Genomic DNA, 115,343 nt, shown 5'->3' on the forward strand with positions numbered 1-115,343 from the left:
AGCAGATCAAATAAAAACAGTGGAAGTAATAACCTCACCATCATCAAAATATGATGCTGAAGGCTCTACAGGTATAATTAATATAATTACAAAAAAGAATAATCTGGAAGGATATTCTTTAAGTACCAACTTAGGTGCAGGTAACCGAGGAGGCAACCTTGGTCTTAACGGTAGTTTGAGAGCAGGGAAATTTGGAATGACCTTAGGTGGATGGGGAAGAATGGGTTTTAACCCAGCTAAAACTACCTTCGAACAAAGTACTAAGAGCTCTGAAAAAATATATAAAACTGTTCAAGACGGAACTTCAAATGACCAAATGTCTTATGGCAGGTATTCAATCGGTGCAGATTATGACATCTCTAAAACCAAATCATTATCAGGAGGAGCGAGATTTGGAACCAGAAGCTCTAGTAGAAACCAAGACTTGGGTATTTCAAGATTTGAAGACGCTACACTTTTAAGCAATACGTTACAAAGAATAGAGTCTATTACACCATCAAATAGCTGGGATTTTAATATTGACTATCTTCATATTATCAAACCTCAGAAAGAATTTAGTATTTCGACACTTTATAGTAGAAGCACTGCAAATTCTGATTTTACGAATACACCAATTGGAAATCCTGAATTAGAGAAATTTGCTTTGACCAACAACAACAACAACCTAAATCAGGAGTTTACTTTTCAAATGGACTATCAAACACCAATAAAGAAAAATCAATTAATAGAATTTGGAGGAAAAGGAATTTTTAGATTGGTAAACAGTGACTTTAGCTATTTGATTGGTGGAGTATTAATTGAAGATCCTAAAAGACCAAATGGTTCATTAGATTACAATCAAAACATTGGGGCAACTTATATAGCATATACATACTCAACTAAAAGCAAATATACTTTCAAAGTAGGTACGCGATACGAAATTACGGATATCAAAGCTACCCAAAATGCAAATACAGAGATAAATATCGACCCTTACAACATTTTGGTGCCAAACGTGAATATCTCCAAAACTTTTGGAGGAAAATATACTGTAAAAACGGCTTATAATAGGAGAATTCAAAGACCAGGACTTCAGCAATTAAATCCTAACAGCAATCAGGTGAACCCGCAGAACATTCAAATTGGAAATCCAGAATTAAAACCTGAACTAACAGACAATATAGAAGCCAGCGTAAGTGCAAGTATCAAGAAAATTTATTTAAACTTGTCGCTTTTCTCAAGATCAACCAACAACTCAATAACACAAGTCACAAACCCCTCAGGATCAGACAATGGCGTGGTGATTACTTCTTACCAAAACATCGGACAAGACAAGGCCTACGGTCTGAATTTTTCTGGAAATCTCAGCTTGACCTCAAAATGGATGGTAAATGCAGGAATAGAGTCATTCTATAACTACATAACAGGACAAACGGCCTCTGCAACAGGCGTTTCTATACCATTGTCTAACGAAGGTTGGAATGTAAGCGGTAGATTGATGACGTTCATAACATTGCCAAAAGGATGGCAAGTGCAAGCCTTTAGTTTTGCCAGAGGTAGTCGAGTGTTGCCAATGGGTCGCCAAGGAGGCTTTGGGTACTATTCATTTGGATCAAGAAAAGAATTCAATAACAAAAAGGGGAGCATTGGACTATCCGCTCAAAACTTTTTGGCAAGTACAATGAAAATAAGGACGAATTTAGAGTCTCCTTTATTTAGCCAATCAAGCGTAAACTATATGTACAACCGTGGTATAAGTTTGAATTTCTCTTATAAAATTGGCAAAATGGGTGTAGATGCAATGCAGCCTAAAAAGAGAAGTAAAGGGGTAAAAAATGACGACGTGAAAGATGGCGGAGCTGACACTGGAAACCAACAAAGTGGCGGAGCACCTGCAGGAAGAAACTAATATTACTAAATATAAGATTTAAAACTTACCTCAAAAGGGTAAGTTTTTTTTATTTCAAAAACCAGATTTTCATGAGATAAAAAAACCAAGTTTGTATAAATCCAGCAAATAGAGCACAAAGGAGCATTTTCCATACAATCTCCGATTTTTTAAATCTAAAATTTAAAGCTAAAAAGCTTCCAACTATTGGCGTAAAAATGAAAGGGGTGAGAAATGCAATCCCCCAAAGACCCAATTTTGATTTTACCTTTACTCCTATTCTCGTGGTTTTAGTGAAAATCTTACGAGGTTTTTCACCTCTCCATTTCTGAATAACATCTCCCAAGAAACCTCCGCCGTAGATTACTAGAATAACTGTAATCATCATGCCAATAGCCGAAAATAGCGTTGTTTCCCACCATTTTAGATTAAAAGCCACACCAGCTATTGGACCACCAACAAACTTGATAGTGGCAGCAACAGCAACAGCTAAATATTCGGATAATTTCAACATAATACTACTGAAACAAAGAATTTGTGCTAGCTATTACAGGAAAAGAAAAAATATTTTAAAAAATTTCACATAGTATCTTGCATTACAAAGTACTATATTATATATTTGCATCATGAATTATGAAAAAGCTATAATTTTTTTTGACGAAAATGTTTAAAACAACAAAATTATGAATTTAGAAAATGCTCAAGTACAAATGCGAAAAGGCATTTTAGAGTATTGCATTTTGTTGATAATTTCGAGAGGCGAAGTTTACGCTTCCGAAATCCTTGACGAATTGCTTGATGCTAAAATAATGGTTGTGGAAGGTACACTTTACCCATTATTAACAAGACTAAAAAACGCAGAATTATTAGATTATCAATGGAAAGAGTCCACTTCGGGGCCGCCACGCAAATACTACATACTTACTGACAAAGGAAGTATGTTTTTAGAAGGATTAGACGCTACATGGATAGAACTCGCAGCCTCAGTCACCTCTATAATTGCCAAAACGAAAAAATAATTTAAAAAAATGAAAAAGACATTACAAATAACAATAGGTGGACTGATCTTCAATATAGAAGAAGACGCATACGCTAAGCTAAGCCAATATCTCGAAGCGATTAAAAAATATTTTTCGAGTTATGAAAGCTGCGAAGAAATAACGCAAGACATAGAAGGCCGAATAGCAGAAAAATTCTATGAAAAAAGTCAAAATGGTGGTGTAATAGAAATGGACGATGTAGACAAAATCATTAAGTCTATGGGAACCGTTTCGGATTTTGAGGCTATTCAAGAAGACGAAGACCTTTCTAAAGAACCAATTTCTGAAACTTCATCTGAAACAGAAAACCCAAGTGCAAACCACAACACCCCCCCTACCAAATTTTACAGAGACGGAAAAAACAAAGCTTTAGGAGGCGTTTTGTCTGGAATCGCTCATAGATTTGAATTTGATGTAGTTTGGGCAAGAATCTTATTCATTGTTTTAGGATTTGGATTGATAGATATCGGAATAGGCTTTTTTATTTTTGTAGCCTATTTTGTGTGTTGGATAGCTTTTCCTGAAAGAAACGACCTTGAAGAAAATAAAAAAATTAAGAAATTTTATAGAAATCCAGAGAACAAAGTACTGGGTGGGGTCGCAACAGGCCTAGCTTCCTACTTAAAAATGGACCTAGTTATAATAAGAGTACTTTTTGTAATAAGTGGATTCTTCTTAATAGGCATTTTACTTTATATTATTTTTTGGATAGTTGCTCCGACAGCTAATACTTTAACCCAAAAAATGGAACTTAAAGGCCAAGCAGTAACCATCGAAAATATAGAATCGACCATAAAAACCAATAGTATTTCGGAAGGTCCTCGACAAGAAAGTGCGATTGCAAAACTACTTTTGTTTCCTTTCAGATTGGTTGGTATTATACTTAAAGCTTTCAGTCGACTACTCAATCCCCTTGGATCAATAGTCAAAATATTTGCAGGCTTACTACTTTTAATATTAGGCACATCGTTAGCATTTGCTGCCCTAGTTAGCACAGGTGCCTTCTTTGGTGTTATTACACATAGCGATTGGTTCAACGGTGGTCATGTAATTGGACTTTTCAGCAAAGACATTCCAGCTATCGGCGGTTTCTTCGGGTTTCTTGCACTCTTCATTCCTGCCATTTCTATCATTTTGGTTGGCATCTCACTTTTAGTTGGGAAAAGACAAGGAAATCGAAACTTTTGGCTTACTATCCTTACTTTATGGCTAGCGGGAATATTAGGCGTAAGTGTAATCAGCACAAAATATGCTATGAATTTCTCTAGATCAAATAGTTATGAAGACGAAACTATACTTTCTACGCCTAAAGGAACACTCTATTTAGATGCAAAAGAAAGAGAATTTATGGATGATGACGTTTTTGATACAAGAGTTTCCATCGAAACTTCTCCGAATGAAAACTTAACACTAAAACAAAGGTTTATCTCCAAAGGAAGAACCAAAGAAGAAGCTATAGAAAATTCAAAAAAGATAAATTATTTGGTTACTCAAAGAGATTCTCTATTGATTTTTCCTGAAAATTTCATCATTGCAAATAATACACCTTTTCGAAATCAAAAAGTTATCACTACCCTCTATATACCTAAAAACCAACGCTTCAAAATGACATCCAACTTTGTCCATAGAGTATATAGCCAGTCTTGGAATCTCAAACGAAGATTTGGAATAGACTGGGAAGATATTCAAAAATATACTTTCATAATGGATGATAATGGGAAAGTGAAATGTGAGGACTGTCCTGAACTGACTGAAGATGAAAAAGAAGCTGTTGAAAGAAAAAATGACAGTGATGATAATTTTTATGCAGGTTCAGAATTTAACGAACACGGTGAGTTTCATAAAACAGTAAAAGTGGATGATTTTGAAAACATTAAATTCGGAGCAAACTATATCGTTACAATCAAACAAGGTACCGAAGCCTCTCTAGAAATATACAGTAATAGAGAAGAAGAGCTTAACGACATTGAAGCAAAAGTTAGAAACAGAACGCTAGAAATAGAATATGATGACCCTTTCAGAAAACATGACGCTGATATACATATCTATATCACAACCCAAAAGATCAAAGATTTGGATATTTCAGGTGCATCAATTGTTAAAGTTTTTGGTTTCGAAAACCTTGACAAACTGAATATAGAAATGGGCGGAGCCTCAAAAGCGGCATTCCAAGTAAAATCAGACAAAATAGATATTGATGCATCAGGTGCTTCTTTGATAACTTTCAAAGGCGAATGTAATACGCTAAGAGCTGAACTTTCTGGTGCAAGCGAGCTAAATACGAGAGATTGCAAAATCGAAAACGCAGACATAGAAGCTCATGGTGCAAGTGTAGCAAAACTAGGAAAAATCAAGAACTTACGCTCTGACACTAGTGGTGGAAGCAGTATAGAAAGAGAATAAAATTTCTCAGTTTCAGAAAGACCTCAAAGTTTTGCTTTTGAGGTCTTTTTTTTGTTTAAAAGCGAAAACGTTTGCATAAATAAAAATCAAAAAAATCGCTAAAACTTAGAATTTAAGGATTAGTTTCGAAAATATTTTTACAAAAACCTTACATAAAATGAAATCAATTTTCCCCTCTGCTGTACTCTTCTTTCTAGTTATTAACCTAACTTTTGCACAAACCAAAGAGCAAGTTGCCATAAAAAATGCTCTAGAAACGCTTAGAGTAACATTACAAAAACCAACTGAAGCAAAATTAAAGGCTATAACACATTCACAATTAAGCTACGGTCATTCTGGAGGAAAAATTGAAAATCAAAGCCAATTTATTGAAGCATTTGTGAGCGGACAATCCGTGTTTTCAAATTTAGAATTTTCTGAAATTCAAATTGAGCAAGTAGGGAAAACTGCCATTGTTAGACACATCCTAAAATCTGACACTTATGACAAAGGCAAAGCACCAGGACATGTAGAACTTAAGGTAATGTTGGTATTTACCAAAATCAAATCTAATTGGATTCTTGTGGGTAGACAAGCAGTAAAAATGTAAGAAAATATTTCTTCGAAATATTCAATATTTTAAATCTATTCTACCAAAAAAACGAACAAATAGCACTAGAATTCCAACATTTTTATCAAAGTTGTCAAAATAGTATTAAAAAAAGAATAGCATCGGAATTTTAAATTAAATAATCTCCATAGATTTGAGTTTCCAAAAAAATCGAAGCAAATCGTTAGATTAAACCAAGTTTGGAATCTAGAAATAAATGAACAAAAGAGTATTAAAAGTACATCCTAAAGATAATGTAATAGTAGCTTTAAGTGACCTTAAGGGTGGTGAAATCATTGAATTTGAAAAAGCTGATTATACAATTTTAAAAGATATTCCAGCCAAACATAAGTTTGCACAAGAAGATTTTGAAGCAGGGGATGATATATTTATGTACGGTGTATTGGTAGGCAAAGCACAACAAAAAATAACGAAAGGAGAATGGATTACAATTTTCAATGTTAAACATGCAGCCAACGATTTTAATTTAGGCGAAAGAAACATCACTTGGGAAAAACCAAACGTTGACGAATTTAAAGAAAGAACTTTTTTAGGATATCACAGAGAAGATGGACAAGTTGGAACTGCTAATTATTGGATTGTTTTACCTTTAGTTTTTTGCGAAAATCGTAACTTAGAAGTAATGAAATCAGCATTAGTAGATGACCTTGGTTATGGTAAACAAACTAGATATAATTTATTTGCTAAAAAACTAATTGAACTGCACAAATCAGGCAAATCTGTTGAAGAAATATTAAACGTTGAAATCAGCCCTGAAGAAAACCAAGGCTCTGATAAATTATTTAAAAATATTGATGGCGTAAAGTTCCTTACGCATGACATGGGTTGTGGAGGCACAAGACAAGATGCTCAAGCACTTTGTGGACTTTTGGCAGGTTATATAACCCATCCAAATGTAGCTGGAGCGACTGTTTTAAGCCTTGGTTGTCAGAATGCACAATACCAAATGCTGCAAGAAGAGTTGGACAAGAGAGATAAAAAAATTTCTAAACCGATTATATTTTTAGAACAACAAACATTAGGTACAGAAGAAATTTTGGTAAGTCAAGCAATCAAAAAAACGTTCGCAGGTTTGATAGAAGCCAACAAAATAGAGCGTAAACCAGCTCCAATAAATAAGCTAATAATAGGCCTAGAATGTGGTGGCTCAGATGGCTTTTCCGGAATTTCCGCAAATCCCGCAATAGGTTATACTTCGGATCTTTTGGTGGCCTTAGGAGGAACTGTAATACTTTCAGAATTCCCTGAACTCTGCGGAGTAGAACAAGAACTGAGCGATAGATGTGTGCAGAAAGAGTCAGCCGAAAGGTTCAATCATTTAATGACTACGTACAACAATAGAGCCAAAGCGGCAGGATCAGGATTTGACATGAACCCTTCGCCTGGAAATATAAAAGACGGCTTAATAACCGATGCTATAAAATCAGCTGGGGCCGCAAAAAAAGGCGGTACCTCACCAGTAACTGATGTTTTAGACTATCCAGAAAAAGTGAGCAAAACTGGCCTTAACCTACTTTGTACACCAGGAAATGATGTAGAGTCCACAACCGCCGAAGTGGCAGCTGGGGCAAATATTGTTTTGTTTACAACTGGATTAGGTACACCAACAGGTAACCCAATAGCACCAGTTGTAAAACTTGCTAGTAATACCAAGCTTGCAGAGAAAATGTCAGACATCATTGATATAAATACAGGTTCAATCATTGAAGGCACAGAAACCATAGAGCAGGCAGGCAAAAGAATTCTAGAATTTGTAATCAATGCCGCAAGTGGCTTACAAGAAGTAAAGTCTGTAATAAACGGACAAGATGATTTCATTCCTTGGAAAAGAGGCGTGAGTTTATAAATATTAATTTTTAATTTTAATAGTAATATGGCAAAGGTATTTTTAGACGAGAATTTTCTATTACAAACCAAAACAGCTGAGATTTTATACCATGAGTATGCCAAAGACATGCCCATCATTGATTATCACAATCACTTACCTCCTGACCAAATCTTAAACGATATAAATTTCAATAACCTCAGCCATGCTTGGCTTCACGGCGACCATTACAAATGGAGAGCCATGAGAGCAAATGGCGTGAATGAGGCATATTGCACTGGAGATAAAACAGACTTCGAGAAGTTCGAAAAATGGGCAGAGACCGTTCCAAATACAATGCGAAACCCTCTTTATCACTGGTCGCACCTTGAACTAAAAGGTTACTTCGGAATTTCCGAAATATTAAATGCATCTTCTGGCAAAAAAATCTACGAAGATGCATCGGCTAAGCTTAGCACAAAAGATTATACAGTAAGAAATCTTTTGAAAATGATGAACGTCAAAACGGTTTGTACTACAGACGACCCACTTGACAGTCTAGAGCATCATATTGCTTACCACAAAGAGCTTACACAAAACCCCAAAAATACTGAGGTAGCTATGCTTCCTGCGTTTAGACCTGATAAATTTATTCTAATTGACAATCCAAATTTTGCTAGCTACTTACAAAAATTAAGTACTATCGTTGGATTCGAAATCAAGGATTATGCAAGTCTACAGAAAGCACTGAAATCAAGAGCTGACTTTTTTGCTGCCAATGGAGCAAAAGTATCAGACCATGGTTTGGAAGAAATATATGCCGACGACTTCACAGAAGAGCAAGCTGATACAATCTTGAAGAAAGTATTGTCAGGTCAAACCATCACAAATACCGAAGCATCTCTGTTCAAGTCAGCTATTTTACATTTCTTGGGCACTATGTATTCAGAGCTTGGCTGGATTCAACAGTTCCATTTAGGAGCACTCAGAAACAATAATAAGCGTGCCATGCGTTTATTAGGACCAGATACCGGTTGGGACAGCATCGGAGATTGGTCTCAGGCCAAAGCCCTTTCGAAGTTCCTAGGTAAACTAGACGAATTTGATCAGCTTTCTAAAACCATCATCTACAACCTCAACCCGGCAGACAACGAACTGATGGCTACCATGATAGGTAACTTCAACGACGGCTCAGTGGCAGGAAAAGTACAATGGGGCTCAGGCTGGTGGTTTCTTGATCAAAAAGACGGCATGGAAAAGCAAATCAATACGCTATCAAACATGGGTCTTCTGAGCAGATTTGTGGGTATGCTAACAGACTCTCGAAGCTTCCTTTCGTTTCCTAGACACGAGTATTTCAGAAGAATCTTGTGCAACATCTATGGCAATGATATCGAGAACGGCGAACTGCCAAACGACTTGCCATTTATCGGAAAAACAATTCAGAATATCTGTTACAATAACGCCAAAGAGTATTTCGGTTTTTGATAAAATATGAAAAAGAAAGTTTTGGCTTTTGGAGAAGTATTGTTGAGGATGTCGCCAGAAATGAATCTTGGCTGGGTCAAAAACAGCAGCATCCCTACTTACATAGGTGGAGCAGAGTTAAACACGGCTACTGCGTTGGCTAACTGGCATGTTCCAGCTGAATGCCTAACTGCACTGCCAAACAACTCACTATCTGATGAAATTATCGATGCCATTTCAAAAAGGAATATTGGCACAAACAAAATAATCCACTCGGGAGAAAGAGTAGGGATTTATTTTCTCCCACAAGGAGCAGACCTCAAAAACTCTGGTGTGATATATGACCGAGCACACTCATCTTTTTCGGAACTAAAACCAGGAACAATAAATTGGGCTGAAGTATACGAAGATGTAGAATGGTTACATTTCAGTGCAATCAGCCCGGCTTTAAACCAAAGCATAGCAGATTTATCTCTAGAAGCACTCCAAGAGGCTAAAAAACACAATGTAAAAGTTTCAGTAGACCTAAACTACCGAGCTAAACTTTGGAAATATGGCAAAGAACCTATTGACATTATGCCGCAACTGGTAGAATATTGCGACTTAATTATGGGGAATCTTTGGGCGGCAAATAAACTTTTAGGAATCAGCCTCGATGCAAACATAGCTATAAACAATGCCTCGAAAGAAGACTATCTTTTGCATGCTGAATTAGTTTCTAAAGAAATTTTGCTTAAATTTAATAATTGTAAATCTGTCGCTAATACCTTTCGGTTTGATTTTGGAACAGAAGGAATAGAGTATTACACCACGCTTTTTACCGAAAATCAGCTGTACGTTTCACCTCACTTCGAGAAAGAAAAAGTGATAGACAAAGTAGGGAGCGGTGATTGTTTTATGGCAGGCCTAATTTATGGATTTTACGAAAATCATAAACCACAGGATATAATAGACTTTGCAGCGGCAGCAGCTATCGGTAAATTAAACGAGCTCGGAGATGCCTCAAAACAAAAAGTAGAAGACGTAAACGGAATCTTAAAAACAATGTTTGTAAATGACTAAAGAAGATATTTTAAAGCTGATAATAGAAAAACCACTCGTGCCTGTTTTTTATAGTCCAGATCTGGAGCATACAAAAAACATTATACAAGCATGTTATGAAGGGGGAATCAGAGTATTCGAATTTACAAATAGAGGAATATTGGCAAAAACAGTATTTGCGGCTTTAGTTCCCTACGTAAAACAAAATTTCCCCGAAATGATCTTGGGAATCGGCACCATAGTAGATGCAAAAACGGCCGAAGATTACATAGCAATGGGGGCAGATTTTATAGTTCAACCAGGCACCACCAAAGAAGTAGGAGATGTTTGCGTAAAACACAATATAGCTTGGATTCCAGGCGTACTTACACCAACCGAAATATACCAAGCACTGGCCATTGGAGCTGATGCCGTAAAAATATTTCCTGGCAGTGTAGTGGGATCAGCCTATGTAAAAGCCCTTAGAGGACCCATGCCCGACGTAAAAATAATGGTAACAGGTGGCGTAGAACCTACGGAAGCCAGCCTAAAAGAATGGTTTGGGGCAGGAGCTAATGCAGTAGGCTTAGGTTCGCAGCTATTCAAAGACTTTGGAGACATAGACGTTTTTAAAAATAAAGTGAAAGAATTATTTACTTACATTCAACCCTAAACCCGAGAAATATGAACAACAAAATCGGAAATTATCGCTGGACCATCTGTGCTCTGGTGTTTTTTGCCACCACTGTAAACTACCTCGACAGACAGGTAATCAGTTTACTAAAATCAGTTCTATCGACTGACCTAAAATGGGACGATGGTGACTACGCCAACATCGAAATCGCCTTCAAACTTTTCTATAGCTTTGGTATGCTCATAGCAGGTAGAGTTGTAGACAAACTAGGCACCAAAAAAGGTTATGCAGTGGCCACAGGCCTTTGGAGTTTAGCTGCAGTAGGCCATGCATTTGCCAACTCAGCCTTTGGATTTATGATAGCCAGAGCGGCATTAGGTGTAACCGAAGCTGGCAATTTCCCAGCGGCCATAAAAAGTACAGCAGAATGGTTTCCGAAAAAAGAAAGAGCATTAGCAACAGGAATATTCAACTCAGGCACAAACATCGGAGCCATTGTAGCCCCACTTACCGTACCTCTGATAGCCGTTTATTGGGGATGGCAGTGGGCATTTATACTTACAGGTCTTATAGGATTCATTTGGTTGGTATTATGGCAACTATATTATACTTCACCGCAAGATTCAAAAAAACTAAGTAAAGCAGAGTTTGATTATATACACTCAGACAAAGAAGACCAAGCATTAGAAGAAAACACCGAAAAAGTACCATGGATAAAACTACTAGGATATAGACAAACTTGGGCATTCGCCATAGGCAAATTCCTAACTGACCCAGTATGGTGGTTTTACCTATTCTGGTTGCCTGACTTTTTACAAAGCGAATACAAACTCACATTGATGGAAATGACCATTCCAGTGGCAGTAGTATATCTAATATCTACGATTGGAAGTGTAGGAGGCGGATATTTACCTATGGCATTTATCAATAGAAATTGGCCAGCATTCAAAGCCCGAAAAACCTCTATGTTTATATTTGCAATGTTCGTTTTTCCAGTAGTTATTTCACAGTGGGCAGGCTCTATTAACATGTGGCTAGCAGTGTTAGTAATAGGCATAGCTGCAGCAGCACACCAAGCCTGGAGTGCCAACATATTCACCACAGTATCAGACATGTTCCCTAAAAAAGCCACAGCTTCCGTAACAGGAATAGGTGGAATGGCAGGTGGCATGGGCGGAATATTGCTAACATGGGCCGTTCAAAAAAACATGTTTGTTTATTATAGAGAACTTGGTCAAATAGAAACCGCCTACTTCATCATGTTTTGGATTTGTGGAGCGGCGTATCTTTTAGCATGGCTAATTATGCATTTCTTGGTACCAAGAATGAACAAAGTAGAATTATAAACAAAACCACAATCATACATTTCGTAAAAATAGTTGTCTCTCAGGCAACTATTTTTTTTACCCCAAAGCTTCTGTGTCTCATGTTTGTGCCGCCAATGTTTGTGTCCTCGCAAACATTTCATCGTCATCAAACATCTCATTGTCGCCAATGTTTGTGTCCTCACCAAACATTGGCGACATCACAACCAAAATCTCCACTAAACCAAATCGAAAGACAGGGTAGAATACCAATCATGCGGCCTGCTAAAGCACCGGGCTATCCGTTACAAGTCCTCGCGGCTACGCCAGCTGTGGGCTTTTCACTACTATCCCTGGCCGAAAATAAGACAGAAATTATCATCAAAAAAGCATCTAAAACCCAAAATCGTCAACAGCAAAAATCACTGAAAACAATTAACAACCCGCATTAAAAAAACTAAATTTCCCAAAAAATAAGCACAAAAAAATACACCGCAGGATAAAAAACCTGATGCATTGTAACCGTTGGATTAAATTTTGTGGCGAAAATTAGGCAAGAACAATACTAGCACTGTAGATTAGCACCCCGATATATAAGTACCTGAATACAAATATATTGGATATTGAGAGCAAAACTTTACATCGCAATAGAGCGTCCCATTGATTCTATTGCAACCTATAAAAACAGAAACATGATAACTAAAGCTACCGTATCTGAGAGATGGTTGTTGTTAGGCTTTATTGCCATATTCTTCCTCTATGTCGCAATAACTCCAAACACCGCCCCACCCGGAAAATACGACCGTACCTGTTGGATCACATGGTCCAATTACATTTACAACAACGGCCTTCAAAATATCTACAAGTTTGGCGTGGACTATCCACCGCTATACCATTACATGCTTTATGTATATGCCGTACTTCAAGGTGGTGATACCGAAAGCATTGTATTAGGCATAAACAAAATCAAATACATCACTTTGTTCTTCGAAGTTATTGGTGGATATTTTCTATATCTCATAGTCAGAGGTACCTTCAAGACAAACTGGAAGGCCTTCAGCTCTACCCTATTTATATTATTCAACATAGCCTATTTCTACAACAACATCATCTATGGACAAATAGACGGCATTTATACTTGTTTCTCCTTTATTTCAGTATATTATGCCATTAAAGAAAAGCCCGGAATAAGTTTACTGGCATTAACATTGGCATTGAATCTAAAAATCCAAGCCCTGATATTCATACCGTTGATATTTTTACTCAACACCAACAAGCTCGTAGGAAATTTTTCAATAAAAAACATTATAAAATGGCTTTTGCCGTCTTTAGTGGTTCAAGTTTGCATACTTCTTCCTTTTTATTTAGCTGGTGACCTGTTGGTGGTAATCAATGTGATAAAAACCTCGATAGGAAGGTACACTTATGTATCTATGGGAGCATACAATCTGTGGGCTTTGATTTTCAACGAACCCTTTCAGATGCACGACGGATTTGGTATAGGCGGACTAAGCTACAACACTATTGGCTTTCTGTTTTTTTGTTTGTTTTCGTTTATTACCCTTTGGCCAACATTCTCCAACATCGCCCTTGGTATCATTTTAAAGCAAAAACCAAAAAAAATATCAACTGAAAAAGCCCTATTGATAGGCACGATATTACCTATCGTATTTTTCTATTTCAACACCCAGATGCATTCCAGATATATACATTCAGCTATACTATTTGCAGGAGCTTACGCTCTGTATAGCAAACACTACATCCCGTATATCCTGATAAGTCTAGCGTATTTTCTAAACATCGAAGGTGCGGCAAAGATTTTCAAAGGAGATATATTACCTTATGAAATCTTTATTTTTCAACCAAACATAGTCTCAATATTATATTTGCTCACGCTGATCTCACTTTTAGTGATTCTGTATACCACAAAAAAACAAAAACAGTATTACTAAGCTATGCGTTGATTTTTCAGTTCGGCCACATCTGCCTGTAGGTTCTGTATAGAATTATATACTAAATCACTTATCGGACTATCTGATGGATTAAGACTGCATACAAAACTCCAAAGCTCAAAAACCTCCTCTGGTTTAACTTGGTAAGGATAATACGCTTTATTGTCTGAATGCAAATGAATGGTACCATCCTCTTCTAACTTATTATAAAGCCTCTTATAAACCAAGCCATCGTTTTGCGTAAGCACTACGTAAGTTTTTCCATCTTTTATGTCGGTCAATTCTTCCACGTATTTGCCTATTATGTAGGCACCTTGTTCTATTGGCGGCATAGAATCACCCTGAATCGGGAAACCCCTAAACTTTCCCGAGTCCGTAAAAGGCAAAGAAATACGCGGCAGACTTTCGATAAAAGACTCATCACTGTAGCCTTGCAAATATCCAGCCGAAGCCCTAATGGGCACCAACTCCACCAAATCTTTCCCCTCACCATCCACCATCACCGGAAACAATATCCTGTTGCCCCCAATTTTTAGTAAATCTCGCAGATCATTAACTTTAGTAAGGTCAATTTTCAACAATGAATCTATCGAAACATTGAAATACTCCGAAAGTCTAACTATCAAATCAATAGGTGGCTCAGCCCTATGCTCTTCCCAAGAGCTTAATCGCGACCTCGTGATATTAAGATCATTGGCAAGGTATTCTTGTGAAACACCTCTCAAATGACGCAAATGGGCTATATTCTTACTTATTTTCTTCATTGCTAAATATTTAGGCATAAATCTGGTAATTTTTTAAGTAAAAACCAAAATACCAAACCAATAAATCTCATTTTGCTAAATTATTTACCAACCGATGTTTAGCAAATGTTTGAGGTAACACAAACATCACGCACCGCACTCGCCAAACCGTCTGTGAGGACACAGATGTTGGCGATGGGTGGCAAAAAAACACCAAAATCAGACATGAGTACAATAGACAAACAAATAGGTTTTGATTATCTTTGAAGCTCAATTTCAACCAAATATAAGATGAATCTCAATATCGACGCCAAAGACAAAATCACCTATGACGCCATAGTAGTGGGCTCAGGAATAAGCGGTGGCTGGGCCGCAAAAGAACTTTGCGAAAATGGGCTTAAAGTATTACTACTCGAAAGAGGCAGAGATATAAAACATATAGAAGACTACAAAAACGCCCTCAAAGCTCCTTGGGAGCTAGAACACAGAAACAAAGTCACCAAAGAGTTAAAAGAGAAATTCCCCGTACAAAGCTCCGAAGGAAACTACCCCATCAACGAAGCAAACCAAGACTTTTGGTTACCCGAAGACGTAAGTCCGTACATCAGCAAAAAGCCCTTTGACTGGTATCGAGGTGCTGGTGTGGGAGGCAAATCTTTGCTGTGGGGAAGGATGGTATTTCGTTGGAGCGACTTTGACTTTGAAGCCAATGCAAGAGAAGGGATAGCCATCGATTGGCCGATACGCTATAAAGACATCGAGCCTTGGTATGCTTATGTCGAGAAGTTTATAGGTGTAAGTGGCAGTTATGAAAAAATTCCCCACATGCCCGACAGCGTGTTTCAGCCAGCCATGCAAATGAACTGCGTAGAAGAAAGCTTCAAAGAAAAAATGAAAGCCAAATATGGCCGTGATAGAATAATAACCATGGGCCGAGTGGCACATATCACCCAAGCGACTGACGAACAAACAGCTCTTGGAAGAGCTTCGTGCCAATACCGCAACGCATGCTCCTCTGGCTGCCCTTATGGTGCGTATTTTAGTACACAAGCAGCTACACTGCCAGCAGCTATGAAGACAGGAAACCTGACTTTGCGGCCATATTCTGTCGTCTCGAGCGTTATCATAAACGAAAACACGCAAAAAGCCGAAGGTGTGGAAGTAGTAGACGCCGAAACCAAAGAAGAATTAAAATTCTATGCCAAAGTAATCTTCCTGAATGCCTCCACAGTGGCAACCACCCAAATTATGCTCAATTCAACCTCTTCGAAATTTACCAACGGGCTAGGAAACGAAAGCGGACAATTAGGCCGTAACTTAATGGACCATCATTCGCGAGTGGGGGCTTCGGCAGATGTTGAGGGATTTGAAGATAAATATTATTTTGGCCGCCGAGCCAATGGCATCTTTGTGCCAAGGTTCAGAAATATTGGTAACGACAAAAGAGATTACCTCCGTGGTTTTGATTTTCAGGGAGGTGCTGGCAGAGCTGGCTGGAGCAAACATCTACCAGGAGACATGTTTGGAGCAGAACTCAAAGAACAAGCCTCTTCTGTGGGAGGTTGGAACATAAACATAGGGTCGTTTGGTGAGTGCTTGCCTTATGAAGATAACAAAATGTATCTCCACGAAAGCGAAAAAGATCAATTTGGATTACCTAAAATAGTATTCGATGCTGAAATAAAAGAAAATGAGCAAAAAATGAGGGTGGACATGCAAAACGATGCTGCCGAAATGCTCGAAGCCGCAGGTTATAAAAATGTAAAATCCTATAAAAAAGAAGATTTCCATTTGGGACTATCTAAACACGAAATGGGAACTGCACGCATGGGTAGAGACCCAAAAACCTCGGTACTCAATGCCAACAATCAAGTTTGGGGATGCGAAAATGTATATGTTACAGACGGAGCCTGTATGACTTCATCAAACTGTGTAAATCCTTCTCTAACCTATATGGCCCTGACCGCTCGTGCCTGTGAGCATGCAGTGAGCGAGTTGAAACGCATGAATTTATGAGGCAATTAGTTTGCTAGGAGCAAAAAAACAAAAATCAACTACCGCAAGTAGGTAAGAAAGTTTTTTTTCATACTTCTCAACAATTTATCTGAAATTGGCAGACAAAATTATCTCTACTAGTTCTTTATATAAAAACTAATGATTTCAATAAAAAAGTGTTAGTTCTGATTTTGTTTTTTTATAAAATCGAGTACTCAGTTGAATTCTATTATTTCGCTATAAATAGGATTTAGCATATATAAACTTTACATTCATCTTTCTTTAGCTTATTTTTTCTCAAAAAAATGAAATTAAAACTCCTATTTGTATGTATTTGGATTTTGTCCGCTTGTGCCACCACATCTACGCCAAAAACCAACAAAAGAAAAGATAATATTAATGATGGTTATAGTTCTCAAAATGGGGGAAACTATACTGGGTCGGCTACAGAAGTAAAAGAGCTTGGAAACAATATTTCGCTCGATGTCTATCTTAGAAAAGTGCCTGGCGTATCAGTAAGAGGTGATGGTGCAAATGCCGAAATTTTAATTAGAGGTGCTTCTAGTTTGAATGCAAACATGGAGCCTTTATTTGTACTCAATGGCACTAGCTATTCTGGAAATTTTAGCTCACTATTTCAGAGTATAAATACCAATGATATTAAATCTGTTTCAGTCTTAAAAGATGCATCAAGTACTGGCATTTATGGCTCTAGGGGTGCAAATGGGGTGATTGTAATAACATTGAAAAGCGGAAATTAAAAAAAACACCACCAAGCAATGCTCGGAGGTGTTCTATTACCCCTATTCCCATGAAAATTATTTTGCTACAATCGAAGGTTTTAAGCTACCAATTACCGTCAAAAGCTCATTCTTTTCAGTCATCGGCACACTAAACTTATCCAATGCACCTGAAAGATTTCCAGCCAATGAGTTGAATTCAACCTCAGTAATGTTCATTCCAGTATGTGCGGCCACCATACTTTTTCCAGTATATTTTTGTGGCCCACCTGATGCCTCGCCTATTTGGTCAATCAGGTTTTGTCTCAAAGAGATCAATCTTGGAGAGTTCGCACCTTTTTCGCCCACTTCGGTTAGCAAAGGTTGGAACGTTCTAACCATGTCTGGATTTGCAGCTACCCTACCAATAAATTCATCCACTACTGCTGAGATAGCACTTACTCCTCCTAATCTATCATAAAGCGAAGGTGTGGTGGCCATTTCCTCATCTTTATTACATGATGTAAAACTTAGGCCCATTACTAAGGCTATAACAGAAATTTTTACCATTTTCATAATTGTACTTTGTTTATGTTTAACGAATATTAAATGCAAATTTTATTTTTTCTAAATTCTGAATATACTCCATCGGAACGGGGCATTGAGGCCCTGGAGGCGTGTCTGTACTAAAATCTGCCTTCTCAAATTTCAAGTTCTCAGATTTTAAAATGTCATTTACTTTACTCTCTGTAATCTCATCTGGATAAAAAACTACTGACAGCATCTGACTATCAACATTTCCAGCTACAGCAGAAATCCCTTTTATTTTTTCAATTTTATCATTCAAATATTCAAATTGTGCCTCATCGGCTTCCTCATTTAATTTATAGATAGACAGCTGAGAGTTTTTGGCGTAAGCATGAAGCGGTTTAGGTTCCCAATTTGCATATACCAAAAAAGCAATGAAAAACACGCCAATACTTATTCCAATTACTTTTAATGTTTTACTTATTATTTTCATTTTAATAGATGTTTTCACTCACATACGCCTCAGGTTTAATTTTGGATTGATTTTTTATAAATATTTTTTCAATACCATAAATATTTGAGTTTTAATTTGGTCTAGACTTTAAATATTTTGACCTTTGTAGTCTTAAAAAAATGTGTAAAATTTTAGGTTTACACACCCAAAAAATATTATGAGCGACGCTATCAAACACGAATGCGGCATTGCCCTCATTCGGCTCCGAAAACCTCTCGAATACTACATCGAGAAATATGGCACACCTCTCTATGCAGTTAACAGACTGTATGTTTTGATGGAAAAACAGACCAACCGTGGTCAAGATGGTGCAGGTGTAGCTAACGTAAAGATTGAAGTTCCTCCAGGTAGCAGATACATTAGCCGCTACCGCTCAGTTGAAAATCGGCCGGTTGTCGATATTTTCAAAAAAATCAACGAGAAATATCTTGAAGTCCAAAAAGAGAGTCCTGAAAAACTTAAAGATTCTGCTTGGCTTCAAAAAAATATAGCATTTTCGGGCGAAGTATGGTTGGGCCATTTGAGATATGGTACTCACGGTCGCAACGAGATAGAAAACTGCCACCCGATGCTTCGCCAAAGCAATTGGAGAAGTAGAAATTTGGTGTGTGCGGGAAACTTTAACATGACCAATGCTGACGAATTATTCAGAAAGCTAGTACAACTGGGACAACATCCAAAAGACCAAGGAGATACTATTACTGTTTTAGAAAAAATAGGTCACTTTTTAGATGAAGAAAACCAAAGAGTTTTTGAGCGTTTCAAAGGAATCTATGAGAATCCAGCTTTAAGCGATATTATAGAAGACAACATGGACATGCAGCGTGTCTTGCACCGTTCATGTCGTGATTTTGACGGCGGGTATGCTATGGCAGGCGTTACGGGTTTCGGTGCTTCATTTGTAGTGCGTGACCCAGCAGGTATCAGGCCAGCTTACTATTGGTACGATGAGGAAGTAATAGTGGTGGCCTCTGAGCGAGTAGCAATAAAAGCCGCTTTTGGTGCCAAATATGACCAAATAGTAGAAATCACGCCTGGAAGTGCATTGATTATTGATAAATATGGCGAATTCGGCGAATTCAATATTTTACCAAAAGTGGAGCGTAAATCTTGTAGTTTTGAGCGTATATACTTTTCAAGAGGCTCAGATCCAAGTATTTACCAAGAAAGAAAAGCTCTTGGACGTTTATTGATTCCTCAGATATTAAAAGAAATCGATTACGATTTAGAAAATACAGTATTTTCATACATTCCGAATACTGCCGAGGCGGCCTTCTATGGTATGGTTGAGGGCATTGAAGATCATTTAGCTGAATGGAGAAAAGAGCGTATAAAATCTGGTAAACTCACGGATGAAGAACTTGATAAATTACTCAACTTCAAACCAAGATTTGAAAAATTGGTTTCGAAAGATGTAAAACTGAGGACATTTATCACTAACGACGACGACCGCTCTGAGATGGTCTCGCACGTGTATGAAATGACACATGGGGTAATCAGAAAAAAAATAGACACTTTGGTTATTATTGATGATTCAATAGTAAGAGGCACCACATTAGAGAAAAGTATCCTTAGGCTTTTGGATAGATTAGGGCCTAAAAAGATTGTAATAGTTTCTTCTGCTCCACAAATCCGCTACCCAGACTGCTATGGTATAGACATGTCTAAAGTGAAAGAATTTGTGGCATTTAGGGCAATGTTGGCTTTGTTGAAAGAAAGGGGTATCGAGTATAAAAAAGAAGAAGTATACAGAGAAGCTATTATCCGTCAACAAAATGGCACTTTGCATCACGAAAATTTGGTAAAAGCTCTTTTTGAACCTTTCTCAGATGAAGACATTTCTAACAAAATCGCTCAGATTATCAGTCCAGAAGGTATTGAAGCTGAAGTAGCTGTGGTTTATCAAACTGTGGACAACTTGCATCAAGCAAGTCCAAACCATCTTGGGGATTGGTATTTTACTGGTAATTATCCTACTCCAGGTGGTAATAAAGTAGTAAATAAAGCTTTCATAAATTTTATGGAAGGAAAGTTAGTGAGAGCTTATTAAACAATTGGTTTCTAAGTTAGTTTTAAAATTAAACGTAAAAGTAACTTTAAGCAGATAGACCTGTTTTTCTCAAGTGGTCACCTTTCGGAATAGCATAAATATTGGCAGTAAGTTCTTTAATACCAATAAGCTTTAGACAATCTTTAATACTTAAAGATTGGTTTTTTGTAGATTCTGTTGTTTGATTCGAGGTTTTCATTGATTTCAAAGAATATTGGACAAATGTAACAATTGAGCGAAAATTCGCAAAAAATATTTTTAGTTTTTTATTTTCCGGAAATTTTTCAGTTTCAAAGTATAAAATACAGTACAAAAAATGAGAAATAATATGACAAAATGCAGTATTCTAAAAAAAATACTTTTTGTATTTATTTTAAGCTTTTTTAGCCTTAAATCTACAGCTCAAGATGTAGAATCCTTAAAGAAGGGGGTTCTCGAAGCTATGGGTGGCAAAAAAAACTATGATAAAACAAGATATATCCAATGGACATTTTTCGGAAATCAGTCCCTGATCTGGGATAAACAAAAAAGTAGAGTAAGAATAGACTTTTTGAAAGAAAACTCCGTATATATTCTCAATTTAAACGATAAAACAGGTAAAATCCTTAAAAAAGGTGAAGTGCAAACTCACCCAGACAGCCTCAATAAATTTTTGGAGGATGCTAGAAGAATTTGGATTAATCATTCCTATTGGTTGGTAATGCCTTGGAAACTTGATGACCCTGGCGTAAGTCTGAAATATATGGGAGAAACTAAGACACAAGACGGAAATGATGCGGAATATTTGGAGATGACTTTTAAAGAAGTTGGCGTAACACCAGATAATAAATATTGGATTTATTTTGATAAAAATTCACATCTTATCAGTCAGTGGAGCCATTTTTCTAAATACACTGACGAAAAACCTAGATTTACCATGCCTTGGAAAGATTATAAGCCTTATGGCAAAATTTTACTTTCAGGTGATAGAGGTGAACGCAAATTGACAGATATTGCCGTATATAATAAAGTAGACGAGAAAGTTTTTGAGGATTTTAAGAAACCAGAATTATAAAAGTGAGTAAAACATTAAAGACAGGGGTATTATTGGTTAATTTAGGAACGCCTGACTCCCCTAGCGTACCTGACGTTAGAAAATATCTAAGGGAATTTCTTTGGGACGAACGCGTGATTGATATCCCAACTATTCCAAGATGGTTATTAGTAAACGCAATAATTGCTCCTTTTAGGGCTCCAAAATCTGCCAAAATTTACAAAGAACTTTGGCTAGAAAATGGTTCTCCTTTGAAAATATATGGTATGGCCAACGAAAAAGACCTTCAAGCTAGACTTGGTGAGGATTATGTCGTAAAACTTGCCATGCGTTATCAAAATCCTTCCATACAATCTAAGTTGGATGAATTTCAGACTGCTGGAATCAAGAAATTGATTGTAATTCCACTTTTCCCACATTACGCCTCGGCATCTACAGGCTCTGTGTACCAAAAAGTTTTTGAGATTATTTCCAAGTGGCTTATAATTCCTGAATTCTCAATAGTAAATCATTTTTATTCAAATCCAAAATATATAGCTGGCTTTGTTGCCAATGCTAAAAAACACATGGATAAGTTTGATTATGAGCATTTCTTGTTTTCATATCATGGTATACCTGAGCGTCAATTGACCAAAGGGGATTGTCACAATGTATGTAAGTTTGGCACATGTTGCAACCAAATCAACGAAAAAAACCAGCACTGTTATAGAGCACAATGTTTTGAAACAACTAGGTTATTGGTAGAGGCTTTAGGTCTAAAAGAAGGAACATATACCACAAGTTTTCAATCAAGACTGGGTAAAACACCTTGGATAAAACCTTATAGCGACGACGTCATTAAAGAATTTGGCCAAAAAGGAATCAAGTCAGTATTGGCTTTTTCTCCTGCATTTGTATCTGATTGTCTTGAAACTACAATAGAAGTTGGAGACGAATACAAAGAGTTGTTTGAAGAGCATGGTGGTGAGAAATGGGATTTAGTAGAAAGTTTGAATGATTCTGAAAACTGGGTGGACCTTTTAGAAGAATTGGTGTTTGAAAATACCGTAAAAAAATAAATTCTTGCAAATATTATCGAAAGGTATCTTTTTTGCGTTAGAATCCTAATAAGATAAAATTGATTTTGAAGAAAATATTCGGGCTGTTTGTTTTAAGTGTTGGATTAAATTCCTGTTTTTTGTTTGGCGATGGTGGTGGCGGAACAGTTGACCCTATAGATTCTACAGCAATACTTCCGAGTTTTAATGCTAATCCGCAGATTTTTGATACTCCCGCAAACAAAACTAACGAAGCATCTGGAATAGCCCCTTCGCATAGTTTCCCTGGACAATTATTTGTCCATGATGACAGCCAAGCAAAACCAGGCCTTCATATTTTCTCCAGTACAGGAGCATATCTAAGATTTGTAAATTTTGCTGGAAATAACCGGGATTGGGAAGATATTGCAACTGGAGTAGGCCCAATCGAAGGTGTAAATTATGTTTATGCTGCGGATATTGGAGACAACAATGGAGATTTTAATGAATATTATATTTATAGATTCCCTGAGCCCGATGCCAATCAAAAAGATATAAATGATTTTGAAACCATCATTTATCATTATCCAAATAAGCAAACCATCAATGCGGAAACATTACTTTTAGACCCAAAAACTAAAGATTTGTATGTGATTACTAAAGATGAGTTTAATGTAAAAGTGTTTTTACTAAAATATCCACAGCCTGTTAACACTTCTTTTGAAGCCCAGTTTTTGGGCACAATACCCTATTGGGGGATTACCGCTGGGGACATTTCTACTTCTGGTGATGAAATACTTCTAAAAACCTACTTAGCAGCTTTTTATTGGAAACTCAAAAAAGGGGAAACGATTTTTCAAGCTATATCAAGAACCAGAGACATTGGCTTACCTTATATTCAAGAACCACAAGGTGAAGCTATTTGTTGGGACATTAATGCTAAAGGCTACTTTACAATAAGTGAAAGAGCTGAACAAGCAGCCGTGCCCAAACTATATTACTATTCAAAGAAATAAAAAAAAGTGTTTTGAAAGATTTCAAAACACTTTTTTTACAACATAAATTTTCAAAAAATCACCCAAACATCTTCATTTTACCACTTGGGCTCATTTTATTGAATTTTTTCATCATTTTTTTCATTTGTTCAAACTGTTTCAACAGGTTATTAACTTCTTGAATAGTTCGGCCTGCACCACCCGCAATTCTTTTTCTACGATTTCCGTCTATAATATCTGGTAACTCACGCTCTTTTGGTGTCATACTTTTTATGATAGACTCAATAGGTTTGAATGAATCATTGCTGATATCAATATCTTTCACCGCTGCACCCATACCTGGTATCATGCCCATCACGTCTTTGATATTACCCATTTTTTTAATTTGTTCTAGCTGGCTTAGGAAGTCGTTGAGATCAAAGCTGTTCTCACGCATCTTCTTATTAAGCTTGCGAGATTGATCCTCATCAAAAGCCATTTGGGCTCTTTCTACAAGAGATATCACGTCTCCCATGCCCAATATCCTACTCGCCATACGGTCAGGGTGGAAGATGTCTAAGTCTTCCATTTTTTCGCCTAAACTCATAAACTTAATAGGCTTGTCTACAACCGCACGAATCGAAAGTGCAGCACCACCACGCGAATCACCATCAAGTTTGGTCAATACTACGCCGTCGAAGTTAAGACGCTCATTGAAGGTCTTAGCAGTATTTACGGCATCTTGTCCAGTCATGGAGTCAACCACAAATAGAATTTCTGAAGGTGAGATGGTTTTTTTGATATTTTCCACCTCATTCATCATCACTTCATCTACTGCCAAGCGACCGGCAGTATCGACGATAACTATACTTTTGCCTTTTGCTTTAGCCTCCGCCACAGCGTTTTTAGCTATTGAAACAGCGTCTTTATTGTCAGGTTCAGCGTAAACATCCACACCTATCTGCTCACCCAAAACCTGAAGCTGGGTTATCGCAGCAGGACGATAAACGTCACAAGCTACCAACATCACTTGTTTGCCTTGCTTTTTTAGATATGCAGCAAATTTACCTGAGAAAGTTGTCTTACCAGATCCTTGCAGACCAGCTATCAAAACTACTGCAGGAGAACCTTTAAGATTGATACCCTGAGCCATACCGCCCATCAACTCTTGCAACTCTTCTTGTACAATTTTAACAAATAACTGACCAGGCTCCACTGCAATCATCACCTTACGGTCAATTGCTTTTTGTTTTACACGGTCAGTGACATCTTTGGCCACTTTATAGTTTACGTCGGCATCCATCAAGGCCCTACGTATTTCTTTAACTGTGCTGGCTATATTTACATCGGTTATTCTTCCTTTACCCTTTAAGGTTTTAAAAGCACCGTTGAGTTTATCTTGAAGATTCTGAAACATACCTGATTATTTAGAAATTGAGGTGCAAATTTAATAAAAAAAAAGAAGAGAAATGTAAAAAATAAAAAACCCAAGCTAGTTTAGCTCGGGTTCTTTTTCAAAGGTTTTTTAGTTTGGCTACAAAATGCTACTATTAAAGAGCAGTAGCAGTTCTGTTAACGTTTGTAGCTATTTCGAAAGACTTAATCAATTTGTCTTTTCCTGTTACTACTTCAAAATAATACTCTCCATCTACCAAATTTGATAAATCATATACTTTGCTAAAGTTTTCAGTTTTGTAAGCATATTCACTATGCATCACTTCTCCTGAAGCATTTTTTATTGCTATATATGTTTTTTTATCTAGATTATCGAGTGTCAGTTTGAATTTAAGACCCTGTAGAGCCTTCACTTGAAGCTCACTTGCTTCGTTTGCAATTTCAATGATTTTAATACCATTGAATGCTGGTGCGTTGTTTGCGAAAGTTGTTGTTGTAGCTGATACTCCCATCAATACTGCAACTGTTAAAATAAGCTTTTTCATAATTTTCTTTGTTTGTTTTCTAATTTGATAAAAATTTAAATCTTGTTTCTTTACATCAATAAATCTACCGTTCTAGAAAACCTTTGATGTTGCAAATGTATAGAATAAACTGAATACGTGTCAATTAGAAAAACAGACCAAATAGAAAGTTCTTCACAGGGTGCCATGATAATATTGGAATAATACCATACATATACGAAAAGTACAAGCATTGGGTAGAATGTTACAATGCTATTTAATATTCTCTTAATTTTGGCTTTAGGAGGATATTTAGAAAAAGATAGGACATGGATTTGATTTTTGGAAATTTATTATTGGAATGGTGCAATTTGGATTTTCTATTAATATTTTCAATATCATACTCGCTATGTTAAATTTGTGTTTTACCTTTATTTTTTTGTAATTAAAAACTAATCTAGTTTTCATTTTTTTTGTTAAAGTATGCTCCAAATCATTCAAAACTCCAATAATCATTTAGATAAAACAGCCATTTTATCAAAAAATAGAATATATACCTATAACCAATTACTCCAACAATCAGCACAAATTGTCGCCAAACTCTTAAATGGCGAGTCGGATCTGAATCAAAAACGTGTTGCGTTTATGGTTTCGCCAGGTTTTGAATATGTCGCTTTTCAGTGGGGTATTTGGCGTGCTGGCGGAGTAGCGGTGCCACTTTGTATTACTTACCCTTTGCCTTCCCTAAAGTATGTAATTGAAGATACTTCAGCTGAAATAGTAATAGCTGGGCCTGAATATTTGGAAATTCTAAAACCATTGGTCCATGCAAAAACCTTTACTTTTTATAGTACCACAGATTTTTCAGAGAGTATAACTAATATTGTTTTGCCCGAAATAAATCCTGAGCGAAATGCCATGATTCTTTACACTAGTGGCACTACAAACTTGCCCAAAGGAGTTGTTACAACACATAAAAATTTGGAGGCTCAAATAAGCACGCTTGTAGAAGCTTGGAAATGGTCTTCATCTGATCATACCATTTGCATTTTGCCACTTCATCATGTGCATGGTATTATCAATGTTGTTTCGTGTGCATTGTGGTCTGGGGCAACGGTTGAATTCTTGGATGGTTTCAGTCCAGAAAAAGTATTTCAAACTTTCCTAAAAGGTGAAATAAATGTATTTATGGCGGTGCCGACGATATATTTCAAGCTTATAGCTTACTGGGACAATTTGGGTGAAACCGAAAAAACTACCATTAGTGAAAATCTAAAGAAATTCAGATTGATGGTTTCTGGTTCGGCGGCACTTCCTGTATCCGTGATGCATAAATGGCAGGAAATATCAGGCCATACCTTGCTTGAAAGATACGGAATGACCGAAATAGGCATGGGAATAAGCAACCCTTATGATGGTGAACGCAAAGCTGGCTATATCGGAAAACCACTTCCGGGAGTTTCTGTACGACTTATTGACGAGAATGGCGTAATTGAAAAGGAAGAGATTCCAGGCGAAATTCAAATAAAAGGAGCCAATGTTTTCAAAGAATATTGGGGGAAGCCTGAAGCTACTCAAAATACATTTACAGTAGATGGATGGTTTAAAACTGGTGATGTGGCTGTGGTTGAAAATGGATATTACAGGATATTGGGCCGTGATTCTGTCGATATTATTAAATCGGGTGGTTATAAAATTTCGGCTTTAGAGATAGAAGAAGTTCTGAGAAAACATCCGCAACTCAATGACTGTGCAGTTGTTGGAGTTCCAGACGAAGAATGGGGTGAATTGGTAGTAGCAGCGATAGTAGTTCGCAATAAAAACCTTGACTTAAAACAATTAAATGAATGGATAAGAGACATGATGCCAGCATATAAAACACCTAGAAAGTATTTGGTAGTTGAGGAGCTGCCAAGAAATGCCATGGGAAAAGTGACCAAAAATGATGTAAAAGAACTCTTTAAAAACATTTGAATATGATAATGTACGGTTTGGGTATTTTGGCTTTTTCGTATTTATCAGGTCAATGGTTAGGCGAAACGCTCGGGCATTTATTAGGCATTGATGCCAACGTAGGTGGTGTCGGATTTGCGATGTTGATTTTGATTTCTTTAAAAACCTGGTTTGAAAAAAAGAAATGGACGGATTTTGAGTTTGGCATAAATTTTTGGAACAAAATGTATGTGCCCATAGTGATAGCTATGTCGGCGAGCCAAAATGTAAAAGTCGCAGTTTCGAGTGGATTTTTGGCCGTTTTAGCTGGGCTTATTCCTACAGTTTTGCTCTTTGCTTTTTTCAATGTTCTTATAAAATCTTTTAATAAAAACTGAAATGCAAATATTTGAAAAACTCGTTGATAAAAATGGTTTGGTGTTTGCGTTTTTGGTGATTGCGGCAGTGGTTTTTGCTTCGGATTGGTTAGCTAAAAACGTTTTGAAAAACAAAATTCCAGGTTCGGCAATTGCGATCTTGGCCGGATTGGTTTTGGCTTATATAGGTGGGATAATTACAGAAGGCGAAAAAGGAATTTCTGACATAAAACTTTTCAAAGGCATAGGTTTTATGGGAAATTCTATGTTCAGAGATTTTGCCATTGTGGCTACAGCCATTGGAGCCAGCTGGGCAGTTATGAAAAAAGCAGGAATGCTCGGCGTAGTTTCGCTTTTAATCGGTGTGAGTTTCTTCTTTTTTGTCGGTGTTTTAGTAGCCTACATTTGGGGTTATAGAGATGCCGTCAGTTTATGTACTATTGGAGCTGGAGCATGTACATATATAGTTGGACCCGTAACAGGTGCAGCCATAGGAGCAAGCTCTGATGTAATAGCTTTAAGCATAGCCACGGGTGTGGTAAAAGCCATTGGCGTAACTATTTTAACACCTTTAGTAGCAAAACGCATCGGTTTAAACAATCCTTCAGCGGCTATGGCTTATGGAGGACTGATTGGCACAAACAGCGGTGTAGCGGCTGGTTTGGCTGCTACTGACCCAGCTTTAGTACCTTATGGCTCACTTACAGCTACTTTTTATACAGGTTTGGGCTGCTTACTTTGCCCTTCTTTATTTTATTTAGTTTTAGGCTGGATTTTATAATAAAACATTAGATTTTTTGAAGAAAATAGTTTTTTATTCCTTCTTTTTAAAACTACAAAAAGAGAAATTTTGAACCGCAGCACTAGGTGTAATATGGTCAAAAGTTTCGCAATGGTTTATATCGAAATATTCCTTAAATTTTTCTGTCAAATTTAAAGTAGAATATCTTTTAATTTCAATTCCACTACATTTCAATGGACCGTTTTCAGAGAATGTACCAATAACCAATGTACCATTTTTTACTATCAATTGATTTGCTTTTTTTATGTAATTTTCAATCTCAATGTCTCCTTGTAAAAAATGAAATGCTGCTCTATCGTGCCATAAATCATACTTTTGGCCTGTTTTGAAATCATTGATATCTGCAATAATCCAATTTACTTTTTCAGCCCTTTCTCCCAACCTTTCTTTTGCTTTTTCAATAGCGACTTCTGATATATCCAAAACTGTTACATTCAAATATCCCAAATTCAGTAGGTGGTCAACAAGGAAACTATCTCCCCCACCAATATCAATAATATGGGCATCTTTGGGTAAGTCCGCTTCCTCAATAAAATCGAGGGAAGTTTGGGGAATAGGTTGGTACCAACTAACGGTATTTAATTCTTTGGTTTTATAAATGGTTTCCCAATGATTTTTACTGTCAAAATTTTCCATCTGATTTTTATGAAATTATTTCACAAATCTCAGCTTATAAAAATCTCAATCCTTTAACATTTGATAAATAATCAATTGATATGTGCCCGAATTCTACTTAAACTTACTTGCGTAATACCCAAATAGGAGGCAATATGTTTCAGTGGTATTTTTTGGATGAGTTGTGGCTTTTTCAAAAGTGCCAAATATCTTTCTTCTGCAGAATGAAACTGAATGCTTTCAATTCTGTTGACAGTTTCAACATATCCAGCTTCAAAAATCAACATGAATAGCCGCTCGATTTGCGGATGGGCATCATAAAGGCTAAAGAGTTGGGAAGCATTTATGGCAATTACCTCTGTGTCTTCTAACACTTGAATGGCTTTTTGAGAAGGATTCCCAGTAAACAAGCTCTCTACTCTAGCAATGATTTCGCCTTCAAATGAAAAAGACTCCGTGATGTCAACCCCGTCTTTATAATAGTAAATTCTTGCTATACCAGCATTGATAAAATAAATGGTCTTGCAGGTTTGCCCAAAACTTTGCAGATTTTCACCTTTTTTAATATTAACAATTGAACATATTTTTTCCAAAGTTGCCCTACTTTCAACATTTAATGTGGTGTATTTTTGGAAATATTTAAAGAGTTTGTCCATTTTAATTTTTTTCAGAAAAAATCACCAATTTTTCAAAGGTTTCAATTTTGGCTTTTTTATCTTTTCTTGGCTAATAATTACTGCATAGTTTTTCCTAGAATTTGGAGGAATAATAACCTCAAAACCAATGATCTTTGTGCCTGGATTTAATGCGTCGTAATCGTGCGTTGGCGTAGTTGACCAAGTTTTCAATTTTGCATTTTTCAGACCTAAAATATTCATATTCATGGTCTTGTTATTAATTTTCAATTCTGCTGATTGGTCATTAAGTATTTTTACCTTCGCTGGTGTAACCATGGTCCATTTCAATGTTCTGGCAGAATCAGAAGTTTCTATTTCGTCTTGAAAAACAACATAGGATTTATCTACGATTACAATTCCTCTTTTGGCTGAATTTATTTGGTTTTTAAAAACCGCTGATATATCACTTTGCACGCTTAAGAAATTTTCATCTGTTGTGGTTTTTTCTATCTCGGCTTTGCCTTCAACTACCTGATATTTGTTGTCAAAAGTCAGTGTATTGTGGGCCAGGTTGTTATATCTGTAAATATCCCATCTTTGCGAATTTTGTGTTTTATCCCACAAAGCCACGCCTTTGGATTCCAAGGAATTGTAATTTTGCATGCCAAAATCCATAGCCCACCGCTCCCCTTGGGCATCCAACACAAACGAACCGACATCCATGTGACCATGATTTACGGATGGCGAGCCTGCCTTAAAACCCACAAAAATGGCTTCGGAATCTGTCCAAGAAGTACGCATCATGACTACTGGATTTTTGCCTTGCCCGGTCCAAGTCAATTCTTTTGGTGCCGAAATGTTTTCAAAACCTAAACTCGCTCCCCAAATCATAGCCGCGGGTAGTAGACGATTTCCAGCCATATTTTCCGGAGAATCTAAATACGTTTTCTCATTAAAAAGTAATTCAACTTGCTTTTTTTGAGCCGCAAACCAAAACATTGCCGGACTAAGTCCAGTGTCATTTCCTGCATCAGAATAATTAAAACTTAGACCTGATGTGCCTATCATGTGCTCAAAGTAGGCAGCTGTTTTAAGAAAACCAGGACTTTTTATTAGACCAAAATCATTGTTGAATATTTTCTGTAATGCATTGATAAATAACACATTGAAGCTAGTTCCATAGTCCCAATAGCTGTAACCTTCGGGATATGCACCGTCTGGTTGAAAATCTTCCATCGGGAGTTTTATGCTCGAAATTGCCCTTTCTAAAATAGTTTTGGTCAGTTCTGGCGTATCTTCTTGAATAGCAATCGCTCCAAAAGAAATACCAGCATTGCAGACTTGATTCCAGTTGTGGCTTGCTTTAAGCCAACTATTGTATTCAGGATTTAGCGAAGGCTCAATTCCTTTTTTCAAAATGGCCTCTTCTATTATATTTCTGGAAGTTGCCGATAAGTCATTGTAAAGCCAGTCGTAACCAATAGAAACGCCGAGTGTCATCTCTGCTACGTCCAAAAAATGTGAAGGATTCCAGTCTGAAAACTGAGCTATTTTCAGCATTTCTTTTTCTGCTTTTTCTAAATATTTAGGTTCTTTGGTAATACGATATGCATAAGAAAGAAAAAATATTCTGCGAATAGCTTCTCTGGAAACGCTCAAAAGTCTTCGACCGATTTGGATACGTTCAAGTTCTGGTTCTTTTAAAAACTTGTTGCTTTCAGCCAAAATTACTGCATGGATTTTAGCCCAACTTTTATCTTTCGCAATGTTCTCGATGATGGTATTTTCTTCTCCTTTTAGCAGCATCAAGCGTGGGTGAGTAGGGAAATCTGTTTGAGCAATAGTCTGACCTGAGCATACAAAGCGTATGAGAGATAGAAAAAGAACTAGCGTTTTTTTCATCGGGAATGGTTGAAATAATAAAAATCAAATATGAAACGCTTCAAAAATACAAATTTGATTTCAAATTTGCCTGCTTTTGTTTTAGGTTTAAGCTTTTACTTTTGCAAAAAACTTCCTGCGGCTAGAGCGTTCTGTATTTCCAAAATTATCCTTCCACCAATCGTCGGTTCTAAGTGGTTTCGGCGGCTCGTTGGGCTTTCTCCATTTTAGAGATTCTCTGAAGGCATGGTGACTAAAAAGCCGCATATATTCTCCTAAATATATGTCAGCTACGCGTTTATTGCCTTTGATGATGACCATGTTTTCGTCGTTATTGACGGTGGAAGCATTACTGAAATTGGCTGAGCCAGTGATTACAATGGGCTTATTTGATAAAGGATCTACCAGCATAAATTTATTGTGAACGTAGTTCACGGCACTGTTTAAGCCAGAAAGCTTTTCTTTTAGCCATCCGTCAAACGCGTTCGTTTTTATAAAATCTCCAATCGCAAAAACATTTTCTGTCTTGTTTCTTAAAAGCTGAATTTCCTTTATCTCAGCATCTTTTTCGGGACCGTCTTTCATGGGTCTTGTGGTTTTTTCTAAAAGTGCAAAACGCAAAGGTGCTTTACTGGATTTATACACTTCCTTGAAAATTTCATTGATACCAAAGGCGAAAGTCATAAACAAGCCAGATTTGGCTGAAAGAGCCAAAGATTTGTAGGTTTCTAGAGCATCTAAGGTTTTTCTTGGGCTAAAAACACATGAAGCGTCGATATTAAGAGGTAAAGCTGGCAAAGGAGAAAGAGTCTCTACCACAGGCTTTAAGTCTGCCGTTTTGGGGTTGTTATTTAAATCTTCCCAATAAGCATGAAATTTACCAGCCACAGTTGTGTCTTCGAGCAAGTGTGCCACATTTGAATGGCCAAATATTCCGCCATCGGAGAAATTCATCCCGCCGGTCCAAACCGCTATCGGATTTCCGTTTTCTAGTTTTACGATAAATTTATTGTGCGAAATATAAGATTTCCCTTCAGTTCTTCTTTTACAATTTGCCGCTATTCCAGCCGCTGCCACTTGCTTATCATTTTCTTTGGCTGGCGAATCTTTGCGAGCATCATATACAACCTGCACATCCACGCCACGGTCAATAGTGGTCTTTAACAATTGCAAAAAAGGCAAATAATTAAACTCATAAGCGGCTATTCTCAATGCATGGATTCCAGGCACACAAGTATTTACATAATTTTCCAAAGCCTCGTAAATTCCTCTTGAGAGCCATTCAAACGCCTTATTATTAGGTACATCTTCGGGACGTCTGTCACCAAATCTTCTGACGTATTCTTGAGATGCGGCTGTACCTCTGTTGAAAAATACATCCTGGTTTCCGCTTTCGGGAGACTCCGTCGTGATGTTTATTTTGGTTTCTGCTATCGGAATCAAATTTTGCGGATCACCCTTTAAGGCTGTTACTGTGTAAGTATATTTATAACCAGGTTTGGCTGAATAATCGGCCCATTGGAAGCTTTGGATAGGGTGATATTTGGTAGAATACATAGCACCAGAAGGCAAGCCTGGGTCAGTTTCAGCGAAAGCTTTCATGGCTTCTAAATAGTATGCTTCGTTTTCATTATGATCAACACGATGAATCGAAAAACCCAAGAGACCTTGACAGAGGTTTTCAGGTAAATTAAAGCCTAAAAGCACTACATAAGTACCAGATATTGCATTGACTTTTAGCCCATTAGTTGTTTTCGACTTTCTCATTTTTGAAGAATTTATTTCTAATCAAAATTCGAAATCTTTTTCTTGAAAAGCAATGTTGTAGATTGATTTTGATTTTGTGGTTGTTTGATGGCACGCAGATGACGCAGATGCTAAGGCAACGCTGATATTCACTGATTTAAATTTTTTGGCACATAGGAATTTTATTTTACTCAATAGATATTATGAAGTTTCATGTTCGCCTTAAATCTTGAAGGTTTTCAACTTTTTTGTTGGTCAAAGTTGAGCAAATTTTCTCCAAAGCCGATTTGCTCTCATCGTTCAATGAAAGGTATTTTTCGAAATATTTAAAGAGGGTTTGCAAAAGGAAAAGTAAACATATATGTTTACAAACTAAGGAAAAAGTAAACGTATGTGTTTACAAATTAAAATCTGAAATGGTTAGATTATGATAAATAATGCACCAAAAATGGATAATCTAATAAAAATATTCTTTTTGATTTTTATTAATTATCACTAAATTTACATAAACGTTAAAATATTATGACAGCACTATCAATTCAGAATAATGGTAATGAAATGTTCATTAGAATCGACAGAAATGGTTTTGATGAATCCTATCTCGTTGCTTTAGTAAAACGTTTGGAGTTGGAAGTTAAATCCAAAGAAGCCGATATTTCTCCCGAAATAAGTAAAATAGCTGATAAAATTGATTCTGATTGGTGGAAAAAAAACGGGAATGAGTTTCTGAAAGATGTTAAAAAGCGATGACAAAAAGTATTGTTGTTGATACGAATTTAATTATTTCTGCACTACTGTCAAGTTCTTCCTCACTTCGTGAGGTTTTATTTGATAAATCTATTCATTTTTATGCTCCAAATTTTATAATTTCTTAAATTTTTTACTTTTTCATTTTATAATCCCCCCACTTCCCGCATGAGGGACAGAACGGCCTGTTTGAGCTCTTTTTGTGGGCCTGCCGATAGGCGGAGTACAAAAAAGCGAGTAGTGATGGCCCGACCCCAGCTGGAATGCGATTGCTTTTGGCTAGCGGAAATGCTCAGCTGGGGGCATGCCCAAATGTTGTTTTTTTTTAGCTCAGGATATCTTTGACTACTTGTCCGCTGACGTCGGTGAGGCGGAATCGGCGACCTTGGGATTTGAAAATGAGCTGCTCGTGGTCGATACCCAAGAGGTGCATCAAGGTGGCTTGGAAGTCGTGTACGTGTACGGGATTTTTGACAATGTTGTAGCTGAAGTCGTCGGTTTGGCCATAACTGAGTCCGGCTTTTACGCCTGCACCTGCCATCCACATACTGAAACAGCGTGGGTGATGGTCGCGGCCGTAGTCGTTTTGGGTGAGTTTGCCTTGGGAGTACACTGTGCGGCCAAATTCGCCTCCCCAGACAACGAGGGTATCTTCAAGCATGCCGCGACGTTTGAGGTCGATAAGCAGGGCTGCTGTTGCCTGGTCGGTTTGTTTGCACTGTTGGGCCATGTTTTTGGGCAAGCCGCCGTGATGGTCCCAACCTTGATGGTAAAGCTGCACAAACCGCACGTCTTTTTCGAGGAGTTTACGGGCTAGGAGGCAGTTGGCGGCATAGGAACCTTTGTCGCGACTGTCGGGTCCGTAAAGCTCGAAGACTTCATCTGACTCATGGGTGGTGTCCATGACCTCAGGCACGGAGGTTTGCATGCGATACGCCATTTCGTATTGGGCTATGCGAGCGTCTACTTCGGGGTCTGCCCATTTATCGTTTTGGAGCTGATTGAGCTGCGTGAGGTAGCTGAGCATCTCTTGGCGGTCGGCACCGTCGTATCCCTCGGGGTTGTTGAGAAACAGAACTGGGTCTTTGCCCGATCTAAACTGCACACCTTGGTGCTCCGATGGCAGGAAGCCGTTGCCCCAAAGGCGGGCGTAAAGTGGCTGGTCTTTGGCGGCGTTTTTGGATATCAATACAATGAAAGCAGGCAGATTTTGGTTTTCGGAACCTAGCCCATACGACAGCCATGAACCTATTGAAGGTCGGCCGGGTAATTGGTGACCTGTCTGAAAAAACGTGATGGCTGGGTCGTGGTTGATTTGCTCTGTATAGAGTGATTTGATGATGCAAAGTTCGTCTACAACTTGGGCGGTATAGGGCAGCAATTCGGAAACCCAGGTTTTGTTTTTGCCGTGTTGGTTAAATTTAAACGCCGATGGCACCACTGGCAAAACGGCCTGATTGGCACTCATTCCGGTAAGGCGTTGGCCTTTGCGGACACTGTCGGGGAGATCTTGGCCAAACATGTTGCTTAGGCGAGGTTTGTAGTCGAAGGTTTCGAACTGCGAAGGTCCACCAGCCATAAACAGGTAAACCACTCGCTTGGCTTTTGGGGCGATGCTTGGCAAAGCTGCTAAGAGGTCTTTCTCAAAACTTTTGGCGTCGGAACTCGTGGAAAGTAAATTTCCGAGGGCAAACGCACCAAGGCCTGAGGCGGTTTTTTGGAGGAAATTCCGTCTGTCGAGTTTTTTTGTGATATTTTCTAGGTCTTTCATTTCTGTTTTTTTTAATTGAACACTGATGACACTGATTGGACAGATTTTCACTGTTTTTTAAAAATTTTGATCTGCGTTTATCAGTTAAATCTGTGCGGCAGCCGATGCTGTTATCTGTGTTCCATTACACTCTACCTTTTAGTTAAAGTCGCATCCGAATTTAGGATAGTGGAAGCTACTACTGTGTTGGCGGCTATCGCCGAAGGATCTAGGCTAGGGTTTATTTTGGACAATCCTGCTGAAATCCAGCCTTTTGCTTTATCGGGATCGGCTTTGAATTTTTGGTATTCTTTTTCTCGCAATTCAATCAAAAGTTTTATTTCGGCTTCGCTCGGACTTTTTCCGGTTAGTTTTTTATAGGTGTTTTGAATGCTGATTTTTGCGTCTGATTGGCTACACATTTGTTCACCCAGTTTTTTGGCGGCTTCTAAAAACGTTGGGTCGTTGAGCGTAACCAAGGCTTGCAATGGCGTATTGGTGCTTTGGCGTCTTACGATACAAGAGCTTCGTTGGGATGCGTCAAAGGTTCCCAAAGTAGGATTTGGGACGGTTCGTTTTACGACAATGTATAGACTTCGGCGGTAAATCTCATCTGTGGAGTCGGGCTTATAAGTGGCTCCGTTTATGTCCCACAGGCCTTCAGGTTGATAGGGTTTTATGCTTTTTCCTCCGATTTTCTCATTTAATAATCCGCTCGCCAGCAAGGCGTTGTCTCGAATCATTTCGGCTGTTAGTCGTTTAGCAGGACCTCTGGCCAAAAGTCTATTTTCTGGGTCGAGCGTTCGCATATCTTCTGTCGCTCTAGAATCCTGACGATATGCGGCGGACATCACGATGGTTTTGTTAAGTTGTTTTTGGTCCCAATTGCTTTCTCTAAATGTTACGGCTAACCAATCTAATAGTTCAGCATGGGTGGGCATTTCTCCCTGATTGCCAAAGTCTTCGCTTGTTTTGACGAGACCAGTTCCGAAGAAATTCTGCCAAAGACGATTTACTGCCACTCGAGCAGTGAGGGGATGATTTTCGTCGGCGAGCCATTGGGCTAAACCTAAGCGATTTTTAGGATATTTGTCTGAAAAAGCCAATATGTCCTTTGGCGTATTTGGAAATACTTCCGGACCAAAAGCGTCGTATTGGCCACGGAGAAGCAAATGCGTCTTTTTGGGCTTTGGCATTTCTTGCATTACCATGAGTTCAGGAATATGTTCCATAGAATCTGCCAGAGCCGTTCTTGCTATTTTGAGTGTATTTCGAGCCACCAAACTATTGGAATCTACTGCCGAAAGGTAATATTGTTTTAATGTTTCTTTTTCTGACATGCTAAGGCTTTCAATATTTTTATGGCTTATGGTAGCCCAAGAAGCTTTTTTTGCCAAAATGTTGATTTCGAAAGATGTTAAAACTCTGTCATAAACCACGATGTCGTCCACTTTTCCACCTTTAAATCCCAGACCTCGCCACCAGCCGCCGATTTGTAGTGCAGGTTCATTTTTAGAGAAAAATATGATGTCTTTGTAGAGTTGGTCTATTACGGTTTCCATTTCGATAGTTTGGCCGTCTAGATAAACTTGGAGGCCATTGGCGGTAGAGGATCCATCGTAGGTCATGGTTATTTGTATCCATTTGTCTCTTGGAACATCATTTATGCTTAGTTTTGTAATTGCATTTGAGGGGGCAGTATGTGCCAAAGTGGCTTCCAGTCGGTTGTTTTTCAGGTACAGATGAAAGCCTTTGAAATTGTACAATCGCTCGGCGTTGCTTTTATGGAAAATAACACCCTCTTTCATGTCTTTCGGAATTTTTAGCCAAAGACCTACCGAAAAAGGTTCAGATTTTCGGAATACCCCAACGTCTTTTAGGTCAGCATAAACATCGCCATCTAAGATAAGGATGGTATTGTTATCTGTTTTTTCAAAAGTAGGTTTATCGACCACCCCAGCATCACGTCGCATAATACCTTTTTGAGCAGGGTTTAAGGTGTTTTTTAATGAATCCTCAAAAGTATAATATCCTTGTAGATTGGCCTTAGGAATAGAAAAATCTGAAAGTTTGGCGTATTCCTTGGTATTTAACCAATTTTCAAATTTGGCTTCTGCTTTTTGTTGCTCGACTTTGAGTTTTTCTTCGTTTTCAAATACGGTCTTTTTCAAAAAAGTAATGATTTTTTCTTGTTCTTCATCAGGTAAAAGTAAGGTGGGCGTTGGCGGGTCGTCGTTCCAAGCTATTTGACCAGCTTCTCGTACATTGTTGAAAAAACTGTATAATTCATAATAATTTTTCTGTGAAATGGGATCGTATTTGTGGTCGTGGCAGCGAGCACAGCCTACCGTAATCCCTAAAAAAGCGTCTCCGAAAGTGTTGGTTCTATCCATAACATACTCGGTTTGAAATTCTTCTTCAACTATGCCACCTTCGAGGTTTTGCTGGTGATTGCGGTTAAATGCCGTAGAAATAATCATGTCTTTGGTGGGATTTGGCATCAAGTCACCCGCAAGCTGTTGCTCTATGAAATTGTTGTAAGGCATGTTTTGGTTGAAGGCCTTTATGACCCAGTCACGGTAAGGCGACATGTCGCGTAGGCGGTCGACCGTGTAGCCATGAGAGTCGGCAAATCGAGCCAAATCGAGCCAATCGGTGGCCATTTTTTCACCATAATGTGGCGAAGCCAAAAGCCTGTCAACCTGTTTTTCGTAGGCACTTGGAGTATTATCGTTAAAATATGCGTCTATTTCAGATAAAGTTGGAGGTAAGCCAGTTAAATCAAGAGAAACTCTACGCAGCAATATTTCCTTGTCTGCTTCTTTGTTTTGGTTCAGGTTTAGCGTTTTTAGTTTGGCAAGAATAAAATTATCTATGGGATTAAACACCAATTGGCCAGCATCAATAGCTGGAATTGGCTTTTTTATGGGTTTCAAAAACGCCCAATGTGGCTGATAAACTGCACCATTTTCTATCCATTTAATTATGGTAGCTTTTTCAGTGACCGATAGTGATAAATGCGATTTTGGCGTAGGCATTTTGTAATCTGGATCTTCCGAAATTATTCTATGAAACACCTCGCTTTTTCTTAAGTTTTTGGGTGAAATTGCCACTTTTCCAGGACTTTCGGGTAATTCAGCATAAGCATTGGCAGCGATATCGAGACGTAAGCCTGCTTTTTGCTTAGCTTTATCAGGTCCATGGCAAGCAAAGCATTTGTCTGACAATATGGGCTTTATGTGAATATTGTAGTCAATGTCATTTGGTAATGTTTTGTAGGCATCCGCTATTTCTTTGGGTAATTTTGTGCCTGTTTGGGCATTTACTGACCAAATATTAATGGAAACAAATAAGAAAATGAGTTTAAGTTTCATTTGCCAAATTTTCGATAATCTAAAGTTTTACAGTTCCTTTCAACGAATCGGGTTTTGAGAATTTGAAATTGCCGTATTCTATTCTCGTATTGGACATTTTCTTTTTTAGTTTTTCTATTCCTTCTTCCGAAATTTTAGTTTTCCATAAATATAACACTTTCAGGTTTTTAAAGCTCGAAATCGTTTCAATACTTTCATCCGAAACTTCCGTATTGTATAGATTTAATTGCCTTAGATTTTTTAAACTTTCTAAGTTTTTTATACCCTTATCAGTTATTGAGGTTCTTTCAAGATTCAATTTTTCAAGATTATTAAACTCTTTTAATTGATCCATATCTGCGTCAGAAAATTCTTTGTTATTGATTTTTAGAGAAAAAACATTTTCTTTAAGTTCTTGTAAATCTGACAGATAAGTCGGGTTGTAGTTTTTGACATTCACAAAATTAACATCGAGTTTTTTGCCACTATTTCCTTCTAAATTCACTACTATTTTTTGGTTTTTTAGTTTTTGCAAAACCATTTCATTTGGAATATCTAGCTTGGTTTCAGCAGTTAATAGATTTTCAAAAGATTCCTTTGATAAAACTTCTTCCGATGCAATATTTACATTAGAAATTTCCGCCACTTTTATTTGAGGAATAATTGTTTCATCCTCAATTTCTCCTGTAAAAGATGCACCTTTTTTTATCCAAAAATTAATGATTGAAATCTCATTTGAAGTCAACTGTGGCTTCCCTTTTGGTGGCATGTGTTTTTCTTTTTCTAAAGGCAAAAGTAAATGGGAATACAAGAGGCTTTTATTTGGATTTCCGGCTTTTAAAATTTCTCCATTTTTACCTCCTTTTCTTATGAAAACTTCATTATCAAGTCGTAAACCACCTTTCTTTTTCCTAGAGGAATGACAGTTGTAGCATTTTTTCTCTAAAATAGGCAATACTTTTTCTTTGTAGAGAAAGGTTTGTTTTACCAGATTTTTCGTTTGATTTGTGCTATCTATTTTAGTGTCTTTTTCAGAGATAATTGCAGTATCACTTGCTTTTTCATCTGATGCAAAAAGATAATTTTCTCCATGGGTGATAGTTCCTCCAAAATGACCCGCAACCGCTAACACAGCAACCATTATTGATGATATAAGCATCCTCTGTTTTTGGAAAAAATAGGCAGAAAACCCCAAGATGCAGGAGCTTATGCCTGTCCATTGGTGTTTTTCCACGAGTTCGGCATCATAATCACCACTTTGGGCCAAAAACCATCCAGTAAGACAAGAAAGTGCGGCAGCAAAAGAGCCCAAAAGCAATGCAATTGAAATAGCCGATAAGAGATTTGCTTTTTGCCATCTTTCATAAATAATCAGAACGAAAGCAAAAAGCAAAATCCCAATGGGCAAATGCACCAATAATGGATGGAACTGACCTATGATTTTTGAGAAATCCATTATTCCATCATTTTCTCCAACAACCAATTTGTGATTTTTTCTCTCTGCTCTGGATAAGTCCAGTGGCCAGTTTCAAGGGCTAGATATAGTTCTTTGGGTGCTTTTATGGTATTGTAGGCAGCATACATGGATGTTGGAGGGCAGGTTTCGTCGTTATAGCCCCATGAGTAAATGCCCGGAATGCTTAGGCGGCGGGCGAAATTTACGACATCGTAATAGCCAACGGTTTCGATCTTCTCTTTTTTGTTGTTAAAAGCCAAGCCAGTTTTGTCGAAATAATGTGGCCAACCACCTGCTCTTCCGTTGAGGTAACCCGTGACATCAGAAATAGCAGGATAAAATGCTCCTAACCATTTTACACGGTTGTCTAAAGCCGCGGTTACTATTGATAAAGCTCCACCCTGACTTCCGCCAGTTACCGCCAAATTTTTACCGTCAAATTGTGTTAAACTTACCAAAAAGTCGTTGGCCCTTACACAGCCCATATACACTCTTTTGTAGAAAAAACGATTCTTGTCGTCAAGGTTGTAGTTGGGGTATCCGTTCAGAATTCCTCTGCCCAAATCGGCATAAACTTGTGGGTCGAGGTTTACTGGAATGCCGTGAATGCCAATTTGAAGGGTTATAATTCCTTTCTCAGCATTGGCTACATCTCCATAATACGGCCTTACACCAGCACCAGGGACCTGCAAAAGTGCAGGGTATTTTCCTTCTTTTTTGGGAATACAAAGAATTCCGTAAAGCCTTGTACCGAGAGCAAAGTTTTGAATATTTACTTGATAAACATTTACTTTTTCGGTGCATCGCTCTGGTAAAAGCGTCATTTTGGCATCAAGTGGAATTTTTGCCAAATCTGCTTTGGCGTTGTCCCAGAAAGTGTCAAAATCCGCAGGATTGGCGGCAGTTGGCTGAATATCAGTGGGATTAAAACCTGCCGTTGCAAGGTTTCGGTATTCTTTGCCGTCGATTTCGGCAATGGCAACACAACGAAGAAAACCTGCTGTGTTCATGGTGCCAGCATCTATCGTTTGGCTTCCCGAAGCTAACATTATGGTTTCTTTTTTGGTAGGTTCCATTTTCTCAGGACCGATTTCGTATTTGATTTTGGCGTTTTTTACGGGATTCCCATTTTGCAAAACTGAAATCGTAAACTTCACTTTTTCGCCGGTTTTATAGGTCCAATCGGTATGATCAGCTGCCACTATTACTTTGATGAGTTTTTCGGTGGGTTGAGCGAGGGAAATTCCGGTACTAAGAAATACCAGATAAAGCCAAAGAGAAAGTCTTTTTTGCATACAATTATTTTTTAAGGTTGAATTGTACGAATTTACAGCATTTATTTTGGACTAGGGGAAATTCTAAATAGAAATATTTTGCAAGTTTTCGAAAAGCATTATTTATATCCTCTTTGGTTTAATGCTTCAAATTGGGCAAAATTGAAACCTGCGTTTTCAGCCATTCCGTATATTGGAAATGCTAAAACTTGAGAGGCGATGTCGCCATAGAGGAAATTAAAAATCAGGGTGTATTCTTCTGTATCTATATGTTTTTCGAAGTGTTTTTTAGTGCTTTGGTAATCAAAGTTGTCAGTGATTGTTTTTGGGTTATTTTTAGCTATAAATATTTCTTGATTAAAATGCTCTTGAAGGGTTTTGGCTTGTCCATTTTTATGAAAGTAGATTGTACGAAAAACATAGTCCTGGGTTCTTTGGATTATTAGTTCTTCCGTATACATTTCACTAGTCCAGAAAAACGGCGTGCAAAATTTACGGGCAAACAAGGCTTTTGTTTTGAATTTGCTATCGTAATCTGTAGTGAATCGATTTGTCCAGCCGCCTAGCATATCATCTGCCAAATTTAGACATACGCTGAAGATTTCTTCCTCGGTAAATTCTGTTAACTGTTGATTTATTTTTTCAAGTGTATTTTCGATTATTTGTTCAGCATTTAGAGACTTTAGTTCTAAGAGTTTTTCTAAAACTTGCGGTTTGGCCATTGGATTAAATCCACCGATTGGCAGCACCATATCGTTTTTCGAATTTCCTTTTAACAAGGTCAAATAAGCCTGAAACCTCTCCTGACCTATCGGCATTTTGTAGAGTTTTTCTATTTGGTCTATAACTAGGAGAAGCTTGAATTTCATTCGCCAAACAAATCAAATCATCAATTCATCCACGTCCAAACCTGCCAAACGCATGGCTTCGTATTCTACTTCTATAATAAATTCGGATTGATCTTGGTCGAAATCTTCGTTGTTCCAGTCTTTAAAAAACTGCTCGGTTTGGTCTTTTAAGTCAGGTGTATTTTTATCAAGGTGCACCATCAGGAAATTGGTAAAATACAGGACTTCCTCTTTCATTTCTTTCACCACATCCTCACCAGGATAGGTAAGTTCTCTGTCTTCCCATTCATCTAATATAAACCAATCTTTGGTTTTGAATTCTTCTAAAAGTGTAAGTCGCTCGAGTTTTGTCATTTCGGAAAAGCTAAATTTAAAATATCTACAAAAATACAAGATAAATATTCATCCCAAACACTTAAAAATGGAATAGGTTATTATTTCTTAATGATAACGTAAAGTTAGGCTAATATGCGAACCATAGCTTTGGAGTTTTAAACCAAATAGAAATGAGTTTTGCAAATCGTGTTTTCCAAAATAAAACGGGTGCAATAATATGGATGATGGTGGCTGCATTTGGGGCGTATTTTTGTACGTATGCATTCCGAAAGCCATTTTTTACGGGCAAGTTTGAAGGCTATGAATTATGGGGAATGAGCCTGAAAAGCGTGTATATCATTATGCAAGTACTGGGCTATATGAGCTCCAAGTTTATTGGGGTAAAAATCATCTCGGAGTTGAAACCCAATCAGCGGATAAGACTGGTTATCAGTTTAATATTGACCGCAGGTTTGGCATTGCTGCTATTTGCTTTGGTTCCTCCTCCTTACAATCTCCCATTTTTGTTTCTAAATGGTTTGCCTTTGGGCATGGTTTGGGGAGTTTTATTTAGTTTTTTAGAGGGTCGCCGATTTACCGAATTATTAGGTATAGGACTAAGCATAAATATGATAATGACCTCAGGAATATTAAAATCGATTTATATTTTTATTCAAGCCCAATTTGGTTTTACGGAATTTTGGATGCCGATTGTGGTTGGAGCAGCATTTTTACCTGCATTTTTTGTTTTTGTATGGATGTTAAGTAAAATTCCACCGCCAGATAAAGAAGAGCAATTGTTGAAAGTTCAAAGAAGGCCCATGGACAATTTTGAAAAACTGAAAGTCTTGAAAACCTACGGTTTGGGTATTTTTATGATTGTGATAGTCTATGCGTTTTTTACAACACTGCGAGATTTTCGAGACAATTTTGCAGTTGAGATTTGGAACCAATTAGATGCTGGTCATTCGTATTTAATTTTTGCAAAAACGGAGACCTTTATAGCCATCATTGTTATGTTGATTTTGGGTACAATTATATTTTTCAGAAATAATAAACTCGCCTATTATTACATCACTATTTTAATCGTAATTTCCTTGCTATCAATTTTGCTCAGCAATTGGTTGTTTCGCACCAATGTCATAAGTCCACAAACATGGATGACCACATTAGGCATAGGTTTTTATCTTCCGTATTTGTTGATACAGATTGCTTATTTTGAACGACTTATAGCCTATTTAAGAATTAAAGGAAATGCGGGGTTCTTTGTTTATATGTGCGACAGCATCGGGTATTTGGGAAGTGTGGTTTTGTTGTTTTTTAAAGAATTCAATACCCAGCAGTTCAATTTTTCGGAGATTCAATTGTACCTTAGTGAAGCTACTGGGTATTTCGGTATTCTGTTTTTGGCTTTGCAGTTTTGGTTTTTTGAAAGAAAAAATAATAAGCAAAAACAAGTAAAATCTATTGAAACAATTGGCTGATTTTTTCTTCTGCATAACCCGCACTGGTGGTCATTCCTTTTCCGCCGATTCCTGTGCGTATTTCTATGTTTTCTGAAATTTTATATTCAAAAATTCCATCCGGATGCTGTGCATAATATCCTGCCCAAGCTTGTGAATAGGCCGCATCTGGAATTTCTAGTATTCTTTTAGCTTCCGTTTTCATGAGATTGTTTATTTTATCCTGAACACCCAAGCCTAAATTTTCTACGACATCTACACCAGCATATTCATGAGAATCGCCAACAATTATGCTGCCATCGGGCAATTGTTTGAATAGTATATGAATGCCGTATTTTTTGAGTTCTAATAGTTGTTTTGGCGTGGTAATTTTAGAAAAAGAAGGACAACTTTCAAACGCCTCATAGCGTCTGATTGTTAAGCCTGTTAGAATATTAGATTTCAAGAACATCTGTTTCAACGGCACTGTTTTAAGCATTTGCAATTTGCTCACTATAAGTCCACTATGTTGGTAAATTTCAGGAAAAAGAGCATTGAAAACATAACCACTACAAATGATTACTTTTTCGGAATAAAATGCCTCTTTAGCTGCCGTTTCTACTTTTGCTTCACCATTATTTTCCTCAATATTTATTGCCAAAGTGCTGTTTTTGTAAGTAACACCCAAAGTATCAACACAAAAATTTATCAATTTGTAAATAAACTCGGAGGCATTGACGCTGTACTCTTCAGGATAAAAAATGGAGCTTTTGATATAGGCCGACTTAAGATCTGGAAATCGCGATTGAGTTTCTTTTTTACTTAACATCTCAACATTATAACCCGCCTTTTGATGCATTTCAGCTGCCTCATTGGCAAGCTGCACTTCGTCGTTGTCTGATGCGATATAAACACTACCATTTTTTAAAAGTGTAAAATCTGCTTGTGATTGCAAATAATCATAAATTTCTAAGCTTCGCCTCCCATATTTCTGCCAAAAAGCGTCAAGACCTGAAGGCACCACCTGTCCGAAGTTTTGAATAGTAGAGCCAACTGGTTTGTTGTCTTTTTCGAGGAGAAGTACTTTTTTGCCCATTTTAGCTGCATGATAAGCATGAAAAGTACCCATTATGCCTGCTCCAACTACAATTAAGTCGTATTTTTTCATCAGTTCAGATAGTTTTTAAGTTCTGAAAGGTTGGCTAGTAGTCCGTCGTTTTCAACTGCAGATAATTGCTCCCTTGTGTGCGTGCCATTGCAAAGTCCTAGACTAAATTTAGCCTTGGCTTTTTTGCCGGAAATTAGATCAGAAGGTGTGTCTCCGATGTTAATGATTTTTTGTGGATCAGATATATTAAAGGTTTTCATGGCTTTCAAAATCATAAAAGGCTCTGGACGGCCTTTTTCTACTTCGTTTGAAGCTATCGAAAGGTCAATTATGCCATTGCCCGAAGTGTTGCAGTAGTTGGCGTCAAGTCCATTTAGCCAACCCAATTTATCAAGAATTATATCACAAACTTTTCTGTAAAAACCTGTTGTTAAGGCTATTTTGATGTTCTTTGATCGTAAAAGCTCAAAAGTTTCAAGACAATAATCGGTGGGATATATTGGATTTTCATGATAGTGACTTTCAAGGATATCGGTAAAAACATCGTAGCTTACAAAAACATTTTCGGCATATTCTGGATGTTCTTTTCCGATTTTTTCATCCCAAAGCATTCTGAAAACTTCTATTTTAGAATAGCCTTGTAAGGCCAAAATTCTTTCTTCAGATACTGCAAGGCCTGTTTTTGTACAAGCTTGGGCAAAACAAGTTTCAACTTCTTTGGCGTCTTTTACGGTGGTTCCTGCCATATCAAATACAACCATCTCAATATTTCCCATTAGCTTTTTTTTCGGCAAAGCTAATCTTCAATCCCAATTCCAAAGTTAAGCCAATATTAAATTTCATTTGCGGAACGCAATCATATCGCAATCGTGCGTGTCCCCACACATGATATGCCACACACGATATGCCTAACACAAAAAAGCAAACAACAATCTTTTAATATCTACTTAATGATTTAGTGATATTGGGTTCGGAATTTTGTAAAAAAAAACGAATGGTAAGACGTAGCCTTTTAAAAAAATTTGGCTTAATGACTGGAGGTTTGATATTGAGTCAAGACCTTTTGGCAAGTCCTAAAACTTCATCTATACGAATTGCACATATTACAGACACACACATTCAGCCACATATTGGTGCAGCAAAAGGATTCGAAAAATGTCTACATCACATTCAAAATTCTAGCAAAAAAATTGATTTTATTATAAATGGCGGCGATGCAATAATGGGAAGCCATAGTGCCTCCGAAAACAGCATTGACAAACAATGGGAGCTTTATAAAAATGTATTAAAAAGCGAAAATAACTTGAAAGTTTATAATTGTTTGGGAAATCATGATATCCATAACAAAAAGTCTGATTTACGAAGTTTTGAAGACGCTAAAATTGAAGCCCAAGAACATCTTTTTTTACCTAAACCTTATTATACTTTTGATGCCGGCAATTGGAAAGTTTTGGTTTTAGATAGTGTCCAAGGAAAAATCAGTGGAAAAGGTTACCATGGCAAAATTGACGAGCAGCAATTTGAGTGGCTCAAAAATGAATTGAAAAATACTGATAATTCGACACCAATATTAATAGTTTCTCATATTCCTATCTTATCAGCTTGTGTTTTTTTAGACGGTAAAAACTTCAAAAATGGTGAATGGAGAGTGCCAGAAACATGGATGCATAGCGATACCGAAGAACTTGTAGAATTATTCGCAAAATACCCGAATGTTAAACTTGCAATCAGTGGTCATATACACTTAAGTGACAGAATAATGTATAATCATGTTACGTATTGTTGCAATGGTGCGGTAGCTGGTAACTGGTGGAGAGGAAGCTACAAACAAACCAACCCTGGATACGCTGTTATTGATTTGTACAATGATGGCACTTTCGAAAACCAATATTTAGCTTATTCATAATGATTTGTAATACTATCTTGTTAATTTTATTTCTATCAAATTAAAAATAATCAAATTCTTCAAAATTCAATATGAAAAAAATAATCCTATTCCTATTTATTTCATTCACCTCATTTGCTCAGAAAACTGAGAATGTTTTCATCATCACTTCAGACGGTTTACGTTGGCAGGATATGTTTAGCGGGGCCGATTCTGCTTTGATTTTTGACAAAACCTATACCAAGGATTCGGCTGCCATGGTTAAAAAATTCTGGAAAAAAACTGCCGCAGAGCGAAGAGAGACTTTGTTTCCTTTTATGTGGAATAAAATAAAAAATGAAGGCCAAATCTACGGAAATAGGTGGTTGGGTAATTTTATGGACGTTGAAAACATTTATAGGTTTTCGTATCCTGGTTATAACGAGATTTTGACTGGTTATGCGGATATCAAAATCAATTCAAATGATAAAAAAGACAATGAAAATGTAACGGTTTTAGAGTTTTTAAATAATAAACCAAAATACAAAGGAAAAGTGGCGGCTTTTTCTACTTGGGATTGTTTCCCCTATATCATCAACGAAAAAAGGAGTGGAATACCAGTAAATTCTGGTGATGAAAAAGTAATTGTAAATCCAAGTCCAAAAGAAGTTTTGTTAAATGAAATAATGGAAATGTCACCACCGGCACATGCAGAAAGAGCAGATTTTGTGACTTATTTTTTTGCCAAAGAATATGTAGAAAAAAACAAGCCTAAGGTTTTATTTCTTTCTTTTGACGACACCGACGGTTGGGCTCATGCCGGAAATTATAAAGAATATTTAGAATCGGCTCATTCGTTTGATAAATACCTTCAGGACCTTTGGGATTATTGCCAATCGCAACCAAAATATAAAGACAAAACAACTTTTATCATTACGACAGATCACGGTAGAGGTGATATCATCAAATCGGAATGGACCAGCCATGGGCAGCGAATCAGAGATGCTGCACAGATTTGGATGGCGGTAATCGGGCCTGATACGCCTGCAATGGGTGAGGTTAAAACAAAACAAAATTTATTTCAAAATCAAATTGCTAAAACTGCCGCTGCATTTTTAGGAGAAAACTTTGAGAATGGTAAAGAGATAGGAAAGGCTATTTCTTCAACAAAAAAATAAGATTTTTAACCCTATATATCAAACTTAAAGAATACAATAAAGGCCAGAGATTTTGTCTCTGGTTTTTTTATAAAATAGCTTTTTCATCGAAAACTTAATGTTAAAAAATCATTAAGCGAAATCGTCAATTGTTATGAAATTGTCAACTTCTATTTCCATAACATTTAGTTAATAATCAAAGAAGACTTTTGCGGTGTGAAAATTTAAAATTAACCAAAGAAAATCTTCAATGAAAAGAAAACTACTTCAATTATTCAACAAGACTTTGCTCATTATCAGCTTGTTGAGTTTTACTGCTTCTCTTTCTTTTGCACAGATGCCTGTTAGCGGCACAGTGAAAGATGTTAAAAACGAGCCTATCCCAGGCGTGAGTGTATTAGTGAAAGGTACCGGCGTAGGTACTGTTACAGATCAGAATGGTGATTTCAAAATCACGGCAAGTTCAAAAGAATCAATTTTGGTTTTTTCTTCTATTGGTTTTACTTCAAAGGAAATCAAGGTTGGAAACCAAAGCTCGATTTCAGTAGAATTACTTGAAGATGCAAAAGCATTGAGCGAAGTGGTAGTAACAGCCTTAGGTATCAAAAAAGACGCAAGAAGAATCGGTGTTGCTATCCAGTCGGTGGATGGTTCTTCGGTTATTAAAGCCCGTGAGCCAAACGCTGTAAGTGCATTAGTGGGTAAAGTTGCTGGTCTTACTATTGGTATGCAACCAGAACTTTTAAGAAAGCCAAACATCATGTTGAGAGGAAACTCTGACGTGCTTTTTGTAATTGATGGTGTACCTGTAAACTCTGACACTTGGAATGTTAACCCTGACGATATCGAAACATATTCAGTATTGAAAGGAGCATCAGCATCGGCTTTGTATGGTTTTAGAGGTAAAAATGGTGCGATTTTGATCACAACCAAAAAAGGTTCTAAAGACAAAAGAGGATTTTCGGTGGACTTCAACTCATCGACAATGGCTGATAAAGGTTTTTATGCAATTCCTAAAGTTCAGGATGTTTTTGGACCTGGCGACCATGGTCAATATTCGTTTGTAGATGGTAAAGGCGGCGGTCTTAACGACGGCGATTATGATGCAGGCTGGGGACCAAAATTTGATGGACAGTTAATAGCTCAATACGACTCCCCTATTGACCCTGTTACTGGTAAAAGAATCCCGACACCTTATGTTGCAAGAGGAAAAGACAATTTATCAAGATTTTTAGAAACTGGTATTTTGTCAACAAACAATCTCTCAGTTTCTTCATCTGGAGAAAAACACAACCTACGTTTTTCAACTTCGCAAATATTCCAAAAAGGAATTGTACCAAATACCAAATTGAATATAACCAATTTCAACATAGGTGCTGATTATCAGTTCACTAAAAGATTGAAATTTGAATCAAGTTTACAATACAATAAGCAGTATACGCCAAATATTCCAGACGTAAACTACGGCCCAAACTCTATCATTTATAACATGACTACTTGGGGTGGAGCTGACTGGGACGTTGACGATATGAAAAACTACTGGCAAGAAGGAAAAGAGGGTATCCAACAGATATATGCTGAATACCAAAGATACAACAACCCGTACTTTATGAGTTATGAGTGGTTGAGAGGTCATCATAAAACGGATATCGTTGGACAGGCTTCTATGACTTATAAGTTTACTGATTATTTAGATGTAATGTTCCGTTCTCAAATCACTACTTGGAATTTGCTTCGTACAGAAAAAATGCCTTACAGTGCGGGTGCCTATGGACGTGACGAGCGTAGAGGTGACTACTCAGAAGACAGAAGAAACTTGTTTGAAAACAATACGGATATATTGGTAAGATTTGACAAAGACATCGTAAAAGATATCAATGCTAAAGTGTGGGTTGGAGGAAATATCAGAACATTCGATTATAATTCTTCTTTCGGCAAAACTGATTATTTGAATGTACCTGGATTATACAATTTCGCCAATTCTGCTAATCCAGTTAAATTGTACAATTTCAACTCTGATATGAGAGTAAACTCGGCCTATTATTCAGCTGACTTCTCTTATAAAAATGCCTTGACTTTGTCAACGACTGGTCGTGTGGATAAACTTTCTACTTTACCGGCAGGAAACAATACCTTTTTCTATCCATCAGTTTCCTTGGCTACTTCATTGACAGATTATGTAAAATTGCCTGAGTTTGTTTCATTTTGGAAACTAAGAGCTTCGTACGCCAATGTGAAAGATGGTTTGACACAGTCTTCTATTGGTGCTACGCCTAACGCTAGCTATCCTTTGGGTTATGGTGATCAATATTCGTCGCCGTACAATGGTCCAACTTACCAAAACTCAGCATCATATTCTACGCCGTTTGCCTACAATAACCAAACTGCGGCTTATTATTCTAATACACTTACAAATCCAAACATTCAACCATCTACTACTGCACAGAAAGAGATCGGTTTGGATTTTAGAGTATTGCAAAACAGAATTGGTTTAGATGTAACCTATTTCGTATCTGACGAAGGTCCGAAAATTTTTAACTTGCCAATTTCAAGTACAACTGGGTATACTTCAGCACTTGTAAATGGTATCAAAACTCAGAAAAAAGGATGGGAAATATCTTTGACGGGCTCTCCAATTAAGAATCCAAATGGTCTTACATGGGATATTTTGGCTAACTATTCTACTTTCCAAGAGAAACTTACCGAGATTTATCCTGGTGTTGAAAGCTTGAATACTTTCTTAAAAGTTGGTGATAGAGTAGATAAATATTATGGAAGAGCTTTTGTAAGAACGCCAGAAGGACAAATCATCAATGACGCTTCTGGTCGCCCTATATATGCTCCAGTAGCTCAGCATCTTGGCAATATGAACCCTGATTTTGTGTTCGGAATAAACAACAAATTTGGTTATAAAAACGTAAGCTTTAGCTTCCAGTTTGACGGTAGAATTGGTGGAGTATTATCCAATTATATTCAAAAACAGACTTTCAGAGGTGGTCGTCACATAGACTTGGCTACTGGCGAAATGTTAACTGCTCATGAGCAAGATGTAATAGGTGTGAAATCGTGGGTAGGCGAAGGTGTGCAAGTTGCAAATAATGTTGCCTTGGCTTTCGATGCTGATGGAAAAGTTACCAATTATGCAGAGTTAAGCTATGCTCCAAATACAACCAAACAATATCTTCAAGACTGGGTAAGTAGATATTACAACTCGGACGAAGGTAATTTAATGAGTCGTTCATTTGGGATGCTTAGAGAAGTGATTTTGGGCTATACAATCCCTTCTAAATTTACTGGCAAAGTTTTTCACGATGTTTCAATTTCATTTGTAGGTCGTAACCTTTTCTATTTTGCTGAGAAAAAAGATATCGATTTGAATCAATACTTGGATGGTGGTAGTTCGGGCTTACAGACACCTTCTACTAGAAGATATGGTGTAAATTTCGCCTTGAAATTCTAAGGTTATCATTTTTAAATTTTATCAAAAAAAGACATGTTAAAGAATAAATTAAATATAGGATTGTTCGCGTTGCTAATGCTTGTTGGCATGAGTTGTGACAAAACGTTTGAAGAGTTAGAAGTAAACCCAAATAACCCTACAGCGGTACCCGCTTCATTGGTGGTGCAAGGAATAGAAGCTGATATGTATAACAATACAGGCCGTGCCTTTAGTGCAGAGATGCGTTGGAATCAGTTTTATCTTTCTAATTACAACTACTATGCTACAAACGAATATACTTGGACAGAAACTCCTAATCATTTCTTGACACTTAAAAATGTCGTAAAAATGGAAGAAGAAGCTTTAAAAGCAGGAGCAGAAACTGTAAATCCTTACTCAGCTGTGGGTAAGTTTTTCAGAGCTTTCTTTTACGATCAAATGACCAAACGTGTGGGTGATTTGCCTTCGTCTGAAGCATTGCAAGGTATCGATAATTTGACGCCTAAATATGATACCCAAAAGGAAGTTTATGTACAAATATTGAAGTGGTTAGAAGAATCAAATGCTGATTTAACGTCTTTGATTACCAAAGGAAATCAGACTTTGGCTGGAGATTTTTATTATGGTGGAGACTTAAGAAAATGGCAAAAAGCTGTTAACGCTTTTCAATTGAGAATTTTGATAAGCTTAAGCAAAAAAGAAGGAGATGCTGACTTAAATATCAAGTCTAAATTTGCTGCTATTGTAGCTAATCCTGCTAAATATCCTTTGTTTTCTGCTACTTCTGAAAGTCTTCAATTTGTATCAAACCAATACAATAAATATCCTTCTAATCCTGACAACTTTGGTTTTGATGCTACCCGTCAGAACATGTCTAAATCTTACATTGAAAGATTAGTAGAAAGTAAAGACCCACGTGTAATGATTACATGTGAGCCGGTTGGAGCTTTATTGAAAGCTGGTAAATTACCTTCAGATTTTACTTCTTTTGTAGGTGCAGAAGCAGGAGAAGATTTGGCCGATATGTCAGCAAAAGCTGGTAGTAACAATGGATCAGATTTTGCTCCGGGTCAATATTCGTTTCAAAACAGAAAACGGTATTATTCAAACTATGTAGGCGAAAGCACGTTTTTGGTTGGATATCCTGAGCAGTGTTTCAATATCGCCGAAGGATTTAACAGAGGTTGGGCTAGTGGAAATGCTGAGCAGTTTTACTTGAACGGAATCAAAGCTTCACAAGAGTTTTATGGAATAAAAGACGGTGCAAATACCATGTATTATTCACAAACGGGAAGTAGAGATGCGGCAGATCAAAAGACATATTCTATTGATTTTAATTTCAACGATTTTGCTGCCCAAGCCAATGTAAAATACGAAGCAGGCAATGCCGGTTTGGAGAAAATTCTTACCCAAAAATACTTAGCGTTTTTTATGAACTCTGGCATGGAGGCATATTTCAACTGGAGACGTACTGGCTTCCCAACTTTTTATAAAGGCGTAGGAACTGGTAACTCAGGAAGAATAGCCATGCGTTGGATTTATCCTTTGTCAGAAAGGACAACAAATACAGAAAACTACAAAGCAGCGATTGCAAGTCAATATGGTGGAAAAGATGACATCAATGATTTGATTTGGATGCTAAAATAAGACATTCGTCATAGAATAATTAGGTTAAAAAGATTGATTGTAGAAAACGGAGTTATGCTCCGTTTTTCTTATTTATATTATATTAATGTTGTCCGAAAAAAATAAGTAAAAATGGTTCCTTATAACAGCCAGCACTGTCTGAACGCAATCAAAATTCTCTTACAAAAAAATTTCTTTTATTAACTTTAAATTCAGAGAATTTTGAGTGCGTGAGTTTGCTGGGTGCTGTTTTTTTTGCTTCGTTTTTTTTCGAAAAAAAATGAAGGCCCAGGTGGCAGCCGACACAAAGTATTTAGGGAGGTATATTTCTCAAAATGTTAATAATACCTTTTGAATAATCAATTAAACTATATTTTTTGCTATAATATTTTTAAATCGGACCATTATATTTTTAATTCATAAATATGGAAACAAAAGAAACGATAATTGAAGAAATAGAAGCTCTTTTTACAGACAATGGAGAAGAAGAATATTTTGGCGAAAAAGTAAGTCAATATGAGCATGCAGTACAAGCCATGCAATTTGCAATAGATGAAAATCAAGATATTGAAATGCAGATTGCAGGATTTTTACACGATATAGGGCACATGCTCCAAAGTACCAAGGCGGAAGAAATGGACATATATGGCCGTTTAGATCATGAAGAAGCTGCGGCTAATTGGTTAGCAGAAAGAGGATTCTCATTGAAAATACAGGTTGTGATAGAAAACCATGTAGCAGCTAAAAAGTATTTATGTTTCAGAAATCCCGAATATTTTGAGAAACTATCTGATGCGAGTAAAAAAACTTTGGAATTCCAAGGAGGAATTATGGTAGAAGAAGAGGCTTTAGCATTCGAAACCAGTCCATACTTTGAAGAAAGCATCATGCTAAGAAGATGGGACGACCAAGCCAAAATACAAGATTACAAACCAATGGATTTGGAATATGCTTTATCAATTATTCGTAAATATTTAAATTCATGAATAAATAGAAATGTTAGATTAAAACTTTCATTTTTATCTGCTATATTTAAAAACTTAGGCAATTTAGAAAAATTACTATTTCATTAAAAACGACCTTTTCCAAAATGAAAAAAATACTCCTATTCTTTATCCTGAGCAGTTCTGCGATTGCTCAAGTTCAATATGAAATAACTGCTCCTGCCGGCAATTTGCCTGCAAAAATCAATAAATCTGGTACCAGTATATTACCAAACGGAAGATTGATAACGCCATTAGGCAAACAATACATGACCGCTCCTCACCCATTCGGACTTATTCTGAGTGACGACGGTGATATGGCCATAACCTCAAATTCGGGAATCAACCCTTTCTCTATCAATATCATAAAAGGCTTGAATGGCACGAATCCCACCGTTAAACAAATCCCTGAAGGAGCAAGGACCGACAATGGCATTTTGGAAGCTTGTTTTATGGGATTGGCAGTAAACAAAGCCAAAACAATCGTTTATGTGGCTGGTGGGGTTACCAATCAAATTCACCTTTTCAATCCAAACACGGGTAAAAAACTCGGCGTAATAGCCTGTGGAACTAAGAATTCTAAAGTAGACTATTCACATGGATATTTGGGTGACATGATTTTGTCCAAAGACGAAAAATTGCTTTTTGTGGCGGATCAACTCAATTTTAGAATTGGAATAATAGATGTAGCTACAAAAAAACTCATTGGAAATATTCCTACTGGTCGATATCCTTTTGGCCTGACGCTTACGCCAGATCAAAAACATTTGGTAGTGGCCAATGTTGGGGTTTTTGAATACAGTCCGTTTACAGATGTAGACCCGAAAGATTTAAAAAACACCGCTCACAAATGGATAGCGAGCACTTATGGCTCCAAAGAAATGAAAGAAGGAAAACCAGAAGAAGGAATAAACCCTTTAGGTGACCCAAACGTGGACCAAGCTTTTTCAGTTTGGGTTTATAATATTAGCAAATACACACAGAAGCTAAATATTGACCCTTTGAAAGATATCAAAAAAATCAAAACTGGTTTTTTAGTAGGTGAAAAAATTGAGGACTTCGAAGCTGTAGGTGGAAGTAGTCCCAACTCAGTAATTGCCACAAACGATAAAGTTTTTGTATCTAATGGGAACAATGACTGCGTATCTGTTATCGATATTAAAACTGGGAATTTGATAAAAAACCTCATGCTAAATCCTGAACCAAGATTAGGGAATTTACGAGGTTTGATTCCGTTCGGTATTACGCTTTCTCCTGACCAATCTCGACTATATGTGGCATTGGCTGGAATAAATGCCGTTGCTGTAGTCGATGCCAAAACTTTGGATATCAAAGGATACATTCCTACTGCGTGGTTTCCAAGCAAACTAAAAGTTAGCCCAAATGGCAAGACTTTGATAGTAGCCAATGCCAAAGGATTTGGTAGTGGGCCAAACGGCGGTAGCACTTTTAAAATCGGAGCGGAAGGCAGCTATATCGGCAGTTTGATGAAAGGCGTTGTTTCGGTTTTTGATATTCCTTCTGATGCCGAACTTAAAGTTTTGACGCAAAAGATTTTGGATAATAATTATAAATTCACGCCAATAGCTGAATATAAAAATCAAGCCGAAAAAGTAATTCCTAGCAAGCCTTTGGAAGGTTCAGAAAACATCAAACATATCGTATTTATATCTAAAGAGAACCGTACATATGACGAAGTTTTTGGTCAACTAAAATCAGGGAATGGGGAATCAGAAATGGCGAGATTTGGGATGAACAGAACAGTGAGAAACAGAGCTGGCGATAGTACTGTATTACATGCCGATGTGATGCCTAACCACTATGCTTTGGCGAATAGATTTGCCATTGCTGATAATTTTTTCTGTGATTCCGATGTTTCCGCTGATGGCCATAGATGGTTGGTAAATACCTATCCGAACGAATGGGTAGAAACCAATACCGCGGCTTCTTATGGTGGTAGACGCGGCATGAAAGACTCCTCAAATGCACCTGGCAATTGGTCTATTTATGGCTCGGCAGGTAGTATATATCCTGAAGATTACAACGAAGGCGGTTCACTTTGGGACCACATGGATAGAAACAAAAAAGACTTGTTCAACTTCGGATTCGGTGTCGAAATGGCCGGAGCTTTTTCTGACAGCACCATGAAATATACAGGAGAATTGTACACCATAAACTATCCAATTTCTGCTCCACTTTACAACCAATCTTCTCGTACTTTCCCAACTTACAACATGGCTATTCCTGACCAGTTTAGAGCAGATGAATTCATAAGGGAGTTTAAAGAAAGATGGGGAAATGGCGGCTTGCCTTCTTTGATAACTTTGCAATTGCCAAATGATCACGGCTCAAAAGAAAGACCAAATGCTGGCTGGCCGTTTCAGGAAAGTTATATGGCAGATAATGATTTGGCTTTGGGTAGAACTATAGAGTTTTTGTCAAAAACACCCTACTGGAAAAACATGATGATAGTGGTAACAGAAGACGACCCACAAGGCGGTGTTGACCACGTTGATGCACATAGGAGTCTATTGATGGTGATGTCGCCATATACCAAGAAGAATTACGTTGGCAATCAACACTATAGCTTCGGCAGCATTTTCAAAACTTTCTGGAAAGTCTTTGGGATTCCTTATCTCAACCAATACGATGTAAGTGCTACAGATTTGAGCGATTTGTTTACCAACGAGCCAGATTTTTCTCCGTATAATGCCCTAGCACCAGATATCAGAGTTTTTAATCCGCAAAAAGCTTTAGATCCATTTGATGAAAAATTTGACTGGAAAGCTTTTAATGAATCTGAAGAACTGGATAGAACAGAAACCATGCAAAAGCGTCGAGCTGAAGACGATAAGCACGAAAAAAACTAAAATACCTTAAATACAAAAAGCCCAATCCGACGGATTGGGCTTTTTGCTTTATTTTCACAAAATCAATTTGTTGTTTTAGTTTCTGTGGCTTTAGCCGTAGCAGGTTTAGTTACAGCAGCTTTAGCAGCAACTGGCTTTTTAGCTGGAGTGGTTTTAGGTGCCGCAGGCTTAGCTGTAACAGTTTTGTTAACTACCGGCTTTGCAACAGTCGCTTTTGGAGCCACAGCTTTAGGTGTAGTAGTTTTAGGAGTAGCAACTTTGGTAATAACTGGCTTAACCGCAACAGGTTTAACCTCTACCGCTACTGCTTTTACCTCTTTTTTACCTTTTGCCTTTTTACCTTTTGCCTTATCCTCTTTACCCTTACTATCTTTCGCTTTTTTTGCTTCCTTTTTAGCTAGAGCTGCTGCTTCTTTTTTAGCTTTTTTCTCCATTTTCTTAGCTAACTTTTCAGCTTTTTTTGCAGCTTTTTTTCTATCTTCTACAACCTGATCAGCAATTTTCTGAGCTACACTTTTTACAGTCTTATCTATCTTTTTACTTTTGTCTTCTTTGACTATCGACGCCAATGCCTCAATCAACTTGGTTTTGAGAGCTAATTTTTCTCCTTTCATTCTTTTAAAATATTTATGATACTTAATGAAAAGGCAATATTATAAAAAACTATTGTTAAGTCAATATTAAGTTTTTAAGCGGAGATGTACTTTTCTTTTTTATTCAAGAAAAAATGTGCATAAGTTTTTATGAAAAAAATCTCATGTATTTTTAAAAATTAAAGCCAATGCAGTGATTAAAAAAGCGATCCCAATAAACCGATTAATCACTTTTATACTTTTGATATTAAGCCTCGAAGAAAACTTAGCAGCTAGTTTTATTTTGAATAGATCCATAGAAAAAGTTGTAAGGATAATAAATATCAGTAATATTAGTTTTCGTTCAGGATTGCCAATATACTGACTTGAAAAAGCAGATATAATTCCGAACCAAAATATCAATACTCCAGGGTTTAGTCCATTTATCAAAATTCCCTTGGTAATATTTTTAAGTTTTTGATTTGAAGATTTATAATTTGTATTTTGCTCTTCCACTACCACTTTTTTAAGCAGAAGGTATATCCCATAAGCTAAAAGAAAAATGATTTTAAAACTTTGGGAATATTTTTCATAATACTCATTTTTTAGAATGATATCTGTGAATATTGATGCTAAAACAATATACAATAAATCACTGATTGCCACGCCCAAAGCTAGGTATTTAGCAACAGAAAACCCATTCTGAATAGACGCATTGACGATAGAAATAAAAACAGGGCCAATTAGAAAAGCCGAACCCAAGCCTATTAAAATTCCATTTGCTAACGTTTCAAACATTCACCAATCCAATAAACTGTTTCCAATCTTGCACTTGCCCATTTTTTAATACCCTCGGGAACTTTATCTGACCTCCCATTTTACCTTTTGAGGCCAGCCAAGCATAAAAAATGGCTTCTGGCAATACCTCAACACTTATTTTTTTGATGGCATGCAGCCTTTCTGTTTTATAATCGTCATTTAGGGTTTTAAGGGCAGCGTCAAGTTTTTTGGCAAAGATTTTTTTATCAATTTTATCGTTTGAGCCTATATACCATTCGTGTGCAAAAAGGGAATCCTGCGAAACACCCAAAACAGTAAATTCTTTTACGCAAACGTTCATTTCGGCTACTACAATATTAATCGCTGTGTTCATGTTTTCGACAGAAAGATGCTCCCCACAAAGGCTCAAAAAATGCTTGGTTCTACCTGTGATTTTTATTTCGCATTTTTTTGCATGCGTAAATTTAATCGTGTCACCCAAAAGATATCTCCACGCTCCTGCACAAGTAGAAATGAGCATCGCGTAGTCAATATTTTCTTTTACTTCATCAATAATATAGGTCTGTGCATTTTCTTTCAGATTACCGTCTTCATCGAAATTCTGACTATTGAAGGGAACAAATTCATAAAATACGCCTCCATTAAGCACCAATTTCATACTATCGGAGTTTTGGTTTTCTTGGTAAGCGAAAAAACCTTCTGATGCCAAATAGGTTTCTATGTATTTTATGGGTTTTCCAAGCAGTTTTTCGAAGCTTTTTTTGTAAGGTTCAAAAGCTACTCCTCCATGACAAAACCCAGCTAAATTTGGCCAAATATCATGGATGTTTTTAAGCTCATAATGTGCAATGATTTTTTCCATCATTATCTGTATCCATGCTGGCACACCTGCAATGTATCCAATATCCCACTTGTGAGCTTCTTTTACTATTCTATCTAGTTTTACGCTCCAATCTTGCTCTTTGGCTATTTTATTGCCTGGTTTGTAGTGAGACTTCATCCAAAACGGCAAATTGGATGTAGTGATACCGCTCAGGTCCCCTTCCAAATGTTTTTTTGATTTTACTAGCTGGGTACTTCCACCTAGCATCAAAATACTCTTTTCAAAATCAGAAGCTTTGAAGTCGAAATTCTTCAAGTCCAATATTTGCTTTACCCCTGTTTTTTTTATAGCTTTTAACTGGTCTTTTGTTACAGGTATATATTTACTTGGAGCACCAGAAGTCCCAGAACTCAATGCATAATATTTTACTTTTCCGGGCCAAGTTATATCTCTTTGGTCGTCATGAGTAAGACTCCACCAATCGGCATACATTTTGTTGTAATCAAAGCAAGGCACTTCGTTTTTAAAGGCCAAATAAAACTCCTTGGTATTTCTCGGTTTTTGAAATACTCTTCGATGTTTTAAGATTTGCTCAAATCTATAATATTTGCCAAATCGTGATTCTTTGGCTTTATTCATCAGTTTTTTAAGCTCTTTGAGTTGTTGTTGTAATGGTGTTTTTTTTGAGGGAGTTTTTTTTATTTTTATGCCTTTCAGAATAATTTCGCCTAACAAAGCCATAGGTTTTTCATTAAAATAGTAATAGAGCGTTTTCTTTTAAGAGATATTAAGTTTTAAGAAACTCAAGATTGAGAAACTAATATTTAGCTTGAAGTTTAACTTAAAGACTTTCTTTTTTCTTTTTGATTTGCATTGCTCTAGGTGGTCGATTATTGTAAATTGGCTATAATTACACCAATCCTCAAATTGGTTCGATTTGTTTTGGTAGGTTTCTGTAAAATCTAAAAACTCATCCAATTGAAACTCTTTAGCTTTTAGTCCTGCTCCATATAGGTAGAAATCGTGGGCATTGCAGCTTTGCTCAAAATGATTAGGTACGGGCACCATAAAAACTGGCTTACCAAAATAAACCGCTTCGCACACCGACTCAAATCCAGCACTCGTTAGGAGTCCTTTGGCATTGGCCATCATAGCGATGAATTTTTGAGCATTCAGTTCGTGTATATGGAAATTCGGCTGATCGATTTCTATATCTGTTTTACAAAAACAATGCACTTCTACTTCTGGGTTTTGTTTTTGCCATTTTGTTAAAGACGGAAGAAGGCAGTGATTGGTCAAATATGCCAAATAATATTCCCCCTTTTGCGGAATTATATCTCTTACATTAAACCTTAACAAAGGAGCTATTCCGCGAATTCTGCCTTCTGACGAAATTGGGTTTAAACTCAAAGCCAATTGTCTTTTTGCCCCAATAGCTGTAATTCTTGAATTCATATTTACCAAAAATCTATCTAAAAAAGAAGACTCGGGATATTTGAAAGAAGAATGTAATAATAGATATTGATGACCAATACAAACCATTGGAATTGTAGAAAAGGGATTGTTAAGCTTGAAAAGTCCGCCAAGAATATCATAAAAATTAACAATTACATCTGGCTCCAGTTTATTAATATTGGATTTTAAAAGTTTAAGACTTTTAAAAAAAGCCTTGAAATTAATCAAGTTTTCTTTCAAAGTATTCTGAATGCTAAGCCCGTTGCCGTCATTTCTATACACCAAAGACGGGCAATCGAAATACGTCAAAGTTTGGTTGAAGTCGGCTTCTATAAAACTTGGTTTTTCACCTGAAATGCTTTTTCCTACAAATACTCCGCAGACAGTATGCTTATTGTTTTCTAGGATTTTCTTTAAACTAATAGCTTGCGTTAAGTGCCCACGACCTTCGCCTTGAATTATAAACAATACTTTCATAAATTTAAACAGCTTGTTTTAGTATTTCTGGTACTATTTCATTTAGGGTAAAATCGGTGGATTTTTCGCTTACGTAGTAATAGACCAAATCCCAGTTCCCTTCGAAATCCTCCACTAGGGCAGTCATACTCTCTACCCAGTCGCCTGAGTTGAGATATTTTATACCGTCTATTTCTTTTATGGCGGGTTGGTGAATATGACCACAAATAATTCCCTGACAATCTTTTGATTTAGCAAGCTCAGCCAATTGAATCTCGAAATCTGAGATATAATTAACAGCCAACTTTATTGATTTTTTTACCCGCATGGATACCGAGTAATAGGGTAAGCCTTTTGATTTTCGGTATTGGTTGTATTTCTTGTTGATATACAATAAAAAAGTATACCCTAAATCGCCAATATGGGCCAACCATTTGGCTTTTTTTGTTACCAAATCAAACACATCGCCATGTGTAACGTAAAATTTTTTGTTGCCAGTTTGCAAGATCATGTCCTTGACTATCTTGAAATTTGGTCCTATAGCAAAGGGAACTATTTGGTCAAGAAAATCATCGTGATTACCTCTGATGTAAGTGACCACGGTATTGTGTTTTTCTATTTTTTTTAGAAGAAGTCTAATAAAAGCCGTATGCTTCTTTTTCCAAGAGCCATATTTTTGAAGCTGCCAGCCGTCTATTATATCACCGTTTAAGATGAGGCGTTCACAAAAATATTCGTTCAGAAACTTCGTCACTTCTCTAGCTTTTGAGCCACTAGTACCCAAATGGACGTCGGAGATGACAATGGTTTTGTAATGCTTATTTGCTATCATGCTAACAAATTTCCAAAATCATTGTAAACTGAAAGTTAAGGCAGTGTTAGGAAATTGAGAATTTTTCTTAAAAAGGTTATTAGGTATATTTTGAGTGAGAAATATTAAGAGAAATTAATTCCAAGGCATAAAAAAAGCCCCCAAATTGGAGGCTTTCTGTGATCCCGCCAAGAATCGAACCGGCAGGCGTCCCTGTTGGATCTATTGTTTAGAAAACAAATGCAATAAAAAAAGCCTCCTGAAGGAGGCTTTTGTGATCCCGCCAAGAATCGAACTTGGATCTATTGTTTAGGAAACAACTATTCTATCCGTTGAACTACGGGACCATTTTATTTTTATCTACTTTTTTCTATCCAATTTCTTTCGAACTTGGATCTATTGTTTAGGAAACACTCGGGGCCGACCGTCGGTTCTATCCGTTGAACTACGGGACCGTTTTATTTTTATCTACTTTTTTCTATCCAATTTCTTTCGAACTTCGATCTATTGTTTAGGAAACACTCGGGGCCGACCGTCGGTTCTATCCATTGAACTACGGGACCGTTTTATTTTTATCTGCTTTTTTCTATCCAATTTCTTTCGAACTTGGATCTATTGTTTAGGAAACACTCGGGGCCGACCGTCGGTTCTATCCGTTGAACTACGGGACCATTTTATTTTTATCTGCTTTTTTCTATCCAATTTCTTTCGAACTTCGATCTATTGTTTAGGAAACACTCGGGGCCGACCGTCGGTTCTATCCGTTGAACTACGGGACCCTCAGGTGGTATTCCTATTTTCGGAGTGCAAATTTCGGGAAATTTGAATTATAAAAAAAGGTTTGCGAGAAATATTAAATGTCTAAAAACAAAGAACCCCAACAAGGTTGGGGTCTTTGCGGCATTTACCAATATGAATCAAGTTTTGAAAACTTAAATTCAAGATTTTCTTTATCTTCTTCAAATGCCAGAAAAAGAGTATTTTAATGTTATTAATATTCAGTATTTTGAGGATCAAAGTTAGTCCAAGTTGCCGTCCAATCTGTTGTATTGAAAGCACCTACGTAGGTATTTGCTTCGAATCCACTTGGAAGCGTAACTCCAGAATTCAACAATATTGAAGCTGAAATAGGCAATAAACTTGGCTTTCCACTGATGCTATTATATCCTGAAGGCAATCCTAAAGTTGAAATTTCAACACCAAACTGATTTTTTCTTGATGCATCTTTCAATTTTGCTTCGTCACCAGCTACAATACCTTTTGTCATTCCAGCCAATATCAAACCTTTATATTCACTTTTGCCGTCTACAAAATTCTTTTGAGTCGCAGCATCTCCTAACTCCAATCCACCTTTTGGATATGCTCCAGCCACTAATGAGTTATAGATAGAAAGAGCTGAGTTTCTTCGGATTCTGTATCCAGAACGGAATTTTGCATCTGGTGTACCTTCTCCCATTATAATAGTGATGTTTGCAAATGTTGCAGAAGTTTGCGGAGAGGCATCTGATCCTGAACCATCGTTATCAGATTCAAAACCGTTTGAGTCAGAGCAAGAACATTGGTCAGCAACCTTAGGGTCTCTTAAAGCCAATCCATATTGTACTCTACCAGCATATCCCCAGTCAGTATCAAAGTCGTCATCTAGTCCTTTGTAAGCAATTAAGTGTTTTGCATTTACTGTACCTCCAAACCACTCATAGCTATCATCACCACTGAATGAAATTTGCACATAATCGATAATTGTTCCGCTACCTACCCCTCCAAATGTCAAACCGTTGATTTCTTTGTCAGTTTCAAAAGCGATTCCTCCAAACTCAATTCTAACATATTTTAATATACCTGAATTGTCAGCGGCATCAGATCCACCAAAAGTAGAAATATTTTCACCTTCGATAGTTGCTGGATTTTTGTTTACAGGTGCTTTTCCTAACAATACTACGCCACCCCAGTCACCATAGTTACGAGATCCTTTTGGTTGATTTGAAGTAAAAACGATTGGTTTTTCAACTGTACCTTCTGCTATAATTTTACCTCCTGGCTTAACTATCAAAGTCGCTTTTGTAGCTTTATCTCCTTTAATAACTGTACCAGGTTCTATAGTCAAAGTAGCACCTGCTTCCACATACACAAAACCCTCTAAAATGTTTTTGTCAATAGCCTTCAACGTTATATTTGAAGTTATACTTCCTTTAATCGTTTTGTCTGTACCAGTAGGTGTTGGGTCAGTGTTGTCTTCTGTTGTTGTTCTGTCGCAAGAAGCAACAGCCAATCCTAAGCCTAATGATAATAGTAATAAGAATCTGCGTTTCATAATTTTCTTTGGTTTTGAAAAAAATAATTATAATTTAAAATTTAATCCTAAATAAATATTCGAACCTCTTTTATATGTTTGGTAAACGCCATCTTCTGCTGTTATTTTATTGTCACGGTTGGTGTCTTGTATCAATCTAAATGCTTGGTTAAATATATCTTGTGCTCCAGCTTTCAAATCTACTCTACCGAAAGATTTTGAGACGTTTAAGTCTACAATCTGACGAGGCATTTCAAAAACATTTGAGCTCAAAATATTATCACCAATTACAAAAATTCTCTTTCCGATTACATTGTATAGTACGTTAGCTTGGAATCCTTTTTCTGGTAAGTTATAGAACAATCCAGCATTCACAAGAAATGGTGATTGGCCTTGTAAATATCTACTGTAATCAGATAAGCCACTTACTTTTACGTTAGAATTGATCAACGAAGCATTAAATACGCCCATCCAGTGTTTATTGATGTTTTTTCTAACTTCTAACTCCACCCCAGCTGATTGTGCTGACTCTGAGTTTTCAACTGTAAATGAGATGTTACTTCCATTGTAGAAAATTGCTGCCTCTATTGGGTTTTTGAACTTTTTATAGAATACTCCAAAAGTTATCAATTCACTTTCTGAAGGGTAGAATTCATATCTCAAATCAAGGTTTTGGATTTGAGCAACTTTGATATTCTGATTTCCTCTTCTTGACACATCAAATGCAAAGTCATAATAGGTAAACGGAGCCAACTCTCTAAATTCTGGTCTGTTTACAGTACTTCCATATCCAAATCTTAAGATGTTTTTAACATTAAACTTGTACATCGCATTTACCGAAGGAAGTGGACTGAATATTGGGTTGTTAACATCTATTGCTGCACCACCACCACGTTGACGGCTTTGTAGCATTTGTTGGTTATATTCTCCTCTGAATCCAAAGGTCGCATTAAACTTCTCGTTGATAGGTAAATAGAAACTTGCAAATCCAGCTTGCAAGAAATTCTGTGCAGTGTATGAATCGTCAAAGTTTGTACCTTCTGCGTAATAAACTTTTGATGCACTTAGATTATCATTTGTAAAGAAATTATTTGGATCTAACGATAAGAACTCTGTTGTAAGTCGATTTGGATTTACAATTCCAAACCATCTAGCTTTGAAATAACGGTCTTTATACTCAGTATAAGTACCCACCTTCAACACTTTATTTAGCGTTTCATCGTCATTTTTTGTACCAATTATTTTGTCATAATTCAAAGAACCAGTAAGTACAAATTCATCCATGCTAGAGAAAAATCTTGCTGCTTGAGTAAGCGTAGGAGATTCGAATTGTTGCAAGTCCATTTTGTAATCTCCAGTAGTACCAATTTCTCTAGAAGATGTAAATCTTCTGTAATCAGGCTCTTTTCTTATAGTATAACCCAAACCAGCTATCCACCTCAATTTTGATGATGCAGTAAGTTCGTGCGTTCCGTTCAATTGAGAAGAGAATATACTTTTTTGCTCATATCTCATAGACTGATTAAATGTCTCTAGGTTGTTTTCATACAAATTTCCATTTCTTGTAACAGTCTCTTTTGAAGCCAATTGATTGAACAAATTACGAAATTCGATTTTGTTTTTAGGATTCAATATCAACGCCCAGTTGCTCATTGCTCCTAATCTTACATTGTTTGCATAAGATTGGTCATTGAAGTCGTTTTGTACCTCGCCATTGTAGAAATATCTATATTGTTTTACAAACTGATTGGTGTTTGTGTTAGAGTAGTTTACATAACTTATGTTTGTAAGCTCTTTTCTACCAAAGAAAAACCTTCTGCTAAAGTTAATATTTGCTCTGATGTCAGGATTGATTGACTTGCTCGTAACATCATAGTAAGAATTCAAATCTCTAAATTGCTGAATCACGTTATCGTTTGAAGCAAAGTTTATAACTTTTCTAGTTGAAGCGAAATTGTCAGGCAATTGTCTGTCTGCCCCTCCAAATCCTAAAACATCTAAAGGACTACCTTTTGAATAAAAAGTTTTTTGTCCTGTAGCGTTTCCTCTATAACCTACCGTCACTCCAAATGATAGATTGTTGCCATCTGGAACGGTCTTCGTGAAAATCTTGATTGCTCCACCAGCTATATCTCCTGGTAGTTCGGCAGATGGAGATTTGTAAACCATCATTCTGTCTATTGCAGAGCTAGGAATCAAGTCAAATGAGAAAGATTTTACGTCAACCTCAGTAGAAGGAGTGATAATATCATTTAATAAAACCGTGTTATATCTTTCGTTTAATCCTCTGATTACTATAAATCTATCGTCGAAAATAGAAACACCTGGCACACGTCTTACTACTTGCGAAGCATCTCTGTCTTGTGTTTTGGTAATTTGTTGAGATGATACCCCAACGGCAATGTTTTGTATTTGTCTAATTTCAGATATTACCGAAACCTCTGTTCCTGTCATTCTCTGTGCTTTTATTACTACACCTTCCAACATTTTACTGTCGTCTTCAAGTGTAATATTGATAATTGAAGTTTTGTCTGACTCAATTCTTACATTCTCTATAGTTTGAGTTGCAAAACCAATACTTGTAATCGTAATCTTGTAGCTTCCAGCAGGTAATTTAGAAAAAATAAAATTTCCTTCTATATCAGTCATCGCAGCAAATGTGGTGTTCTCTACTTTAACTGTTGCTCCGATAGCACCTTCATTTGAAGTTTTTTCTTTAACGTTACCTTTTAAAATTCCTGACTGAGCGAAGGTAAACGTAGAAATTAGGAGAAATAATACTAAAAACTTAAACTTGTTCATTAAATTGGTAATTTGACTTGTAATTATTGGTATATTTTTTTCACAGTGCAAAACTACTTCGCCAATGTTAAGTTAATGTTAAGTCAATGTTATGCTTAGGTTACTATTTGAAAATTTTAAACAATTATTCATTCTAATGTATTGAAAACAAGATATTTATATTTCATTGAATTGAATTCTTTGGAACAATCAGTGGAAGCTTGATTTATTGATGTTTCTCAAAAAAATGTTTGTTTTTAATATTTTAATTATCAAAATTTAAATAATTTGACAATTAATAGTATTTTTCAATCCTCAAATAAACCAACCATTAATAAACCCTATAATATGGAGCATAGACTTCTATTCTTTATTTTGCTTTTGGCAACTTCATCCACTTTCGCTCAAAAACACTTTCAAAGTATTTATGGTCAAGTTTTAGACAAACAAACTAAAACTGCTTTGCCTGGTGCTACCATAATTGTTGAAAATTCAAATCCCAAACTGGTGGTATCTTCAGACCAAGACGGAAATTTTGTAATCAATCAAGTACCCATTGGTAGGCAGATTTTAACAGTTAGTTATTTAGGCTATTTACCTTTAAAAACTGAAGCGATAATTTTAACTTCAGCAAAAAGTTCGATTGTAAAAATAGAATTGATTTCAGGAGCAATTGACGCTAAAGAGCTTGTAGTCAGTGCTAACAAAAATGCTTTCGAACCTCTAAATGAGTTATCTGTTGTGAGTACACGTTCGTTTACTTCAGAAGAAACCGAGCGTATGCCTGCTGGCGTAAATGACCCTGGGCGAGTGGCATTATCATATCCTGGTGTGCAGCGTGGGCCAGATGATACCGAAAACCAGATAGTGGTGAGAGGCAATTCACCTATCGGAATTCTTTGGAGATTGGAAGGAATAGACATGCCAAATCCCAACCATTTTGCTGTTGTTGGTTCGTCTGGCGGAGGCGTTTCGGTTTTTTCAGCTCAGCTTTTGGCCAAGTCTGATTTTTCAACTGGCGGCTTTGCAGCCGAATATGGCAATGCACTTTCGGGAGCATTTGATGTGCAGTTTAGACATGGAGATATGCAAAAGAAAGAATATCGAGCTAAAGTGGGCATTTTAGGTCTTGATTTTGCAACCGAAGGGCCAATCAAACAAGGCTCCTCTTCTTATTTGGTCAACTATCGGTATTCAACTTTGGGTTTATTGGGCAAAATGGGTTTTTATTTGGTAGGCGAACGCGTCACCAATGATTTCCAAGATTTGTCTTTTAACCTGGTTTTCAAAAAGAAAAAATCAGTTTCTACCATTTTTGGTATTGGTGGCTTAAGCGAGGAGCATTATCTGCCTGTTGCGAATGGCCCAGACAGAAACCCGACAAGAGTAAACGAATGGGAAGACCGCGTAAAGCCATCTAACATGGGAGCAGTGGGCTATACCTACACCTATTTACCTGATAGTAAGACCAATATTAAAGTTTCGGTGGCCTTGGTTGGAAGCGACCAAATCAGAAATTCTGACACCTTAGATATACAGAATGTAAGGTTTAGATATAATACAGAACGATATCTCGACAAAAGACTTGTGGCTTCGATTGCCTATTCTAAAAGGTTGACAGATAAGTTTTGGGTGAAAACTGGCGTAATAGCCAACCAGATTTTCTATGACTTTTTTAAAGAAACAAAAGCCCGACTCAACCAACAAGACATCAACCAAAGATCAACCAATGTATCTGTAAAAGGCGATGGAAACAGCCAAATGCTGCAGCAATATATTCAGACTACCTATAAACTTACACCAAAGTTTTCGCTCAACACAGGTATGCATTTTTTAGAATTTTTACCGAATAAAACCAGCTCAATAGAACCGAGAGTTTCTATGCAATATGCACCAAGTTCTGCCAGCAAAGTGAGTTTTGCCTATGGAAGACATGGTAGGATTTTACCAATGATGACCTATTTCTTTGCAGATTCATTGGGAAACAATATCAACTTAAATTTAAAGCCCATCAAGTCTGACCATTTTATTGCGGCATTTCATCATTATACCCAAAACCGTATGCGACTAAGCTTGGAGGCCTATTATCAGAATATTTTCAATGTGCCCATCAGTGCCGATATAACTTCTAATTATTGGTTGCTAAACTATAGTTCCGATTTTCCAGAGTTCCAAGTGAAAAGCAAAGGCTTAGGCCGAAACAAAGGCATAGATTTGGCTTTAGAAAAGCAGTTTTCTAATTCTTATTTCTTCTTGGCTACCTTTTCCTTGTTAGACTCCAAGTTTAAGGCCAACGACGGACTTTGGCACAATAGCCGATTCAACACAAGGTTCTCTTCGAGCTATACTTTTGGAAAAGAGTTTCCTTTCAAAAACGGCAATATTTTGCAGATTGGTGGCAGGTATTTGTTCAGCGGAGGGTTTAGATACACACCATTTGATCCCGTGCTTTCAAAAGAAAAAGGATATTATGTAGCAGACCAAACCAAAGAAAACGATGGGCAGGTGCAGCCTTTCAAAAGGCTAGATACACGAATTGCGTATAGATTTAACGGTGAAAAAACTTCCGGAAACATCAGTTTGGATTTTCAGAATGCCACCAATAGACTCAACCCAACCAGCGTAGCCTACGATTCCGCCACAAACACCACCTATACCCAATACCGAGGAAGTGGCTTTATACCCGTTTTGACTTTTCAGTTTGATTTTTGATAGAGGGGGATGGCTAGAGAAATTGATCGAGATATTTCTTTTACGTTAAAGGTGGTACTTGTTTTAAGGAAACAATTTGAAAAAGAGCATAAAATGTTTTTTTATTTGAAAATAAAATTCATCGTTTTTTTAGTATAAAAAGATGCTGGTTTTTGATCCATATTTCAAATCAATTTTATCAATATTCCAAATATTAGAACTATTACAAAGATCAATATAACCATTACTATATAGGTTAAAACTGTAAGAAAAATTCTTTTAACAGGTTTAGTTGAATCAAAAAATTGATAATAGGTCAAAAACGTTAAAAATATACCTAAATATACTTTGAAAGTGTCAATTGAATCATTTAAATCATTGTCTTTAATAAAGTAAACAATTGGTAGCATTAGCAAGAAAATTGCAGTTTTTTGGCCTGCTATAAACGTATTAAGAATTAGATGTTGAAAATAATTATATTTAGTTTTAAAAAAAGATAAATAGGAAGCCAATGAAATAATGGGAATTAGAAGTAAAGTTGTATATGCATAATGTTGCTGCATCCAATGTAATACATCAACAATTAAATCTTCTTTTCCTTTTAAAACAGTATTTGAACCATTGTTATATCCAAGAATCATTTGATCAATATCAGTCGTCTTATCCGAAAATTTTGATAATAGTGCGTATATAGTAGATAATAATAATATATACGCAAATGGCTTAAAATGCTTAACTCTTTTCCCAAAAATATATTCTCTAATTGAATTTCCAGGTCTTTTAAATAATTCTTTAGTAGTGAAAAGAATGCCTTTGTCAATATGCAAAATACTATGTTGTATTTCGTGTAGTATTTCATGAAAATTTATATCATGAGTGTTAGCTGTTTGTCCACAATTATTGCAGAAATTACCTTCAAAACTATAATCACAATTCTTACAAGTTGTTGTAATATTATTTAAGCCTTTCTTTGTTGTCAATTTTGCCAAGTTTATATTATCAGATTTTTAATTTATTAATATCTTTTATTTGAAAAACAAAAATAGAGAAAGTGAAAGAAAATTTCGAATATCTGGATTCGAATATTTTCCATCAAATATAATAATAGGAATAGTGTGAAACAATGGAGTTTTGGCTTATTTCACGAGAAACTTAATCTCTAAAATTATTCACCGCACTTCATTTTTATTCAAAACCAACTTTAATTACTCCCCTTCTTCATCATCGTCATCTCCTGCCAATTTTGCTGGATATTTCTTGTTTCCTTTTACCGAAAACCAAAGAATTCTGTTCAGAACATCGTCATGCCCTTTGTCGATTTGATGAAAACCGTATTTAATAGTTTGGTCGTGAAATTTTAAGGCTGCTCCTGACAGTTTGCTTCTTACAGGATTCATTTCGTCGAGCGGTATTAGGTTATTTCTGGCTTTGTAATTAAAGGTAAAATCTGGGGTTTTATTGAAGCAATCAAACATGGGCAGAGCCGTTGCGTCTATTACGTTCATTGGTGGCAAACCCAAAATCAGTTCCATAGTGCGTAACATCGAAGTTTGGTTGTATTGGGTGCTTACTGTATTTTGAAGTCGGTTATAAGGACTGATTACAAATCCGGTGGTTCGGTAAGAGGAAATATGATCCCAACCTGCTTGGGAGTCATCTTCAGTAATAAAAATTACGGTATTCTTGGCAAATTTGCTTTTTGTGATTGCCTCCACAATCCTACCCACTGCCAAGTCATTGTCAGCTACCATGGCTCTCGGAGTGGGAAAGCTAGGATTTGTACCAGAGGTATGGTCATTGGGTAAGGCCATCACCATCAGATTGGGTAGGTCTCCTCCATTAGCTTCTCTTTCATTTAACTCTCTGATAAAATCATCGGCTCGCATCTGGTCAGAGACTATTTCCTCTGAACCACCCGGAAAAGTTTGAGACAAAAATGGCCTAATTCTAGAAATGGTAGTTGTACTATGATATTTTAAATCCGCTAAATCATTGTTTTTTCTCTTTTCAAAAAGTGTTTTCCAATCGTAGGTTTTTCCATCGTCAAAATGAAAATCACAGGCTTCGCCGTAAATCCGCACGGTTTTGCCATGATCTAAGGCATTGTTCCAAATCAGACCGTTTTTGTTGTACACCATGGCGTCGTATAAAACATGAGGATAACTACGGAACCATGCCCTAACCGACTTTTCTGTATAGTCTGTAACCATGCCTGCCGATGCCCAATGATGCCCCTCTGCCGAGCCTTTGCCTGATACGTGGTAATTGTCCATCAAAAGGTAGTCTTTGGCAAATTGATGTTGATTAGGTGTAACTGAATCACCAAAAATACAAAGAGACTCCATGCCTCTGCCTTGTGGTAAGTCACCCAAAACTTGGTCGTAAGTACGGTTTTCTTTAATGATATACAGCACGTGTTTGAAAACCGAAGGCTCTCCAATACGCTCAGGAACTGGAACTGGAGCAATGTTTTCCCTCGGGAGTTGCTTGGTAAGTTCCATTCGGTAGGATAAATTCAGTTTTTTTACCTTTTCGGTATAAGCGTCCAGCTGGTTTTGATTGGGCAGCTCAATAAATGAAATGGAGGCCAGCTGTTTATGAGCATTAAAAGCCTTTACTTTTTCGCGACTTTTTTTGCTTTTATCATCAAACTCCGTTGAATTTAGAGCTCTTGCACCTATGGCTTCCAAATTACAAACGATCATTTCATCATTATGCAAAACAATGGCCGAAGGATAGGCTTCTGTAGGTATAAAACCCTTGATAGTGTAGTTTTGATTCTCACTTTTTTGTTTTAAATCCACCACACAAATGGCATTATCGAGGCCATTGGCCACATATAAAACCGATTCATCGGCATTGATTGCTAAACCGTTTGGCGTGGAACCCACATATTCCTTTCTATCATTAAACAAACCAACCGCTATGGTATCAACGACCTTTTGAGTTTCAATGTCTATCACTGATATATTGTCGCTATTGCCATTAGATACATAAATCAGCTTTTTATCGGCACTAGAAATGATAGCATTTGGATGCAAACCTACTTTTATTTCGTTTAAAACTCTCCCAGAATTGGTGTTGATTATAGAAACTGAACCTTGACTCATGGCCCCAGTTTTGGGATCAACGTAAGCTTTCCCCCAAGGAATTCCTGCAGTTTCTAATCCGTCAGAATCATTGGGCACTGGGCCAGCCCAATTGCTCACAAAAGCCTTATCGCCAACTATTTCCAAGCCAAAAGGTGCTACGCCTGTTGGACTTTCGAAAAGGACTTTACTATCTGCAACACGTACTTTTACAAAATCGTTATTGCCATTCAGAACGGTATAAAAATACAAGTCACCATTTTCAATTTTTGTTATTACCTGATTAGGAAGAGCAATAGTGGCTGGAGCTTTCGGTTTGAAAGGGAACGCTTTGATAAATTTTGCTTTTTTGCCATCCCAATAGGCTTGCAACACAAAAGAATTGCCCAAGTCGTTTTCGTTTAATACCATATTTCTTCCTCCTGCACTCCAAAATATAAAGGTAGAATCGTGGTAAACAATGGAGCTTAAACCCGAAAAAGTACTCATGATTCCTTTAAACTTTTCATCTGAATTATAAGCCCATCGGTCAATCAGTTTTTTTGTATCGATATCAAAAAAAGCAATTCCGAAACGGTCTTCAACAACTAAAGTCTTGTTGTCGTTGAGTTTGATAGCATCTAAACTATGATTTTCTAATGTACCGTCTCCAAAAGCAACAGAAACACCTGCTGGGTCCAAAATACGGTTATAGGGCATTATGTAAGGAGCTTCGGTAGCTAAAAGAGTTTGTTGGTCAATAGTGTTGCTATATTCACTACTTCCTTTTTTTTGCAAATGATTGGTTTTGCAAGCCCAAAAACTAAAAGAAATCAGAAAAACAGGAAGAAAGGTTTTAAAATAATTTTTCATCAAAGGATAAATTGAGACATGCAATTTAACTTTTAAATACTGAAATCTTCAAAATTTGTATGTTGGATTTTTGTTAAGTTTTGTTCGTCTTCAAACTTAACCTATGATTAATAAACCTTGTTTTTCTTTAAATTTAACATTCTTAGATAAATTGTTAATTTACCCCAAATAGTTCAAAACATAAATTTGCATTATGTACAAACTTTTAAAGTAATATTTATGAAAATCAAATCTAAAATTTTGAAGTTTAATTCCAAAAAAATAAAAACACAATTAAATTAAACCTTTTGCCCAAAAAAGTATAAGCTATTCTTTATTCTGTTTTCCCTTTAAAAGTGGCGAAAATTGCCATTGCATGGCCATGTCCCAGTCCAAATTCTTCTTTAAGCCAATTTGTGATTTCGGTGGCTTTCACAGTTTTTACTAAAGCTCCTTTTTCCAAAAAACCTTTTTCTTCTGCAAGTTTTTTGAAGTCTTCAGGGCTTTTGCCCGTTTTCGTTTTGATGTTATCAATGTATGCTTGAAATGACATAATATTTATACTTATTTATTTTTCATTTAATGAATTTATTCCCTGCTCATTAAGCTTAGCCAATCCGTCTTTCATGGCCTTCACTTGCTCCAAAGGATGACCTTGCCAAATCGTAATTTCTCCAACTATTTTAAACGGATTTTCCGAACGATATGATTTTGTAGGATTACCAGGAAATTTCCTATCCGTCAAGTCTGGATCGTCTTCGATTGGCCCGGTTGGCTCTACTAAATATATTCTTTCTTTTCCATCTCCAATGGCCAATTCAGCTCCCCAAATTGCGGCATCTAAAGTTGCAGTCAAGAAAATGTATTTTGCGTTTTTTCTTTGACCAAAGTTGGAGTTTTTCCCAACTTCTATAAAATCGCCGATTTTGAGGTCAGCTTTTGTCCCATGGAAATACGTTTGGGCAAATGGGCTAGGAGAAGAATTTATTTTGATTGGCTCCATTTTGTTTATTAAGTTCGAAATACTGGCTTGCAATATAATAAAAGGGAAAATTGTATTTATTATATTTCTAAAACCAAATAATAAGTTAAATCAAATTTGACCTTAAATTTTAATTTAATCATTTTTTTAGGGTCTTAATATTTCCATTTTGCTCCTCTATCTTCTACATCCCACTTTCTAAATTCAGCAATTTTCTTGATGAGATTTATAGGTAAAGGCTTGTCATACCTAAATTGGACGGAATCTTTATTAACTACGTAATCATTTAATTCATTAAGAAATGGCTCCAAAGCTGGTCCAGTTGGAATAAAACTCAAATGAGATTTATGTGCCGAATAAGCAAACAATATAGTTTTAGACTCAAATACCGGTTTTCCCCATTTTAGCACTTCGCTTGCATCAGGAACTACATTTTTTAACAAACTTCGGAGCTCTTCTAATTTTCCTTTTGCCTCTTCTGGAGCATTTATAAAATATTCGTCCACAGTTTTCGGTTTCATTTTTGAATGGTTTTTAAAAGTGAATAAGTTTTTTTTTGTTCTTTATAACTTTAAAATTAACGTCGTCTTTTTCTAACTATTTTCACTACCCTACCATAAATGATTTCCGCTAAGTTCCAGTCGTAGCCATCAAAATTAGTAGTATTATTAAACTGAATAATTACCGTATCTATGTCTTTGTAGTATTTTGCAAAACTCTGATAACCAGGCAGCAGACCTGTATGTTCATATACATAAATAGAGGAATATATTTCTTGTTCACCTTCTTTAAACACCGAACCATCAATCAATGCCCTCAGGAATATGCCCACATCTTGTGCTGTAGCAATCATAGAGCCAGCAGGGTTTATAAAATCATTAAACTTCAAATCGTCCTCATAACCTACATAATACCCGCTCATTACTTGGTCTATATTTACTTCACTTAGCAAACTATATGTATTTTTTAGTCCAAGTGGTATCAAAATTTCCTCATTGATATATTGGTGATGACTATATCCTAACATTTTATCAAGAATTTCGCCTAGCAACAAATAATTCGTATTTGAATACCCATATTCTTCACCAGGTTCAAAGTCGGCAGGCTTATCTAACACCAAGGCTAGGTTATCTTTATTTTCCTTCGGTGGGGCTTCCCAATAGCCAGTGATTCTGGTAAAATCGGGAATACCACTTCTATGCTGCACCAGCAATCTCAAAGTGATTTTATCTGAATTTTCTATTCTGTTTTTGAGTTCGGGTAGGTATTCGGCTAAAGTTTTATCCAAAGTTAATTGCTTATCATTTACCAATTTAGCGACAGCTACTGCAACATATAACTTACTCACACTTCCAATCTTGAATAAGGCATTTGGGTTTGCAGGAATTTTCTTTTTTCGATCATGCCAGCCTGCTGCATAAAACGCTGGCGGTTTTCCCGCTTGGTCCACGTAAACAATCATTCCATCAAATCCATCTGCAATACACTCCTCCAATTGTTCCTGAATCGTATTTGGTAAAGGTAAAATCCAAGCTTTTACAAGTATCCATGGCACAAAATAAAGAGATCCAATACTGGCTGTAATTAATGAAATTTTTAGAATGCGTTTTATTTGTTGTTTATTCATAATTTTTTAAGAACCAAGCTTTTGGTAGAAAAAGGAGGTTGTTTTTTAGTAGAAAATTAGCTGGTTTAAAAAAACCTAGTCACTTCTTTTTTAAGTCAAAATCACTTTTAAAATTCAATCTAAATACCGAAGGGATGAAAATAGCAAAAGGCCAATTTTATTATAGCTCGATAAAGCCATCTATACGAAGGTACATATTTTTGCTAGAAAGTGCAATTTAGAACCTCAATGTACATTAATGGTGTCTGGAGATTTTTTAGAAGAGAAAACTGGTATTTTAGTTTGTGGAAATAAAAAAGAACTAATGTAACCAAGTAACACTTATCACTGTCTAACCAATTGGTAAAGATTCATAAATTGGAATTGAACCTAAGAATTGTATCAATTCATTTATGCAAAACATTTGGCTATTTCAAAATTTTAGCTGTCGTTTATTCTTTTATTCCTTGCTTTGGTTTTGCATTTTTCGGATTTGACCCTTTTATAGAATTAATATATCCAACTAATTGACCTACCTCCTTAGGCTCCAATATATAAGCCCAAGGGATACTACCTTTTTCTGGATTTCCATATACAATAGATTTAATTATTGATTTTTGATCTCCTCCTGAAAGCCAATAACTGTCGGTTAAATTCGGGCCTATCATTCCTTCTCCATTTTCGCCATGACAAACAGCACAATTTGATTTAAATATTTCCTTTCCAATAATGGAGCTATTTTTGTCACTTATGACTTTATATACTCCACTATTATCGTCAGAGATTTCATTTAACCAAATACTCTCTTTCATTTTCATTTGGATATTTTTTAAAGAATCCAATTTTTGCAGTTCTTTACTTTGAGGAATATTATTTAAAAATTCGATTAAAGCCAGAACTTCCGTATCACTTTCAACCGTTTCCCCATCCTCTTGAATGCTTTTTTGGATTAATTTGGCCTGCGAAAGCAATAATTCCCAATCCGAAAGTTTTTGATTTGGATAGATTTGTTTAAATATACTTTGATTTAATTTTTGATCGAATAAAACAAAATATGGAGGCATTTTTGAATCTGGAGCGAAAAGTTGAGGATCAATAAAATTATTATAATGCCAACTGGCAGGGTATTTACCTTTTAAACCGTCGAGGCTAACAAAACTTGTGTCTTTAGTTTGATTGAAGGTATGGCAATTATTACAAGATTCCCTTTTGAAGATGTATTCTCCATATAAAGCCAAATAATTTGGCTTGTCTTCAACAATAAATGATTTTGAAGATTCAAAGTAGTTTTCGGACTTAAAGGAGCAAAAAAATATGCAGATTGAAATGATAGTTAATATATTTTTTTTGTTTTTCATTTTTTGAAATTAGTGAAATAATAGACATAAATAATATGGGAAAACTGAGTGCCATAATTAGAAATTCTTACAAAATGCTTATTCGAAAATTAAACGATTTCTTAAAAATGATGAAAATCAAAGTTTTGTATAATCGCATGAAAAAATGTAATTAAATGCAAAAGAAAGATTGAATATAGCTTAAAATTCGGAGGTTAAATGAATGATTAATTTACTAAATTTATTATACTCAGTTCTATTTCCCAAAAGCTTATTCCGTAGGAAATTTCGACATATCCATATAGAAAATCTCCCATGTATGACCATCAAAATCTTCGATGGTTCTTTGAGTCATAAAACCATAATCTCGCATTTCGGCAGGCTCAACGCCACCTGCATTTAGTCCGTTTTCCATCATCAAATTAACTACATCTACGCTATCGACAGACAAAGAAAAAAGTCCCGCTAATTTGGATTTGGTGTCGGCAATTGGTTTGGTGGCAAAGCTTGCAAACTTTTCGTGAGACAAAATCATTAAAAAAATATCATCACTCCACACCATGCACTTTCCGGCATCGTCTGAAAACTGAGGATTGTTTGTAAAACCCAATGCCATATAAAAATCCATAGATTTTTGGACATCGTTTACCGCTAAATTGATAAAAATTTGCTTTGCCATATTATTGTTTTTGTTAAGTGCCCATAAAAGTTTTTGTACTTGCTGAAATAGATGTTTCCGTTGTTCAAATTTACAGAAAAGTTAAATGAAATTGCAAATGTAATTTTGCTACATTTCATTCAATAGGTATACATAAATCCACAATGGTTTTCTTCTCTGGATGTTCATTGAAGTTATTATGGTAGATTTCAAAAGGATTTCTGTCGGCTTTTTTGTAACCGTTTTCATTCATCCAAATAAATAGGCTGTCCCACGATTTTTCAAATTCTTGCGTTTCAATCACAAAACGAGCCACAATGTTTTTGCCTTTTTCTAAAGTCGAAAGTCCAATCTCACCATCGACTTTTAGGTCTTCATTTGTAAGAATTCCAATGCTCATTCTAACTTTATCGGCATCCGTTACTTTAAAGCTGTCATGAAAAACCCTGCATACTTTGGTATCTGTTTTTGCAAACAATCCTTTGGGTGCCGCCCATTTTACTATTCGCTGAAAGGCATCTTCTATTCCATCAACCCCTATTTGTGTAACATACGCCAAATTCATCTTTGGCAATTCTCTGATTTCAATTTTTGCATTCACCATTATCCAATTTTTGAGATTATTAATGTTGCAAAGGTATTCTTCGGTGATAAAATTCACTTTACCAATCTTGCTATTCACTTTACTAATCTTGCTAAAATTATCCAAGTTTGCCTTGCGAAACGCCTTTGGACTCTGACCATATATTTTTTTAAAGGTGCTAGAAAATGTCGAGTCGTTTTTGAAGCCATATTTGTCTGCAATCTCAGCAATGCTATATGCTTTATTGTGTATCAGCATCATGGCAGTTCGTTCTACTCGTTTTCGAATGACATAGGCGTTTAAGGTTTCGTTGGTAATAGCTTTAAAAAGTCTATGTAGGTGAAATGGCGAATAAAAGGCGATAGCTGCAATCGTCTGCAATGACAAATCCGCATCTAAGTTTTCGTCTATAAATGCCAAGACTTTGTTTATTCTTTTGATATATTCTTCTTGCATTTCTCTTTTTTCTACAATAAGTTTTAAGATATTAGCAAAGTATTTTCCATTAAAAACCAACAAGGAACAAAGTAAATATTTTTAATAATCCCAACAGATTTATCTCTGGATTAAATATCAGTACATTCTTTATATCATGCTTTTTCTGTGAATTTTACTTTCAAAAGTTTAATATCTAACAAATAAGCAATAACCTTGGCTCTCCATTTTTTTCTATTGGGGCTCTGTGAACACAAGGCAGAACTTTGCTTTCGGGATGATCTACCGCCAACCGCCACAAATGTCCGAGACCCAAATTGATTGGGCGTGCATTTGGCAAAGCTTGGTAATGCAGATCAAAGAAATTTTCAACAAGAAATGCCTCAAAATCTTCGTCTGGGCCGTCGAAAAGTTTCATGAGTTCAAGCCGTATTTCGGGAACGAGGATTTTTTGAATGGCTTTTGAATTGGGCAAAATATCACTCGACTCGCCGTAGTAAGTGCATAAAAACGTATCGGTAGGCACAGGCGAACGATCTACATGATATGAATACACATCTGTTGGGAATAAGGGAAAGGAATCGTCTCGCTCGTAGTATTTGATTACATTCAGAACCGGAGCAGCACCTTGAGCTGTCAATAGTTTCATATCATTTAAAAGGACTTCACGAGCCAGCTGCCCCTGCTCGCTCAAGTGCATTTCACGTAGTTCTTCTTCGTCCATTACCGTAATATTTTCAGTCAATTCTGCCTTACTGACAATCTCAGCAAAATCGCCAATAAGTTGACGTGACCAGCACATCGCATTTATATCACCCTGAAAAGGCCGCGAAACAAGGTCTTGAAATTGCGAAACACGCAGTATCTGATGCTCATCTTGAGTTAAATCTATCATAATGGCAAAAGTACAATCTATTTGGGAGATTATTGGATTTGGATTTTTGGGTTAAGATTATGAAAAGTTTTCAAAATAAAGGGTTTTCGATCTATTAGTGTTTCTAAAAATAATTGAATCCATTTTAAAACGGATTTATTAATTCTATTAGAGAAATATAGGATTGAAAATTCTATATTTCTGGTTTTGATATGTTCTATTGGAATATATTGAGGAGGGAAAATTCCACTCCAATACATGGTGCAAGTCAATCTACCAAACGATTACTTGTAGTCAGCTTGCCTGATTTAAAGGTAAGAAAATAAGAATTAGAGAAGCGAGGAGGCGGTCCAGATTTACCAATGGATTATCAACAAACCCGCACCAGCCGATCCTCCTAATCCCACGCTGGATCCACCACCGGCTCCCGGCGTAGAACCACCACTGGCGGTTACTGAAATTAAATTTCCAGTTGTAGAATTATCTGACATATCATAAGAAATGGTGTTACCAGAACCTCCTCTTTGATTCGGATAAGAATCACCTCCTTTACCTCCCGTAATTATTCGTCGAAAGTCTGTACTACCAGCCTGTACATAGGTTGTTGAAGATATACCTCCATCCTGGCCGGCTACAAACTGGATTAAACCGGGCAAGGTGGTTTGCACAATATTATTAAATAGAACTCCAGTTCTTTGTTGTGAGACCGCATAAGTTCTTGCAGGAGCAGCTGAAGTAATTAGCCTGGTTGATCCTCCGTTAATATTGGTCGACGTACCTCCTTTACCCACTTCGATACTTAATGTTTCGCCTGGTGTAACATTTACTACAAAACTGGCAAAGTCACCGGCGTCACCTCCAGTTGTAAAGGTAGTATTAGAACTTGTTGTTGGCATTACAAAACCGGCATCGCCTGCCCCCCAGGCTTCAACCCAAATTTGGTTGACTCCAGCAGGAACTATCCAACTGGATGAAACGTAACTGGGAGATGAATTATACAATTCACTCATGAAGCCCTGTGAATTAGGAAACCTGCTATACAATCCCTGATTTCCCGCTGTTCCCGTCAGATTGCTCCATTGAGCTCCGTTATAATAAGCTAGGTTAGCATTAGATTGATCATATACCACCATACCTGCTGAAGGAGATTGAATGGTAGTAGGAGGTGAAGTAACTTTGGGAAGAACCAGACCCTTTGATGTAGAACTTACATCAACGATAGCAGAATTGCCATTGGGTGAAATTGTGACACTTTGAGCATAATCTGGGAAATTTATTAACAGGATTAACATTATCAGTACTAAGTCTATTTTTTTCATGATCTTAAAATTTATAACTCAAAAATTATCATCAAGTACATTTTGTATAAAAAATAAATCTATTGTTTCTCAACTAAAAGTCTCAAATTGACCAAGAAGTTGCTTTTAAAATAAAAAAGTCTTTCAAATTAATATTTGATATTAAACACTAAGTAAATTTATTCAAATTTTTAATTACTGATTTACAGTAAAAACGAATTTTATTTTACGGTTTGCGACTGAGAGAACCAATATTATAACTCTCTGCAAAATTAGGACAGGTTATAATACTATAATAAGAGTTTAAAATTTACTTGTAACCATGAAAAAGAATAATTATTCAAAACATTAGATTATGAAAGTACTCGATGAGTATGATATATCCAGCCAAACAAGCTCAAATTGTCTTAATCTATATAGATATGTTTGAATAGTGAGGCAAATTTCTGAATAGATGTTGACTCAATCGTTGTTCCAAGTGTTGGGGATTTAGTTTTTTTAAAGTAAAATACAAAATGGAAAAAATTTAGCTTCAACATGTCTTTTCGGAACATGTATAGGAGAGGTATAATATGCCTTACCAACAATCTCAGCAAAATCACCAACAAGTTCACGCGACCAGCACATCGCATTTATTTCACCCTTAAAAGGCCGCGAAACAAGGTCTTGAAATTGCGTCACACGCAGCATCTGATGCTTAGCTTGAGATAAATATATCATAATGACGAAAGTACGGATAAATTCAATTTAGGAGATTGTTGAATTTAGATTTTTGGGTTAAGATTATGAAAGTGTCAAAAAATTGAGTTTTGAGCCTACTCCCAATGTCCAATTCAATCCCGAAAGCTTTTGTGAAGCTCCATTCTAAATGCTTGGACGCATTACGTTGTGCCGAACGAAATCTTAGTTCATATGTGCCGTTCTACTTGTTTGCACTTCAAAGTTTTAGTCCAACCGAACAAATTTTACTCGTTCAATTCTGTCTGCACTCAGTAAGAATGTTTTCGGAGTCCCACCATTATTTTCAATGTCGAACACATAATTGTTAACTAATAATTTCGTTGGTGAAATTAAAAATCCTTTTATGCTGTCTTGGCTACCGACAACCTTAATATCGTAATACTTGTCGCCTGAAAACTTAATGTCTATTGTTACATTAGTTTCTGAATTTATAAACTTCCCGTTAAGTGCCTGATAATTATATTTTGTCCAATTACTATTAGCCTTTGTTAAGGTATATGGTGAGTGAGAAGTATAATAGACAGTTACTGTCATTTCATCTTCTTCATTTTTTTTGAATTCCTGCTTAAAGTCTGGGTCGTAAGTTTGATGTAAAATATTATCTGCTTCTCGTTCTAATTTCACATCGTTGCGTCCAATTCGTTTTAAGTATAAAATACTATCTATTCTTTCAAATTGAAATGTAAAATTATTGTCCGTTTGATAAGTTCCAACCATATCTTCCTCGCTTACAAAGCTGCCTACTTTGGCTGGTTTTGTAACTAAATAACTTGCATTGTTTTTTAGATTAAAAACCACATCAGCCATTTGTCGTGTCTGTGTATTTGGTGTTGATTTGCCAGTATTTGTAAGTGTAACAATAGAAATATTTTTGTTTGGAAACCTTATAACTGTGGCTTTCCAAGCTCCAGTTGCTCCTTCATGGAATTTATAAGGTAGTCCTTTGTAAGTGCTAAATTCAAGTCCATACCCATAATTTTTGATTGTTGAATTATCAGTTAATTGTTGACTTTTTTCTAAAATCTGTCTTTTTATTTTACTCTTTATTTTTCCTTGAAGAATTTGCTCCCAGTGAAGTTGGTCTGCCAATGTTGAAAAAATATTTCCATCGCCACAAACATTCCAAATCCAATCATAAGTTGTCCAAGTGTCAAAATTGAAATATGCTTTTGCAATTGGTCCCCGAATTTTTGTATGGTTGTTTTCAAAAGAAGTGTTAGGCATATTTAATTTTTTGAACAAATCATTTGTGTATTCGACAAACGATTTTCCTGTGACCTCTTCTACAATGGCAGTTAATAAAATGTAGTTAGTGTTACTATACAAATATTTTGTACCGGGATTGAAATTTAATTCTTGCTGTTTTTCTATTAGTTCCAAAACATCTTTATTGCTAAATGAATGTTCCCACCAAGTTAAGCCTTGCAAAGACCACAAATCATAAACATCTCTGATTCCACTTGTATGATTAAGTAAATTTTCAATAGTAATCTTTGATTTAAGTTTTGTGTAAATGGTTGGCAAATATTTTCTTATGTCGTCTGTTAAGCTAATTTTTTTCTCGTCAATCAAAACAAGAATGGCTAATGCTGTAAATTGTTTGCCATTTGATGCAATGTTAAACCGTGTGTCCTTTGTAATTAAACTGCTGTCTGTCAAATTAGCAAACCCAGCAACTTTTTGGTAAACTATTTTTCCATTACTTACAATGCCTGTTGCAATTCCTGGTGCACCTTTGGGAACATCCTGTGCTGCAATAGAGTCAAGTAGTTTTATTTGGATTGGTGTAAAACTTTTAGGGGATTGCCCATGCAAAACAGTATTTTCAATAACAAAAAAGATAACTGCTAGTTTTCTCATTTCTAATTTTTTTTGCAAATTTTAACTTTTGCAAACTATAATTCGCTTTAAATCCTGATTTGACACCTATTTTGGAAGGTATTTTTCAATATATTCTTTGGGATTTAATGATGTGGCTCTTTTAAAAGCCCTATTGAATGTAGATTTGGAATTAAAACCACATTCAAAAGCAAGACTTAGTAATGTTTGTATATTATGTTCTCCTTCCTCAATTTTTTGTATTAAGGCTTTTATTCGATAGTGATTTACAAAATCGTTAAAGTTCATATTGAACCCTTGATTAATAACCTTTGAGATTTTTTTTGAGTGCGTACTTAATTTGTTGCTTAGGTCTGATATAACAAGTTCTGGGTTCTCATACATTTTGTCCACCAGCATCAGCGTTTCTATTTTTTCCTTCCATAAATCAAAGTCTGGTATTTCATTCTTGTCTTCTTCAAAATTGTCATTGTCCTGTATTGATATGGGAAGTTCAGTTTCACCGGGACCATATGCCTCAAATTTGAAATCCGCATCGAAATTTAGTGGGGAAACGCGAAAAGACGTGGCTGATAATATTGAATTTGTATAACCGCTTATTGACATGTAATAGAAGAGGATTGAAAAACATACGTAATACCAAAACTTTTTCCCAAATTCATCCCACTCAGGGTTGACAATAAAAAATAAAATACGAATAGCAATAAGCATCAAAAATGCTATTAGAAATCGTTTAGCCCACTTAAACATTACCGAATCAGCAAAACTCACCACATTATAAGTTAATGTTTTATACTTATAGTAAACTTTGAGGCTTTGAGTTAAATAATAGCCTAATGAGAACAGTCCGGTTATCTGATACCATAATGAAAAATCTTTGTCTTTACCATCTTTGTAAAAATAATTTTCATTCAAAATGACATTATCTGTGAGAAAAATAAAAAATGAGTAAATCAGATAGATAGCAGAAGGTAAAAAATGAATGTAATCTCTTTTAGAAAACTGAAATGACTTGTCAAGTAAGGCTTTTGTGTAGAAATATAATACAGGAGGCAGTAAAAATAATTGTTGAAAGGGGATATAAAAAAGAATATTTCTATACGGCTGTTGAGAATACCATCCAGCAAATCCAAACATGAAAGGTGCAATATAAAAGGAGCATAGTATCGTAAATAAACTGAGCCAAAGACTTGATTTATTTTCGTTTTGTAATCCTTTAATTAATAGTAATGTGGAAAAAACCATTCCGTGTAAAAAGAAAATCAGTAAAATCGAACTTTTCAAACTAAAAGAAAAAAGCATCACTTTCTAATTTTTAAATGGAATGGAATTTTGAGGTCTCTTGGTATGCCACCTAACATTTAGTAAATGACAAGTAGGCAATAGCGATGCACTAAACTTTCGGTTAAGCACAGGCTTTGATACGAGCCAAAAGCCTTGATTTTATAACTATTTCTCTTATTTTTTATATACATTTTTGACAGCAGATTTCCTTTTCTTACGCCATATTCCTGTTCCTATGATTAGTATACAAATTATAAATAGTCCAATTATTATAATAGTGGTCATTTTTTCAAGAAGCATTGTAAATAGCAACGTGTCAGTTTTCCCTGTCTCTAAAAATACCCAATCGCTGGCTATTCTTGTTGCTAAATTTGGGTTACCTGTCTCTAAAACAATTATTCCGTCACCTGAAATTGGATTTATTCTTATTGCCGTATTTATTGGTGGTGTACTTTTCCCATCGTGTCCGAAAATGTCTTCATCATTTTCAATATCAATATAAAGCATAGTTCCTAAACCATAAATTTTTTCACCCATGCTATCCCAATGCGATTTTCTCATTAGCTTTAATGATTCAGGGCTTATCTTTCCTCTTCCAATTGGCTCATTATTACTGCCTTTTAAATACAATTTAAAAAATATTTCTAAATCAGAAAGTGATGTATATAAAGAAGTTGCCGCCAAAGAAGTATAATAAAAATGTGGTGCGATACTTTTGTCAGAATTGTAAAATTCACAGAGCCTGTTTTTTAAGGAGTCGTTTAAAATGTAACTACTACTAGTCATTTTCAAAGGTGTAAACAAACTGTCTTTCATAAAATCATTAAAAGTTTGTCCACTTGTTTCTTCTACCAATAATTGTAAAATAGTAAATCCACCACCAGAGTATTTCCATTTTGAACCCGGCTCAATTCCTACTTTTACTTCGCCACTTTCTCCTTCATCAACGTCTTTAGCTTTAGTAAGTGATTGTTCTAATGTTTGAGTTGAATCTTTATTTCTAAAACCATTGTAACCTAATCCATCAGTTAAGCCAGCCGTATGACTTAACAATTTCCTTACGGTTACTTCTTCATTGTCAAATTCACTTGGCGGAAGTTGCCATCTTGTAAGATACTGATTTACAGGTGTGTCTAAATTTATTTTCCCTAATTCAACGAGTTTCAAAATACCCACGGAAGAAACAATTTTAGAAAGGGATGATACTTGAAATATAGTATTTTTATCAACTTTTTTATTTTTAGAATAGAAGAGTTCTTTTTCAACTTCCCCTTCTTTTATATTCGCCATTGCAAAGTTTCCTACAAATTCTTTTTCAATTTGCTGATTAACCGCTTTTGAAAATAATTTTGGGTCGTTACTGTCTGTAAAAGGTTTATGCCACCAACCTTTTAGTGTTCCATAAAATGAAAGTCCAATCCATAAAATGGATAAAAAAATAATCGCAAAAACGTATTTGAAAATTCTTTTCATTTCTAGTTTTTTTTAGATTTTTATGGTTTTCTAAACGATTTGCTATGTTTAAGCTAGGCTATGGCCGCTATTAAATATATCTAAGTGTTTGTAGAGTTTGATCTTTCAATTGAACAAATATATTGTTTCGTTTCCTTATATCCAATATATTATTACTTGTTTAGGCTTCAACATTTCAGTTATTAACCCTTACCAAACGGATAATTATTTTTTGCCAAAAAAAGCCTTCCTGTTTTATCAAGCTTCTGAATCCAGTATTTTAAAATCCTCACTTATTACAAAAAATGACCAAGTTTCTTATCTTCAAAAATAATTTTGTATGTTTGAATATTAGCTAATCATAAATTTTTCTTGGATGGATACTATTCTTTCTGAAATCAAAAGTTTCTTTGGTTTAGGTGGCGTTTTCAAAATCATTTCTACGGGCGACTACAGTGCTTTTCTGACTTACGAGGGCATCACCTCCATTATTGGCCCTCTGATACCATTCTTAGTTATTTTCGAACTCATTGCCGGTTTGTTTTATAAAAATCCTCATACAAAAGTTTATAAAATCAATTTCTTGATTTATGTATTAAACCGCGTTGTTTCAAGATTTATATCTATCGGTGTTATTGGTTTTATCTTAGCAAATTTCCAGAAATACGCCCTTTTTCAAACTACTTTCACGTGGTATTGGCTCATTTATGGCTATGTTATTTGGGAGTTTTCGCATTTTATTTACCATTATTTAGGGCATAAAGTTCGCTTGTTTTGGTGTTTGCATTCTACCCACCACGCACCCGAAAATATGAATCTCTCTGTTACTTATGCTCATTTTTTCTTGGAAGGACCTTATGCCGATGCTATCAGGGGGTCTATTTGTATTTTGGCAGGTATTCATCCTACGCTTTTGTTTTTCATCATGTTTGTAGATGGCACTTGGGGGGCGTTTATACATGTAGGCGAAAATATCGTAAAAGACGGAAGGTTGGGACTGCACAAAATTCCTGTGCTTGGGAAATACATACTTTCGCCCACTGATCACCGCGTGCACCATGCCCGGAATCCACTGTATATGGACACCAATTATTGTAATTTACTCAACATTTGGGACAGAGTTTTTGGGACTTATCAACCCATAGAGGAGGACGTACAGATAGAATACGGAATAACCCGCGAGGTGAATTCTGGCAATATTCTAGATGTTTATTTCGGCGAACTTTGGGCTTTGATAAAAGACATATCAGCCGCACCAAACGTAAAGTCCATGTTGCTGTACATCGTAATGCCTCCTGGCTGGTCCCCAAACGGTGCTCACAGAACTGCGGATGTGGTTAGAAGGGAATATTTAGATGGAATTAAATGAGAATTCAAATTCAAAAACAAATTCAAAAGCAAATACAAATTCAAATAAAAATACAAATTCAAAAATCAATTTAATCGCAAATCAAATTAATCAAAAATCGAATCTCCCGATAATTATCGGGACATAAATCGAATTAATCGAAAATCAATTTAATCGTAAATCGAATTAATCAAAAGCGGATTGCCGCCCGAACCTCTCACCATCTAACTTGCCCATTTCCTCGGCAAATCCATTTTTCGGTTACTAATTTTTCTAGAGCAAAAGGTCCGCGGGCATGAAGTTTCTGGGTAGAAATACCGATCTCGGCCCCAAGTCCAAACTCACCACCGTCCGTAAATCTGGTGGAAGCATTGTGGTATACCGAAGCAGCATCAACTTCCTGAAGGAAGGTCTCTGCTAAACTTTGATTCTCAGTAATTATAGCCTCGGAATGTTTCGACGAAAACAAATTGATATGCTCTAAAGCTTCACCAAAACTATTGACGGTTTTTATAGAAATCTTGAAATCCAGCCATTCTTTGCCAAAATCCTCTACTTGAGCATGTTGGAGTTTAGCAAAGCCATTTTTCTCAAAAACTGGATGCGATTTATCGTCAGCAAAAACCTCTATATTGTATTTTTCAAATCCTTCTTTCAGCAGTGGAATAAGATTTTCTAAAACGGCTTCATCCAAAATGGCACAGTCTAAAGAATTACAAACCGACGGTCGTGAAGCTCGAGCATTTACTATGATTTCGGCAGCCATTTCCAAATTGGCCGTTTTTTCGATATAAGTATGGCAAACGCCAGCACCCGTTTCTATGGTTGGTATTTTGGAATTGCTCCTTACGTAATCTATCAAAGATTGTGAGCCACGGGGAATTATCAAATCCACATATTTATCGGCTTCCAGCATTTGGGCCAAGTATTTTCTGTCAGTTGGCAATAACATAACGGCATTTGAAGAAACACCATTTTTGGCAAGTGCCTCATGAATTAAACTGACCAAAAATTGATTGGAAAAATGAGCTTCTTTTCCGCCTTTTAGCACACAAGCATTGCCTGACCTTATACAAAGCGAAGCTACGTCTATCGTTACATTTGGCCTGGATTCAAAAATAGCCCCAACTACACCCATTGGTACACTGATTTTTTGCATTTTTATGCCGCTGTCGAGCGTTCTCTCGGTCAATATTTGACCACTGGGATCATTTAGTTTCGAAACCTCTTCCAATGCATCTGCCAAACCTTTTATTCTGTTTTCGTTTAATAAAAGTCTATCGTATTTGGCATCTGCGGGGTCCATCAGATCCAAGTCGTCCTTGTTTATTTGGATGATTTGCTCCGAGTTTTCCAAAAGGATTTTAGCCAAATCTGTTAAGATTTTTGCTTTTTGGTTCCTACTCAATCTTCTGATTTGAGATGCAGCTTTGTGCGTATTTTTTAATAATGGTTCTATACTCTCCATTTCCAACGATTTTATTCGAAAGGCAAAGGTCGGGATTTTAAATATAAAAAAAAGGGCTAAAAGCCCCTTTTCTTTATTTCACATTTACTTTTCCTGTTTTTTCTAAAAACGCCTTGTCTTTTTCTTCCAATTTCCAGTCTTTGTCAAACAAACCCTTGGCCAAAACATTGTTGAGCGTTTTGTCATACAGCACCCAGTCGCCGTAGCCGTTCAACACACTAAGTTTCGCCGTAGCTCGCAAACGAGCAAACATGCTACCATCCGCATTGGGCAATTCCCAAAAAGGCAAACCTGAATTCACCAAAATGTATTTTTTACCATTCGGGAAAATATAGTTAAGACTTGCACCTTCCACCTCATGTTTCAAGCTCATGGGCGTTTTATCTGCATATTTGGCCACGAGTTCGTTGGTCTCAACATCTCCAAATAGAACCAAGTTGGAGCGTTCGATATCACTTGGCCTAACTTCTTTGTCAGCCAATACTCTTGGAAACACCATCACTCTACCCAAGAAATCTCCCCTATAAAAACTCCAGTTTGCTGCTTCTTCAGCTATTTTTCTTCGCTGCTCCAATTCTTCTTTGTTCGGATTATCTTTGGTTCCATATACATAAATATGCCTATCAGCTATCACCTCGGTCATTGGTCCTTCTTGATTGGCGATTTTCAAACTCGTCACATCTTCTCTCTTTCCAATCACCCACTTGTCTGCAGATTTTACCAGTATTTGGCCATTGTTTAAGCCATAAACTGAAAGGTTTTGACCGTCAATATTTAGGCTAAGTTTCGACTTACCATTGAAGTTTGGATGTTCTAAGACATTGATTGAGAAAGCATTTATATTTTCTGTTTTTACGTCCAACACATTTTTGTTTTTAAAATTGGCCTCGATTTTTGCAATCTCTCCAATTTTCTTATCCACTATCTCTACCCAATAAGCTTTATTGTACTTCATTTGGGCAGTACTAAATTTCACTTTGGTCGGAAACGGATTTCGCTTGAAATTCGAAAACCAAGAAAAAATAAACTCATCTTTATAGGCATTTACCCAACTATCATGTTTTACCCCTGGATATTCTTGGTATTTCACATTTGAGCCCACTTTTTTAAAATCTTCCACCCATTTTCTTGTGTTTTCTACTTTTACGGCTGGGTCAGCATCTCCTTGGAAAAAATGAACGGGAATATTAAACGCATTGTCTAAATAGTTAATGGTTTCTGCTGGTGGAGCTGGACAAACCGGGGCAATCGCCGCCCAAATATCTGGTCTCGTAAGTCCAATCCACATGGTGCCACCGCCGCCCATTGACAAGCCAGTGAGATACATTCTATTTTCGTCAATTTTAAATCTTTTCTTTACATCAGCTATCATATCCCAAACATCTTTTTCGGCAATTCCCTGATAGCCCATAGTACCTCTGACATTAGCCGAAACTACGATGTAGTCAACATTTTTCCATTTCGGGAAATATAAACTCGCTTCTACGTCGTTTTCCCCTTCGGCATTACTTTTACCGAAAACCCTTCTTAGTGCCAAGCGATGGTTTGATCCCGCTCCGTGCAACATTACCACCAAAGGATAGTTTTTTTTCTCACTAAAATCTTTGGGTAAATACAAACTGTAAGGCTGCTCGGTATCGTCTACATCCGAATGAAAACTTAAAATTTGCGGGCCACTAGATAAGGTTTGGGCATTAGAAAAAGAAAAAATAAAGAGGATAAATAAAACAGAAAGGTTTACTTTTTTAAGGATTAAATTTGTCATTTTTTATGGCTTAAACATATTGGGAAAACGTTTACAATGCGAATTTTTAAATAATTATCCATATTTCAAATCAAAAGAGTCAAAAAGAAGGTTTCAGAGGATTTAAATGTGGTTTTTGAAAATAAAATATCATTTATTAAAAGTTTTTAATAATGTCTTTGCCTACAATGAGAAATATCAGTATTTTGCATAAACTATTCAACAAAAAACATGTATCTAGACAGAAGAAATTTCTTAAAAATAGCTGGCGTTTCATCCGCTTTGCAAATGATGCCGGGTTTGAGTTTTGGGCAAAAAGATGAAATCATCATTGGCCATAATACCCACAAATACAAAGTAATGGTAGGATGGGGTGTATTGGACGCACAAAAAACACCCGTGAACGACTGCCACGAAATGGTAGAAGACGCCAAAGGTCGCCTGATAATGTGTACCAATGAAACCAAAAATAACATTCTGATCTATGATAAATCGGGAAAATTGCTTGAAACATGGGGCAACTCCTACCCAGGAGCCCATGGACTCACGATATTCAACGAGGGCGAAAAACAATATCTTTTGTTATGCGATAATAGCCGCAATCAGGTAATCAAAACGGACTTGAAAGGCAACGAGATTTTCAAAATTGAATACCCAAAAGAAACAGGCGAATACCAATATCCCAGTCAGTTTGTACCTACAGAATCGGCTGTAAATCCACTCAATGGGGATATTTATGTAGTGGATGGCTATGGCAAAAACTTCGTGATGCAATATGACGCCAAAGGAAAATACATCAGACACTGGGGTGGCAATGGCACCGAAAGTGGTCAGTTTAAATGCAACCATGGGGTGATTGTAGACATGCGAAAGCCTGAAAATCCGACTTTGATTATCACCTCTCGCCAACAAAACTGTTGGAAGAGATTTACGCTCGATGGCAAATATTTATCAACTATCGAGTTGCCCGGTTCATTTATTTGCAGACCAGTTATCAAAAATCAAAATCTTTTCGGAGCTGTATTTAGGTCAACGTCGGAAGACTATCCCAACTCAGGGTATATTCAGATATTGGATGCTAACGACAAAGTAGTTTCTTCTCCAGGAGCATCGGAGCCAATTTATATTAACGGAAAACTTCAAGAACAAAGAAAATCTGATCCCGCCAAGGTATTTATGCACCCACACGATGTCTGCATAGACTCCGACGATAGCATTTACATACCACAATGGGCTTCTAAAAAGACTTATCCTGTTAAGTTGGAGAGGGTGTAGGGGTAGTAGAATTAAAATATAATAATTTAATAATTAAGTAGCGATTTTATATCTGGATTAGTATATTTTTCAAGGGGAAAACAATGAATTTTAAAGTTTTCTTTTTATAATTGTATTGTTTTTAAATAAAAACTTGAAAAAATGACTGCGTTAAATTTAGAAAAGTATAGGACTTTTACTCTAAATGAAAAAGGTACACCCATATCGGTATCTTTGGATTTGAAAAATCGATCTATGAAAAGACTTTTTGAAATATTAATGGAAGATTTTGAGGATTCTTTAATTGCAAAAGAGAGGCAGGATGAAGAAAGTTTGCCATGGGAAGAAGTAAAAGCTAATTTGCAAGTTAAGTAGTTTCAGCAATGCCTTTTAAAGTAATTATTAAAAAAACTGCTCAGAAAGAACTAGCAAAACTACCTCAACATGTAATCAAAAGAGTTTTTGTTAAAATTAAAGAATTAGAAACAAATCCCACACCATTTGGGAGTATTCAATTAAATGAGTTTGAAATTCAAGGACTTAATTATGATCAACTTTATAGAATAAGAATTGGAGATTATAGAATGATTTATGGTATTGAAAACAATATAGTGACTATTTCAATAATCAGAATCAAACATCGAAAGGAAGTTTACAAATAAAATCACAAAACATACTCCAATTCGCCCCCTCATTTTGTTCCCACCCCTTCAATCCCTATTTTTGTATTTTTAAAAAGAAGAAATGAATATTTTAATAATAGGTTCGGGTGGAAGAGAGCATGCTTTTGCATGGAAAATAGCACAAAGCAAAAAATGTGAAAAGCTTTTTGTGGCTCCAGGCAATGCCGGCACCATTCAAGTAGCTACCAATGTTGATATAAAAGTTGATGATTTTGAAGGGATAAAAAACTTGGTTTTGTCCGAAAACATAGGCATGGTGGTCGTTGGGCCTGAAGATCCACTGGTCAAAGGCATTGTGGATTTTTTCAAGGCTGACAAAAAACTTCGTAAAATCAGAATAATTGGCCCAGACGCTTCGGGTGCACGTTTGGAAGGAAGCAAGGATTTCTCCAAAGCTTTTATGCAAAAACACGGCGTGCCTACTGCATTTTCAGAGACATTTACAAAAGACACTTTAGAGGCTGGTCTGGCTTATTTAGACAAACAAACAGGCCCTTACGTACTCAAAGCCGATGGACTTGCTGCCGGAAAAGGTGTAATTATTACTGAAAACAAAGAAGAAGCCAAGGCAAGCTTAAAAGAAATGCTGACCGAAGGCAAATTTGGCGAAGCTGGAGATAAAGTGCTTGTCGAGCAGTTTTTAAACGGAATCGAACTTTCGGTTTTTGTGCTTTCAGATGGCAAAAACTATGTGATATTGCCAGAAGCCAAAGATTATAAAAGAATCGGAGAAGGCGATACAGGCCTTAACACAGGTGGTATGGGTGCGGTTTCGCCAGTACCTTTTGCCGATGCTGCATATATGCAAAAAGTGGAGGATTTAGTTGTAAAACCAACCATGGCAGGTCTACAAGCAGAAGGAATTCATTACGTAGGCTTTATTTTCATTGGTTTGATGAACGACAACGGCAATCCAATGGTGATTGAATACAATGCTCGCATGGGTGACCCAGAAACTGAAGTGGTTTTGCCAAGAATAAAGACCGATATGGTGCGTTTGTTGCAAGCAGCTGCAGATGGTAAATTGGACAAAATCAAAATATCCGTAAATCCAAAGTCTGCGGTGACTACAATGGTTGTAGCTGGCGGATACCCTGAGGCCTACAAAAAGGGCGATTTGATGGAAATTCCAGTTGCTGAAAAAGATACGGTTATATTTCATGCAGGTACAAATACGACTTCGGAAGGTGTAGTTACCAATGGTGGCAGGGTAATTGCCCTAACAGGTATGGGCCGCACAATGGCCTCGGCAGTGAGGAAATCTCAAAAAATGGCCAGAAATATTAAGTTCAAAAAGAAGTATTTCAGAAAAGATATTGGAAAAGATTTGATGAAATATTTGGAGAAATAGTTAGTTTTGTTTTTGTTAATTAATTAGAAAATCGTTCCGTCCTTGTTTTTTAAGTAAAAAAAGCAGCGTAAATCGGATAAAAATATATATTCTTATGGCGTGTGGACAATGCTCATCCGGTGGATGCGGCAATATAAAAAACGTAGCAGAAGAAAAATCCAATCACAAAACTACTGCAGGTTGTAGTTCGGGAGGTTGCTCCACTGGTGGGTGCAACAAAATGAATTCTTTTGACTGGCTCTCAAACATGGATACGCCAAAAAGTGCGAGGTTTGGTGTGGTAGAGATAAAATTCAAAGGTGGTAGAAAGGAATACTTCAAAAACAAAAGCAATCTAGATCTTTATACAGGAGACTTTGTAGTTTGTGAAATGCCCACAGGCTATCATATTGGTTCGGTTTCTTTACAGGGCGAATTGGTAAGGTTACAAATGATCAAAAAAGGAATAAAAGAAAGTGATGAACTTGCGGTTATTCATAGAAAAGCTACCGAAAAAGACCTCGAAAAACATTCACAAGCCATAAATAGAGATCTCACCACGATGTATCGCACACGTGAGATTTGTAAAGAGCTGAAGTTAAATCTTAAACTTTCTGAAGTAGAGTTTCAGTCAGACAATTCCAAAGCCACATTTTATTATTCAGCCGACGATCGTGTGGATTTTCGTGAGTTAATAAAAACACTCGCATCGGAGTTTAAGGTCAGAATCGAGATGCGTCAAATTAGTCTTCGCCAAGAGGCAGGAAGACTTGGCGGAATAGGCTCATGCGGAAGAGAATTGTGCTGTTCCACTTGGTTGTCTGATTTTAAAACTATTCCAACGGCGGCGGCTAGATACCAAAACCTTTCGCTTAATCCTGCTAAACTTTCGGGGCAATGCGGAAGATTGAAATGTTGTCTTAACTATGAGTTAGAAACCTATATTGATGCTATAAGAGATATTCCTGTAATAGACAGAGCCTTGAAAACAGAAAAAGGCGATGCAACTCTACAGAAAACCGATATATTCAGAAGAATCATGTGGTTTAGTTTTCCAAACGAAACCAACTGGTACCCAATAAACTGTGCCCAGGTAGTTGAGATTCAGAAAATGAACTTGGAAGGTAAAAAACCAGTAGGCTTAGAAAACCTTATGGAAATGTCGGAGCTGGTGCAAGCCAAGCCGGTAAGCATAAACAACGATTTGGAAAGGTTGGACAAAAAATATCATACAGGCAAAAAGAAAAATGGTCCTAAAAAACCAAATAGACCTGAAAATAGAAATCAAGACCAAAAGCCAAGGGTGGAAGGGGAAAGTCAGCCTAAATCAGATCAGCCAAGAAATCAACAGCAAAGGCCAAATCAGCCAAGATCCAATGAATCTAGGCCAAACCAAAACCGTGGGAACGAAGCTAGACCAAATCAGCCAAGGTCAAATGAACCAAGGACAAACCAAAACCGTGGCAACGAGCCTCGACCAAATCAACCCAAACCAAATGAACCAAGGCCAATTCAAAATCGTCCTAACGAACCAAGAATAAATGAGCCAAGGCCTGCAAATGCTGAAACGCCACAAGCAAATGCTGGAGAAACTCCACAAGGGGGAAATCCTGTAAACAAAAACAAGAATAAAAGAAGAAAGAAATTTAAGAACAATAATAGACCGGACAAACCAGAATGAGAATAGCAATATTGGTAGTTTTTAGCCTTTTGATGTCTTGTAAGGGCAGTTCTGACCTAAAAGAAATTAGGGATTTTAAAAATTCGGAGTGGTTTATTGGCAAAAAACAAAGCTTTAGTTTTGAAATAAAAGATGCCAACAAGGCCTATAATTTCAACTATTTGGTAAGAAATACGATAGGTTATCCTTACTATAATCTTTACCTAAACCAAGTATTAACTGACTCAAGCGGAAAGGTGTTGGTAAACTCTATGGACGAAGTTATTCTTTTTAATCAGAAAACAGGAAAACCTTATGGCGATGGCCTAGGTGATATATTTGATAACAGAATTGCTGCACCGAAACTTCAAAACTACAAGTTTCCCAAACCTGGAAAATACAAATGGACACTAAGTCACAACATGCGTCCTGACCCATTAACAGATATTATGTCTATAGGTGCTGAGGTATTGGCCCAAAAGTAAAGCGATTTTTCAAATCGCTTTACTTTTGGTAAATGAAAATTTAAAGAAGTATAAAAAAATGAAGGTATAATTTTCAAAATTACACCTTCTTTTGAATATAAATTACATAATTTAAAGTTACCTACAATTTCTCTATCAAAGCCGTAAACTTAGTCAAATCAACTTGAGCTTTGGCTGCCAAAGTTCTGGCTTGTTGTGCATCAGCTTTCGCTTTTGCTAAATCTCCAGCTTTCTGGTTCAACTTCGCAGACTCAAAGTAATATTCAGCCAGATATTTGTCTTCTTTCAATAATCCTTTGGCTTTATTTAACCAAGCGGTGGCTTTAGGAGCATAGTTTTTGTTTGGGTAAAAATCATTGAAAACTCTTGTGATATACACCATAGACTGGCCGTTTTCACCAAATTTTGCGGCCATTTTTTCGCCAATTGCCAATGCTTGCTCAGGTTTTCCTTCTCTAATCAAAGCTTTTATGTCAAACTCCCACGTTACGTTTTCTATGTATTGTCCCGCACCTGTTTTTGTCATATATTGTTTCACAAGATTGAGCTTGCTGGTGCCATAGTTTTGTCCACGAGGACTATACAATGAAGACTGAATAATTCCACCCAGCACATTGTTTTCGTTGCCTGCATGTCCGTCTTTTTTCTCAAAAGCAGCTGCTGCGGATGCGTGATCAAACCAATATTTAGCGAACCCATTTTCCATATCAATCACACACTTTTTGGTAAGTTTCCAACTGGTTTCGCTACCTATTTGGTCTTTTGGATAAATTTTAAATAAATCTTCAGCCGCAGAAATGGCCAATGTAGTGTCTTTAGTAAGACGACTATATGCTGCCAATTGTACCAATAAGTCCAAGGTTCTATCACCCTTATCGTATTTATCCTTATAACTTGAAGCCCTTATAGCAGGATTTTGAGCAGTTTCAGCAGCTTTAACTATCACAGCTGCATCAGGTGTTACTTCAGCTTGGTGTAAAATATTCCCGTTAGAGTCAAAATACAAAAACTGAGGAAAGCTAGGTAAGTAAATATTACGTGCATTTAAGAATTTTACCTGCTCGGCATTCCCAACGTCAAGTTTATAATTGATAAAGCTACTGTTATATTTAGTAGCAACTTCAGGCTTTTTAAAGAAAGGCTCAATGCTCTGGCAAACCGGACAAGTAGGAGAATAACATTCTACAAAGAGCATTTTCCCTGAAGCTTTGGCTTGTGCAAGAGCGTCATCTATGCTGGGATTCCAAGTAACTTGGGTTTTGTCAATGTTTTCGTTTACAACTGTTTGCGTTGTGGTATCTTGAGATTTTGATTGACAACTTGCAAAAAGGAGTGCAAAAGCAAGTCCATTTATTTTAATAAAATTCATCAGTGAAATATTCATGCGATTAATGATTTTGAAAAATGCTCGTAAAAATTGGAAAATATTAGTCTCAAACCAAATTTTTGCTTGTTAATATGTAGTTAAGAGGTTTGATACTATTAGATTTTGGAAAATTTAGCAAGAAATTAAAATAGAATTTTTGAAAATGGAATTTCATTTTAAACCAGGATATTAATTGATTAATTTTGTAAAAAGAAAAACAAAAGAATATGTTGAAAGTATACGGAATTCCGAATTGTGACACGGTAAAAAAATCTTTAGATTATATAAAAAGTAAAGACGTAGCTTATGAATTTCATAATTATAAAAAAGATGGAATAACTGTAGAAAAGCTAAACTCTTGGATAAAGCAAGTGCCATTAGATAAATTGGTTAATAAAAAAGGCACAACTTATAAAGCCCTTACTGACGACCAAAAAGCCGATTTAGAAAATCCCAAAACTGCGGCAAAGGTATTGGTAGAAAAATCTTCAGTTATAAAAAGACCCCTACTCGAAATAGACGAGAAAGTTCTAACTGTTGGCTTTGACAAAGAACTTTTCGATAAAATTCTTTAAAATAGTCTGGCTAAATCTTATTATTGGCAATTTTTTCAAACTATTTGAGAAGGCAATTTCCACTATAAAACAATATATCGCTTCAAAAATTAAAGAATATTTTCCCCTTGACTTAAAAAGAAATATGTCAGTAAAAACTTCTATCACTAGAGTTTAAGAATTCAAATTTAATCTTAAATAACAAAGACCACTGCTTACACTTTTCTTAAAAAAATCCAAAACCTATCATAAGTCATTTTTTAAAAAAATCATCCAGTTTAATTTTGAGGACTAATCTCTAAATAGCCAAAATGGCAAACAGAGTACTTAAATTGTTGATTGTTAACCAAAAAGATTTTTTTCTAAAGAAGATGTGTGTTGTTCCTTTTTGAAACCACTCAAATACATTTTCTTAAAAAACTACAATTATGACAGCACATTCATTTCATATTCCTGTGATGGGATTAGGCTATACTGTTGAAACTCCCGCCAAAGTTGCACATTTTGGTATATCGTCAGTAATTTCTATTGTTGAAGACAACATGATTGAAAAAATGAGGAAGTTGTACTTCGACCGTGAAGGATTGGAATATAACGAAATCTCAGTAAAAGATGAAGATTATAGAGCCAAAAGAATCACCTCATATTTGAATGTTATTAAGCAAGTAGTTGATGCAAATTTTGAGCGATTGAAAAGTCAGGAATTCGAAGAAGGAACTGAATTGACTCAATATTTCGACCTTTTGCCTGAAAATGCAGACTTGAAAAAATTGTATTTAGAAATGTTAGCGGCCAGCGATTCAAACAAAGAAGTACTTGGAGTAGCATTGAAATCTAAAATGGTAAAAGGTTCTATAGATGTGAATATCATGACCAAACTGGACAAGTTTAATTATGATAAAAATGGGGAGCAGTTAGCTCCTGAATACTGTGATGCAATGGCAGCATTGCGTGGTTTTGCTCTTTCTGATTTAAACTCAGGCATGGTATTTTCGGCTGGAATGAATCCGCGTCTTTTCAGTTATTGCACCTCATTTCCAGATTTTTTCCCTGATAAAAACAGCAATTTCAAAAAACAAATCATCTTGAAAGTGAGTGATTATCGCTCAGCTTTGATTCAAGGTAAATTTTTGGCAAAAAAAGGCCTTTGGGTTTCTGAATTCAGAATTGAGTCTGGATTGAATTGCGGTGGACACGCATTTGCGTCTGGTGGCACTTTATTAGGGCCAATTATGGAAGAGTTTAAAGCCAAAAAACAAGAACTTATAGCTGAACTAAAACAGATTTGCGAAAAAACATGGTCAGAAATGGGATTGGATAACATCAACCCTGCACTTAAAATTACTGTTCAAGGTGGCGTAGGCACAGCCAACGAGCACAATTTCCTTTTGGAACATTATCAAGTAGATAGTGTAGGTTGGGGAAGTCCATTTTTGATGGTGCCAGAGGTAGTAAGTGTTGATAACGAAGCCTTGAGCTTGTTGGTAGATGCAAAAAAAGAGGATTATTATTTGAGTGATGCATCTCCATTGGGCGTACCATTTAACAACGTTAGAAATACTTCTTCTGAACTATTGATTCAAACTCGAATGGACAAAAACCGTCCTGGCTCGCCTTGTTATAAGAAGTTTTTGCAGTTTGACACTGAGTTTACTAAAATTCCGATTTGTACTGCTTCTAGAGAATATCAAAATCTCAAGGAAATACAGATGAAACAACCTGAAACTCCTGAATCTGTTATCAAAAAAGGAGAAAACACCTTGAAAGTCAAAGAATGCTTATGTGAAGGCCTAGCCTCCTCAGCACTTTTGGCCAATGGAATTCAGCCTGACCGTAAACTTACAGCGGTTTCCATTTGTCCAGGACCAAACTTGGCTTATTTCTCAGGCATATTTTCGATGAAAAGCATGATTGGTCATATATATGGTCGAGAGAATCTTTTGAACAATTTAGTTCGCCCACACATGTTTGTGAACGAACTCGAATTGAACGTAAAATACCTCAAAAATCAAATCAGGAAGTTTACAGACGAAACAATAGAGCAACAAAATAAATATGTGGAGACTTTCAAAAATAACCTTTTTGAAGGAATTAATTATTACAAAGAATTGGTGGAAAGTATGAAAGCCGAAACCAAAACTTTCATAGAAAAAATGAAAAATGACTTGACAGAAATCGAAAACGAATTGGTGAGAATCACCGTTGGAGAGCCCGTTTTAGCTTAAAATATTCTAATCCTCATACATCTCGAAGCCTCTTTTCATTATTGGGAAGAGGCCTTTTTTGTGCTTGAAAATGGAACACGGATTTGTTTGAAAAATCTTTTAGTAATGATATTTCCATTAAAGACTTCTTTGTAACATAGAAAAAATATCCGTGTCAAATCCGTGTTAATCCGTGTTTTATAACACAAAAAGCATCACTTCAAATACTTCCCAACGTTCTCCTTAGTCACCAATTCAAAAGGAATCAAAACTTCTTTTTCAAAAGCTTGTTTATTAGCAATTTTTAAGGCGGTTTCTATCGCACCTGCACCTTGTTGGTTGGCGTTTTGGAAAACTGTTGCGTTTAGTTCTCCTTTTTGAACAGACTGAAGAGCATCTTTTATGGCATCTACACTTATTACCAATACTTTGTCTTTCATTCCAGCAGCTTGTAGGGCTTTTACTGCACCTAAGCCCATCTCGTCGTTGTGAGCAAAAACCGCATTTATTTTATCTCCATACGATTGGATCCAGTTTTGCATCAAGTCCATGCTTTTGGCTCTGTCCCACTCCCCTGTTTGTTGGGCAAGCATTTTAATATCAGGATATTGCTTTAAAACCTCTTTGGCACCTTCTTCCCTTTGCAATTGAGCCGCTTGGCCCATAAGGCCATGTATCATCACCATATTTCCTTTTCCACCTATTTTGTCAGCAATATATTTCATGGCAATTCTAGCAGATTCTACATCATTGGAGCCAACAAAAGCAGTTGGTGCAGCACTTGTAGCAGAGTTTACGTTTATAATTGGAATATTAGCAGCCAAAGCTTTTGTAACAGCAGGGGAACTTGCCTCAAACTCAATTGGATTCATGATGATCACGTCAACTTTTTGAGCAATGAAACTCTCGACTTGCTCAATTTGCTTAAGCGGGGAGCGTTCAGCATCTACAATGATCAATTCTACGCCCAATTCATCTGCCTTTTTCTGCATTTCGTCAGCAATATTCACGATGAATTCATTCTGCATACTGAGCATGGTCGCTCCTATTTTAATCTTCTTTTCGTCAGAATTTTTTGAGGAATTGCAGGAGAAGATTGAAAAAGAAACTAGAAAAATAAGTATTTTTTTCATTAAATATTAAGGTTTTTTATTCATCGTTTAATAGGAATGTGGATTTGAAAATGAAAGATTCAGACAGTTTGATCAATTTGCAAAACCAAAAAATCAAGATCTTACGAAATGACTGAAATTAATTCAAGCCTTCTAGTCTCTTATTCAATTCGTCGTCTAATATAGTATTAATTTCAGATTTGTCGTAAATAGAAACCAAGAAAACCGTCTCCTTTACGATTTTGACACATGTAATAATTCTTGCCCCCCCCACTTTTTCCACCAGATTTAGACCCAATAGCCATTCTAATTTTAAAACAATTCTTTCCTAATGGATTACCTAAGTTTGGATTTTATTTAATAAGTTTTGACAATATTAAAATGTCCTTCTTCAAAGACTTATACTTTTTAAAAAGCTTTTTGAAATCTCTTTGAAAGTCAATTGTTGGAACAATTTTATAACTCATCCAAAAACTCCTCTAATGTTTTCAATTCAATTTCTCCTTTCATGTGTTGGTTAATTTGTTCAACACTACTAGTAATGCCATCCAAAACTTCTTGCTTTTTTATTGCTTTATTAGATTGGTCGAGGCTTGACCTAAGCTTAGTTCTTTTGATAAACTCCATTACAAACTGCATTTCGCTGTCATTTCTTGGCTTGATTGTTATGCTTTCCATAATTTCTTTGAAAATAATTGTTAACAAATATAGCATTTTTTTTGAACACAGAATACACCAATGAAAACCAGATTTCTATCTTTTAGTATTTATATTACCTCGAATCCATGTCAAATCTATTAAATCCGTGTTCAATACAAACTAAGATAAAAGTTTTTTCTGATTCCAACTATCCAAAAGCACCGCCCCAATGATGATTGCACCCATGATAACTTGCTGATAATAAGAACTTACATTCAATAAATCAAGGCCATTATTGATTACACCAATCAATAATGCTCCAATTAATGTTCCAGCTATTGTACCCGTTCCGCCTGAAGTACTTGAGCCTCCAATGATTGCAGCAGCTATAGCGTCTAATTCAAAACCAGCTCCAGCATTTGGTTGGCCAGTAGTGATTCTCGAGGTTAGTAATATTCCCGCTAAACCAGCCAAAGTTCCGCAAAGAGCGTATACCGCTATTTTGATTTTATTGACATTGATACCAGAAGCATAGGCAGCCTGTTCGTTGCCTCCGATAGCATAAACGTATCTTCCAAAAACAGTATTCTTCAAGAGTAAATAACAAATAATAAATACTATAATCAAAATTATTATTGGAAGTGGAATTCCAAAAATGTCGCCTCCTCCAATAAAATTAAAAGAATCAGATAGATTAGAAATAGGCCTACCTTTGCTCAAAATCAAAGCCAAGCCTCTGCCAATCGTCATTATGCCAAGCGTTACTATAAAGGGTGCTATTTTGCTTTTAGTAATGATGATTCCATTAACAAATCCTATAAATAAGCCCGCCAACAAGCCACCTAAAATTGGCACAATCAAAGGCAAATCAGGCTGGGAGGCCAACAATGCCGCAACTACACCAGCTACTGCTACTATAGAACCAATTGATAAATCTATACCACCTGTGATGATTACGAATGTCACCCCAAATGCTAAAAGTGCGTTTATGGAAACTTGCGTAAAGATGATTGTCCAGTTTGAAAAGGTCAGAAACTGTCCACTTGCATAGCTCAGGAAGCAACAAATGATGAAAAATGCAAAGAAAATCCCGTATTGACGGAGAGAATTAATGAACCGCATACTGCATAATTTTTTCTTGTGAAGCCTCAGATTTCGATAAGATTGCTTTTTGCTTTCCTTGAGAAAGAACCAAAACACGATCGCTAAGACCTAATATTTCTGGCATTTCCGATGAAATCAATATAATGGCTAATCCTTTGGCTTTTAGTATATTTATTAATTTATATATCTCGAATTTAGCTCCAACATCTATTCCACGAGTAGGTTCGTCAAGAATAATAATTTTCGGATTTGATAATAAAACCTTGGCAATAACTACTTTTTGTTGGTTGCCACCACTTAAATTTATCACTTTTTGACCTAAACCCGAGGCATTTATTTTTAAATCTTGATAAAATTTTTTTGTTGATTCTGTTTCCACTTCACTATTTATAAAACCAAACTGAGAAAATTTCTGTAAAGAAGATAAAGAAATGTTTTCTTTGATAGACAATTGCGGAACAATCCCAATTGCCTTTCTGTCTTCGCTCACAAACCCTATTCCATGTTTTATAGCATCCAATGGTGAGTTTATCTCTACTACTTCACCGTCTATTTCGACTGCACCAGAATCTAAAATATCTAAACCATAGATAGCCCTTACGATTTCAGACCTCCCCGCCCCAACTAATCCTGCCAAACCTAAAACCTCTCCAGCTTTCACTTCAAAATTGATGTCTTGAAAAACATTTTTTCGACCTAAATTCTTGACGGATATCATGACCTTGCCTTTGTCAATATTTTCTTTTGGGAAAAGCTCTGAAATTTCTCTTCCTACCATTAGATTTATTAACTTCTGAGAATTTAAATCAACGGCAGGTTTTGTCTCGATAAGTTTGCCATCACGTAAAACTGTTATGATATCCGCAACTTTAAATATTTCATCCATTTTGTGTGAAATATAAATTATCGCAACACCTTGATTTTTAAGTTTTTCAATAATATCAAAAAGAATTTTCACTTCAGCATCAGAGAGTGCCGAAGTAGGCTCGTCCATGATAATCACCTTGGCATTATTGCTAATAGCTTTGGCTATTTCTACCATTTGGCGGTCAGCAATACTCAGGTTTTTGACCTTGATTTTTGGAGAAATATCTAATTTTAAATCTGCAAGAATTTGTTTTGATTTTGTGTAAATATCTGACTCATTTAGCCAAGAAAAACGCTGACTTTCTTTACCTAAAAATATGTTTTGAGCAACAGACAACTCTGGCACCATCAATAACTCTTGGTGTATCATGGCGATGCCCTTTCCTAAAATATCATGTACCGAAAGTCCAGAAATTACTTCGCCTTCTAATAAAATCCCTCCTTCATCAGCCTGCAACAAACCCACCAATATCTTCATCAAAGTAGATTTGCCAGCACCATTTTCACCCATTAGGGCATGAACTTTCCCTTTTTCTATCTGCAAAGAGATATTCTCAAGCACTTTTATACCTGAGAAGGATTTGGAGATATTATTTAATACGAGCAATTTTGGCATTCAAACTTAAGCTTAAATATAATTTTTTGTCTTTGGCATTTGTATAAAACTATTTAGGTTTTTTAATAATTTCCAAATAATCTGCAGCCTGAACAATCGTTAACACTTTCAAACCACTGGCTAACAACTTTTTGTCATTTGAAATAAAGTAATCTATTTTGTTTTCTATGGCCATTTGATAAAGTATAGCATCTTCTAAATCTTCTAATTCCAAAATAATTGCTCTATCCAAAATCAAGTTGTTACAAGATAATATTTGAATCTTTTTAGAGATTTCTTTAAAAAATTCTACTCTAAAAGACTTAGATAAAAGCTTCTGTAGGATATAATCTGTAGTTGTGACAACGCTTTCAGAAATATATGCTAAAACTTCGCCATTATCAATCAAGTCAAAAAGTAAGACAGCTTCACTATGACATTGTCGTTGATTATCAAGAAGATCTAAAACAATATTGGTGTCAAGAAAAATCTTAGTAGCCATATTTACTCATTAAATGGTCTTCCTTTATTTTCTCCTCATCCAATATTTTACCAGAAAGGATTCCCGCGAATTTTTTACTAATATTTGAACCTTTGGTTCCAGTTTCAATTTCTTCTTTTAGCAAGTTTTCAACCAGTTTTGAAACGGAAGTTTGCTTTTGAGCTGCATAAACTTTGATTTTAGAAACCAAAGTTTCGTCGATTGTTAAATTTAATTTTACTGTCATTTCAAGATATTTATTCAAATATACGTACGTTTTTCAAAAATACGTATTAATTGAATAATTCTTTCAAATTATGATAAAGATTACCACATAGTTCACATAGACGTATATTAATTTTAAAACCACATAGGCACATAGAAATTCAGCCTATGTACCTATGTGGCAGTTCCCTATGTTCTCTATGTGTTAAAAAAAACTACCACACATATTTCCCATCCACGTGCGTATCTTTCCAGCTTTTGGTTTTAGCTGAATCGATTACAGCAGCACAAACTTTCTGGGTTTGCAAAGCTTCTTCGAAAGTAGGTGAGCATTTAGAGCCATCTTCTAAGCTTTTCAAGAAATCAGCCACTTGATGTACAAAACTATGCTCCCAGCCTATTCCACAGCCTGGAATCCACCAGTTTTTTATATAAGGATGATCACCATCTGTAATATGAATTGACCTCCAACCTCTAAGATTACTCTCGTCACGATGATCAAAATATTCCAAACGGTTCATGTCGTGTAAGTCCCACTTCAACGATGCATCCGCACCGTTAACTTCAAATGTATAGAGAGCTTTGTGCCCACGAGCGTAACGTGTTGATTCAAAAAGCCCAAGAGAACCATTCTCAAAATGGCAATGAAACAGACAAGCGTCATCAATACCGACAGGTTCAACTTTGCCCGTAAGCTGGTGCATACGCTGTTTCACGAAAGTTTCTGTCATTGCTGAAACGTCAGTTATTCCTCCATTCAACCACATGGCGGTGTCAATACAATGAGCCAAAAGATCGCCAGTAACACCAGAACCAGCAGCATCCACATCCATACGCCAAAGTCCTTCACCTCCTTGTGGCAAGTCTTCGCTTATGGTCCAATCTTGCAAGAAATTGGCCCTATAGTGGTATATTTTACCCAATTTGCCAGAATCAATGATATTTTTAGCCAAAGTTACTGCTGGAATTCTTCGATAATTATACCAAACGGTAGTTTTTACGCCTGCCTTCTGAATGGCGTCTACCATTTGTTGACCCTCTTCCAAAGTCCTGGCCAAAGGTTTTTCACACAAAATCATCTTTCCGGCAGCAGCACAAGCCAAAGCAATCTCAAAATGAGAGTCGTTGGGTGTGCAAATATCCACCGCATCAATATCTTCACGAGCCACCAAAGCTTTCCAGTCTGTTTCGTAAGACTCAAAATTCCATTGGGCAGCAAAAGCCTTTACTTTTTCCTCATTTCTCGAACAAACCGCCACTAATTTCGGCTCATATTCAAGTTCAGGGAAGAAATTATGTATTCTATTGTAGCCATTGGCGTGAGCTCTTCCCATCAAACCCGTGCCTACTAAACCTATTCTCAATTGTTTTTTGTCTGACATTTCTTTAAATTTTAGAATTAATATTATTTGGGCGTGCCCCCACTTCGTTCCTCAGGGGGTCGGGCTATCCTTTCCCGCTTTTTTTATGGGCTAAGGCCACATAAAAAAGAGCTCCAATACTATCCCTCACGCAAGGAAACACATTCTTATTCTACCCAACCGTGTTGTTTTCTCACCTGAATCATAGCCGCTAGGATATCATTCCAAGTTTTCGGTTGCGTCATAACATCATTGGCAAACATACAGCCATCCCAACAAATATGTTTGAAAGCTTTGGTCAACACACCTGACTCATCTCTTAACCAATAGCCAGCATCATTAGCGATATCTAACTTTCCGTTTGGATCCGTTGCTAAGCAGTGGCGACCAGTTTTATCGTGCGAACCTGTACCGTGTACCGTGCCATCGTTTTGAGCCACATGGAAGTCTATCGTCCAAGGTCTAAGAGCCGCTGTAAGTTTTTTCAAACCTTCTAAAAAAGTAGCCCTATCACCCCATTCGAAATCTACTGGCAAAACTCTGTCTTCTGGGGCATTATAGCCCAACAAATACAAAGTAGTATGTGACATATCTGCCTGAAAACCAATATTGGGTCTGTCCACCATTTCCATGGTTTCTATTACTTTTTTCCATGAGTGCATTCCACCCCAACATATTTCACCTTCAGCGGCCAATCTTTCACCATAGTCAGCAGCTACATCACAAGCTTCTCGCCATGTTTGGGCTATTAACTTTGTATTTCCAACGGGATCTTTTGCCCATGCATCTGGACTAGAGGCCGAGTCTATACGTACAATTCCATTTGGTCTAAGGCCCATCTCTCTCAATTTCTGTCCAATTTCGCAGCTTTTTTTCACCATTTCTACGAAAGTCTTGCGGTCTTCGGCAGAGCCCATAGCAGGCCCACCCCAAATAGGAGCAACTAAACTCCCGATTTCAAGTCCGTGTTTCGAAACTTTATCCGCAAGCCTTTTTACGCCGTCGTCCGAAGTATCTAGGTCATAATGAGGATCAAAAAGGCCTAGGTCTACACCATCAAATTTCACGCCGTCTACTTCAGCAGCAGCCGTCATTTCGAGCATGGTATCAAGTGCTATAGCAGGCTCCGAATCGGGGCCTTTCCCAACTATGCCAGGCCATGTGGCATTGTGGAGTTTAGGATAGTTATTTTCCATTTATATTATTTATTTAGATTGAATAATTCTTTTTGAACACTGATGACACTGATTTTAAAGATCTTCACTGATTTATTTATATTAATCTTCGTTTATCTTATCAAATCTGTGCGGCAGCCGTTGCTGTCATCAATTTGCTAATATATTTTACATTGGCACCACCTCCAAATCTGGGTTTTTCGGCCCAAAATGTTTGAGAATCACAATCGGATCTGTATTGGATGGGTTAGAAATCACAACGCCTTCTTTGGCCGCTTTTTCTGTGATAAAAAACTCATCATTCGTTAACTGTCCGTAACGAATCAATGCTGGTGTTTCGATATCCCAAACACCCATTTTTCCATGTCCTTGCATTACGATACAGCCATAAGCCGCGGCATCCTTTATAGTTACCGTTTGGCCTGGCAATACGGTCAATTCTTTAGCACTAAAATCCTCGGCTTTGTAACAAATCCAGTTTTCTATATAGCCTTCGGCTTCCATCTCAGCAACTGCTTTAACTGGTTTTGGCAGCATAAAGAACTTCTCTACAATATTCGGGTCGGTGTTTAAATCCCAATCTATCACACTTACCAACTCGTCATAATCTCCAATTCTATCTTGTGGTGTACCTTTCCAAAGCAATTCTTCGGGAACAATAGCCTCATTTACCAAACTTTGATACATAGCAAATATATCCGAAGCTTTTTGCGGTTCGTAGGTACACAAACTTCCTGGTGCATGTAAAACTCCAGGTGGAACGTACCAGCCAGTTCCGGGTTCTAGACGTTGGGCAGCCGAATAATTGGTGATTTTGTTATCCCCTTTTGTGAAATTCATCAAACATTCTTTTATCTGCTCCTTGGTAGTTCCTGGTGTAATTCCGAAAAATGTATAAGGAAAATCACCGCCATGGTTGTTCAATTGTGGTGGAAAATAATAAGCTTCGGGCTTGCCATTTTGACCAACTAATGCTGCTTTTTCATCATTGTGATGAATATGATGTGGCAATGGCCCCATATTATCGAAAAACTTTGAATACATTGGCCATGATTTGTATTCATTCCAAAGCCTTTCTCCGATTATGTCGGCACCAACTTCGTCAATGGCGTCTTTTAAAATGATTTTTTCATCATTGTAAACAATCATACTCAAACCTTCATTTTCTCCTGTTAATGGGCCGTTTTCAGCTGGTGTAGTAGAGGAAAGCCAACGCTCATCTATGCCTCCTCTTACACCACCAAGTACATAATAATCATCTGGATGAAGTTTGATTCTTCGGCCAGGCACACAAAACGAACGGGGAACCCAAGTCGGAGCTAATCTTAATATTCCATTGCCTTGCTCTAGTGCTTTTTTTATACTACTCATGGTTGAATTTTTGTTTAAATATATAATTTTTTAAGGTTTGAATATTTGTTTTTTCGTATTTTTTCTCTGTATTAATTATATCATTAGCTTAGTTTTTATCTTCACTAAACACCCTTAATGATACCTCAAATTTCTTTGCTTCATTCGGTTTAAGGAAAATGAGTTCTTGGTTTTCTCGGGCTTGTTTTTGGCCAATTGGCCAATTAGTTCCTGGTTCTAACCCCGTAACATATTCTCCTTCCCCAAAATGCTGCCAATTGCTTAATGTTGGAAGCTGTCTTTTGTCGAATTCCAATTCTATTCCAAACGCCAATTTGGGATTGTATAAACCACATTTACATTTTCCATTTTCGTCAGCTTTTGGATTTATAAGTGCTACTTCCTCGCCTCCACCTGCGTGGCTTTCTAAAGGTGCAGGACAACTTTTGAAATCATTTCCTTCCTTGAATATTTTTGGATATTCTCCTCCAAATCTTGGTTTCCATTCTCCTTCCCACAGTATTTGGGTACCTTCTTGTACCAAAGGATATCCAAAATTTAAATGATACAAAAGCATCAACGGTGTTTCCGTGTTTCCACGATTTATAACTTCGTCCTCAATTTTTATTTCAGCCGAACCCAAATTGCACGAAATCTTCCTTCTCAATTCCAGATTTGGGCCAAATATTTTGGATTCTTTTATGATGCCTGTTATGCTCATTTCCATTTGACCTCTGGCTATATCAGGCTGAACAATTGACTCAATTTCAGCGGGTAAATTACTGATATTTCCATGAACTCCCCTTTCGCCAAACTCATCAGACTCGGGACCTCCAACATGTTGAAGCCCGCAAGTAGTCAATAAACCTCCACCAAAAGTTCTTAGCCAATTTATACCAATATCTGACAAAGTCTGCGGTGCTGGTATGCCTCCATGGCTCAACCAAGTGAGACAATGTTGATTATAAAAAGCTTCACCTATGTCCATTCCGCGATCAAAGTTCACTTTGAAACGCAAGCCCGAACCTGTGTTTATCCAAGCGATTTTATTGCCTCTTCCAACGCCATTGTCAAGAACGGAGGTTTCTATTCCGCCTATTTGGTGGTGATTATTGATGTATTTATTGCTTGTTTTGATCATTGTTTCGTTTTGGAACACTGATGACACTGATTTTATTGATTTACACTGTTTTATAAAATGAATTAGAACTGATCCAAAATGATATTTTTTAACTTATTAACTTTTTAAAAATGACCTTCCTAAATCTCTTAAAAATACTTTAGCATTGATTTTTATTTTAAAGAAAAAAATATCCACAACTGTGCTAATCTGTGTTATCAGTGTTCAACAAAAAACTAACTATTGAGCAACCAATTGCTTACTCTTTTATTAAAATCTTCAAGATTCTCGAAATGAAAGATATGACCTGCTTTTTCGTATAAATACAATTCGGCATTTGGAATAGCAGTACTTACTTCATCCGCCATCCAAACAGGCGTAAAAATGTCCTCTTTACCACCAATCACCAAAGTCTTTTGTTTTATTTTATGCAAATCTTCCAAAGCGTTATGGTTTATACAAGCATGTGCTTGCCCTACCAAACCATGAAATGGCTGAGGATTTGGATCTAAATGTGCATTTTCTCTCCCTTCAGCTAACTCTGCTGCTACTTTGTCATCGTCCCAAGAAGCTTTGGAATATATCAATAATTGAATATACCTCGTAAATTCTTTTGGGTTTAAATGTGCCTTACAAGCCATCAAATGTTGAAATATTCCTTGGGCGGTATTATCGCACCTGGCCCATGGGCACATCAAAACCAATGAAACGACTTTTTCAGGATGTCTAATGGCTAACTTCTGGGCAATTGTACTGCCCATTGAGCAGCCAATCACTTTGGCTTTTTCGATACCCAAACTATCCAATAGCCCTGCATAATCATCGGCCATTTGGTCGGTAGTGTAAGAGCCTGCTGGTTTTTCTGTCAAACCCACACCACGATTATCGCCAATTATACACCTGAAATGCTTTTCCATTTCTAAGGTATGTGGCTCCCAAACTGAACCAGGAGCAGTTATACCCATTATCATCAGAAGAGGTTCTGTCGAAGGATTCCCTCTTTCTTCGTAATAAAAATCTATTCCGTTGGTCTTTATTAAAGGCATAATTATTTTAAAGCTGGAATTAAATCATTTTTTATCCAATTACCGTCATGTAGTGTCACGTAGTCGGGATCTTCTAGAGCTTCGGGACCTTCATCTTCGCAAATAATCCAACCGCTGTAATTTATATCTTTGAGCCATTGGGTTATTCCTACTAAATCTACTTTCCCATTTCCCATAATGGTCCATTCGGGAGTCCCGTTCCAATCTTTGTAATGTACATGATTGATCAAATGCTGATAATCTTTCATTTTAGCCAAAGGATCCATATCTCCATTGATTATGTGCCCCACGTCTGGCGTCCAGCCTGTTACTTTTTCATTCAGGCCTTCCAAAACTATTTTATAATCTTCAGAGGTTCGAATAATAGAACTATGCGGTGAATTAGGGTGATAACTACAAGCAATACCCTTATCATGAGCCCTTTGCGATACCGAATTTACAATATCTACCAAGTTTTTTTGTCTTGCCTCTAAATCGTGTCTGCCAGTTGGTATCTGTACAGTGTTTAAAACCGCATTGGGAAAATGCTCCAAAAGTGCAATCGCGTTGTCCGAAATCATCTTTTCTTCAATCGTTTCTACTTTGCCATTCCACTCTTGTGCCAAAGCCAGTGCCGCCAATTCGATTCCATTTTCTTTCAATTTTGCGGCTAGCAATTCAGGATCTACTAAGTCGCCCATCCATGTAAAAATAGGCTGAATGCCAGTAAAACCAGCTTTGGAGATAATTTCTATCATGTGGCCAAGGCGACCTTTGTGGGTTTCACCATTGCCGGCCATGTACCAAGTGTACACTTCGGAGCCGAAGCGGAAAGGTAAGTTATTGTTCATTTATGGTTGATGTTTAATTGGAACACTGATGACACAGATTAGTCTGATTTACAAAGATTTTAATATAAAATTAAATTAAAAAATATGGCTATAATTGGTGCTTCTCACACATCATTTTAATGAAAGTATAGCCATTTTCTGCAATATCCCATGGGGCGTTATATTCTCTCCAAACACCAATAGCATTGGCAAAATCTGGGTCGTTTCTAGAGAATGCTTCTATGGTTAGATAACCTGAATAATCTATTTTTTTAAGGGTAGCGAAAGTAGCATCAAACTGAATATGACCTTCCCCAGGTGTGCCACGGTCATTCTCGCTGATATGCACATGGTGCAAGTATGGAGCTATTGTTTCTATGGCCGTTTCATATTTTTTTTCCTCCATATTGGCATGGTGGGTGTCAAACATCGCTCTTACATTTGGGTGGTTGGTATCTCTTACGAGTCTTGCCAACTGCTCCATGGTATTGCAGAGGTAAGATTCAAATCGGTTGAGAGCTTCTGGACCTAATACAATATTGGCTTGTTTGGCATATTCACCTGCTTGATATAATACTTCTGCGGCACGTTTATATTCTTCATCTAAAGCCGGATGGGCCTCAAAATAAGCATGGGCAGAATGAATAGGGCCACAAAGGAGGCTTCCTCCTAAATCATGGGTTCGGTCAATGGCTATTTTTATGGCATCCAATCCTTTTGCACGAATTTCCGCTGAGGCATTTATTGGATTGGTGTCTTTATCTACAACCGTTACTGTGGTTACGTCAAGTCCTAGATCTTGACAAAATCTACCCACTTTCAGACAGTTTTCATGTTCTGCACCACCGACAAAAAATTCAACTCCATCGTAACCAATCTTTTTTATTCTTTCTATTACTGGAAACAAATCCTCAGAAACATTGGCTGACCATGCCAATACATTAAAACCAACTTTTACCATACTGATACCCTATATTTTATCAAAAAAACCGAAATTGTTTTATTACAAATTCTTAATTCTAACATTTCTATACTGAACTTTCATTGGCGGTCCAACGTGTACTTGTACCCCCAAAAGTCCTTTAGATTTCCCATTTTCTGTGTCAAGGTCTGTCACATCACTCATAAGAATGCCGTTTACAAAATGTTGCAAATGATTACCTTTTACCACCAAACGAATTTCATTCCAATCTTCAGCTTTTATTTTTGCTTTCAAATCTTCGTTTTCGCCCAAGCTACCCGTAACTTTCAAATCCGTCCAAGCATTTTTTTGCACTTTTGCCCTAACTTCTTCTTTGGTCATACTATTCGGTTGCGGGCTAATAGTTGTAATCTGACCTCTATAAGCCAAGGTAGTACGGCCACGTTCCTCATAATTTTGACCAGTGTAGCGATTTGCACCATCAATATCTGCCTGATAGCCTTTCAAGGCATTTGGAGCATCCGGAAAAACTACACTTCTATAATTGATACCCGAATTGCCTTTTTCTGTAATGTTAAACTCAGCACGAAGTTCAAAGTCTGCTGGTTCTCCTCCTTGCCACGTCAGAAATGAATTGGTTTTCAATAAGGTTTCAGGTGTAATTTCACCTACTATATTGCCGTTTTCGACACGCCAATATTTAGTATCACCTTGCCAACCATTTAAGGTTTTACCATCAAAAATAGTTTTGAATCCTTTCTCAGAGCTACTTGTAGTTTGAGAAGATTTGCAAGAAATAATAATAAAAACGCTCAAAGAAATCAGAGAAAAATACTTAATAAATGTTTTCATTTTATTGTTTTATAAATGGTTGAATATGATAATTAAAAAAAAGATTTTTTCTGTTTATCTAATTCCTTCGAGGAATTAAAGATATAAATAATAGTATAATATTTATTGAAAAATTACATTTTTTAAAAAATATTAATAAAGCTCCAAT

At 36.5% G+C, this 115,343-nt stretch carries 95 protein-coding genes and 1 tRNA gene (1 of these 96 cut by a window edge); 38 read left to right on the forward strand and 58 right to left on the reverse strand.

Annotated elements, in window-relative coordinates:
* Positions 1–1,888: the 3' portion of a TonB-dependent receptor gene (locus tag EGI22_RS21590; RefSeq protein ID WP_255070594.1), read on the forward strand. 617 nt of this gene lie to the left of the window's left edge; only the last 1,888 of its 2,505 coding nucleotides appear in the window; its start codon lies off the left edge, out of view; the stop codon is at positions 1,886–1,888.
* A gap of 49 nt (positions 1,889–1,937) precedes the next feature.
* On the opposite strand, the gene EGI22_RS21595 is transcribed toward EGI22_RS21590, so the two are convergent.
* The gene (locus EGI22_RS21595; protein ID WP_255070595.1) at positions 1,938–2,381 is read right to left on the reverse strand and encodes a hypothetical protein; all 444 of its coding nucleotides are present in this window, start codon (positions 2,379–2,381) and stop codon (positions 1,938–1,940) included.
* Positions 2,382–2,550: 169 nt separating this feature from the next.
* Here EGI22_RS21595 and EGI22_RS21600 point away from each other — a divergent pair, with 169 nt between their 5' ends.
* The 9 genes from EGI22_RS21600 (at position 2,551) to EGI22_RS21640 (ending at position 14,101) form a co-directional block, all read left to right on the forward strand.
* Positions 2,551–2,886, forward strand: a complete 336-nt coding sequence (locus EGI22_RS21600; RefSeq protein ID WP_255070596.1) for a PadR family transcriptional regulator — start codon at positions 2,551–2,553, stop codon at positions 2,884–2,886.
* Positions 2,887–2,895: 9 nt separating this feature from the next.
* Positions 2,896–5,310, forward strand: coding sequence for a PspC domain-containing protein (locus tag EGI22_RS21605; protein WP_255070597.1), 2,415 nt, complete (start codon positions 2,896–2,898; stop codon positions 5,308–5,310).
* 157 nt (positions 5,311–5,467) lie between these two features.
* Positions 5,468–5,899: a nuclear transport factor 2 family protein gene (locus EGI22_RS21610; protein WP_255070599.1), complete on the forward strand. Its 432-nt coding sequence runs from the start codon at positions 5,468–5,470 to the stop codon at positions 5,897–5,899.
* A 217-nt stretch (positions 5,900–6,116) separates the two neighbouring features.
* Positions 6,117–7,766: a UxaA family hydrolase gene (locus EGI22_RS21615; protein ID WP_255070601.1), complete on the forward strand. Its 1,650-nt coding sequence runs from the start codon at positions 6,117–6,119 to the stop codon at positions 7,764–7,766.
* Between the two features lie 27 nt (positions 7,767–7,793).
* Positions 7,794–9,212, forward strand: coding sequence for a glucuronate isomerase (uxaC, locus tag EGI22_RS21620; RefSeq protein WP_255070602.1), 1,419 nt, complete (start codon positions 7,794–7,796; stop codon positions 9,210–9,212).
* Between the two features lie 6 nt (positions 9,213–9,218).
* A complete protein-coding gene (locus tag EGI22_RS21625; protein ID WP_255070603.1) occupies positions 9,219–10,253 on the forward strand; it encodes a sugar kinase in 1,035 nt (344 codons plus the stop codon).
* Positions 10,246–10,884: a bifunctional 4-hydroxy-2-oxoglutarate aldolase/2-dehydro-3-deoxy-phosphogluconate aldolase gene (locus tag EGI22_RS21630; protein WP_255070604.1), complete on the forward strand. Its 639-nt coding sequence runs from the start codon at positions 10,246–10,248 to the stop codon at positions 10,882–10,884. Before EGI22_RS21625 ends, EGI22_RS21630 begins: the two co-directional genes overlap by 8 nt.
* An 11-nt stretch (positions 10,885–10,895) precedes the next feature.
* Entirely contained in the window at positions 10,896–12,191 is a 1,296-nt protein-coding gene (locus tag EGI22_RS21635; protein WP_255070605.1) for an MFS transporter, read from the forward strand.
* Between the two features lie 581 nt (positions 12,192–12,772).
* A complete protein-coding gene (locus EGI22_RS21640; protein ID WP_255070606.1) occupies positions 12,773–14,101 on the forward strand; it encodes a hypothetical protein in 1,329 nt (442 codons plus the stop codon).
* Here EGI22_RS21640 and EGI22_RS21645 read toward each other — a convergent pair.
* On the reverse strand, positions 14,098–14,865 hold the full coding sequence (locus tag EGI22_RS21645; protein WP_255070608.1) for a LexA family transcriptional regulator: 768 nt from the start codon (positions 14,863–14,865) through the stop codon (positions 14,098–14,100). The genes EGI22_RS21640 and EGI22_RS21645 overlap by 4 nt on opposite strands.
* Positions 14,866–14,970: 105 nt before the next feature.
* On the opposite strand from EGI22_RS21645, the gene EGI22_RS21650 reads away from it, so the two are divergent.
* The 3 genes from EGI22_RS21650 (at position 14,971) to EGI22_RS21660 (ending at position 17,600) form a co-directional block, all read left to right on the forward strand.
* Entirely contained in the window at positions 14,971–15,111 is a 141-nt protein-coding gene (locus EGI22_RS21650; protein ID WP_255070609.1) for a hypothetical protein, read from the forward strand.
* 24 nt (positions 15,112–15,135) lie between these two features.
* Complete coding sequence (locus tag EGI22_RS21655) at positions 15,136–16,860, forward strand: GMC oxidoreductase (protein ID WP_255070610.1); 1,725 nt, start codon at positions 15,136–15,138, stop codon at positions 16,858–16,860.
* Between the two features lie 284 nt (positions 16,861–17,144).
* The gene (locus tag EGI22_RS21660; protein WP_255070611.1) at positions 17,145–17,600 is read left to right on the forward strand and encodes a TonB-dependent receptor plug domain-containing protein; all 456 of its coding nucleotides are present in this window, start codon (positions 17,145–17,147) and stop codon (positions 17,598–17,600) included.
* 57 nt (positions 17,601–17,657) lie between these two features.
* Here EGI22_RS21660 and EGI22_RS21665 read toward each other — a convergent pair whose 3' ends face one another.
* Positions 17,658–18,134, reverse strand: coding sequence for a group 1 truncated hemoglobin (locus EGI22_RS21665; protein ID WP_255070613.1), 477 nt, complete (start codon positions 18,132–18,134; stop codon positions 17,658–17,660).
* A gap of 19 nt (positions 18,135–18,153) precedes the next feature.
* On the reverse strand, positions 18,154–18,579 hold the full coding sequence (locus tag EGI22_RS21670; RefSeq protein ID WP_255070614.1) for a hypothetical protein: 426 nt from the start codon (positions 18,577–18,579) through the stop codon (positions 18,154–18,156).
* 178 nt (positions 18,580–18,757) lie between these two features.
* On the opposite strand from EGI22_RS21670, the gene EGI22_RS21675 reads away from it, so the two are divergent.
* Positions 18,758–20,650, forward strand: coding sequence for an amidophosphoribosyltransferase (locus EGI22_RS21675; RefSeq protein ID WP_255070615.1), 1,893 nt, complete (start codon positions 18,758–18,760; stop codon positions 20,648–20,650).
* A gap of 46 nt (positions 20,651–20,696) precedes the next feature.
* Here EGI22_RS21675 and EGI22_RS21680 read toward each other — a convergent pair whose 3' ends face one another.
* Positions 20,697–20,849 carry a hypothetical protein gene (locus EGI22_RS21680; protein ID WP_255070616.1) on the reverse strand — a complete coding sequence of 51 codons (153 nt, stop codon included), beginning with the start codon at positions 20,847–20,849 and terminating at the stop codon, positions 20,697–20,699.
* Between the two features lie 117 nt (positions 20,850–20,966).
* Here EGI22_RS21680 and EGI22_RS21685 point away from each other — a divergent pair, with 117 nt between their 5' ends.
* The 3 genes from EGI22_RS21685 to EGI22_RS21695 all read left to right on the forward strand — a co-directional run bounded on the left by EGI22_RS21685 (position 20,967) and on the right by EGI22_RS21695 (position 23,715).
* Entirely contained in the window at positions 20,967–21,704 is a 738-nt protein-coding gene (locus EGI22_RS21685; protein ID WP_255070618.1) for a hypothetical protein, read from the forward strand.
* Positions 21,705–21,706: 2 nt separating this feature from the next.
* Positions 21,707–22,741, forward strand: coding sequence for a ferrochelatase (gene hemH, locus EGI22_RS21690; protein WP_255070620.1), 1,035 nt, complete (start codon positions 21,707–21,709; stop codon positions 22,739–22,741).
* Between the two features lie 65 nt (positions 22,742–22,806).
* Positions 22,807–23,715 (forward strand): PE-PGRS family protein, encoded by a 909-nt coding sequence (locus EGI22_RS21695; RefSeq protein ID WP_255070622.1) that lies wholly within the window; start codon positions 22,807–22,809, stop codon positions 23,713–23,715.
* A gap of 58 nt (positions 23,716–23,773) precedes the next feature.
* On the opposite strand, the gene ffh is transcribed toward EGI22_RS21695, so the two are convergent.
* Together ffh and EGI22_RS21705 are read right to left on the reverse strand one after the other, a co-directional pair.
* Complete coding sequence (ffh, locus tag EGI22_RS21700) at positions 23,774–25,090, reverse strand: signal recognition particle protein (RefSeq protein ID WP_255070624.1); 1,317 nt, start codon at positions 25,088–25,090, stop codon at positions 23,774–23,776.
* Positions 25,091–25,223: 133 nt separating this feature from the next.
* Positions 25,224–25,613 (reverse strand): hypothetical protein, encoded by a 390-nt coding sequence (locus EGI22_RS21705; protein WP_255070625.1) that lies wholly within the window; start codon positions 25,611–25,613, stop codon positions 25,224–25,226.
* 441 nt (positions 25,614–26,054) lie between these two features.
* On the opposite strand from EGI22_RS21705, the gene EGI22_RS21710 reads away from it, so the two are divergent.
* The 3 genes from EGI22_RS21710 to madM are packed head-to-tail and all read left to right on the forward strand — an operon-like array spanning position 26,055 to position 28,661.
* A complete protein-coding gene (locus tag EGI22_RS21710) occupies positions 26,055–27,545 on the forward strand; it encodes an acyl-CoA synthetase (protein WP_255070627.1) in 1,491 nt (496 codons plus the stop codon).
* Positions 27,546–27,547: 2 nt separating this feature from the next.
* Positions 27,548–27,901 carry a malonate transporter subunit MadL gene (locus tag EGI22_RS21715; RefSeq protein ID WP_255070629.1) on the forward strand — a complete coding sequence of 118 codons (354 nt, stop codon included), beginning with the start codon at positions 27,548–27,550 and terminating at the stop codon, positions 27,899–27,901.
* A 1-nt stretch (position 27,902) separates the two neighbouring features.
* On the forward strand, positions 27,903–28,661 hold the full coding sequence (madM, locus tag EGI22_RS21720) for a malonate transporter subunit MadM (protein ID WP_255070631.1): 759 nt from the start codon (positions 27,903–27,905) through the stop codon (positions 28,659–28,661).
* 33 nt (positions 28,662–28,694) lie between these two features.
* On the opposite strand, the gene EGI22_RS21725 is transcribed toward madM, so the two are convergent.
* The 4 genes from EGI22_RS21725 to EGI22_RS21740 form a co-directional block, all read right to left on the reverse strand.
* On the reverse strand, positions 28,695–29,318 hold the full coding sequence (locus EGI22_RS21725; RefSeq protein ID WP_255070633.1) for a trans-aconitate 2-methyltransferase: 624 nt from the start codon (positions 29,316–29,318) through the stop codon (positions 28,695–28,697).
* Between the two features lie 71 nt (positions 29,319–29,389).
* Complete coding sequence (locus tag EGI22_RS21730) at positions 29,390–29,953, reverse strand: Crp/Fnr family transcriptional regulator (RefSeq protein ID WP_255070635.1); 564 nt, start codon at positions 29,951–29,953, stop codon at positions 29,390–29,392.
* A 21-nt stretch (positions 29,954–29,974) separates the two neighbouring features.
* On the reverse strand, positions 29,975–31,816 hold the full coding sequence (locus EGI22_RS21735; protein ID WP_255070637.1) for a heparinase II/III family protein: 1,842 nt from the start codon (positions 31,814–31,816) through the stop codon (positions 29,975–29,977).
* 87 nt (positions 31,817–31,903) lie between these two features.
* A complete protein-coding gene (locus EGI22_RS21740; RefSeq protein WP_255070638.1) occupies positions 31,904–33,562 on the reverse strand; it encodes a phospholipase D-like domain-containing protein in 1,659 nt (552 codons plus the stop codon).
* 501 nt (positions 33,563–34,063) lie between these two features.
* On the opposite strand from EGI22_RS21740, the gene EGI22_RS21745 reads away from it, so the two are divergent.
* Complete coding sequence (locus tag EGI22_RS21745) at positions 34,064–34,291, forward strand: hypothetical protein (RefSeq protein ID WP_255070639.1); 228 nt, start codon at positions 34,064–34,066, stop codon at positions 34,289–34,291.
* Positions 34,292–34,613: 322 nt separating this feature from the next.
* On the opposite strand, the gene EGI22_RS21750 is transcribed toward EGI22_RS21745, so the two are convergent.
* The 6 genes from EGI22_RS21750 to EGI22_RS21775 form a co-directional block, all read right to left on the reverse strand.
* The gene (locus tag EGI22_RS21750; protein ID WP_255070640.1) at positions 34,614–36,059 is read right to left on the reverse strand and encodes a DUF1501 domain-containing protein; all 1,446 of its coding nucleotides are present in this window, start codon (positions 36,057–36,059) and stop codon (positions 34,614–34,616) included.
* 131 nt (positions 36,060–36,190) lie between these two features.
* Positions 36,191–39,412 (reverse strand): DUF1553 domain-containing protein, encoded by a 3,222-nt coding sequence (locus EGI22_RS21755; protein ID WP_255070641.1) that lies wholly within the window; start codon positions 39,410–39,412, stop codon positions 36,191–36,193.
* Between the two features lie 19 nt (positions 39,413–39,431).
* On the reverse strand, positions 39,432–40,874 hold the full coding sequence (locus EGI22_RS21760; protein WP_255070642.1) for a c-type cytochrome domain-containing protein: 1,443 nt from the start codon (positions 40,872–40,874) through the stop codon (positions 39,432–39,434).
* Entirely contained in the window at positions 40,847–42,142 is a 1,296-nt protein-coding gene (locus EGI22_RS21765; protein WP_255070644.1) for an acetylxylan esterase, read from the reverse strand. The genes EGI22_RS21760 and EGI22_RS21765 overlap by 28 nt, the downstream gene beginning before the upstream one ends.
* Before the next feature lie 98 nt (positions 42,143–42,240).
* On the reverse strand, positions 42,241–42,990 hold the full coding sequence (locus EGI22_RS21770; protein WP_255070645.1) for a hypothetical protein: 750 nt from the start codon (positions 42,988–42,990) through the stop codon (positions 42,241–42,243).
* A gap of 12 nt (positions 42,991–43,002) precedes the next feature.
* Positions 43,003–43,323: a hypothetical protein gene (locus tag EGI22_RS21775; RefSeq protein WP_255070646.1), complete on the reverse strand. Its 321-nt coding sequence runs from the start codon at positions 43,321–43,323 to the stop codon at positions 43,003–43,005.
* 152 nt (positions 43,324–43,475) lie between these two features.
* Between EGI22_RS21775 and EGI22_RS21780 the strand changes: the two genes are divergently transcribed.
* Positions 43,476–44,768 (forward strand): DUF5690 family protein, encoded by a 1,293-nt coding sequence (locus EGI22_RS21780; protein ID WP_255070648.1) that lies wholly within the window; start codon positions 43,476–43,478, stop codon positions 44,766–44,768.
* Here the strand turns inward: EGI22_RS21780 and EGI22_RS21785 are convergent.
* Entirely contained in the window at positions 44,749–45,894 is a 1,146-nt protein-coding gene (locus EGI22_RS21785) for a TIGR03364 family FAD-dependent oxidoreductase (protein ID WP_255070649.1), read from the reverse strand. The two genes, EGI22_RS21780 and EGI22_RS21785, sit on opposite strands and share 20 nt — an antisense overlap.
* Positions 45,894–46,610 carry an HAD hydrolase-like protein gene (locus tag EGI22_RS21790; protein WP_255070651.1) on the reverse strand — a complete coding sequence of 239 codons (717 nt, stop codon included), beginning with the start codon at positions 46,608–46,610 and terminating at the stop codon, positions 45,894–45,896. Before EGI22_RS21790 ends, EGI22_RS21785 begins: the two co-directional genes overlap by 1 nt.
* 218 nt (positions 46,611–46,828) lie before the next feature.
* On the opposite strand from EGI22_RS21790, the gene EGI22_RS21795 reads away from it, so the two are divergent.
* The 6 genes from EGI22_RS21795 (at position 46,829) to EGI22_RS21820 (ending at position 57,773) form a co-directional block, all read left to right on the forward strand.
* Positions 46,829–47,740: a metallophosphoesterase gene (locus EGI22_RS21795; RefSeq protein ID WP_255070652.1), complete on the forward strand. Its 912-nt coding sequence runs from the start codon at positions 46,829–46,831 to the stop codon at positions 47,738–47,740.
* Positions 47,741–47,811: 71 nt separating this feature from the next.
* The gene (locus EGI22_RS21800) at positions 47,812–48,876 is read left to right on the forward strand and encodes an alkaline phosphatase family protein (RefSeq protein ID WP_255070653.1); all 1,065 of its coding nucleotides are present in this window, start codon (positions 47,812–47,814) and stop codon (positions 48,874–48,876) included.
* Between the two features lie 229 nt (positions 48,877–49,105).
* Positions 49,106–52,315 carry a SusC/RagA family TonB-linked outer membrane protein gene (locus tag EGI22_RS21805; RefSeq protein WP_255070654.1) on the forward strand — a complete coding sequence of 1,070 codons (3,210 nt, stop codon included), beginning with the start codon at positions 49,106–49,108 and terminating at the stop codon, positions 52,313–52,315.
* A gap of 33 nt (positions 52,316–52,348) precedes the next feature.
* Positions 52,349–53,941 (forward strand): SusD/RagB family nutrient-binding outer membrane lipoprotein, encoded by a 1,593-nt coding sequence (locus EGI22_RS21810; protein WP_255070655.1) that lies wholly within the window; start codon positions 52,349–52,351, stop codon positions 53,939–53,941.
* Between the two features lie 404 nt (positions 53,942–54,345).
* The gene (locus EGI22_RS21815; protein WP_255070657.1) at positions 54,346–54,906 is read left to right on the forward strand and encodes an HD domain-containing protein; all 561 of its coding nucleotides are present in this window, start codon (positions 54,346–54,348) and stop codon (positions 54,904–54,906) included.
* A gap of 104 nt (positions 54,907–55,010) precedes the next feature.
* Positions 55,011–57,773, forward strand: coding sequence for an alkaline phosphatase family protein (locus EGI22_RS21820; protein ID WP_255070659.1), 2,763 nt, complete (start codon positions 55,011–55,013; stop codon positions 57,771–57,773).
* A gap of 62 nt (positions 57,774–57,835) precedes the next feature.
* On the opposite strand, the gene EGI22_RS21825 is transcribed toward EGI22_RS21820, so the two are convergent.
* The 8 genes from EGI22_RS21825 to EGI22_RS21860 all read right to left on the reverse strand — a co-directional run bounded on the left by EGI22_RS21825 (position 57,836) and on the right by EGI22_RS21860 (position 67,762).
* Positions 57,836–58,387, reverse strand: a complete 552-nt coding sequence (locus tag EGI22_RS21825; protein ID WP_255070661.1) for a hypothetical protein — start codon at positions 58,385–58,387, stop codon at positions 57,836–57,838.
* Between the two features lie 141 nt (positions 58,388–58,528).
* Positions 58,529–59,143: a LysE family translocator gene (locus EGI22_RS21830; RefSeq protein ID WP_255070663.1), complete on the reverse strand. Its 615-nt coding sequence runs from the start codon at positions 59,141–59,143 to the stop codon at positions 58,529–58,531.
* Entirely contained in the window at positions 59,136–60,689 is a 1,554-nt protein-coding gene (locus EGI22_RS21835) for a GH3 auxin-responsive promoter family protein (RefSeq protein ID WP_255070664.1), read from the reverse strand. The genes EGI22_RS21830 and EGI22_RS21835 overlap by 8 nt, the downstream gene beginning before the upstream one ends.
* Before the next feature lie 36 nt (positions 60,690–60,725).
* Positions 60,726–61,880, reverse strand: coding sequence for a glycosyltransferase family protein (locus EGI22_RS21840; protein ID WP_255070665.1), 1,155 nt, complete (start codon positions 61,878–61,880; stop codon positions 60,726–60,728).
* 4 nt (positions 61,881–61,884) lie between these two features.
* Entirely contained in the window at positions 61,885–62,691 is an 807-nt protein-coding gene (locus EGI22_RS21845) for a UDP-2,3-diacylglucosamine diphosphatase (protein WP_255070667.1), read from the reverse strand.
* Between the two features lie 254 nt (positions 62,692–62,945).
* Positions 62,946–63,017: transfer RNA gene (locus EGI22_RS21850), tRNA-Arg, on the reverse strand.
* Positions 63,018–63,661: 644 nt separating this feature from the next.
* The gene (locus EGI22_RS21855; RefSeq protein ID WP_255070668.1) at positions 63,662–64,981 is read right to left on the reverse strand and encodes a T9SS C-terminal target domain-containing protein; all 1,320 of its coding nucleotides are present in this window, start codon (positions 64,979–64,981) and stop codon (positions 63,662–63,664) included.
* Positions 64,982–65,008: 27 nt separating this feature from the next.
* Entirely contained in the window at positions 65,009–67,762 is a 2,754-nt protein-coding gene (locus tag EGI22_RS21860) for a TonB-dependent receptor (RefSeq protein ID WP_255070669.1), read from the reverse strand.
* A gap of 327 nt (positions 67,763–68,089) precedes the next feature.
* Here EGI22_RS21860 and EGI22_RS21865 point away from each other — a divergent pair, with 327 nt between their 5' ends.
* The gene (locus EGI22_RS21865; protein WP_255070671.1) at positions 68,090–70,453 is read left to right on the forward strand and encodes a TonB-dependent receptor; all 2,364 of its coding nucleotides are present in this window, start codon (positions 68,090–68,092) and stop codon (positions 70,451–70,453) included.
* Between the two features lie 164 nt (positions 70,454–70,617).
* On the opposite strand, the gene EGI22_RS21870 is transcribed toward EGI22_RS21865, so the two are convergent.
* The 14 genes from EGI22_RS21870 to EGI22_RS21935 form a co-directional block, all read right to left on the reverse strand.
* Positions 70,618–71,421, reverse strand: a complete 804-nt coding sequence (locus EGI22_RS21870) for a DUF3667 domain-containing protein (protein WP_255070672.1) — start codon at positions 71,419–71,421, stop codon at positions 70,618–70,620.
* Positions 71,422–71,637: 216 nt separating this feature from the next.
* Positions 71,638–74,373 carry a bifunctional YncE family protein/alkaline phosphatase family protein gene (locus tag EGI22_RS21875; RefSeq protein WP_255070673.1) on the reverse strand — a complete coding sequence of 912 codons (2,736 nt, stop codon included), beginning with the start codon at positions 74,371–74,373 and terminating at the stop codon, positions 71,638–71,640.
* Between the two features lie 313 nt (positions 74,374–74,686).
* Entirely contained in the window at positions 74,687–74,905 is a 219-nt protein-coding gene (locus EGI22_RS21880) for a DUF4287 domain-containing protein (RefSeq protein ID WP_255070674.1), read from the reverse strand.
* Between the two features lie 15 nt (positions 74,906–74,920).
* The gene (gene arr, locus EGI22_RS21885; protein ID WP_255070675.1) at positions 74,921–75,355 is read right to left on the reverse strand and encodes an NAD(+)--rifampin ADP-ribosyltransferase; all 435 of its coding nucleotides are present in this window, start codon (positions 75,353–75,355) and stop codon (positions 74,921–74,923) included.
* Positions 75,356–75,489: 134 nt separating this feature from the next.
* Positions 75,490–75,855 carry an iron chaperone gene (locus EGI22_RS21890; RefSeq protein ID WP_255070676.1) on the reverse strand — a complete coding sequence of 122 codons (366 nt, stop codon included), beginning with the start codon at positions 75,853–75,855 and terminating at the stop codon, positions 75,490–75,492.
* 56 nt (positions 75,856–75,911) lie between these two features.
* The gene (locus tag EGI22_RS21895) at positions 75,912–76,961 is read right to left on the reverse strand and encodes a serine hydrolase (protein WP_255070677.1); all 1,050 of its coding nucleotides are present in this window, start codon (positions 76,959–76,961) and stop codon (positions 75,912–75,914) included.
* Between the two features lie 431 nt (positions 76,962–77,392).
* Positions 77,393–78,298 (reverse strand): c-type cytochrome, encoded by a 906-nt coding sequence (locus EGI22_RS21900; RefSeq protein ID WP_255070678.1) that lies wholly within the window; start codon positions 78,296–78,298, stop codon positions 77,393–77,395.
* 250 nt (positions 78,299–78,548) lie between these two features.
* Positions 78,549–78,956, reverse strand: a complete 408-nt coding sequence (locus EGI22_RS21905) for a VOC family protein (RefSeq protein WP_255070680.1) — start codon at positions 78,954–78,956, stop codon at positions 78,549–78,551.
* Positions 78,957–79,071: 115 nt separating this feature from the next.
* The gene (locus EGI22_RS21910; protein WP_255070682.1) at positions 79,072–79,974 is read right to left on the reverse strand and encodes a GyrI-like domain-containing protein; all 903 of its coding nucleotides are present in this window, start codon (positions 79,972–79,974) and stop codon (positions 79,072–79,074) included.
* 175 nt (positions 79,975–80,149) lie between these two features.
* Positions 80,150–80,755 carry a hypothetical protein gene (locus EGI22_RS21915; RefSeq protein ID WP_255070683.1) on the reverse strand — a complete coding sequence of 202 codons (606 nt, stop codon included), beginning with the start codon at positions 80,753–80,755 and terminating at the stop codon, positions 80,150–80,152.
* 428 nt (positions 80,756–81,183) lie between these two features.
* Positions 81,184–82,146: a hypothetical protein gene (locus tag EGI22_RS21920; protein WP_255070684.1), complete on the reverse strand. Its 963-nt coding sequence runs from the start codon at positions 82,144–82,146 to the stop codon at positions 81,184–81,186.
* A 924-nt stretch (positions 82,147–83,070) separates the two neighbouring features.
* The gene (locus EGI22_RS21925) at positions 83,071–84,726 is read right to left on the reverse strand and encodes a serine hydrolase (protein ID WP_255070685.1); all 1,656 of its coding nucleotides are present in this window, start codon (positions 84,724–84,726) and stop codon (positions 83,071–83,073) included.
* A 66-nt stretch (positions 84,727–84,792) separates the two neighbouring features.
* A complete protein-coding gene (locus EGI22_RS21930) occupies positions 84,793–85,620 on the reverse strand; it encodes an AraC family transcriptional regulator (protein WP_255070686.1) in 828 nt (275 codons plus the stop codon).
* A 543-nt stretch (positions 85,621–86,163) separates the two neighbouring features.
* Positions 86,164–87,462, reverse strand: coding sequence for a serine hydrolase (locus tag EGI22_RS21935; RefSeq protein ID WP_255070688.1), 1,299 nt, complete (start codon positions 87,460–87,462; stop codon positions 86,164–86,166).
* A gap of 355 nt (positions 87,463–87,817) precedes the next feature.
* Between EGI22_RS21935 and EGI22_RS21940 the strand changes: the two genes are divergently transcribed.
* Complete coding sequence (locus tag EGI22_RS21940; RefSeq protein ID WP_255070689.1) at positions 87,818–88,810, forward strand: sterol desaturase family protein; 993 nt, start codon at positions 87,818–87,820, stop codon at positions 88,808–88,810.
* 196 nt (positions 88,811–89,006) lie between these two features.
* Here EGI22_RS21940 and EGI22_RS21945 read toward each other — a convergent pair whose 3' ends face one another.
* Positions 89,007–90,257 (reverse strand): glutamate-5-semialdehyde dehydrogenase, encoded by a 1,251-nt coding sequence (locus tag EGI22_RS21945; protein WP_255070690.1) that lies wholly within the window; start codon positions 90,255–90,257, stop codon positions 89,007–89,009.
* A 73-nt stretch (positions 90,258–90,330) separates the two neighbouring features.
* A complete protein-coding gene (locus EGI22_RS21950) occupies positions 90,331–92,022 on the reverse strand; it encodes a PHB depolymerase family esterase (protein WP_255070692.1) in 1,692 nt (563 codons plus the stop codon).
* Positions 92,023–92,232: 210 nt separating this feature from the next.
* On the opposite strand from EGI22_RS21950, the gene EGI22_RS21955 reads away from it, so the two are divergent.
* The 6 genes from EGI22_RS21955 (at position 92,233) to EGI22_RS21980 (ending at position 97,413) form a co-directional block, all read left to right on the forward strand.
* Positions 92,233–93,276, forward strand: a complete 1,044-nt coding sequence (locus EGI22_RS21955; protein WP_255070693.1) for a 6-bladed beta-propeller — start codon at positions 92,233–92,235, stop codon at positions 93,274–93,276.
* 141 nt (positions 93,277–93,417) lie between these two features.
* Positions 93,418–93,630, forward strand: a complete 213-nt coding sequence (locus EGI22_RS21960; RefSeq protein WP_255070694.1) for a hypothetical protein — start codon at positions 93,418–93,420, stop codon at positions 93,628–93,630.
* Between the two features lie 8 nt (positions 93,631–93,638).
* Positions 93,639–93,917, forward strand: a complete 279-nt coding sequence (locus EGI22_RS21965) for a type II toxin-antitoxin system RelE/ParE family toxin (RefSeq protein ID WP_255070696.1) — start codon at positions 93,639–93,641, stop codon at positions 93,915–93,917.
* 82 nt (positions 93,918–93,999) lie between these two features.
* Positions 94,000–95,289, forward strand: a complete 1,290-nt coding sequence (gene purD / locus EGI22_RS21970; protein WP_255070698.1) for a phosphoribosylamine--glycine ligase — start codon at positions 94,000–94,002, stop codon at positions 95,287–95,289.
* Between the two features lie 220 nt (positions 95,290–95,509).
* Positions 95,510–96,949: a stage 0 sporulation family protein gene (gene ricT / locus EGI22_RS21975; protein ID WP_255070871.1), complete on the forward strand. Its 1,440-nt coding sequence runs from the start codon at positions 95,510–95,512 to the stop codon at positions 96,947–96,949.
* Entirely contained in the window at positions 96,946–97,413 is a 468-nt protein-coding gene (locus EGI22_RS21980) for a gliding motility lipoprotein GldH (protein ID WP_255070700.1), read from the forward strand. The genes ricT and EGI22_RS21980 overlap by 4 nt, the downstream gene beginning before the upstream one ends.
* Positions 97,414–97,534: 121 nt before the next feature.
* Here the strand turns inward: EGI22_RS21980 and EGI22_RS21985 are convergent, their stop codons facing one another.
* Positions 97,535–98,797: a thioredoxin family protein gene (locus tag EGI22_RS21985; RefSeq protein WP_255070701.1), complete on the reverse strand. Its 1,263-nt coding sequence runs from the start codon at positions 98,795–98,797 to the stop codon at positions 97,535–97,537.
* A 209-nt stretch (positions 98,798–99,006) separates the two neighbouring features.
* Here EGI22_RS21985 and EGI22_RS21990 point away from each other — a divergent pair, with 209 nt between their 5' ends.
* Complete coding sequence (locus EGI22_RS21990) at positions 99,007–99,354, forward strand: Spx/MgsR family RNA polymerase-binding regulatory protein (RefSeq protein ID WP_255070702.1); 348 nt, start codon at positions 99,007–99,009, stop codon at positions 99,352–99,354.
* A gap of 407 nt (positions 99,355–99,761) precedes the next feature.
* Positions 99,762–101,558, forward strand: a complete 1,797-nt coding sequence (locus tag EGI22_RS21995) for a hypothetical protein (protein WP_255070703.1) — start codon at positions 99,762–99,764, stop codon at positions 101,556–101,558.
* A 194-nt stretch (positions 101,559–101,752) separates the two neighbouring features.
* Here the strand turns inward: EGI22_RS21995 and EGI22_RS22000 are convergent, their stop codons facing one another.
* From EGI22_RS22000 to EGI22_RS22065, 14 genes are all read right to left on the reverse strand, one after another.
* Entirely contained in the window at positions 101,753–102,670 is a 918-nt protein-coding gene (locus EGI22_RS22000; RefSeq protein ID WP_255070704.1) for a substrate-binding domain-containing protein, read from the reverse strand.
* Between the two features lie 435 nt (positions 102,671–103,105).
* Entirely contained in the window at positions 103,106–103,327 is a 222-nt protein-coding gene (locus EGI22_RS22005; protein WP_255070705.1) for a hypothetical protein, read from the reverse strand.
* 141 nt (positions 103,328–103,468) lie between these two features.
* Entirely contained in the window at positions 103,469–104,410 is a 942-nt protein-coding gene (locus tag EGI22_RS22010) for an ABC transporter permease (RefSeq protein WP_255070706.1), read from the reverse strand.
* Positions 104,397–105,875 (reverse strand): sugar ABC transporter ATP-binding protein, encoded by a 1,479-nt coding sequence (locus EGI22_RS22015; protein WP_255070707.1) that lies wholly within the window; start codon positions 105,873–105,875, stop codon positions 104,397–104,399. The genes EGI22_RS22010 and EGI22_RS22015 overlap by 14 nt, the downstream gene beginning before the upstream one ends.
* Before the next feature lie 49 nt (positions 105,876–105,924).
* A complete protein-coding gene (locus EGI22_RS22020) occupies positions 105,925–106,356 on the reverse strand; it encodes a PIN domain-containing protein (protein ID WP_255070709.1) in 432 nt (143 codons plus the stop codon).
* Positions 106,346–106,582, reverse strand: coding sequence for a DUF6364 family protein (locus tag EGI22_RS22025; protein ID WP_255070710.1), 237 nt, complete (start codon positions 106,580–106,582; stop codon positions 106,346–106,348). Before EGI22_RS22025 ends, EGI22_RS22020 begins: the two co-directional genes overlap by 11 nt.
* Positions 106,583–106,775: 193 nt before the next feature.
* Positions 106,776–107,942, reverse strand: coding sequence for a Gfo/Idh/MocA family protein (locus tag EGI22_RS22030; protein ID WP_255070711.1), 1,167 nt, complete (start codon positions 107,940–107,942; stop codon positions 106,776–106,778).
* Between the two features lie 146 nt (positions 107,943–108,088).
* Positions 108,089–109,117 carry a sugar phosphate isomerase/epimerase gene (locus EGI22_RS22035; RefSeq protein WP_255070712.1) on the reverse strand — a complete coding sequence of 343 codons (1,029 nt, stop codon included), beginning with the start codon at positions 109,115–109,117 and terminating at the stop codon, positions 108,089–108,091.
* Positions 109,118–109,264: 147 nt separating this feature from the next.
* Entirely contained in the window at positions 109,265–110,467 is a 1,203-nt protein-coding gene (locus EGI22_RS22040) for a hypothetical protein (protein WP_255070713.1), read from the reverse strand.
* Between the two features lie 88 nt (positions 110,468–110,555).
* Complete coding sequence (locus EGI22_RS22045; protein ID WP_255070714.1) at positions 110,556–111,587, reverse strand: aldose 1-epimerase family protein; 1,032 nt, start codon at positions 111,585–111,587, stop codon at positions 110,556–110,558.
* A 215-nt stretch (positions 111,588–111,802) separates the two neighbouring features.
* Positions 111,803–112,612 carry an alpha/beta fold hydrolase gene (locus EGI22_RS22050; protein WP_255070715.1) on the reverse strand — a complete coding sequence of 270 codons (810 nt, stop codon included), beginning with the start codon at positions 112,610–112,612 and terminating at the stop codon, positions 111,803–111,805.
* Positions 112,613–112,614: 2 nt separating this feature from the next.
* Complete coding sequence (locus tag EGI22_RS22055; protein WP_255070716.1) at positions 112,615–113,442, reverse strand: sugar phosphate isomerase/epimerase; 828 nt, start codon at positions 113,440–113,442, stop codon at positions 112,615–112,617.
* Between the two features lie 88 nt (positions 113,443–113,530).
* On the reverse strand, positions 113,531–114,382 hold the full coding sequence (locus EGI22_RS22060; protein WP_255070717.1) for a sugar phosphate isomerase/epimerase: 852 nt from the start codon (positions 114,380–114,382) through the stop codon (positions 113,531–113,533).
* Positions 114,383–114,424: 42 nt separating this feature from the next.
* Positions 114,425–115,195 carry a DUF1080 domain-containing protein gene (locus tag EGI22_RS22065; protein ID WP_255070718.1) on the reverse strand — a complete coding sequence of 257 codons (771 nt, stop codon included), beginning with the start codon at positions 115,193–115,195 and terminating at the stop codon, positions 114,425–114,427.
* Positions 115,196–115,343: the final 148 nt, after the last annotated feature.

Origin of the sequence: Lacihabitans sp. LS3-19 (assembly GCF_024343575.1) — a bacterium.
In the GTDB taxonomy this organism is placed as follows: domain Bacteria; phylum Bacteroidota; class Bacteroidia; order Cytophagales; family Spirosomataceae; genus Leadbetterella.

What these genes read in the sequence shown, in the direction of transcription:
- EGI22_RS21600 (WP_255070596.1), top strand. Translation starts at nt 2,551, where the DNA reads ATGAATTTAGAAAATGCTCAAGTACAAATGCGAAAAGGCATTTTAGAG.
- arr (WP_255070675.1), bottom strand. Translation starts at nt 75,355, where the DNA reads ATGGAGCCAATCAAAATAAATTCTTCTCCTAGCCCATTTGCCCAAACG.
- EGI22_RS21865 (WP_255070671.1), top strand. Translation starts at nt 68,090, where the DNA reads ATGGAGCATAGACTTCTATTCTTTATTTTGCTTTTGGCAACTTCATCC.
- EGI22_RS21940 (WP_255070689.1), top strand. Translation starts at nt 87,818, where the DNA reads ATGGATACTATTCTTTCTGAAATCAAAAGTTTCTTTGGTTTAGGTGGC.
- uxaC (WP_255070602.1), top strand. Translation starts at nt 7,794, where the DNA reads ATGGCAAAGGTATTTTTAGACGAGAATTTTCTATTACAAACCAAAACA.
- EGI22_RS21770 (WP_255070645.1), bottom strand. Translation starts at nt 42,990, where the DNA reads ATGAAATTCAAGCTTCTCCTAGTTATAGACCAAATAGAAAAACTCTAC.
- EGI22_RS21650 (WP_255070609.1), top strand. Translation starts at nt 14,971, where the DNA reads ATGTTTGAGGTAACACAAACATCACGCACCGCACTCGCCAAACCGTCT.
- EGI22_RS21950 (WP_255070692.1), bottom strand. Translation starts at nt 92,022, where the DNA reads ATGACAAATTTAATCCTTAAAAAAGTAAACCTTTCTGTTTTATTTATC.
- EGI22_RS21780 (WP_255070648.1), top strand. Translation starts at nt 43,476, where the DNA reads ATGAGTTTTGCAAATCGTGTTTTCCAAAATAAAACGGGTGCAATAATA.
- EGI22_RS21990 (WP_255070702.1), top strand. Translation starts at nt 99,007, where the DNA reads ATGTTGAAAGTATACGGAATTCCGAATTGTGACACGGTAAAAAAATCT.
- EGI22_RS22005 (WP_255070705.1), bottom strand. Translation starts at nt 103,327, where the DNA reads ATGGAAAGCATAACAATCAAGCCAAGAAATGACAGCGAAATGCAGTTT.
- EGI22_RS21615 (WP_255070601.1), top strand. Translation starts at nt 6,117, where the DNA reads ATGAACAAAAGAGTATTAAAAGTACATCCTAAAGATAATGTAATAGTA.
- ricT (WP_255070871.1), top strand. Translation starts at nt 95,510, where the DNA reads ATGAATTCTTTTGACTGGCTCTCAAACATGGATACGCCAAAAAGTGCG.
- EGI22_RS21800 (WP_255070653.1), top strand. Translation starts at nt 47,812, where the DNA reads ATGAAAAAAATAATCCTATTCCTATTTATTTCATTCACCTCATTTGCT.
- EGI22_RS21840 (WP_255070665.1), bottom strand. Translation starts at nt 61,880, where the DNA reads ATGAAAGTATTGTTTATAATTCAAGGCGAAGGTCGTGGGCACTTAACG.
- EGI22_RS21895 (WP_255070677.1), bottom strand. Translation starts at nt 76,961, where the DNA reads ATGAATAAACAACAAATAAAACGCATTCTAAAAATTTCATTAATTACA.
- EGI22_RS22015 (WP_255070707.1), bottom strand. Translation starts at nt 105,875, where the DNA reads ATGCCAAAATTGCTCGTATTAAATAATATCTCCAAATCCTTCTCAGGT.
- EGI22_RS21805 (WP_255070654.1), top strand. Translation starts at nt 49,106, where the DNA reads ATGAAAAGAAAACTACTTCAATTATTCAACAAGACTTTGCTCATTATC.
- EGI22_RS21995 (WP_255070703.1), top strand. Translation starts at nt 99,762, where the DNA reads ATGACAGCACATTCATTTCATATTCCTGTGATGGGATTAGGCTATACT.
- EGI22_RS21665 (WP_255070613.1), bottom strand. Translation starts at nt 18,134, where the DNA reads ATGAAAATGGTAAAAATTTCTGTTATAGCCTTAGTAATGGGCCTAAGT.
- EGI22_RS21710 (WP_255070627.1), top strand. Translation starts at nt 26,055, where the DNA reads ATGCTCCAAATCATTCAAAACTCCAATAATCATTTAGATAAAACAGCC.
- EGI22_RS21735 (WP_255070637.1), bottom strand. Translation starts at nt 31,816, where the DNA reads ATGAAAAAAACGCTAGTTCTTTTTCTATCTCTCATACGCTTTGTATGC.
- EGI22_RS22010 (WP_255070706.1), bottom strand. Translation starts at nt 104,410, where the DNA reads ATGCGGTTCATTAATTCTCTCCGTCAATACGGGATTTTCTTTGCATTT.
- EGI22_RS21945 (WP_255070690.1), bottom strand. Translation starts at nt 90,257, where the DNA reads ATGGAGAGTATAGAACCATTATTAAAAAATACGCACAAAGCTGCATCT.
- EGI22_RS21905 (WP_255070680.1), bottom strand. Translation starts at nt 78,956, where the DNA reads ATGGCAAAGCAAATTTTTATCAATTTAGCGGTAAACGATGTCCAAAAA.
- EGI22_RS21745 (WP_255070639.1), top strand. Translation starts at nt 34,064, where the DNA reads ATGACAGCACTATCAATTCAGAATAATGGTAATGAAATGTTCATTAGA.
- EGI22_RS21965 (WP_255070696.1), top strand. Translation starts at nt 93,639, where the DNA reads ATGCCTTTTAAAGTAATTATTAAAAAAACTGCTCAGAAAGAACTAGCA.
- EGI22_RS21820 (WP_255070659.1), top strand. Translation starts at nt 55,011, where the DNA reads ATGAAAAAAATACTCCTATTCTTTATCCTGAGCAGTTCTGCGATTGCT.
- EGI22_RS21855 (WP_255070668.1), bottom strand. Translation starts at nt 64,981, where the DNA reads ATGAAACGCAGATTCTTATTACTATTATCATTAGGCTTAGGATTGGCT.
- EGI22_RS21955 (WP_255070693.1), top strand. Translation starts at nt 92,233, where the DNA reads ATGTATCTAGACAGAAGAAATTTCTTAAAAATAGCTGGCGTTTCATCC.
- EGI22_RS21630 (WP_255070604.1), top strand. Translation starts at nt 10,246, where the DNA reads ATGACTAAAGAAGATATTTTAAAGCTGATAATAGAAAAACCACTCGTG.
- EGI22_RS22060 (WP_255070717.1), bottom strand. Translation starts at nt 114,382, where the DNA reads ATGGTAAAAGTTGGTTTTAATGTATTGGCATGGTCAGCCAATGTTTCT.
- EGI22_RS21655 (WP_255070610.1), top strand. Translation starts at nt 15,136, where the DNA reads ATGAATCTCAATATCGACGCCAAAGACAAAATCACCTATGACGCCATA.
- EGI22_RS21605 (WP_255070597.1), top strand. Translation starts at nt 2,896, where the DNA reads ATGAAAAAGACATTACAAATAACAATAGGTGGACTGATCTTCAATATA.
- ffh (WP_255070624.1), bottom strand. Translation starts at nt 25,090, where the DNA reads ATGTTTCAGAATCTTCAAGATAAACTCAACGGTGCTTTTAAAACCTTA.
- EGI22_RS21660 (WP_255070611.1), top strand. Translation starts at nt 17,145, where the DNA reads ATGAAATTAAAACTCCTATTTGTATGTATTTGGATTTTGTCCGCTTGT.
- EGI22_RS22045 (WP_255070714.1), bottom strand. Translation starts at nt 111,587, where the DNA reads ATGATCAAAACAAGCAATAAATACATCAATAATCACCACCAAATAGGC.
- EGI22_RS21915 (WP_255070683.1), bottom strand. Translation starts at nt 80,755, where the DNA reads ATGTGCTGGTCACGTCAACTTATTGGCGATTTTGCTGAGATTGTCAGT.
- EGI22_RS22000 (WP_255070704.1), bottom strand. Translation starts at nt 102,670, where the DNA reads ATGAAAAAAATACTTATTTTTCTAGTTTCTTTTTCAATCTTCTCCTGC.
- EGI22_RS21980 (WP_255070700.1), top strand. Translation starts at nt 96,946, where the DNA reads ATGAGAATAGCAATATTGGTAGTTTTTAGCCTTTTGATGTCTTGTAAG.
- EGI22_RS21985 (WP_255070701.1), bottom strand. Translation starts at nt 98,797, where the DNA reads ATGAATATTTCACTGATGAATTTTATTAAAATAAATGGACTTGCTTTT.
- EGI22_RS21790 (WP_255070651.1), bottom strand. Translation starts at nt 46,610, where the DNA reads ATGGGAAATATTGAGATGGTTGTATTTGATATGGCAGGAACCACCGTA.
- EGI22_RS21880 (WP_255070674.1), bottom strand. Translation starts at nt 74,905, where the DNA reads ATGTCATTTCAAGCATACATTGATAACATCAAAACGAAAACGGGCAAA.
- EGI22_RS21625 (WP_255070603.1), top strand. Translation starts at nt 9,219, where the DNA reads ATGAAAAAGAAAGTTTTGGCTTTTGGAGAAGTATTGTTGAGGATGTCG.
- EGI22_RS21670 (WP_255070614.1), bottom strand. Translation starts at nt 18,579, where the DNA reads ATGAAAATAATAAGTAAAACATTAAAAGTAATTGGAATAAGTATTGGC.
- EGI22_RS21715 (WP_255070629.1), top strand. Translation starts at nt 27,548, where the DNA reads ATGATAATGTACGGTTTGGGTATTTTGGCTTTTTCGTATTTATCAGGT.
- EGI22_RS22035 (WP_255070712.1), bottom strand. Translation starts at nt 109,117, where the DNA reads ATGGAAAATAACTATCCTAAACTCCACAATGCCACATGGCCTGGCATA.
- EGI22_RS21860 (WP_255070669.1), bottom strand. Translation starts at nt 67,762, where the DNA reads ATGAACAAGTTTAAGTTTTTAGTATTATTTCTCCTAATTTCTACGTTT.
- EGI22_RS21830 (WP_255070663.1), bottom strand. Translation starts at nt 59,143, where the DNA reads ATGTTTGAAACGTTAGCAAATGGAATTTTAATAGGCTTGGGTTCGGCT.
- EGI22_RS21635 (WP_255070605.1), top strand. Translation starts at nt 10,896, where the DNA reads ATGAACAACAAAATCGGAAATTATCGCTGGACCATCTGTGCTCTGGTG.
- EGI22_RS21645 (WP_255070608.1), bottom strand. Translation starts at nt 14,865, where the DNA reads ATGAAGAAAATAAGTAAGAATATAGCCCATTTGCGTCATTTGAGAGGT.
- EGI22_RS21825 (WP_255070661.1), bottom strand. Translation starts at nt 58,387, where the DNA reads ATGAAAGGAGAAAAATTAGCTCTCAAAACCAAGTTGATTGAGGCATTG.
- EGI22_RS21765 (WP_255070644.1), bottom strand. Translation starts at nt 42,142, where the DNA reads ATGCAAAAAAGACTTTCTCTTTGGCTTTATCTGGTATTTCTTAGTACC.
- EGI22_RS21680 (WP_255070616.1), bottom strand. Translation starts at nt 20,849, where the DNA reads ATGAAAACCTCGAATCAAACAACAGAATCTACAAAAAACCAATCTTTA.
- EGI22_RS21705 (WP_255070625.1), bottom strand. Translation starts at nt 25,613, where the DNA reads ATGAAAAAGCTTATTTTAACAGTTGCAGTATTGATGGGAGTATCAGCT.
- EGI22_RS21815 (WP_255070657.1), top strand. Translation starts at nt 54,346, where the DNA reads ATGGAAACAAAAGAAACGATAATTGAAGAAATAGAAGCTCTTTTTACA.
- EGI22_RS21920 (WP_255070684.1), bottom strand. Translation starts at nt 82,146, where the DNA reads ATGAAAAAAATAGACTTAGTACTGATAATGTTAATCCTGTTAATAAAT.
- EGI22_RS21750 (WP_255070640.1), bottom strand. Translation starts at nt 36,059, where the DNA reads ATGAAAGACCTAGAAAATATCACAAAAAAACTCGACAGACGGAATTTC.
- EGI22_RS21795 (WP_255070652.1), top strand. Translation starts at nt 46,829, where the DNA reads ATGGTAAGACGTAGCCTTTTAAAAAAATTTGGCTTAATGACTGGAGGT.
- EGI22_RS21725 (WP_255070633.1), bottom strand. Translation starts at nt 29,318, where the DNA reads ATGGAAAATTTTGACAGTAAAAATCATTGGGAAACCATTTATAAAACC.
- EGI22_RS22025 (WP_255070710.1), bottom strand. Translation starts at nt 106,582, where the DNA reads ATGACAGTAAAATTAAATTTAACAATCGACGAAACTTTGGTTTCTAAA.
- EGI22_RS21835 (WP_255070664.1), bottom strand. Translation starts at nt 60,689, where the DNA reads ATGGCTTTGTTAGGCGAAATTATTCTGAAAGGCATAAAAATAAAAAAA.
- EGI22_RS21925 (WP_255070685.1), bottom strand. Translation starts at nt 84,726, where the DNA reads ATGAGAAAACTAGCAGTTATCTTTTTTGTTATTGAAAATACTGTTTTG.
- EGI22_RS21960 (WP_255070694.1), top strand. Translation starts at nt 93,418, where the DNA reads ATGACTGCGTTAAATTTAGAAAAGTATAGGACTTTTACTCTAAATGAA.
- EGI22_RS21610 (WP_255070599.1), top strand. Translation starts at nt 5,468, where the DNA reads ATGAAATCAATTTTCCCCTCTGCTGTACTCTTCTTTCTAGTTATTAAC.
- EGI22_RS22020 (WP_255070709.1), bottom strand. Translation starts at nt 106,356, where the DNA reads ATGGCTACTAAGATTTTTCTTGACACCAATATTGTTTTAGATCTTCTT.
- EGI22_RS21935 (WP_255070688.1), bottom strand. Translation starts at nt 87,462, where the DNA reads ATGAAAAGAATTTTCAAATACGTTTTTGCGATTATTTTTTTATCCATT.
- EGI22_RS21740 (WP_255070638.1), bottom strand. Translation starts at nt 33,562, where the DNA reads ATGAGAAAGTCGAAAACAACTAATGGGCTAAAAGTCAATGCAATATCT.
- EGI22_RS21910 (WP_255070682.1), bottom strand. Translation starts at nt 79,974, where the DNA reads ATGCAAGAAGAATATATCAAAAGAATAAACAAAGTCTTGGCATTTATA.
- madM (WP_255070631.1), top strand. Translation starts at nt 27,903, where the DNA reads ATGCAAATATTTGAAAAACTCGTTGATAAAAATGGTTTGGTGTTTGCG.
- EGI22_RS21685 (WP_255070618.1), top strand. Translation starts at nt 20,967, where the DNA reads ATGAGAAATAATATGACAAAATGCAGTATTCTAAAAAAAATACTTTTT.
- purD (WP_255070698.1), top strand. Translation starts at nt 94,000, where the DNA reads ATGAATATTTTAATAATAGGTTCGGGTGGAAGAGAGCATGCTTTTGCA.
- EGI22_RS21595 (WP_255070595.1), bottom strand. Translation starts at nt 2,381, where the DNA reads ATGTTGAAATTATCCGAATATTTAGCTGTTGCTGTTGCTGCCACTATC.
- EGI22_RS21785 (WP_255070649.1), bottom strand. Translation starts at nt 45,894, where the DNA reads ATGAAAAAATACGACTTAATTGTAGTTGGAGCAGGCATAATGGGTACT.
- EGI22_RS21890 (WP_255070676.1), bottom strand. Translation starts at nt 75,855, where the DNA reads ATGAAACCGAAAACTGTGGACGAATATTTTATAAATGCTCCAGAAGAG.
- EGI22_RS21810 (WP_255070655.1), top strand. Translation starts at nt 52,349, where the DNA reads ATGTTAAAGAATAAATTAAATATAGGATTGTTCGCGTTGCTAATGCTT.
- EGI22_RS22065 (WP_255070718.1), bottom strand. Translation starts at nt 115,195, where the DNA reads ATGAAAACATTTATTAAGTATTTTTCTCTGATTTCTTTGAGCGTTTTT.
- EGI22_RS21845 (WP_255070667.1), bottom strand. Translation starts at nt 62,691, where the DNA reads ATGATAGCAAATAAGCATTACAAAACCATTGTCATCTCCGACGTCCAT.
- EGI22_RS22030 (WP_255070711.1), bottom strand. Translation starts at nt 107,942, where the DNA reads ATGTCAGACAAAAAACAATTGAGAATAGGTTTAGTAGGCACGGGTTTG.
- EGI22_RS21900 (WP_255070678.1), bottom strand. Translation starts at nt 78,298, where the DNA reads ATGAAAAACAAAAAAAATATATTAACTATCATTTCAATCTGCATATTT.
- EGI22_RS22040 (WP_255070713.1), bottom strand. Translation starts at nt 110,467, where the DNA reads ATGAGTAGTATAAAAAAAGCACTAGAGCAAGGCAATGGAATATTAAGA.
- EGI22_RS21755 (WP_255070641.1), bottom strand. Translation starts at nt 39,412, where the DNA reads ATGAAACTTAAACTCATTTTCTTATTTGTTTCCATTAATATTTGGTCA.
- EGI22_RS22055 (WP_255070716.1), bottom strand. Translation starts at nt 113,442, where the DNA reads ATGAACAATAACTTACCTTTCCGCTTCGGCTCCGAAGTGTACACTTGG.
- EGI22_RS21875 (WP_255070673.1), bottom strand. Translation starts at nt 74,373, where the DNA reads ATGAAAAATTATTTTAAAACCTTTCTTCCTGTTTTTCTGATTTCTTTT.
- EGI22_RS22050 (WP_255070715.1), bottom strand. Translation starts at nt 112,612, where the DNA reads ATGCCTTTAATAAAGACCAACGGAATAGATTTTTATTACGAAGAAAGA.
- EGI22_RS21775 (WP_255070646.1), bottom strand. Translation starts at nt 43,323, where the DNA reads ATGACAAAACTCGAGCGACTTACACTTTTAGAAGAATTCAAAACCAAA.
- EGI22_RS21675 (WP_255070615.1), top strand. Translation starts at nt 18,758, where the DNA reads ATGAGCGACGCTATCAAACACGAATGCGGCATTGCCCTCATTCGGCTC.
- EGI22_RS21730 (WP_255070635.1), bottom strand. Translation starts at nt 29,953, where the DNA reads ATGGACAAACTCTTTAAATATTTCCAAAAATACACCACATTAAATGTT.